Source organism: Bordetella sp. H567 (assembly GCF_001704295.1).
Lineage (GTDB): Bacteria > Pseudomonadota > Gammaproteobacteria > Burkholderiales > Burkholderiaceae_B > Bordetella_C.
Window position 1 is genome coordinate 968,570 of sequence record NZ_CP012334.1, and the last position, 113,272, is coordinate 1,081,841.

Annotated in this window: 100 protein-coding genes (2 of these 100 cut by a window edge); 48 read left to right on the forward strand and 52 right to left on the reverse strand. The window is 66.8% G+C overall.

Annotated elements, in window-relative coordinates; translation table 11 throughout:
• Positions 1-108, forward strand: the 3' end of a protein-coding gene (locus AKI39_RS04365; protein ID WP_066632828.1) for a phosphonate degradation HD-domain oxygenase. It extends 429 nt beyond the left edge of the window; only the last 108 of its 537 coding nucleotides appear in the window; its start codon lies off the left edge, out of view; the stop codon is at positions 106-108.
• A gap of 46 nt (positions 109-154) precedes the next feature.
• Here the strand turns inward: AKI39_RS04365 and AKI39_RS04370 are convergent, their stop codons facing one another.
• The gene (locus AKI39_RS04370) at positions 155-1,267 is read right to left on the reverse strand and encodes a Bug family tripartite tricarboxylate transporter substrate binding protein (RefSeq protein WP_083228620.1); all 1,113 of its coding nucleotides are present in this window, start codon (positions 1,265-1,267) and stop codon (positions 155-157) included.
• 347 nt (positions 1,268-1,614) lie between these two features.
• Between AKI39_RS04370 and AKI39_RS04375 the strand changes: the two genes are divergently transcribed.
• The 3 genes from AKI39_RS04375 to AKI39_RS04385 all read left to right on the forward strand — a co-directional run bounded on the left by AKI39_RS04375 (position 1,615) and on the right by AKI39_RS04385 (position 6,811).
• Entirely contained in the window at positions 1,615-2,691 is a 1,077-nt protein-coding gene (locus AKI39_RS04375; RefSeq protein WP_066632833.1) for a mandelate racemase/muconate lactonizing enzyme family protein, read from the forward strand.
• Positions 2,692-2,724: 33 nt separating this feature from the next.
• Positions 2,725-4,260 carry an acyl-CoA carboxylase subunit beta gene (locus tag AKI39_RS04380; protein ID WP_066632837.1) on the forward strand — a complete coding sequence of 512 codons (1,536 nt, stop codon included), beginning with the start codon at positions 2,725-2,727 and terminating at the stop codon, positions 4,258-4,260.
• A 325-nt stretch (positions 4,261-4,585) separates the two neighbouring features.
• Positions 4,586-6,811: an acetate--CoA ligase family protein gene (locus AKI39_RS04385; protein ID WP_066632840.1), complete on the forward strand. Its 2,226-nt coding sequence runs from the start codon at positions 4,586-4,588 to the stop codon at positions 6,809-6,811.
• 12 nt (positions 6,812-6,823) lie between these two features.
• On the opposite strand, the gene AKI39_RS04390 is transcribed toward AKI39_RS04385, so the two are convergent.
• From AKI39_RS04390 to AKI39_RS04400, 3 genes are read right to left on the reverse strand one after another with little or no spacing between them, the layout of a single operon-like run.
• The gene (locus tag AKI39_RS04390) at positions 6,824-7,702 is read right to left on the reverse strand and encodes a TrmB family transcriptional regulator (RefSeq protein WP_066632843.1); all 879 of its coding nucleotides are present in this window, start codon (positions 7,700-7,702) and stop codon (positions 6,824-6,826) included.
• A 29-nt stretch (positions 7,703-7,731) separates the two neighbouring features.
• Positions 7,732-9,096: an acetyl-CoA carboxylase biotin carboxylase subunit gene (locus AKI39_RS04395; protein ID WP_201258549.1), complete on the reverse strand. Its 1,365-nt coding sequence runs from the start codon at positions 9,094-9,096 to the stop codon at positions 7,732-7,734.
• A 7-nt stretch (positions 9,097-9,103) separates the two neighbouring features.
• Entirely contained in the window at positions 9,104-9,325 is a 222-nt protein-coding gene (locus AKI39_RS04400; RefSeq protein WP_066632846.1) for a biotin/lipoyl-binding carrier protein, read from the reverse strand.
• 342 nt (positions 9,326-9,667) lie between these two features.
• On the opposite strand from AKI39_RS04400, the gene AKI39_RS04405 reads away from it, so the two are divergent.
• A complete protein-coding gene (locus AKI39_RS04405; RefSeq protein WP_083228621.1) occupies positions 9,668-11,401 on the forward strand; it encodes a S8 family serine peptidase in 1,734 nt (577 codons plus the stop codon).
• 120 nt (positions 11,402-11,521) lie between these two features.
• Here the strand turns inward: AKI39_RS04405 and AKI39_RS04410 are convergent, their stop codons facing one another.
• Complete coding sequence (locus AKI39_RS04410) at positions 11,522-12,538, reverse strand: NAD(P)H-quinone oxidoreductase (RefSeq protein ID WP_201258550.1); 1,017 nt, start codon at positions 12,536-12,538, stop codon at positions 11,522-11,524.
• An 85-nt stretch (positions 12,539-12,623) separates the two neighbouring features.
• Positions 12,624-13,508: a TauD/TfdA dioxygenase family protein gene (locus tag AKI39_RS04415; protein ID WP_066632848.1), complete on the reverse strand. Its 885-nt coding sequence runs from the start codon at positions 13,506-13,508 to the stop codon at positions 12,624-12,626.
• 164 nt (positions 13,509-13,672) lie between these two features.
• Here AKI39_RS04415 and AKI39_RS04420 point away from each other — a divergent pair, with 164 nt between their 5' ends.
• The gene (locus AKI39_RS04420; protein WP_066632852.1) at positions 13,673-14,614 is read left to right on the forward strand and encodes a LysR family transcriptional regulator; all 942 of its coding nucleotides are present in this window, start codon (positions 13,673-13,675) and stop codon (positions 14,612-14,614) included.
• Positions 14,615-15,153: 539 nt separating this feature from the next.
• Here the strand turns inward: AKI39_RS04420 and phnN are convergent.
• From phnN to phnF, 4 genes are all read right to left on the reverse strand, one after another.
• Positions 15,154-15,684, reverse strand: a complete 531-nt coding sequence (gene phnN, locus AKI39_RS04425; protein WP_083229068.1) for a phosphonate metabolism protein/1,5-bisphosphokinase (PRPP-forming) PhnN — start codon at positions 15,682-15,684, stop codon at positions 15,154-15,156.
• Positions 15,685-15,713: 29 nt separating this feature from the next.
• Positions 15,714-16,694 (reverse strand): DUF1045 domain-containing protein, encoded by a 981-nt coding sequence (locus AKI39_RS04430; RefSeq protein ID WP_066632855.1) that lies wholly within the window; start codon positions 16,692-16,694, stop codon positions 15,714-15,716.
• A 12-nt stretch (positions 16,695-16,706) separates the two neighbouring features.
• Positions 16,707-17,903 carry an alpha-D-ribose 1-methylphosphonate 5-triphosphate diphosphatase gene (locus AKI39_RS04435; RefSeq protein WP_066632858.1) on the reverse strand — a complete coding sequence of 399 codons (1,197 nt, stop codon included), beginning with the start codon at positions 17,901-17,903 and terminating at the stop codon, positions 16,707-16,709.
• 110 nt (positions 17,904-18,013) lie between these two features.
• Positions 18,014-18,736, reverse strand: a complete 723-nt coding sequence (gene phnF, locus AKI39_RS04440; protein WP_066642179.1) for a phosphonate metabolism transcriptional regulator PhnF — start codon at positions 18,734-18,736, stop codon at positions 18,014-18,016.
• 123 nt (positions 18,737-18,859) lie between these two features.
• Here phnF and phnG point away from each other — a divergent pair, with 123 nt between their 5' ends.
• From phnG to AKI39_RS04480, 8 genes are all read left to right on the forward strand, one after another.
• Positions 18,860-19,324: a phosphonate C-P lyase system protein PhnG gene (gene phnG, locus AKI39_RS04445; protein WP_066632860.1), complete on the forward strand. Its 465-nt coding sequence runs from the start codon at positions 18,860-18,862 to the stop codon at positions 19,322-19,324.
• Positions 19,325-19,331: 7 nt separating this feature from the next.
• Positions 19,332-19,928, forward strand: coding sequence for a phosphonate C-P lyase system protein PhnH (gene phnH / locus AKI39_RS04450; RefSeq protein WP_235610747.1), 597 nt, complete (start codon positions 19,332-19,334; stop codon positions 19,926-19,928).
• A gap of 1 nt (position 19,929) precedes the next feature.
• On the forward strand, positions 19,930-21,081 hold the full coding sequence (locus AKI39_RS04455) for a carbon-phosphorus lyase complex subunit PhnI (protein ID WP_066632871.1): 1,152 nt from the start codon (positions 19,930-19,932) through the stop codon (positions 21,079-21,081).
• Positions 21,078-21,998 carry an alpha-D-ribose 1-methylphosphonate 5-phosphate C-P-lyase PhnJ gene (locus AKI39_RS04460; RefSeq protein WP_066632874.1) on the forward strand — a complete coding sequence of 307 codons (921 nt, stop codon included), beginning with the start codon at positions 21,078-21,080 and terminating at the stop codon, positions 21,996-21,998. Before AKI39_RS04455 ends, AKI39_RS04460 begins: the two co-directional genes overlap by 4 nt.
• Complete coding sequence (gene phnK / locus AKI39_RS04465) at positions 21,998-22,774, forward strand: phosphonate C-P lyase system protein PhnK (protein WP_066642181.1); 777 nt, start codon at positions 21,998-22,000, stop codon at positions 22,772-22,774. Before AKI39_RS04460 ends, phnK begins: the two co-directional genes overlap by 1 nt.
• A 212-nt stretch (positions 22,775-22,986) precedes the next feature.
• Complete coding sequence (gene phnL, locus AKI39_RS04470; RefSeq protein WP_066632876.1) at positions 22,987-23,700, forward strand: phosphonate C-P lyase system protein PhnL; 714 nt, start codon at positions 22,987-22,989, stop codon at positions 23,698-23,700.
• A 3-nt stretch (positions 23,701-23,703) separates the two neighbouring features.
• On the forward strand, positions 23,704-24,906 hold the full coding sequence (locus AKI39_RS04475) for an alpha-D-ribose 1-methylphosphonate 5-triphosphate diphosphatase (protein ID WP_066632879.1): 1,203 nt from the start codon (positions 23,704-23,706) through the stop codon (positions 24,904-24,906).
• Positions 24,907-25,068: 162 nt separating this feature from the next.
• Entirely contained in the window at positions 25,069-28,005 is a 2,937-nt protein-coding gene (locus tag AKI39_RS04480) for a hypothetical protein (RefSeq protein ID WP_066632881.1), read from the forward strand.
• A 33-nt stretch (positions 28,006-28,038) separates the two neighbouring features.
• Here the strand turns inward: AKI39_RS04480 and AKI39_RS04485 are convergent, their stop codons facing one another.
• Genes AKI39_RS04485 through AKI39_RS04495 form a run of 3 tightly spaced genes read right to left on the reverse strand, consistent with a single transcriptional unit; the run spans position 28,039 to position 30,359 of the window.
• Positions 28,039-28,569, reverse strand: a complete 531-nt coding sequence (locus AKI39_RS04485; RefSeq protein WP_235610748.1) for an OmpA family protein — start codon at positions 28,567-28,569, stop codon at positions 28,039-28,041.
• A gap of 12 nt (positions 28,570-28,581) precedes the next feature.
• Positions 28,582-29,862: a diguanylate cyclase domain-containing protein gene (locus AKI39_RS04490; protein ID WP_145925191.1), complete on the reverse strand. Its 1,281-nt coding sequence runs from the start codon at positions 29,860-29,862 to the stop codon at positions 28,582-28,584.
• Positions 29,859-30,359 carry a YfiR family protein gene (locus tag AKI39_RS04495; RefSeq protein WP_066642189.1) on the reverse strand — a complete coding sequence of 167 codons (501 nt, stop codon included), beginning with the start codon at positions 30,357-30,359 and terminating at the stop codon, positions 29,859-29,861. The genes AKI39_RS04490 and AKI39_RS04495 overlap by 4 nt, the downstream gene beginning before the upstream one ends.
• A 222-nt stretch (positions 30,360-30,581) precedes the next feature.
• On the opposite strand from AKI39_RS04495, the gene AKI39_RS04500 reads away from it, so the two are divergent.
• A complete protein-coding gene (locus AKI39_RS04500; protein ID WP_066632883.1) occupies positions 30,582-31,016 on the forward strand; it encodes a hypothetical protein in 435 nt (144 codons plus the stop codon).
• An 18-nt stretch (positions 31,017-31,034) separates the two neighbouring features.
• On the opposite strand, the gene AKI39_RS04505 is transcribed toward AKI39_RS04500, so the two are convergent.
• Positions 31,035-31,577: a hypothetical protein gene (locus AKI39_RS04505; RefSeq protein WP_066632886.1), complete on the reverse strand. Its 543-nt coding sequence runs from the start codon at positions 31,575-31,577 to the stop codon at positions 31,035-31,037.
• Positions 31,578-31,735: 158 nt separating this feature from the next.
• Positions 31,736-32,065 (reverse strand): hypothetical protein, encoded by a 330-nt coding sequence (locus tag AKI39_RS04510; protein ID WP_066632888.1) that lies wholly within the window; start codon positions 32,063-32,065, stop codon positions 31,736-31,738.
• Between the two features lie 259 nt (positions 32,066-32,324).
• Here AKI39_RS04510 and fba point away from each other — a divergent pair, with 259 nt between their 5' ends.
• The 8 genes from fba to AKI39_RS04545 all read left to right on the forward strand — a co-directional run bounded on the left by fba (position 32,325) and on the right by AKI39_RS04545 (position 39,551).
• Entirely contained in the window at positions 32,325-33,389 is a 1,065-nt protein-coding gene (gene fba, locus AKI39_RS04515; RefSeq protein WP_066632890.1) for a class II fructose-bisphosphate aldolase, read from the forward strand.
• A gap of 113 nt (positions 33,390-33,502) precedes the next feature.
• Positions 33,503-34,381, forward strand: coding sequence for a phosphoribosylaminoimidazolesuccinocarboxamide synthase (locus AKI39_RS04520; RefSeq protein ID WP_066632893.1), 879 nt, complete (start codon positions 33,503-33,505; stop codon positions 34,379-34,381).
• 304 nt (positions 34,382-34,685) lie between these two features.
• A complete protein-coding gene (locus AKI39_RS25810) occupies positions 34,686-34,838 on the forward strand; it encodes a DUF5993 family protein (protein ID WP_162493857.1) in 153 nt (50 codons plus the stop codon).
• Positions 34,839-34,848: 10 nt separating this feature from the next.
• Positions 34,849-35,424 (forward strand): disulfide bond formation protein B, encoded by a 576-nt coding sequence (locus AKI39_RS04525; RefSeq protein WP_066632896.1) that lies wholly within the window; start codon positions 34,849-34,851, stop codon positions 35,422-35,424.
• 126 nt (positions 35,425-35,550) lie between these two features.
• A complete protein-coding gene (gene purE, locus AKI39_RS04530; RefSeq protein ID WP_066632899.1) occupies positions 35,551-36,081 on the forward strand; it encodes a 5-(carboxyamino)imidazole ribonucleotide mutase in 531 nt (176 codons plus the stop codon).
• Positions 36,078-37,259: a 5-(carboxyamino)imidazole ribonucleotide synthase gene (locus AKI39_RS04535; RefSeq protein ID WP_066632901.1), complete on the forward strand. Its 1,182-nt coding sequence runs from the start codon at positions 36,078-36,080 to the stop codon at positions 37,257-37,259. Before purE ends, AKI39_RS04535 begins: the two co-directional genes overlap by 4 nt.
• 20 nt (positions 37,260-37,279) lie before the next feature.
• Positions 37,280-38,317, forward strand: coding sequence for an L-threonylcarbamoyladenylate synthase (locus tag AKI39_RS04540; protein ID WP_066632906.1), 1,038 nt, complete (start codon positions 37,280-37,282; stop codon positions 38,315-38,317).
• 211 nt (positions 38,318-38,528) lie between these two features.
• On the forward strand, positions 38,529-39,551 hold the full coding sequence (locus AKI39_RS04545) for an amino acid ABC transporter substrate-binding protein (RefSeq protein ID WP_066632908.1): 1,023 nt from the start codon (positions 38,529-38,531) through the stop codon (positions 39,549-39,551).
• An 87-nt stretch (positions 39,552-39,638) separates the two neighbouring features.
• On the opposite strand, the gene AKI39_RS04550 is transcribed toward AKI39_RS04545, so the two are convergent.
• Positions 39,639-40,451 (reverse strand): alpha/beta fold hydrolase, encoded by an 813-nt coding sequence (locus tag AKI39_RS04550; RefSeq protein WP_145925399.1) that lies wholly within the window; start codon positions 40,449-40,451, stop codon positions 39,639-39,641.
• Between the two features lies 1 nt (position 40,452).
• On the opposite strand from AKI39_RS04550, the gene AKI39_RS25420 reads away from it, so the two are divergent.
• The 3 genes from AKI39_RS25420 to AKI39_RS04560 all read left to right on the forward strand — a co-directional run bounded on the left by AKI39_RS25420 (position 40,453) and on the right by AKI39_RS04560 (position 42,161).
• The gene (locus tag AKI39_RS25420) at positions 40,453-40,677 is read left to right on the forward strand and encodes a hypothetical protein (RefSeq protein WP_145925192.1); all 225 of its coding nucleotides are present in this window, start codon (positions 40,453-40,455) and stop codon (positions 40,675-40,677) included.
• Between the two features lie 84 nt (positions 40,678-40,761).
• Entirely contained in the window at positions 40,762-41,211 is a 450-nt protein-coding gene (locus tag AKI39_RS04555; RefSeq protein WP_066632914.1) for a MaoC family dehydratase, read from the forward strand.
• 8 nt (positions 41,212-41,219) lie between these two features.
• Positions 41,220-42,161 (forward strand): hypothetical protein, encoded by a 942-nt coding sequence (locus AKI39_RS04560; protein ID WP_066632916.1) that lies wholly within the window; start codon positions 41,220-41,222, stop codon positions 42,159-42,161.
• A gap of 70 nt (positions 42,162-42,231) precedes the next feature.
• Here the strand turns inward: AKI39_RS04560 and AKI39_RS04565 are convergent, their stop codons facing one another.
• The 10 genes from AKI39_RS04565 to AKI39_RS04610 form a co-directional block, all read right to left on the reverse strand.
• On the reverse strand, positions 42,232-43,347 hold the full coding sequence (locus AKI39_RS04565; RefSeq protein WP_066632925.1) for a hypothetical protein: 1,116 nt from the start codon (positions 43,345-43,347) through the stop codon (positions 42,232-42,234).
• A gap of 30 nt (positions 43,348-43,377) precedes the next feature.
• Positions 43,378-44,709: a hypothetical protein gene (locus tag AKI39_RS04570; RefSeq protein ID WP_066632927.1), complete on the reverse strand. Its 1,332-nt coding sequence runs from the start codon at positions 44,707-44,709 to the stop codon at positions 43,378-43,380.
• Between the two features lie 57 nt (positions 44,710-44,766).
• Positions 44,767-48,744, reverse strand: coding sequence for a hypothetical protein (locus AKI39_RS04575; protein ID WP_066632929.1), 3,978 nt, complete (start codon positions 48,742-48,744; stop codon positions 44,767-44,769).
• Positions 48,745-48,924: 180 nt separating this feature from the next.
• Complete coding sequence (locus AKI39_RS04580; RefSeq protein ID WP_066632931.1) at positions 48,925-50,481, reverse strand: hypothetical protein; 1,557 nt, start codon at positions 50,479-50,481, stop codon at positions 48,925-48,927.
• Between the two features lie 111 nt (positions 50,482-50,592).
• The gene (locus AKI39_RS04585; protein ID WP_158515151.1) at positions 50,593-54,606 is read right to left on the reverse strand and encodes an autotransporter outer membrane beta-barrel domain-containing protein; all 4,014 of its coding nucleotides are present in this window, start codon (positions 54,604-54,606) and stop codon (positions 50,593-50,595) included.
• 648 nt (positions 54,607-55,254) lie between these two features.
• Complete coding sequence (locus AKI39_RS04590; protein WP_066632937.1) at positions 55,255-56,448, reverse strand: acyl-CoA dehydrogenase; 1,194 nt, start codon at positions 56,446-56,448, stop codon at positions 55,255-55,257.
• Between the two features lie 132 nt (positions 56,449-56,580).
• Positions 56,581-58,269: a thiamine pyrophosphate-binding protein gene (locus AKI39_RS04595; protein WP_066632940.1), complete on the reverse strand. Its 1,689-nt coding sequence runs from the start codon at positions 58,267-58,269 to the stop codon at positions 56,581-56,583.
• 181 nt (positions 58,270-58,450) lie between these two features.
• Positions 58,451-58,939: a DUF2846 domain-containing protein gene (locus AKI39_RS04600; RefSeq protein ID WP_066632942.1), complete on the reverse strand. Its 489-nt coding sequence runs from the start codon at positions 58,937-58,939 to the stop codon at positions 58,451-58,453.
• Positions 58,936-59,355 carry a hypothetical protein gene (locus AKI39_RS04605; RefSeq protein ID WP_066632945.1) on the reverse strand — a complete coding sequence of 140 codons (420 nt, stop codon included), beginning with the start codon at positions 59,353-59,355 and terminating at the stop codon, positions 58,936-58,938. Before AKI39_RS04605 ends, AKI39_RS04600 begins: the two co-directional genes overlap by 4 nt.
• A gap of 91 nt (positions 59,356-59,446) precedes the next feature.
• Entirely contained in the window at positions 59,447-59,983 is a 537-nt protein-coding gene (locus tag AKI39_RS04610) for a DUF2846 domain-containing protein (protein WP_158515152.1), read from the reverse strand.
• A 254-nt stretch (positions 59,984-60,237) separates the two neighbouring features.
• On the opposite strand from AKI39_RS04610, the gene AKI39_RS04615 reads away from it, so the two are divergent.
• The 5 genes from AKI39_RS04615 to AKI39_RS04635 all read left to right on the forward strand — a co-directional run bounded on the left by AKI39_RS04615 (position 60,238) and on the right by AKI39_RS04635 (position 64,618).
• A complete protein-coding gene (locus AKI39_RS04615) occupies positions 60,238-61,134 on the forward strand; it encodes a LysR substrate-binding domain-containing protein (RefSeq protein WP_066642195.1) in 897 nt (298 codons plus the stop codon).
• A gap of 215 nt (positions 61,135-61,349) precedes the next feature.
• Positions 61,350-62,279: an amino acid ABC transporter substrate-binding protein gene (locus AKI39_RS04620; RefSeq protein ID WP_066632947.1), complete on the forward strand. Its 930-nt coding sequence runs from the start codon at positions 61,350-61,352 to the stop codon at positions 62,277-62,279.
• 105 nt (positions 62,280-62,384) lie between these two features.
• A complete protein-coding gene (locus AKI39_RS04625) occupies positions 62,385-63,143 on the forward strand; it encodes an amino acid ABC transporter permease (protein WP_066632949.1) in 759 nt (252 codons plus the stop codon).
• A 10-nt stretch (positions 63,144-63,153) separates the two neighbouring features.
• Positions 63,154-63,846 carry an amino acid ABC transporter permease gene (locus AKI39_RS04630; protein ID WP_066632952.1) on the forward strand — a complete coding sequence of 231 codons (693 nt, stop codon included), beginning with the start codon at positions 63,154-63,156 and terminating at the stop codon, positions 63,844-63,846.
• Positions 63,847-63,880: 34 nt separating this feature from the next.
• Entirely contained in the window at positions 63,881-64,618 is a 738-nt protein-coding gene (locus tag AKI39_RS04635) for an amino acid ABC transporter ATP-binding protein (RefSeq protein WP_066632954.1), read from the forward strand.
• Positions 64,619-64,743: 125 nt separating this feature from the next.
• Here the strand turns inward: AKI39_RS04635 and purU are convergent, their stop codons facing one another.
• From purU to AKI39_RS04665, 6 genes are all read right to left on the reverse strand, one after another.
• Positions 64,744-65,598, reverse strand: coding sequence for a formyltetrahydrofolate deformylase (purU, locus tag AKI39_RS04640; RefSeq protein ID WP_066632956.1), 855 nt, complete (start codon positions 65,596-65,598; stop codon positions 64,744-64,746).
• A 51-nt stretch (positions 65,599-65,649) separates the two neighbouring features.
• The gene (locus AKI39_RS04645; RefSeq protein ID WP_066632958.1) at positions 65,650-66,759 is read right to left on the reverse strand and encodes an NAD(P)/FAD-dependent oxidoreductase; all 1,110 of its coding nucleotides are present in this window, start codon (positions 66,757-66,759) and stop codon (positions 65,650-65,652) included.
• A 6-nt stretch (positions 66,760-66,765) separates the two neighbouring features.
• Positions 66,766-67,284, reverse strand: a complete 519-nt coding sequence (locus AKI39_RS04650; RefSeq protein WP_066632961.1) for a flavin reductase family protein — start codon at positions 67,282-67,284, stop codon at positions 66,766-66,768.
• A gap of 22 nt (positions 67,285-67,306) precedes the next feature.
• Positions 67,307-67,948, reverse strand: a complete 642-nt coding sequence (pdxH, locus tag AKI39_RS04655; RefSeq protein ID WP_066632963.1) for a pyridoxamine 5'-phosphate oxidase — start codon at positions 67,946-67,948, stop codon at positions 67,307-67,309.
• A 137-nt stretch (positions 67,949-68,085) separates the two neighbouring features.
• Positions 68,086-68,655 carry a gamma-glutamylcyclotransferase gene (locus AKI39_RS04660; protein WP_083229070.1) on the reverse strand — a complete coding sequence of 190 codons (570 nt, stop codon included), beginning with the start codon at positions 68,653-68,655 and terminating at the stop codon, positions 68,086-68,088.
• Between the two features lie 109 nt (positions 68,656-68,764).
• Complete coding sequence (locus AKI39_RS04665) at positions 68,765-69,973, reverse strand: MFS transporter (RefSeq protein ID WP_443103018.1); 1,209 nt, start codon at positions 69,971-69,973, stop codon at positions 68,765-68,767.
• Positions 69,974-70,217: 244 nt separating this feature from the next.
• Between AKI39_RS04665 and AKI39_RS04670 the strand changes: the two genes are divergently transcribed.
• The 3 genes from AKI39_RS04670 (at position 70,218) to AKI39_RS04680 (ending at position 73,371) form a co-directional block, all read left to right on the forward strand.
• Positions 70,218-71,690, forward strand: a complete 1,473-nt coding sequence (locus AKI39_RS04670) for an ATP-binding protein (RefSeq protein WP_066642208.1) — start codon at positions 70,218-70,220, stop codon at positions 71,688-71,690.
• A gap of 8 nt (positions 71,691-71,698) precedes the next feature.
• On the forward strand, positions 71,699-72,367 hold the full coding sequence (locus AKI39_RS04675; RefSeq protein ID WP_066632966.1) for a response regulator: 669 nt from the start codon (positions 71,699-71,701) through the stop codon (positions 72,365-72,367).
• A 92-nt stretch (positions 72,368-72,459) separates the two neighbouring features.
• A complete protein-coding gene (locus tag AKI39_RS04680; protein WP_066642211.1) occupies positions 72,460-73,371 on the forward strand; it encodes a tRNA threonylcarbamoyladenosine dehydratase in 912 nt (303 codons plus the stop codon).
• Here AKI39_RS04680 and AKI39_RS04685 read toward each other — a convergent pair whose 3' ends face one another.
• Genes AKI39_RS04685 through uvrA form a run of 3 tightly spaced genes read right to left on the reverse strand, consistent with a single transcriptional unit; the run spans position 73,372 to position 80,997 of the window.
• Positions 73,372-74,031 carry an aminotransferase class IV family protein gene (locus AKI39_RS04685; RefSeq protein WP_066632969.1) on the reverse strand — a complete coding sequence of 220 codons (660 nt, stop codon included), beginning with the start codon at positions 74,029-74,031 and terminating at the stop codon, positions 73,372-73,374.
• Between the two features lie 21 nt (positions 74,032-74,052).
• Entirely contained in the window at positions 74,053-75,183 is a 1,131-nt protein-coding gene (locus AKI39_RS04690; protein ID WP_066632973.1) for an aminodeoxychorismate synthase component I, read from the reverse strand.
• Positions 75,184-75,192: 9 nt separating this feature from the next.
• Entirely contained in the window at positions 75,193-80,997 is a 5,805-nt protein-coding gene (gene uvrA / locus AKI39_RS04695) for an excinuclease ABC subunit UvrA (protein WP_066632976.1), read from the reverse strand.
• 140 nt (positions 80,998-81,137) lie between these two features.
• Between uvrA and AKI39_RS04700 the strand changes: the two genes are divergently transcribed.
• From AKI39_RS04700 to AKI39_RS26150, 4 genes are all read left to right on the forward strand, one after another.
• Positions 81,138-81,968 carry an IclR family transcriptional regulator gene (locus tag AKI39_RS04700; RefSeq protein ID WP_066632979.1) on the forward strand — a complete coding sequence of 277 codons (831 nt, stop codon included), beginning with the start codon at positions 81,138-81,140 and terminating at the stop codon, positions 81,966-81,968.
• Entirely contained in the window at positions 81,965-82,624 is a 660-nt protein-coding gene (locus AKI39_RS04705; protein WP_066632982.1) for a bifunctional 4-hydroxy-2-oxoglutarate aldolase/2-dehydro-3-deoxy-phosphogluconate aldolase, read from the forward strand. Before AKI39_RS04700 ends, AKI39_RS04705 begins: the two co-directional genes overlap by 4 nt.
• A complete protein-coding gene (locus AKI39_RS04710; protein WP_066632985.1) occupies positions 82,617-83,555 on the forward strand; it encodes a sugar kinase in 939 nt (312 codons plus the stop codon). The genes AKI39_RS04705 and AKI39_RS04710 overlap by 8 nt, the downstream gene beginning before the upstream one ends.
• A gap of 115 nt (positions 83,556-83,670) precedes the next feature.
• Positions 83,671-83,799, forward strand: a complete 129-nt coding sequence (locus tag AKI39_RS26150; protein WP_255364352.1) for a hypothetical protein — start codon at positions 83,671-83,673, stop codon at positions 83,797-83,799.
• A gap of 101 nt (positions 83,800-83,900) precedes the next feature.
• Here the strand turns inward: AKI39_RS26150 and AKI39_RS04715 are convergent, their stop codons facing one another.
• The 5 genes from AKI39_RS04715 to AKI39_RS04735 form a co-directional block, all read right to left on the reverse strand.
• The gene (locus tag AKI39_RS04715) at positions 83,901-84,821 is read right to left on the reverse strand and encodes a LysR family transcriptional regulator (protein WP_066632988.1); all 921 of its coding nucleotides are present in this window, start codon (positions 84,819-84,821) and stop codon (positions 83,901-83,903) included.
• Between the two features lie 107 nt (positions 84,822-84,928).
• Positions 84,929-86,731 (reverse strand): branched-chain amino acid ABC transporter ATP-binding protein/permease, encoded by a 1,803-nt coding sequence (locus AKI39_RS04720; protein WP_066632991.1) that lies wholly within the window; start codon positions 86,729-86,731, stop codon positions 84,929-84,931.
• 19 nt (positions 86,732-86,750) lie between these two features.
• On the reverse strand, positions 86,751-87,788 hold the full coding sequence (locus AKI39_RS04725) for a branched-chain amino acid ABC transporter permease (RefSeq protein WP_066632995.1): 1,038 nt from the start codon (positions 87,786-87,788) through the stop codon (positions 86,751-86,753).
• Between the two features lie 139 nt (positions 87,789-87,927).
• Positions 87,928-89,076 (reverse strand): ABC transporter substrate-binding protein, encoded by a 1,149-nt coding sequence (locus tag AKI39_RS04730; RefSeq protein WP_066632997.1) that lies wholly within the window; start codon positions 89,074-89,076, stop codon positions 87,928-87,930.
• 142 nt (positions 89,077-89,218) lie between these two features.
• Positions 89,219-89,734, reverse strand: a complete 516-nt coding sequence (locus tag AKI39_RS04735) for a hypothetical protein (protein WP_066633000.1) — start codon at positions 89,732-89,734, stop codon at positions 89,219-89,221.
• Positions 89,735-89,956: 222 nt separating this feature from the next.
• Between AKI39_RS04735 and ettA the strand changes: the two genes are divergently transcribed.
• The 3 genes from ettA (at position 89,957) to AKI39_RS04750 (ending at position 92,628) form a co-directional block, all read left to right on the forward strand.
• Positions 89,957-91,630 carry an energy-dependent translational throttle protein EttA gene (gene ettA / locus AKI39_RS04740; protein WP_066633003.1) on the forward strand — a complete coding sequence of 558 codons (1,674 nt, stop codon included), beginning with the start codon at positions 89,957-89,959 and terminating at the stop codon, positions 91,628-91,630.
• A gap of 23 nt (positions 91,631-91,653) precedes the next feature.
• Positions 91,654-92,190: an isochorismatase family protein gene (locus AKI39_RS04745; protein WP_066633006.1), complete on the forward strand. Its 537-nt coding sequence runs from the start codon at positions 91,654-91,656 to the stop codon at positions 92,188-92,190.
• Between the two features lie 216 nt (positions 92,191-92,406).
• Positions 92,407-92,628 (forward strand): glycine zipper 2TM domain-containing protein, encoded by a 222-nt coding sequence (locus AKI39_RS04750; RefSeq protein ID WP_066633009.1) that lies wholly within the window; start codon positions 92,407-92,409, stop codon positions 92,626-92,628.
• A gap of 155 nt (positions 92,629-92,783) precedes the next feature.
• On the opposite strand, the gene minE is transcribed toward AKI39_RS04750, so the two are convergent.
• From minE to minC, 3 genes are all read right to left on the reverse strand, one after another.
• Complete coding sequence (minE, locus tag AKI39_RS04755) at positions 92,784-93,038, reverse strand: cell division topological specificity factor MinE (protein WP_066633012.1); 255 nt, start codon at positions 93,036-93,038, stop codon at positions 92,784-92,786.
• Between the two features lie 3 nt (positions 93,039-93,041).
• Positions 93,042-93,857, reverse strand: a complete 816-nt coding sequence (gene minD / locus AKI39_RS04760; RefSeq protein WP_066633015.1) for a septum site-determining protein MinD — start codon at positions 93,855-93,857, stop codon at positions 93,042-93,044.
• Positions 93,858-93,978: 121 nt separating this feature from the next.
• On the reverse strand, positions 93,979-94,971 hold the full coding sequence (minC, locus tag AKI39_RS25425) for a septum site-determining protein MinC (protein WP_066633024.1): 993 nt from the start codon (positions 94,969-94,971) through the stop codon (positions 93,979-93,981).
• Positions 94,972-95,282: 311 nt separating this feature from the next.
• Here minC and AKI39_RS04770 point away from each other — a divergent pair, with 311 nt between their 5' ends.
• Positions 95,283-95,690, forward strand: coding sequence for a hypothetical protein (locus tag AKI39_RS04770; protein ID WP_066633027.1), 408 nt, complete (start codon positions 95,283-95,285; stop codon positions 95,688-95,690).
• A gap of 42 nt (positions 95,691-95,732) precedes the next feature.
• On the opposite strand, the gene AKI39_RS04775 is transcribed toward AKI39_RS04770, so the two are convergent.
• Positions 95,733-97,499 (reverse strand): glutamine--tRNA ligase/YqeY domain fusion protein, encoded by a 1,767-nt coding sequence (locus AKI39_RS04775; protein ID WP_066633029.1) that lies wholly within the window; start codon positions 97,497-97,499, stop codon positions 95,733-95,735.
• Positions 97,500-97,776: 277 nt separating this feature from the next.
• Between AKI39_RS04775 and AKI39_RS04780 the strand changes: the two genes are divergently transcribed.
• Positions 97,777-99,120, forward strand: a complete 1,344-nt coding sequence (locus tag AKI39_RS04780; protein WP_066633031.1) for a cytochrome ubiquinol oxidase subunit I — start codon at positions 97,777-97,779, stop codon at positions 99,118-99,120.
• Complete coding sequence (locus AKI39_RS04785) at positions 99,117-100,178, forward strand: cytochrome d ubiquinol oxidase subunit II (protein WP_066633034.1); 1,062 nt, start codon at positions 99,117-99,119, stop codon at positions 100,176-100,178. Before AKI39_RS04780 ends, AKI39_RS04785 begins: the two co-directional genes overlap by 4 nt.
• A 47-nt stretch (positions 100,179-100,225) precedes the next feature.
• Here the strand turns inward: AKI39_RS04785 and AKI39_RS04790 are convergent, their stop codons facing one another.
• On the reverse strand, positions 100,226-101,689 hold the full coding sequence (locus AKI39_RS04790) for an ATP-binding protein (protein WP_066633036.1): 1,464 nt from the start codon (positions 101,687-101,689) through the stop codon (positions 100,226-100,228).
• Entirely contained in the window at positions 101,689-102,390 is a 702-nt protein-coding gene (locus AKI39_RS04795; protein ID WP_066633038.1) for a response regulator, read from the reverse strand. The genes AKI39_RS04790 and AKI39_RS04795 overlap by 1 nt, the downstream gene beginning before the upstream one ends.
• A 224-nt stretch (positions 102,391-102,614) precedes the next feature.
• Between AKI39_RS04795 and AKI39_RS04800 the strand changes: the two genes are divergently transcribed.
• Positions 102,615-104,045: a hypothetical protein gene (locus AKI39_RS04800; protein ID WP_066633045.1), complete on the forward strand. Its 1,431-nt coding sequence runs from the start codon at positions 102,615-102,617 to the stop codon at positions 104,043-104,045.
• Positions 104,046-104,125: 80 nt separating this feature from the next.
• A complete protein-coding gene (gene recQ, locus AKI39_RS04805) occupies positions 104,126-105,949 on the forward strand; it encodes a DNA helicase RecQ (protein ID WP_066633049.1) in 1,824 nt (607 codons plus the stop codon).
• A 302-nt stretch (positions 105,950-106,251) separates the two neighbouring features.
• On the opposite strand, the gene ruvB is transcribed toward recQ, so the two are convergent.
• On the reverse strand, positions 106,252-107,325 hold the full coding sequence (ruvB, locus tag AKI39_RS04810; protein ID WP_066633052.1) for a Holliday junction branch migration DNA helicase RuvB: 1,074 nt from the start codon (positions 107,323-107,325) through the stop codon (positions 106,252-106,254).
• Positions 107,326-107,465: 140 nt separating this feature from the next.
• Here ruvB and AKI39_RS04815 point away from each other — a divergent pair, with 140 nt between their 5' ends.
• Together AKI39_RS04815 and AKI39_RS04820 are read left to right on the forward strand one after the other, a co-directional pair.
• Complete coding sequence (locus tag AKI39_RS04815) at positions 107,466-108,431, forward strand: threo-3-hydroxy-L-aspartate ammonia-lyase (RefSeq protein ID WP_066633054.1); 966 nt, start codon at positions 107,466-107,468, stop codon at positions 108,429-108,431.
• Between the two features lie 91 nt (positions 108,432-108,522).
• A complete protein-coding gene (locus tag AKI39_RS04820) occupies positions 108,523-109,455 on the forward strand; it encodes a complex I NDUFA9 subunit family protein (protein WP_066633057.1) in 933 nt (310 codons plus the stop codon).
• A gap of 12 nt (positions 109,456-109,467) precedes the next feature.
• Here AKI39_RS04820 and ruvA read toward each other — a convergent pair whose 3' ends face one another.
• The 5 genes in view from ruvA to dusB are tightly spaced (at most 48 nt apart) and all read right to left on the reverse strand, a layout consistent with a single transcriptional unit that may run on beyond the window.
• A complete protein-coding gene (gene ruvA, locus AKI39_RS04825) occupies positions 109,468-110,040 on the reverse strand; it encodes a Holliday junction branch migration protein RuvA (RefSeq protein ID WP_066633059.1) in 573 nt (190 codons plus the stop codon).
• Between the two features lie 18 nt (positions 110,041-110,058).
• Entirely contained in the window at positions 110,059-110,610 is a 552-nt protein-coding gene (gene ruvC / locus AKI39_RS04830; RefSeq protein ID WP_066633062.1) for a crossover junction endodeoxyribonuclease RuvC, read from the reverse strand.
• Positions 110,610-112,199 carry a bifunctional phosphoribosylaminoimidazolecarboxamide formyltransferase/IMP cyclohydrolase gene (purH, locus tag AKI39_RS04835; RefSeq protein ID WP_066633065.1) on the reverse strand — a complete coding sequence of 530 codons (1,590 nt, stop codon included), beginning with the start codon at positions 112,197-112,199 and terminating at the stop codon, positions 110,610-110,612. The genes ruvC and purH overlap by 1 nt, the downstream gene beginning before the upstream one ends.
• A gap of 48 nt (positions 112,200-112,247) precedes the next feature.
• Positions 112,248-112,487: a helix-turn-helix domain-containing protein gene (locus tag AKI39_RS04840; protein ID WP_066633074.1), complete on the reverse strand. Its 240-nt coding sequence runs from the start codon at positions 112,485-112,487 to the stop codon at positions 112,248-112,250.
• Between the two features lie 37 nt (positions 112,488-112,524).
• Positions 112,525-113,272 carry the 3' portion of a tRNA dihydrouridine synthase DusB gene (dusB, locus tag AKI39_RS04845; RefSeq protein ID WP_066633077.1) on the reverse strand. The gene runs 278 nt beyond the window's last position, so the window shows 748 of its 1,026 coding nt (coding positions 279-1,026); its start codon lies beyond the right edge, outside the window — the gene reads right to left on this strand; its stop codon occupies positions 112,525-112,527.

Sequence of the window (113,272 nt, forward strand, 5' to 3'; positions counted from 1 at the left end):
GCCGAAGCCGTGCGCCTGCGCAAGTACGACGACTTGGCCAAGGTGCCGGGGGCGGCAACGCCCCCGCTGCGGCACTACCTGGAATTGCTGGAAACCGTCGCGGCCTGAAGCGGCCGCGCGGCCCTGCCGAGCCACCGAGGCCCCGCGTCGCCCGTTAATTCATCTTGATGTTCAGCGACGTGATGATGGCGTGCCACTTCTCGGTATCGTCGTGCACCTGCTGCTGAAACTTCTGCTGTGTCCAGGTGGAAACGGCCAGTCCCTGCTCCAGCATTCTTTTCTGCGTATCGGGATCCTGCAGGGCCTTGTTGATCGCGTCATGCAGCTTGGCGACGACGGCCGGCGGCGTACCGGTGCGCACGAACACCCCATACCAGGGCTCGTAGTCGAAACCCTTGATGCCGGCCTCCAGCATGGTGGGCAGGTCGGGCAGGGACGCCGCGCGCTGCGCGCCGGACGTCGCCAGCGGCCTGACCTGGCCGCTACGGATGTACGGCAGCACCGCCGGAATGGTAAGCAGCATGGCCTCGATGCGGCCGGAAATGAGATCCGTGATGGCGGGGCCCGATCCCTTGTACGGGATGTGGGTCAGCTTCAAGTCCTGCTTGGACTGCAGCCAGGCCATGGGCAGGTGGCCCGCGCTGCCGACGCCGCCCGATCCGTAGTTGACCGCCCCGGGATGCGCGCGGGCATAGTCCAGGAATTCCTTGATGTTGTGCACCGGCATGGAGTTGGTCACCACCAGCACGTTGGGCGTCTGCCCGACGTAGGCGACCGGCGTGATGTCCTTGAGCGGCTCGTAGCTCAGGTGCGGATACAGCGTCGCGTTGAAAGCGAAGCCGATGTGCTCGAGCATGATCGTGTAGCCGTCGGGATTGGACCGCGACAGCATGGTGCCGGCGATCGTGCCGCCCGCGCCGCCGCGATTGTCCGCGACCACGGTCTGCCCCAGGATGCGGCCCACCTTGTCCGCCAGGATGCGGCCGATGATGTCGGTCGTGCCGCCGGGGGCGTAGGGGATCAGCAGCGTCAAGGGCTTGCTGGGCCAGTCGTCCTGCGCCCGCGCGGGGCCTGGGGCGATCAAGGCGGCGCACAGGGTCGCGGCCACCGCGGCCATCCATGCGCGCGCGATGCCGGCGCGGCGAGTTGTCCCGGCCCGCGGCAGGGCGGCGGGCTGGTCCCGCCGCGTTGCCTGTCCTGGCGGGAAAGACGCCCTTGATGGGTGGGCCGCTGCGTTCTCGCCGCCGTTCTTATCGTGGTCCTGCATCGCTGCCTCCGTTGATGCGCGTTGTCTCCGTGCGATTCCGCCGTCCGGGGCGGAATGCCGTGTTTCGCCGCGATGGTCGGTGACGGGTCGCGGCGTCTCCCCGTGCGCGCTGTCGCGCGCCGAGGGTTATCGTTGTCGCAGATACAACTACTAATTTGGCGATTGTGATCCCTGAATGCGCGCCGCGTCAATCGGGTAAAAACGCATATGCATATAGGGGCCAGGTTTGCCGCATTGCAATAATCGATTATTCACCGTTGCGGCACGCGGATTATCGTAGTAGTGTACGCAACAACCATAAGCGGAATAGGCCGCCGGGCCCCCCGCATATTCCCACCCGAGGTTGCATGAGCAAAATACGCAAAGTCACGCTGCGCCGCCTGCGCCTGCCGCTGACCACCCCCTACCGCCTCTCCTATCGCACGTTCACCGAGTTCGAACCCTATCTGGTGGAACTGGAAGACGAGGCCGGCCGGCGGGCGTTCGCCGACGGCCATGTGTCGCCCGGTTCCAGCAGCGAGACGCGCGAGGGCGCATGGGCGTTCTGCCTGGAGCAGCTGGCTGCGCTGCCCGGACGCGATGCCGGCGACGCCAAGGCCGCGCTGCTGGCCCGCTTCCTGGACAGCAAGGTGGCCGTCACCGCCATGGTGTGCGCGATCGAGGCACTGGAGAACTCGCCCTTCCTGGACGTGGTGCAGGACACCGTGCTGCCGTTGCTGGTACCCGTCAGCGCCCTGGAGCCGGCCGCCATCGCCGAGGAGATCGACCGCCGCATCGCCGCGGGCTTCCGGGTCTTCAAGGTCAAGGTCGGCAAGGACGTCGCCGCGGACCTGGAGCGCGTACGCGCCATCCAGCGTGCGGCGGATGGACGCGCGAGCCTGCGCCTGGACGCCAACCGCGCCTATAGCCGCGACGACGCCGTGGCCTTCGTCGGCAAGCTGGACCCGGAAGGCATCGAGCTGTTCGAGCAGCCCTGCGATGCCGATGATTGGGACGCCAATGCCGCGGTGGCGCTGGCCAGCCCCGTGCCGCTGATGCTGGACGAACCGATCTGCGCGCTTGCCGATATCGACCGCGCCGCCACGCTGCGCAATGTGGGCTACTGCAAGCTGAAGCTCAAGCGTTTCGGCAGCCTGGAACGGCTGGCCGAAGGCCTGAATCGCGTGCGCGCCAACGGCATGCGCCCGGTCCTGGGCGACGGCCTGGGCAGCGAAGTCCATAACTGGATGGAAGCGTGCGTGGCGCGCACCACGATAGACAACGCCGGTGAGTTCAACGGCTTCCTGAAGCATCCGGACAAGCTGTTTCGCCAGCCGCTGGGCTTCGAGCGCGGCGCCGTCGTCATGCCGGCGGGCTATCGGCCCGAACTGGATCATGCCGCCATCGACAGGTTGACGGTCGAGCGGCGCGATTTCGGCGCCTGAACCACGCTGGCGCCTAACGAGAAGGAGAAGACCATGCCCCATGAAGCATTGCTGGCGGAACTCGATCGCCGGCGCGAAGCCGCGCGCGCCATGGGCGGCGAGGAAAAGCTGGCCAAGCGCCGCGCGGGCGGCGACCTGAATGCGCAGGAACGCCTGGACAAGCTGGTCGACGCCGACAGCTTCATCGAACTGGGCGTGCTGGGCGCCTCGGCGCGCTTCGAACTGGACGCGGACGAGACGCCGCGCGACGGCAAGCTGGTGGGCTTCGGCCGCATCGACGGGCGTGACGTCGGCGTGGTGGTGAATGACTTCACCACCAAGGGCGCGTCCACCAGCGCCACCAATTCGCGCAAGATGGGCTACGTCCGCAAGGCCTGCACCGAGCGCGGCATGCCCTTCGTGCACGTCGGCGAATCCACCGGCGCGCGCCTGCCGGACGCCATGGGTTCGCGCGGCATGGGCGCGCTGCTGGGCAACGACACCTCGCAGTTTCGCCGCATGCGCGATACGCCGTGGGTGGCCGCGGCGCTCAATACCTCGTTCGGGTCGTCGGCATGGCTGTGCTGCTGCTCGGATTTTTCCGTGATGAAGAAAGGCTCGATCATGTCGGTATCGAGCCCTCGCCTGGTGTCGATGGCCATCGGGGAAAAGGTAGACCTGGAAGAATTGGGCGGCTGGCGGCTGCACGCCGAACAGACGGGCCTGATCGACTATTTCGTCGACACCGACGAAGAGGCCATGCAGGCCATCCGCCGGTTCCTGTCCTATATGCCGTCGCACAACGGCCAGCTGCCGCCGGCCGCGGAGGTTACCGAAGGCTCGGGGGAAGGGCAGGAGCGGATCCTCGAGATCCTGCCGGAGAAGCGTACCCAGGTCTACAACATGAAGAAGATCCTGGAGATCATCTTCGACCGCGGCAGCCTGCTGGAAATCAAGGCCCGCTTCGGCAAGCCGCTGATCGCGGCACTGGCCCGCCTGCAAGGCCAGGTCGTGGGCGTCATTGCCAACAACCCGATGTCGGGCGGCGGTGCGCTGTCGGCCGAGGCGTGCCGCAAGGCGGTGGACTTCACCGTGATGTGCGACAGCTTCAATATCCCGCTGATCCGCTTCATGGATACGCCGGGCTTCGTCGTGGGGCTGGACGCCGAGCGGCGCGGCGCGCCGGGCCACATCATGAACTTCATGAACGCCACCTGCCTGACCACCGTGCCGCAGATTACGGTGCTGTGCCGCAAGGCCTATGGCCGCGCCTACGTGGCCATGGGCGGCGGCGCGCACAACGACGTCATGGTGGCGTGGCCGATGGCGGAGGTCAGCTTCATGGACCCGGTGTTCGCCACGAATATCGTGCACAACAAGGCGCCGTCCGACGAAGGCTTCGAGGAAGCGCTGGCCGACATCCAGAAGGACCTGGAAGTCTGGGACATGGCCCGGATCTTCTCCGCGCAGGACGTTATCAAGCCACAGGAAACCCGCGCATTCCTCATCCGCATGCTGGATGTGCACCGGCGCCGCCGTTCGGGCGGCATCGGCGAACACCTGATGCGTACCTGGCCTACGAGTTACTGAACCCCACCCCCCGAAGCGCTGCGCGCTTCCCCCCTCAAGGGGGGCGACGCTGGCGGACCGGCGGAGCCGGATCCGCGGCGTCCCGGATCGGGGCAGACCTGTTTATTGCGACGATGAAACCCACCCCCCGAAGCGCTCCGCGCTTCCCCCCTCAAGGGGGGCGACGCTGGCGGACCGGCGGAGCCGGATCCGCGGCGTCCCGGATCGGGGCAGACCTGTTTATTGCGACGATGAGACCCACGCTTAAGCGGTTTGCACTTGCCTCTCAACGGGCGATACCTGTTTCATGCGGTGAAGGTGGTGCGGGGCGCCATGGAGGACTGAAATGATGGAACGCAATCAGGCGCGCGGCATTATTGCTCGCGCGCGCGAGGAGAACCGGCAGGCCTTGAGCGAAGCCGACGGCAAGGCCTTGCTGGCGGCCTTCGGCATGGCCGTGCCGCGCTCGGTGGTGGCGTGCGACGCCGATGACGCCGCCGCGCAGGCGTCCGCGCTGAGCGGGCCTTTCGTGGCGAAGGTGGTGTCGCCCGACATTCTGCACAAATCGGACGCGGGCGGCGTGGCGCTGAACCTGCGCGATGCCGATGCGGTACGCGATGCGGTGCGCGCCATGGCGGCCAGGCCGGCGATTGCCGCGGCCCGCGTGGACGGTTGGCTGGTCGAGGAAATGGCGCCCCGCGGTATCGAAGTGGCCGTCGGTGCCGTGCGCGATCCGCAGTTCGGGCAGATGATCATGGTCGGCTTGGGCGGCATCTTCATCGAAGTGCTGAAGGATGTGGCCTTTCGCATCTGCCCCATTACCGAGGCCGATGCGTGGGCCATGCTGGACGAGCTGCGCGGCGCGGCCCTGCTGGATGGCGCGCGCGGCCAGGAAGCGGCGGACAGGCAGGCCCTGGTGCGCGCCTTGATGGCGGTAGGCGGCAAGGGCGGACTGCTGGAGACGCTGGGCGACGATCTGGCCGAGCTGGACATCAATCCCCTGATCGCATCGTCGAACGGTGTGCGCGCGGTGGACGCGCGATTCGTGTTGGCGCCGGTGCGGGAAGCGGCACCGGCCGAGCGTGCCGTCCCTGCGTCGCCCACGGGCAGCGATGTCCTTGAGTATTACCGGCCGCTGTTCCGGCCACGCACGGTAGCCGTGCTGGGCGCGTCGACGCGCAGTGTCGCGATCGCCAACACCTTCATCCGGCGGCTGAAGGCCTACGGCTACGACGGCGCCATCTACCCCATCCATCCCAGCGCGCCGGAAGTGGAGGGGCTGCCCGCCTATCCCAGCCTGGCCGAAACCCCGCAGCCGGTGGACTACGCCTACGTCGCGATCGGCGCCAGCCAGATTCCCGAGGTGCTCGGCGCGGCCGCGGGCCGGTGCCGGTTCGCGCAGGTGATTTCCTCCGGTTTTGGCGAGACGGAGGAGGGCCGCGACATGCAGCAGCGGCTGGTGGAACAGGCGCGGGCCGGCGGCGTACGCGTGCTGGGACCGAACTGCCTGGGCACGTATTCGCCGCGCGGCGGCCTGACGTTCCCATCCGACGCGCCCAAGGAAGCGGGCGCCATCGGGATCGTGTCGCAATCGGGTGGGTTGTCCACCGACATCATCAAGCGCGGCCAGTGGCGCGGCTTGCGCTTCAGCGGGCTGGTGACCATCGGCAATAGCGCGGACATCGCGCCGCACGATCTGCTCGAATACTTCCTGTACGACCCCGACACCAAGGCGGTGGGCCTGTACCTGGAGGACATCAAGGATGGCCGCGCCTTCTTCGACCTGCTGCGCAACGCGCCGGTGGCCAAGCCGGTGGTGATCCTGAAGGGCGGCACCACCAGCCTGGGACGTCTGGCAGCCAGCTCGCATACCGGTGCGCTGGCCGGCCATGAACGCGCCTGGGATGCCGTGGCGGCGCAGACACCGGTGGCGCTGGTGCAGACCGTCGACGAATTCATCAACGCGCTGCTGGCGCTGCAGCATTTGACGCTGCGTCCGGAACGGCCGACGCGCGCCGTGACGCTGTTCGGCAACGGCGGCGGCTCCAGCGTGCTGGGCGCCGATACGTTCGCGCGCGAAGGCCTGGCGGTGGCGCCTTTTGGCGCGTCCGCGCGCGCGGCACTGGAGTCCCTGGGCTTTCCACCGGGCACCAGCGTATTGAATCCCATCGATACGCCGGTGCGCTCGCTGCAGGAGAAAGACGGCTGGGTGGCGGGGGAAATCCTGGACCTGGTCTACGAACACGCGCGTCCGGACGCGGTCGCCATGCACCTGAACCTGGCCGCCTTCGTCGGCCGGGGGGCGGTCGATCCGATCGGCAATCTGCTCAGCGTGGTCGAACAGACGCAACGTAAATGGGCGGGACAGGCGCACTTCCTGCTGGCCTTGCGCGGGGATGGTTCACCGGAGCTGGAAGACAGCAAACGGGCCTATCGGGAGCGGGCACGAGCGGTGGGCGTGCCGGTGTATGACGAAATTCCGGATATGGCCAAGGCGTTGGCGGTGGTGTCGACGCTGGAGACGCGGATGGCGGCCTGGCGGGCGGCACTGGGGCCTGTCAACAGGCCCTAGCAAGCCACAACGCTACACCACCCCGGTATTCTTCTTGAACGACGCGACCTGCTCCGGCGTGAAGCTGGGCAACCGCAGATCGCGCAGATACGGGCCGAACGCTTCGTCGATCTGGCTGCCGAAGCGGGCGAAGATCTCCGCCATGTAATAGTCATGGCGTATCAGCGACAAGGCCATCGTGACAATAGGCATGTTCTTGGAGTGCGCCGCAATGACGTCACCCTCGACGTTGGCGGTGAGCATCTCGCGGTAATCGACGGCCAGGGTGAACAGGTTGTCCGCCGTGCCCATGCGTACGCCGTTGTTTTCATGGATATAGACGCTGCACTTGTCGGTGTAGCGGAATTCCTCCGCATTGTTGCCGAACAGGACGATCAGCAAGCGCACCCCCCGCGTGACGGCGGCCTCGCGCAAGCGGTCGGCATGGCGCCGCAGCACGTGGTCGGCGGCCTTGATCCAGACCGTCTCGGTGCTGCGCTCGATCAGCATGTCGATGTGTTCGTGCACCGCCGGGTCGCCACGCAGCGTCCAGACGTAGTGGTCGTCGCTACGCGGGGTGACGGCCTCCAGGCGTTCGGTCAGCCCTGAGCACAGCGAGCGCGTCTGACGTGCGATCGCGTCCAGCAGTTCGCGTGGCCGTGCGGCGACATAGCAGGTAGGGTTCTCGCGCACCGGCAGTACGGCGCCGCGCCGCGCCAGGCTGTCCAGCGCGCTGTAGGTATTGGGCCGCGGCACGCCCGCCTGCTTGGAGATCTCGTAGGCAGTCGAAGGCGGCATGCCCAGCAGCTGCACATAGACCTTGGCTTCATACTCGGTGAAGCCCAGTCTTTTCAAATCGCCGGAAATGTTGTCAGTGGACGCGTCGTCCCTGGCCACATGCTTGACGCTCATCGGGGTACCCCGTCGAAAACCGTGCGAGTTTAGCAGAGGGCTTGGCGGTGCGACTCGACGAAACCGGTATGGACATCGCCGGCGGCGAAGTCCGGATGTTCCAGGCAGGCGATCAGGAAATCGCGATTGTGCCGTATGCCTTCGACCGCGAATTGCCGCAAGGCATCCGCCGCGATACGGCGCGCGGTATCGCGGTCGTCTCCATGCGCGATCAGCTTGGCGACCATGGGATCGTAGAACGGCGTGATCTCGTCTCCTTCCCGGTAGCCGCTGTCCACCCGGACACCGGGCAGGTCCGCCGGCGGACGGAACACGGCCAGCCTGCCGGGCGACGGCATGAACATGCGCTTGGGATCCTCGGCATACAGCCGGCATTCGATGGCATGTCCGCGCGTGGCGATCTCGTCCTGGGCCAGTGCCGGCAGCTGGCCGCGTGCCAGGTCGATCTGCATGGCCACCAGATCCCGGCCGGTGATCATTTCGGTCACCGGATGCTCCACCTGGATGCGCGTGTTCATTTCCAGAAAGTAGAACTCGAAAGAGGCCGCGTCCACGATGAATTCGACCGTGCCCGCGCCCTGGTAGCGGGTGGCGCGGCACAAGTCCACGGCCGCCTGGGCCATGCGGGCGCGCGTCGCGGCGGGCAGTCCCGGTGCCGGGCTTTCCTCGATGATTTTCTGGTAGCGGCGCTGCAGCGAGCAATCGCGTTCGTACAGGTGTATGGCGTTGCCGTCGCCAAAGCCGAAGACCTGGATCTCGACGTGGCGCGCCAGCGGAATGTAGCGCTCCAGGAATACCGCGCCGTTGCCGAACGCCTTGGCGGCCATGGATTGGCTGGCTTCGACGACGGCCATCAAGTCCTCGGGCTTGTCGACCCGGCGCATGCCGATGCCGCCGCCACCGGCGACGGCCTTGACCAGCAGGGGGTAGCCGACGCGCGCGGCGCTTTCCGCCATGCCGTCCAGGGCACCCGCTTCGTAGCGCTCGCTGCCGGGTACGACGGGCACGCCGGCGGCGACGGCCAGTTCGCGCGCGCGCTGCTTGTCGCCCATGTCCCGAATGCTGTCGGGGCGCGGGCCGATCCAGGTCAATCCCGCTTGCAGGACGGCCTGGGCGAAGGAAGCGTTTTCCGAAAGAAAGCCATAACCGGGGTGGACGGCTTGCGCGCCTGCCTGCGCGGCGGCTTGCAGTATGGCGTCCTGCCGCAAATAGCTTTCGCTGGCGCGCGACGGCCCGATGGCACAGGCCTGGTCCGCCATGGCCACGTGCGCCGCCTCGCGGTCGGCCTCGGAATAGACGGCGACGGTCTCGATGCCCAGCGCGCGGCAGGTGCGCATGACACGGCAGGCGATCTCGCCGCGATTGGCGACCAGCAGACGGTTCAGGGACGCCATGGCGCGCTCACACCGTCAGGCGCGCGACGACGCTGCCTTCGGAAATGGTCTGTTCGGGTTGGACCAGGATTTCGGCGATGGTGCCGGCCTCCGGCGCGACGACCGGGATTTCCATTTTCATGGATTCCAGGATGACGATGGGTTCGTCTTCTTCCACCGTATCGCCCGCTTGCCGCAGCACTTTCCACACATTGCCGGTGATTTCGGTTTTGACGTCTACGGTACTCATGCCGTGCTCCTCCGTATGGCCCCATGGCTGCCGCGTCCGCCTCGCATGGCTGTCGGATACATAAACCGACCGGGCTCGGACGCGATGGAAATCAGAATAGGCGATTTTGGTAGTTGTCGCAACAACAACGTAAATGCAGTAGGCCCCGGCAATGAAACCGTGGCCCAGGGCATGGGCCGTCGGAAACAGTTTCGGCCGGCATGCCAGGGCGTGAACCGTTGACGGATCGTGGGGCCGCGCCGCCGTCCTCCGGATGGCCAGCGGGATCGAATCGCAGCGCCGCGGCACAACAGGGGATCACGTTTCCCGTCATGGGATCCCATCGTCCTGGGTTTCTTCGTCATGATCGCCTGCACTCCTCCCATCCCGCACGTCCCCGCACCGGACGACACCAGCGGCTTCCCCGCATCGCCCGCGCCAGGCGCGGCGGCGCCGGATGGCGCCCATGCGCATGCCGCCAGCGCGGCGCAGCTTTTCGAGGCCGCCGTTCCGGACGACCCGCTCTTCCCGTATCAATGGCACCTGAAGAACACCGGGCAGCACGTCTTTGGGGATACGCGGCCCCAGGCCGGCGTCGACTTGAACCTGGGTACGCTGCACCAGCAGGGCATCACAGGCAAGGGCGTGGTCGTCGCCATCCACGAACCCGGCCGCATCGATCCGGACCACGAAGACCTGGCGCCCAATCTGCTGGCCCGCCATCCGCTGGACCGGGCCACCGCGGGGGATTTCGATGTGGCCCACGCCACCGCCACCGCGGGCATCATTGCCGCCGTGGAAGGCAATGGCAAAGGCGGCGGAAGCATTGCGCCGGGGGCGCAGCTGATCGATATGGCGGCGCCCGGCGCGGGCGATCTGCCCCGGGCGCGGCTGCATAACCTGAGCGGCGGGAGCTCGCCCGTCCTCTTCACGCCGTACTCGGCCGCGGAATATCCGGACCAGGATGTGGACGGCGGCAGCGGCGACCTCTTCATCAAGTCCGGCGGCAATGAATTCGAAAGCGCCGAAAAAATCGGCGTCAGCGCGCAGGCCTGCAGCGCGGCGACCGGCGGCACCGGCACCAGCTGCCTGACCGCGGCGGCGGAATCCATGAACGCCATGGCGAGGGTGGTGACGGTCGCATCGGTGAATGCCGCCGGCGTGAAGGCTTCCTACTCCAGCTCCGGTTCAACGCTATGGGTGTCCGGCCTGGGCGGCGAGTATGGCCATGAAAGGCAGTACGTGACCGATTCCGGTGCCGTGGGGCTTCCCAACGTTGCCGATGCGCACCTATACGCGCCGGCCATCGTGACGACCGATATGTCCGGCGCGGACCGTGGCCTGAACCGCGACCGGCCCGGCTCGCCGCGCTACAACGCCCTCGATGGCGGCAGCCTGTCCAGCGTCGACGCCAGCGGCGACTACACCGCGCGGGCCAACGGCACGTCGGCCGCCGCGCCCACCGTGACGGGCGTGACCGCGCTGATGCTGCAGGCCAATCCCGCGCTGACCTGGCGCGACATCAAGTACATCCTGGCCACCACCGCGCGCCAGATCGACCCCGACCGGCAGAAGATCGTCTGGCAGGGGCTGGTGCTGGACGATGGCTGGGTCACCAATGCCGCGGGCCGCGCCTTCAGCAACTGGTACGGCTACGGACTGGTGGACGCAACCGCCGCCGTGCAGGCCGCGCAGCGCCACACGCCCCTGGGGCCGCTGCGCAATACCGGCTGGCTGGCGACCGCGGACAAGGAAGCGCCCGTCGCCGCCAGGGAGGCGGCGGCGTCTGGGCCCCGCATCACCGTGGATGACGATATGAAGATCGAGACGGTACAGCTGCGCTTGCGGACGACGCACAAGAATCCCAACCAGCTGCATATCGTGCTGACGTCTCCATCAGGCACGTCCAGCATCATCCTGCCGGCGCATACCCTGGTCGCGCTGCCTGACGGCGCGTTCTCCATAGACCTGACGGCGTCCAATGCCTTCCTGGACGAGTCGGCACGCGGCACCTGGACGCTGCGCGTGGTCGACGCGAAGGACCCGGCGCCCACAAGCGCGGTCGTGTCCTGGGAACTGCGCGTACTGGGGCATTGAGCACATGGCCCGCACGACGCAACCATCCGCGCGCGCCGGGCGCCTGCGCCCCTGCGCCGGATTGTTCCGGCGCGTGGGCGCATGGAGCCTGCTGGCCGTGGGCGGCGTGTCTTTCTGGATCTACGTCGGCCGTACCGACAAGACGATCTTGCCGAAGATACCGCCCGCTTCCATCCATGCGTGGGCCTGGGCGGCCTGCGCCAGAGGGAATACCTTTTCCACGATGGGCGTGGCACGGCCGTCCGCGATACCAGGCAGCGCGCGCTCGCTGAACTCCCTGACGATGGCGGCCTTTTCCGGCGCCGGGCGCGAGCGCAGGACGCTGCCGATGATCTGTTGACGCTTGACCATCATCAGGGCCAGGTTCAGCTCGGCCTTGATGCCGGACATGACGCCGATGATCACCAGGCGTCCGCCGGCGGCCAGCGAATTCATGTTCGGTGCGAGATAGCGGGCGCCGATATGGTCCAGGATCACGTCGGCGCCTTTCTTGTTCGTGATGGTCTTGACTTCGGCCGCGAAGTCCGGCGTTGCACGGTAGTCGATGACGTGATGCGCGCCCAGCACCTTGAGCCGGTCTTCCTTGCCGGGCGATGCCGTCACGATCAGGCGCGCGCGCGGGGCCAGTGCGCGGCACAGCAGCAGGGCGGCCGTGTTCACGCCGCCGCCACCGCCATGCAGGAGCGCGGTATCGCCGTCGCGCAGGCCGCCCACCATGAACACGTTCAAATAGGCGGTGATATAGGTCTCGCAGACGCAGGCGGCGGTCTCGAAGTCCATGCCCTCGGGGATGCGCATTAGCAGGTCGGCCCGTGCGCGCGCGTATTCCGCATAGCCGCCGCCCCCGACCAAGGTCATGACGCGGTCGCCGGGCCGCCAGTCGCGCACGTCCGGGGCCACGGCCTCCACGACGCCGGCCACTTCCAGGCCCAGGATGTCGGACTCGCCCGGCGGCGGCGGGTAATTGCCCTCCCGCTGGACGATGTCCGGACGATTGACGGACGTGGCGTGGACGCGGATCAGGACTTCGCCCGGTCCGGCGACCGGTCGCGGCGCATCGCCGTAGTACAGGACGTCGGCCGTTCCCGGCTCGCGCATCAATATGGCCTTCATGGTGGCGCCTGCATCGTTGCTCATCCTGGTCTCCGTCTGGGGAAAGGCCGCGGCGCCGCGCGCCGTGTAGCGGGATGCGCCCGCCGGTGGGCGCGTCCCGCCGCGGACATCATGCGGCGATGGCGTCTTGCATATCGTAAGGCACGGTGGCCGCGCCCTTGATCTGCGTGCGGTGCATGATGCGGCTGACGCTGGGATCGAAGGCATCGCGGCGATGCAGCGTGCAGCGGTTGTCCCACAGGATCAGGTCATGCGGCTGCCATTCCTGGCGGAAGGTGAATTCCGGCTGGGTCGCATGCGCCCACAGCTGGTCCAGCAGTTCGTTGCTTTCGTCCAGCGGCAGGCCGACGATATAGCTGTTGCGGCGGCGGCCCAGGTACAGGGCGGCACGGCCGGTTTCCGGATGGCGCACCACCAGCGGATGGCGCGAGCCCGGCGCTTCGCGCGGGTCGGTGACTTCCTTCATGCCCTTGCGCATCATGCCGGCGCTGTTATAGGTGGCGTCGTGGATGGCGCGGCGGCCGGCGATGGCCTGCTTGAGCGCGGACGGCAGCGTTTCGTAGGCCAAATACATATTGGCCCAGAAGGTGTCGCCGCCGCTGGGCGGGACGTCCAGCGCATGCAGCAGCGCGGCCATGGGCGGCGTGTCGATATAGGTCATGTCGCAATGCCAGACCGCTTCGCCGTCGCCCAGGTTGCCGATCGGCACGCCGTCCTTCTTCACGTTGGAGATGACGTTGATCTCCGGGAATTCCACCAGGAAGGGCTTGCCGTAGGGATTCGGGCCCGGGGGGTCCAGTTCGCCGAAGACCCGGCTCAGCGCCAGCAGTTCGGGATCGCTCAACAGCTGGCCGCGAAAGCGCAGGACCAGGTGCTCGCCCCAGGCGCGCTTGAGCGCCGCGACGTCGGCGGCAGCCAGCGGCGCGCGCAGATCCAATCCGGAAATTTCGGCGCCAAGCGCCGGCGCGAGAGGAGTAACGGTAATCGAAGACATGATGTTGGCCTGTGCGTGCTGGTGTGGGGGCCCGTCCCGCGTGATGCCGGGATTGCCTGGCGGGTTGCGGACGGGGCGGTAGCGGGGCCAATATAGCAATGGTGGGTAATGCCGTAAATGATATATATAAGGCATACCGTTATACTGAATTCGTATCTGACGCCATGCCTAAACAGAAATCCCTGCAGCGCCGCCATATCGAAGCCCTGGTGGCCGTCGGCGAGAGCCGGTCGGTGCACCGCGCCGCGCGCGAGCTGGGCGTACCGCAGCCTGTGCTGTCGCGCCTGCTGGCCGAGGCCGAGGCGCTGATCGGGGCGCGCCTGTTCGAGCGCTCCAGCCATGGCAGCGTGCCGACGGCCCAGGGCAGGCTGGTCCTGCCCCGCGCCCGCTTCGCCCTGCGTACGATGGAGCGTCTGAACGACCTGACGGCGGGCGACGCGCCACCGATCCGGCTGGGCTGTATCCCGCGCGCCATGCACACCCTGTTGCCGCATTTGCTGGAGCGCGTCTATCCGGATGGCGCCCTGGCGTCCACGGACAAGGCCGGGACGCAGGACGCCGCCATGCGCTTCGAAGTGCGCGAAGGCAATTCCGTCGCGCTGTTCAACGCCTTGGCCGCGGGTGAGCTGGAATTCGCGATCCTGCGTGGCAGCGTGCAGGATACGAGCGACGAATGGGTGGTCGAGCGCTTGTTCGACGAACGTACCGTCATCTACTGCGCCGCGGACCATCCCGGCATTCCGGAAGGACAGGTATCGCTATCGCGGCTGGCGGCGCTGGGCTGGACCTTGCCCGAACGGGGCACGACCTCGCGCGGCGCCTTCGATGCCTTCTGGAGCGAAAACGGCCTGCCGCCGATCAAGCCGCTGATGGAAACGCGCTCCTTCGAAGCCAACCTGGCATTGGTGGCCGCGTCGCGGCTGGTGTCCATCGCGCCGGAATCCATCGTGCGCCGCCACGTGGGCTTCGGCGTGCTGCGCATCGTCAAGGTCAGGCGCGCATTGCCCATCAACCCCGTGATGCTGGCGTTTCACCGGATGTCGCTGGAAGACCCCTTATTGAGCCGCTTCCATCGTTATCTGGTGGAAGCAGCGCGCATGCGCTGACCCCTGAGCCGGCCCCTGTGCGCCCGGCTCGGCGTGATATGCCGACCAATGCAGGGCACGAATTCAAAAGGGAAAAGGCGCAGCGTAAAAGCCGATCCCCGGGCGTGGCGCCATGATGGCGCCAGGTCGCACGTCCCTCAGGCTAACGCAAGGTGTCGATATGAATCATCCCGCGAAAGAGATTACGTTCCTATGCGCGTTCCAGACGGTTATGGGCAATTATCTTACCGTTCCCTCGGGCGGTGGGCTCGTGATTGGCTCCGACACCAGCCCCGGCAAGTACTCCACCTTTGACTATTTCGGCGACAGCGGTTTGATCGCCCTGGACGAGTTTCCCGATCTTTACCTGGGCTGCACGGGGGACAAAGGCTATCTGACCACTGTGGATAGAAAGTCCGCGGTCCCATTCACAATGCCGCAGTCCGGTACCCAGGACGAGGTCGTTTCCGCGCGCCGAATGGAAGGCGTCGAATGCGCGGTTCGGCTTGGCGCTGCCGGACTGCTGGCCGGCTTGATGTCGCGCTGCGCCCGGTCCGGTGTTATGCATGCCGTTGCCGTGCGATCTCCAGCAGTTTTTTCGCCGCTTGTTCTGGCGCGTCGTTATTGTCCAGGGCGACGTATGCGCAACCCACGGGCACGTCGAATGTCGCCACCGCGCGCGCCAGCCTTTCCGTAATGGCTTGCCCGCTTTCGCGGGCGCGACCGGTCAGGCGCTGTTTCAGCGTCCGCGCATCGACGACGATTTCCACCGCGCACAGGCCGGGATAGCGCGCGCAGGCCTGTGGCAGATAGGCCCTGGACCCGTTCACCAGCACGGTTACGCCCGCGGCCATCCAGGCATCGATTTCCACGCCTATGCCGTAGGCCAGTCCATGGCTGCGCCAGGACAACGCGAAGCAGCCCAGGTCTTCGCGTCGCGCGAATTCTTCTTCCGTCAGTGCCACGGAGGCTTCATCCGCCCCGCTGGGCCGCGTGATATAGCGATGCGCGACCAGCAGGCGATCCTCGGGCGTGCTCATGGCGCGTACGTGCCGCAGCAGCGTGTCCTTGCCGCTTCCCGAAGCGCCCATGACGTAGATCAGGGGGGGCGTATCCGGATTCACCGTTGTACCCTCCTGTCGCCGCGCGATTCGTCCCCCTGTGAGGGAGCGCACCCTTCCGGCGGCCGCGCGGGCGCGTCGGACGATGTGCCCTCCTGTCGCTGCGCGACGTCCTCCCCGTGGGAGGGAGCACGCCCTTCGGACGGCCGCGCGGGCGCGTCGGACGATGTGCCCTCCTGTCGCTGCGCGACGTCCTCCCCGTGGGAGGGAGCACGCCCTTCGGGCGGCCGCGCGGGCGTGCTCATGGACGCCTCATCGTCCATATAACCGGCGCCGGCTGCGTCGCGCACGGAGCCGTCGAAATGGTAGTGCCGCGCCGCCAGGAAGGGATCGTCGGGGCGTGGCTGTACGTACACGCTGACGGCTTCCACCGGCATGGCGCCATCCAGCGCGCGGCCCGCACGGGCGCGCAGCAACTCTTCCGCATGGTCCAGTTCGGTGGGGCCCAGTTGCCCGGTCAAGGTGATATGGAACGTGAACGTGTCGAAGACGTAGGGATAGCCCCATTCGGCCAGCATGCGTTGCTGCGGCAGGGTGAGCTGATCCGGGCGGCGCCGCGCGATCTCGGCGGGCGTCGGCGGCGCGCGATAGGCATCGAGGTCGCGCACCATGCGGTCGGCCAGGGCGCGCACCCGCGCGTGCATGCCGGCGTCGTCGGGCAGGCACCACGCCAGGAAGCCGCGCAGCGCGCGCAGCGTCAGCGCGATGCGAAAGGGTGCTTGCATGCGGGCCAGCGCGCGAACCGCTTCGTCCAGGGCCGCCGCCGTGGTGCCGGGGCGCAGGCGAAAGGGCGGCTTGAGCGTGGCATGCAGCCCGTAGTGCCGTGGCGCGTCCGTCCACGCATCCAGCCGGGGATCGTCCGTCCGGCAGCGCGGGATGCGCCGGCCGGTGTCTTCATCCCGGCCCAGCCAGGCGCTGCCGAGTTCGCGCCAGGGGCCGACGGGCGCCAGATAAACGGCGTAGCGATAAGCCTGCGGCATGGTGTGTGCCCCTCAGGCGGCGGCGCGTGCCAGGCGGTTGTCGAAATGGCGCGCGGCATAGCGCAGGCGGCCACCGACGATGGCGGCGCACACCCGCGGGACCTCCGGTACGCTGTCGTCCACCACGATGGCGTCGGCCGTCATGCCGGTATCCAGGATGCCGCGGTCGCGCAGCCCCGCCGCGCGCGCGGGGTTGCGCGACACCAGCGCCCAGGCCTGTTCCAGCGGCAGGACGCCGCGGCTGGCCAGCTTCATCACGGCGGTCAGCTGGGCCGGATAGTAGTAGTCGGACGCCAGGACGTCGCACAGGCCCGCGCGGATCATCTCCGTGGCGTCGGGCGCGTTGGTGTGGCTTCCGCCGCGCACGACATTCGGCGCGCCGAACACGATGGCATCGCCCAGCGAGCGGGCCACCTGCGCGGCTTCCGCGGTCAGCGGGAACTCCGCCACCTTGCAGCCCAGCTGGTGGTAATAGCGGCGCGTCGCCGGATCCCGGTCGTCGTGCGACGCGACCTCCAGGCCCGCTTCGCGCGCGCAGTCGGTCAGTTCCCGCATGGCGCCGGCGACCGCATCGGCCGACTCCATGGCCGCGCGGATGCGGTCCTGGAAGGTATCGAGGTCGCATTCCGCGCGTTCGGCGTACTGCAGCAGCTTGCGATCGTCGCCCAGCCGCTTGGTCATGCTGGGAAGATGGTCGTTCAAGGCCAGGAAACGCACCTTGCCCGCGCGGATCCACGATTGCGCGACGTCCACGCCGGCCACGTGATGGGTCTCGAAGCGCAGGTGCACATAATGGCGCGCACCGAGCAGCCGCTGCATGCGGTCCAGCGCGTCGAACATGCGCATGGCGTAGGGTTCGCCGCGCAGGCCGCCTTCCCAGGACAGCGTCAGGCCGTGGAATTCGGTGGTAATGCCGTTGGCGAGCAACTGGCGGTCGACGTCGAGCAGCGCGCCGTCGTAGGGAAAGGTCACGCCGGGCCGCGGCATGACGGCGCGTTCAAAGGCGTCGCCGTGCAGGTCCACGATGCCTGGCAGCACCAGCAGATCGCCGGCATCGAATTCGGCGTGCGCCTGACCGGCGCCGATCCGCGCATCGGCGATGCGCTCCTGTTCGAAGGACAGGCAGGCGGGGCCCACTCCCTGGGCCGTCAATACGCGGCTACCGCTGATGCCGCTCAGGAAATGGGAAGGCGAGTTGTCTGGATGCATGGGGTCCACCTGTAGAACCTTGTAGGGTAGCGGTCTTGGATGACGAACAGATGTCTAGATGTCTTCGCGGGGGTGCCGGCAAGGGCGGCGGGCTTTCGTACGGCAACGTCCTAGTCGTCGTCGTTGACCATGAGCTGCACCCAGTCGCCGGAAAAGCGGGTGATGCTGTATTGCAAAGGCAGCTGGTCCTGGTCGATGTTCAGCGCCTCCACTTTCAGGATGGGGCGGGTCTTGGGCTGCGCCAGCAGGCGCGCGATGTCGTCGCTGGGCAGGGTGGCCGTGATGCGCGACCACTTGCGTGTGTAGTCGGCGATGCCGAACTGCCGGTAGGTCTTGGAAATGGAACGCGTGGCGTTCAGCTTGTCCACGAAACCGGGGAAGCGCTTTTCCTCGAAATAGTGCTCGGCCACGCTGATGGTGCGGTTCTCCGTCTTGCCGATCAGCTGCACGCGCAGCAGCGCGGCGTTGCGCGTCAGGCCTAGCTGATGCGCGATGTCCGCCGATTTGACGGTTTCGCTGGCGATGACTTGCGTGTGTCCCAACACGCCCTGGCTGCCCAGGTTTTCCGAAAAGCGCGTGCGCTTGCCGATCGCGTAGTCGATCGCGTGTTCCTGCACGAAGGTGCCGCGGCCCTGCTCGATGCGCACCAGGCCGCCCTGTTCCAGCGCGCCCATCGCGCGCCGTATCGTGTGGCGGTTGACGGAGAACTTCGCGGCCAGTTCCGGCTCCGGCGGCAACTGTTCCCCGGGCGCGTAGCGCTTGTTGCGTATGTCCGTCGCCAGCGCTTCGCCTATCTGGCGCCAGACGGCGATGCCCGATCCTCGTTCCACCATGATGTTCATCCGTTACGCAAGGGTGGTCATAAAAAATTCACCGACAACGTGGTCCACTGCGGTTGAACTTTGCCGCGTGACCGATCATACTACATCTACTCGTATAGACGTTTAGAGGTAACCATGATTCCCGACAACGGCCAACCGCGGCATGCGCCGCGCGCCGACTGGATGCGCGTGATGGCGCTGGCGACGCCGGACGCCCTGGCCCGCGCCTATGCGGCACTGGGCGAATTGCCCGGCTACCGCAAGCTGCGCGCGCCGGAAACCGGCATGGCCATGGTCCGCGCCCGCGCCGGCGGCACGGGCGCCCAGTTCAACCTGGGCGAAGTTTCGGTGACGCGCTGCGCCGTGGCTTTCGACGATGGCACCGTCGGCACCGCCTATATACGGGGACGCGCGCCGCGCCACGCGGAACAGGCCGCGGTGCTGGATGGGCTGCTGCAGATGGGTGCGTGGCACGAGCGCGTGCGCAAAAGCGTTATCGAGCCGCTGGCCCGGGCGCACGCGGACAGCGCCGCCGCGCGCGCCGCGGTCGCCGCGCAGACGCGCGTCGATTTCTTCACCATGGTGCGGGGGGACAACTGATATGGCGATGACTCACACCGCGGCCACCCTGCTGCCCGGCTTCGACGATCCGGTGGCGGGCGCCCAGGCCACCTTCCGCGCCGCGCTGCAGGCGCTGGCCAGTCCCGGACAGATACAGCTGCTGGAGCAAGCCTGCGGCGTGCCCGCCGGCTTGTCGCCGGCCATGACGGCGATGCTGCTGGCGCTGGCCGACGTCGACGCGCCGGTATGGCTGCCGGCGAGCGTGGACGACAGCGTGCGCGGCTTCCTGCGTTTCCACTGCGCCTGCCCGCTGGTCGCGGACCCGGCGCAGGCACGCTTCATCGCCGTGCCCGCCGGCTGCATCGCGCCGGCGCTGGACGGCTGCGATGCGGGCGACCCTGCTTATCCCGACCTGTCCGCCACCCTGCTGATCGAAGTGCAGGCCTTGGGCACTGGCGATCCGCTGACCTTGGCCGGGCCCGGCATCCGCGGTACGCGGGCCGTGTCGGTGGCCGGCCTGCCGCGGGGATTCCGCGAACAGTGGGCGGCCAATCACGCGCTGTTTCCGCTGGGCGTGGACGTCTTCCTGACGCAAGGCAATCTGGTCTGCGGATTGCCGCGCACCACCCGGATGGAGAACTGACATGTACGTTGCTGTGAAGGGCGGCGAACGCGCCATCCTGAATTCCTATCGCATGCTGGACAGCTATCGCCGTGGCGATCCCGCCGTGCCGGCGCTGACGCTGGCGCAGATCCGCGAACAGATGCCGCTGGCGGTGTCGCGCGTGATGGCGGAAGGCTCGCTGTACGACCCGCACCTTGCGGCGCTGGCCCTCAAGCAGGCCGCCGGGGATGCCATCGAAGCGATCTTCCTGCTGCGCGCCTACCGCACCACGCTGCCGCGCTTCGGCTACACCCAGCCGCTGGACACCGCGCGCATGGGCCTGCAGCGCCGCATCTCCGCCACCTTCAAGGACGTGCCGGGCGGCCAGGTGCTTGGACCCACCTATGACTATACGCAGCGCCTGCTTGATTTCAGCCTGGAAGACGACGCCCCCGCGGCGCCGCTGCCGCCGGCCGACGTCCCGCTGGAGTCCAGCATGCCGCGCGTCACGGACCTGCTGCGGCACGAATCGCTGGTGGAAGACGAGGCCGTCCCGCCTGGCGATCCGGCGCCCTTCGACCTGACGCGCCAGCCGCTGGCCTTTCCCGCCTCGCGGCCCGCGCGCCTGCAGAACCTGGCGCGCGCCGACGAAGGCTATCTGTTGTCCATGGGGTATTCCACCCAGCGCGGCTACGGCAACACGCATCCCTTCGCGGCCGAGATCCGCTACGGTACGGTCGAAGTCGAGATGTTCGTCGAAGAACTGGGCTTCGCCGTCACGCTGGGCGAAATCGACGTGACCGAATGCCAGATGGTCAGCCAGTTTTCCGGCAATCCGCAGGAGGGTCCGCGCTTTACCCGCGGCTATGGACTGGTTTTCGGCTATGGCGAACGCAAGGCCATGTCGATGGCGCTGGTCGATCGCGCCCTGCGCGCGGCCGAACTGGGCGAGGCCGCCGACTCGCCGGCCAACGACCACGAGTACGTGCTGTATCACAGCGACAACGTGGAGGCCTCCGGCTTCGTGCAGCACCTGAAGCTGCCGCACTACGTGGATTTCCAGGCCAACCTGGAACTGGTGCGCCGCATGCGTGCCGAACGGGATCGGCAAGCCGGGAACGCCGCGCAAGACGATGCGCCGGCCGCCCGGGCCGCCGCTGCTTCCACCCTGGACGAGGCCATCGCACCATGACCACTGCAAGCATCCCCGCCTTCGCCAGCGCCACGCAGGCCGAGGTGGCGCGCGACCCGCATTACAACTTCGCCTACCTGGATGAATCCACCAAGCGCATGCTGCGCCGCGCGCTGCTGAAGGCCGTGGCGATCCCCGGCTACCAGGTGCCCTTCGGCAGCCGCGAGATGCCGCTGCCCTATGGCTGGGGCACCGGCGGCATCCAGGTAACGGCCGCCATCATCGGGGCCGACGACACCCTGAAAGTGATAGACCAGGGCTCGGACGACACCACCAACGCCATCAATATCCGGCGCTTCTTCGCGCGCGTGACGGGCGTGAAGACCACCGAATCCACGCGCGCCGCCACCATCGTCCAGACCCGTCACCGCATTCCGGAAACGCCGCTGCGCGAAGGCCAGATCATGGTCTTCCAGGTGCCCATTCCCGAACCGCTGCGCTGGCTGGAACCCAGTGAAACCGAAACGCGGACCATGCATTCCCTGGCCGAGTACGGCGGCATGCACGTCAAGCTGTACGAAGACATCGCGCAGCACGGGCACATCGCCACCACCTACGATTACCCCGTGGTCGTCAACGACCGCTACATGATGCGGCCGTCGCCCATCCCGAAGTTCGACAATCCCAAGCTGGACGACAATCCGGCGCTGATGCTGTTCGGTGCCGGCCGCGAGAAGCGCGTCTATGCGGTCCCGCCGTACACCCGCGTCCGAAGCCTGGACTTCGAGGACCATCCTTTCACGGTGGAGAAGTGGCAGGACTGCTGCGCGCTATGCGGTTCGCGCGACAGCTACCTGGACGAGATCATCCTGGACGACCAGGGCGCGCGCCACTTCGTCTGTTCCGATACCGAATACTGCGCGGACCGCCAGTCCGCCGGACACCGCGGCCCGGACGCCGAGGAGGACGCAGCATGATGGCGCCTACGCCTTTGCTTTCCGTGCGTGGCATGACGCACACCTGGGACGGCATCCACGGCTGCCGCGATATCGACTTCGACCTGTACCCCGGCGAGGTCCTGTGCGTGGTGGGGGAATCGGGCTCGGGCAAGACCACCCTGCTGCAGGCGGTATCCTGCCAGGTCGCGCCGCAGGCCGGCAGCGTCCGCTACGACCTGCGCGATGAAGGCTTGACCGACCTGGCCACGCTGTCGCAGGCGCGGCTGCGGCTGCTGGCCCGCACCGACTGGGGTTTCGTGCGGCAGAATCCGCGCGACGGCCTGCGCATGCAGGTCAGCGCCGGCGCCAATATCGCCGAGCGCCTGATGGCGGTGGGCGAGCGGCACTACGGCGGCTTGCGTGAAGTCGCCGGCAACTGGCTGCACAAGATGGAGATCGACGTGGGCCGTCTGGACGACAGGCCGGCGTCGTTTTCCGGTGGCATGCAGCAGCGCCTGCAGATCGCCCGTAACCTGGTCACGCATCCGCGCATGGTGTTCATGGACGAGCCCACCGCCTCCCTGGACGTATCCGTGCAGGCGCGGCTGCTGGACTTGTTGCGGCAACTGGTGTCGGACCTGGGCCTGGCGGCCATCGTGGTCACCCATGACCTGGCCGTGGCGCGCCTGCTGGCGCATCGCACGCTGGTGATGCGCGGCGGCCACGTCGTGGAAAGTGGATTGACCGACCAGATCCTGGACGACCCGCAGCATCCCTACACGCAACTGCTGGTTTCCTCGATTCTTCAGAGCTGATGGATGAGGCCCACCCCCGAAGCGCTGCGCGCGTCCCCCTCAAGGGGGCGACGCCAGCGGACCGGAGGGAAGGCCCACCCCCACGCGCTGCGCGCTTCCCCCTCAAGGGGGCGACGCTGGCGGACCGGCAAAGCCGGATCCGCGGCGTCCCTGATCTGGCGACACCCGTTTCATTCGACGCGTGTGGCGCATGGCAACATGGATAACTGACGATGACTGAACGACACATCATGATGGAGGCGCGGGGGCTGTCCAAGCTCTTCACGCTGCATAACCAGGGCGGCATCACGCTGCCCGTGCTGCGCGACGTCTCGTTCGACGCGGCGCGCGGCGAATGCCTGGTGCTGTCCGGGCCGTCCGGCACCGGCAAGAGCACGCTGCTGCGCTGTCTGTACGGCAATTACCTGGCCACGTCGGGCAGCATCCGCGTGCGCGACGGCGAGGGCTGGGTGGAGCTGACGCGCGCGCCCGAGCAGCACATCCTGCGGCTGCGGCGCGACGTGATCGGTTATGTCAGCCAGTTTCTGCGCGCCATTCCGCGCGTCTCGACGCTGGATGTGGTGGCGGATCCGCTGCGCCAGCGCGGTGTTGCCGTGGCGCAGGCGCGCGAGCGCGCCGCCGCGCTGCTGGAACGCCTGCGGCTGCCCCGGCGCCTGTGGGACCTGCCGCCCGCCACGTTCTCCGGCGGCGAGCAGCAGCGGGTAAACATCGCGCGCGGCTTCATCGGCGGGCATCCGTTGCTGCTGCTGGACGAACCGACGGCCTCGCTGGACGCGGGCAACCGCGAGGTGGTGGTGGCGCTGATCCGCGATGCGGTGGCCGAGGGCCGCTGCGTGATCGGTATTTTCCATGACGATGCGGTGCGCGACGCCGTGGCCACGCGCGTCCTCGCCCTGGAACCGACCGCCGCGGCCCTGCAGGAGTAATCCATGCCCACCACACTGCTGACCCATGCCCGCATCGTGCTGCCCGACGAGGTCCTGGACAACGCTTCGCTGCTGATCGAGGACGACCGCATCGCCGCGGTGGATCCGGTGAACGCCCGGGCCGACCACGTCGTCTCGCTGCGCGGCCACACGCTGATGCCGGGCCTGATCGACCTGCATTGCGACGCCATCGAGAAGGAAGCGGAGCCGCGCGCCCGCGTGCTGTTCCCGCTGGAGTTCGCGGTGGCGCAGGTGGACCGCCGCAATGCCGCGGCCGGCATCACCACGCCGTACCACGCGGTGTCCTTCGCCAATCGCGAATGGGGCGTACGCAACAACGACACCGCGGCGCAGGTTATCCGCATGGTGCACGCCTTCAAGGCCCACAGCCTGGTGGACAACCGGGTGCATTGCCGCTACGAGGTCACCGACGAGCTCGCGGTGCCTGTGCTGACCGCCCTGATGGACGAGGGCATGGTCGACCTGCTGTCGGTCATGGACCATTCGCCGGGGCAGGGGCAATTCAAGACGCTGGATGCCTATCTGGAATACATGATGGGCAATCACGGGATGAGCCGCGAACAGGCGGAGGAAGCCGCGCGCGCGAAGGCGCAGGCGCAGGAGGGCGCGGTGGGACGGGTCGAGCACCTGCTGGAACGGGCGCGCCGCCACGGCATCCCCACCGCCAGCCACGACGACGATTCCGTCCACCGCATCGCGGCGATGCGGGCGCTGGGCGTGGCCATGAGCGAGTTTCCCATCACCCTGGATACTGCCAAGGCGGCTGTCTCGTGCGGCCTGCCCACCATCCTGGGGGCGCCCAATGTGCTGCGCGGCCAAAGCCAGAGCGGCTCGATGCGCGCCATCGACGCCATCCGCGCGGGTGTCGCGAGCTGCCTGTGTTCGGACTACCAGCCTTCCACGCTGATCGCCGCGGCTTTCGTCGCGGCGCGCCAGGCGTCGCTGCCGCTGTCCCAGGCCGTGGCCCTGGTCTCGGCGAATCCCGCCAAGGCCGCGGGCCTGGACGACCGCGGCCGCATCCAGCCGGGCTTGCGCGCCGACCTGACGGCCGTGGCCACCATAGGCGGGCAGCCGCTGGTCAGCCATACCTGGAGCGCCGGGCGGCTGGTTTTCTCCGTGGGGTATCCCGCGCCACTCGAATCGCCCGCCCCGCAACAGGCCCAAGGCGCCGAGGTGCTGGCCTAGGCATAGCGGACGATACGTCCGGAACGATCCCGCATAAACGCCACATAAGGCGTTTTGCGGGAGATGCCCATGTACGCGTGCGCGACCGGCGCAGCCGGTTTTCGACCTGAGTTTTTCCTACCTTATCGGCAAGAGGATGCCGCGGCGCCTGGTACGCAGACCATGCCGGGCACCGGCGCGGGCATCAGTTATTCCCGCGAACTGCACGGTTCGCACAGGGAGTTCTGTGCCGGCCCGTTCTTCGAGCAGTACCGCGAGGAAATGCGCGTCCTGCTGGACACCCTGAGCGAATTCGCGGCGCAAGGCGAGTCGATGGACCAGGCGCGGAAGATCACCGAGGGCTTCAACGGCCTGTTTCGCAAGCGCTTCAATGCCACGTGCCGGGAAGGCTACGCCGAGCTGATCGACGGGCCCGGAAAGCGCACCCTGGAGAATATATGCGCGTTGCTGCGCGATGGCACGATCCCGCTGCACATCAGGAAGTCCGCGGCGGTGAACCTGTCCGCCAGCCTGGGTGTATGCGAAGGCGGCACGCTGTCCAACCTGATCGCGACGGAGCGCGGCCTGCTGATGTCGGCGGGGGGCATCAAGGCCCGGTTCTGGAAGATGAAGGAAGACTGCACGCGCGGTGTACTGCAGGAAGCCGTCCAGGAGAAATTCGGGCAACGCACGAGCTACACCGACTATGAAATCCACTACGTCAATGGCGTCTGGAACGCGCTGGCCGACGAGATCGGCCTGGAGCCGGTCACCGATCCGGGGGCGCCGGCCCTGCGCGTGCAGGAGCCGGCGTTCGTCGATGCATGCCGCACCAAAGTGCTGAACGCGATTACGCCCGACAACCTGGCCGGCCTGCTCGCCGAACAATGCCTGTCCGCCTTCAGGAACGCCGCGCCGCCGGAGCAGCACGGCGTCGAGTATGGTCAGGGCATGCCGGCGTGGTTCGATGCCGCGCTGGACAATATTCTGCTGGACCTGCGCCTGGGCGCCGAGCGCTTGACCCTGCACGCCTTCGTACAACTGGACGAGTTCGCCGAACGCTACAGGCTGCGGACCGATGCCACGCTGATCGCCGTCGCGCTGCTCGACGCCATCCACGCCGAAGGACTGATGGACGACATCCCGGTCCAACGTGCGGAATGGCGTGACGAGCGCGGCCAACGCGCCGTGGCGCTGGCCTATGGCAGGCTGGCCTGGCAGTCCTCGCGGGCGGAGACGGCAACGGCACACTGGAAGAGTCCGGATCTGCTGACGATGGCGGATTTACACAGGTGGAGGGAAGCGCGCGGCCCGGGCACCGCGGAGATGTCGCCCATCGAGGTGCGGGCCGCCATCCGCGCCGACGATCCGCAGGCGCTACGCGATACGCCGGCGGAATGCCTGGTCGATGCCGATACCGTGCTGCTCCTGCTGGCGCGCCTGGGCGACGACGAGGCATGCCGCTATCTGAATCGCCACATCGGCTATTTCCGCGACCATTTCCCGCATGGCGAGCGGGCCGCGCTGATCGACGGCGTGATGCACATGGGCAACGTGGGCTTCGTGCTGGCGTCCAACTGGTACCCCGACATGTATGCATTGCTGGGCGAAGTCAGCCTGACTGGCGGCGCAACGCGCTTGCAGCGCTGGATGGCGCAGCGCAATGTGGCCGCCATCGATGCCGTGCGCCTGCTCGCCGAGCAAGGCTGGGCCGGTGCCGCGCCCGTGCAACGAAAAGGCCATCTGCTTTATCGCTTGCTGTGCGGCAAGGACGATACGCCCATGCTGTACGACGCCATGGTGGCGGACAACGCGGCCGGCATCGGCGCATGGCATCGCCTGGTGTGCTCGCCGGCGGTACTGCCCAGTATCGGCGCGCTATTGCCAGACCTGTTGATCGCCGATCGCAAAGGCGGCGTTGCCGCCCTGACCGCGGCCATGCATCGCGACCGGGCGAGGGCTGTCGGCGCATATCACGCCTTGCTGGCCGACCCTGCGATCCTGCCGAAGATCCGCCGCCGGCTGCCTGGCCTGCTGGCCGGCACCAGCACGCGTTTCGGCCGGTCGCTGCCGCGCGGAAGCCCGCTGGTCTACGCCATGGACGGCGGTAGCGCGGCCGCCATCCTGGCCTACGGCGGCTTGCTGCTCGATCCGGCCATCTTCCCGGAAATCCGGGAGGATATGCCGAAGCTGTTCGGTATCCAGCGCTCGACCGGGCGTGCCGGCGCCCGCGCATATCATCAATCCGCCTTATGGTGGGCGATGGACAAGGGGCAAGCCGGCGCCATCGGCGCATACCACCGCATACTCGCGCGTCCTGCCATTTTGGAATGCCTGAAGGACAGCCTTCCCGCCCTGGTCACCGGCAAGGACCCCCTGGGCCGGGTCACGGCCTTGTACAGCGCACTGGACAAGGGCTATGCGCCCGCCATCGACGCATACCATGACCTCGTCGCCGATCCCGTCTTGCTGCCGTTCATCCGGCATGTGCTGCCCAAATCGCTGCGGGCGGAAGGCGAGTGGGGAGCCCCAGGCCTGGCTATGGCCATGAAGAAGGGATATGCGCAAGCCGTGGTGTCCTATCATGCGATGCTGGCCGATGACGCGATCCTGCCCTTCATCGGCCGCAGCCTGCCAGGGCTGGTGCAAGCCAGGCCATGGGGCGAGCCCGCGGGCGTGGCCCAGGCCGTGGCCGCCGGGCACACCCAAGTCGTGACGGCATTCCATGCCTTGTTGGTGGATCCGAAAATCCTGTCGGCGATCGTGCATGCCTTGCCGCACCTGCTGGTCGCCAAGAACATATCCGGTGCTGCCGGGCTGCCCGCCGCGGCGCGGGAAGGATACGTGGGGACGGTCGCCGCTTATCGCGCCATCCTTCTCGACACCAGGATCGAGCCATACATAGAAGGCCGCATCAGGCGGCGCCTGTCGCGCGCCACGGCTTCCGGCGCCATGCGGCCCGTGCCCGCCATGCCGAAGCCGGCCACGCCGGCGCATGCCGGGTCCGCATGGGAGGCACAAGTAGATCAGTGGCTGGCCTTGCACACCGAGGGACGGCCGCCGCGGCCCGGATTCATCGCCCGAATGGCGTTGCGCGTCCAGCAGTGGGCGGCCGCGTGACGCGGCCTATGCGCGACGTGGAGTCGGCCTCTCTTACTCGGCCGCGATGACGATGGCGACGCGGCGGTTTTCCGCCCGTCCTTCGGTGGTGCCGTTGTCGGTCACGGGCCGGGTCGCGCCCAGGCCGCGGACAGCGACATTGGCGGCCGGCACGCCCGCGCCGGTCACGACGTCGGCCACGGCTTGGGCGCGCCGCAGCGACAATTGCCGGTTGTAGTCCGCCGCGCCCACATTGTCGGTGTGCCCGTCCAGGCGCATGCGGTCCAGGCCCACGCGCAGCAGGTTGCGGGTAAGGCGCTGGATATTCTCCCGGGCTTCGGGCTTGACGGCGTAGGCATCGAAGTCGAACAGTACTTTGTCGGAGAGTCCCAGCTCCCAGCCTTCATCGGTCTGCTTGAAGCCTTCCTCCTGGAGCACGGCGATCTGCGCGGGGGTCAGGCCCTTCTGCACCGTCTGGCAGCCGGCCAGCAGCAGGCCCGCGCAGGCCAGCGACAGGGCCCAGCGCAGGCAGGCGCCGAGCCATGCGGGAAAGCGGGCAGTGCGCGATGAACGGATGGCAAACACGAACGAACTCCTCTAGTTGTATGCGGTGTAGGGCTGGAACGCCGGCCGCCCGGGCAAGCCGGCCGTCGACTGGGTGGCGCCGCCGCGGCGTTTGGCGTGGTACATCGCGCTGTCGGCCGCATCGAAAAGGCCCCCTGCGTTATCGGCATGGTCCGGGAAAACGGCGATGCCGATGCTCAGGGAACAAACGATGTCTTCGCCATTGGGCAGGCGGATGGGCGCCCGCATGCCCAGCAGGATGTCGTCGGCGATGCGCTGCGCGTCGCTGAGTTCGCGCAAGGGCGACAGCATGATGGCGAACTCGTCGCCCCCCAGGCGCGCCACGACGTCGCCTTCGCGCAGCTGCCCCCGCACGCGCGCGGCGATGTTGATCAGCACGGCGTCGCCGGCCGCATGGCCCATGCCGTCGTTGATTTCCTTGAAGCGATCGCTGTCCAGGAACATGATCGCCACGCGCCGGTCCAGCACGGCGGCATCGTGGATGGCGCGGTCCAGCGCTTCCTCGAAGTGCGCGCGGTTGGGCAGGCCGGTCAGGCTGTCGTGCGCGGCCTTGTGCGCCAGCGACGCGTTTTCGTCCTGCCACTGCGTCTGCCAGGCTTCCAGCTCGTCCAGCAGGGCGTTGAAGTCCTCGCCCAGCGCATGCAGTTCCTGGATCCGCGCCGGCGGGACGCGGCGCGCGAAAGCGCGCTCGTTGCGCACTGCATGGGCCACCTCCGCCAGCGTGCGCAGCGGCCGGACGATCTCGCGCGAGGTCCGCCGCGAAAGCCGGTTGGCGACCAGGCCGCTGACCAGCACGCAGGCCACCACGCCGGCCAGGCCTTTCAGCAGGAAGTCGAACAGATTGCCCCCGCGTCCCACCAGCCGCAGGTGCCCCACCGTCTGTCCCTGATGCACGATGGGCAGGAAGACCGGAGGCGGATTGATCAACCGCGCCACCCGCTGCCGCGCCCATGCGAAGCGCTCCTGGCTCGAGTCATGCCATTCGGCCAGGATTTCGTTGTGGGCGTCGAACACCACGGCGGCCGCGACGTCCTCCTTGGCGGCGATCGCGGCCAGGGTCTCCGTCGCGGCCTGGCGGTCGTGGAAGACCGTGGCGGCTTGCACGGTATAGACGATGGAGCGGGCGATCAGCTTCTGATGATGATCGGTGTAGGCTCGCAACGCCACCACGCCCATCACCGTCATGACGACACCGGCCAGGCCGACGGCGAACAGGGTGACGGCAAAGTGCAGCCTGCGCAGCGCCTGGCGCAGGGTGGGGCGGTTGGAGTCCGGGCGCGCGTTCTTCTTCATGGAGATAGCCTGCGACGCGAAAGCTGCAGCACGCTCGGGTGTATGTGAACACCGCTGCGTGCCACGGAATCTAGGTTGATCTGGAAACCGACCTGGCCGGGCCGGACGTCCAGGCAAAACATGCCGCCGACGGCGCATTCGGCATCGTCCTCGACGATGCTGACCACCGGATGGCCGACCACGCGCCGCAGGACCTGTTGCTGCAGCTCGTCATCCATACCGCCCAGGTACAGCGCGTCGCAGTCCCGCGCCAGCGCGGGATCATCCGCTGCGACGAGACGGGGCTGCACGGCCGGTTCGGACTGCCGCGCCGGCGCATCGAACAGGCCGGACGCATAGGCGGGTTGGCCCGTGATGCACAGGCGCACGGGCTCCGGCTGTACCGGCCACCGCGTGTAGCTGAGGATGCCCATGACCACGTGCCGAACCATCGCGGCGCGTGGACCGGCGTCGTCGGGCGAGGGGATAGGGCCCGCGGTCGCATGGGTGGCAACCATCAACGCAGGCAACCAGAAGCGCCATGCGCGGCGGCCTATCATGGGAGCGGCTAGGGATGAGGACAGGGAAACCGTGGAAGTGTAGATTAGTTTCGTTATTTTTTGTCAATCCCCGTCAGGTTCGACTTGCCAGTCCGTTGCGGCGATGCCTGGGCATCCCATTGCACGGCATCACGCGTTACCATGGCCTCCGGCCTTTAAATTCCGGTGGGAGATTTTGCGATGGTGCAGCTCAAATTCAGCCAGGATCCCGAAGAGCCGGAGCTCTGGGCGGCAGAAAAGGTCATGTATTCGGTGGGTCGCCCGCCGATACATGTGATGGTGCAGACCGATGGCGAAATGCCGTCACGCGAGTTCCAGAAGGCGTTGCTGGGCTTGCTGGACACGCTCGACGACAAGGTGCTGGATGCGGCCGAGCTCCTGCTGGAGCACTACTCGCCGGAAGAGTGCGAAAAAATGGGCATCGACCGTGCGCGCCTGCCGCGCGACGGCACGCCGCAGGCCATGGCGCAGGCCGCGGTGCTGCGGGCGCTGTGGCTGTTCGACGAAAGCTGCGAGGATTTCGAGTTGTGGTTCAACGTGCCCTGGGACCACCAGCACACGTACGACGTCGAATTCGAGGCCGGCGAGGCCGTTTCCTGCACCGTGAACGATTAAGCCCGGTCAGGCGGCCCGCTAGGAGCCCGTGCCATCGGGCGATTCGGCGGCATCCGCGCCGTCGGCATCCGCCCCGTCGGCATCCGCGGCCATGCGCTCCCTCAGGTATTCGACGGGTATCCCGGGATTCACCTGGGTTACCCGGTCGCGCTGGATGCGTGTAGTGACGAATCCCACTTTCTTCGTCGCGGCGCCCTGCAGCAGGACCGACAGAATGGCACCCTTGTCCTGGATCCATTGCGTCCTGCCGCGCAAGAGCCTGATGGCGTCCTCGGCGGGCCCCAGCTTGAAGGTGGCGCCGTTGATGGTCGTCGTCTTGCGCGCCGCGAAGTCCGCCTCCGTCAGGTGGGTCATGGACACCGCGTCCAGGTTGCCGCTCATGGCGTCGATGCGATACACGAAGTTGATGCGTGTGTGCGGGTCCTGGACGACGATGTATTTCTCCGAGCCGGAGAAATCGCCGAGCTGTCCGACGACGATGGATTCGACCCACTGATTGCCGCGTTTTTCCTCCGTATACAGGAAGATGGTCGGTGGGGCGGATGTGAAATTCTGCGTCATGGCGTAAGGAAAGGGCCGGCGAACGCGCCGGAGTGTACCCGGGATCGGCCCCGCATGGACGGCCCCGGGGTGCCCCACGCCCCCCTGGGCGGACGGCGGCCGCCGCCCGGGGGGGCGCCGCGCCGCTTCCCAGGGTGGCCGGCCGCCGGGGAGGCGCGCTATTGGCCCTGCGCCCGGCGCTGGTTCAGCTGGTCCAGGCACTGGCCGACGGCGATACGCATCTTTTCCGCCGAGGTTGCCTCGCGGTCCGCGTCGTTGCGGCATTGCGTATACAGGCGCACGCTCTCCGGGGTGTCGCGCACCGGCGGCGGTGGCGGTACGGCCGGGCCCTGGGGGATGACCGTCATCCGCAAGGTGGACGGCGGCGACAGGCTGCCGCCATGGCTGGGGAATTGCATTTCCTGGGTGGTCTGGGTCTGGGCGGTGGCCGTGGCGGCGGCCGCCCACATCAAGGCGGATACGAAGGCGGATGTGGCGCGTAATCTCATACTGTCCTCGTCGATGCGCCGGCGCGGGGCCGGCAGGGGCTGTCGGTCCGGGCGGCGTCCGGACCCCGTTTCGAGCTTACCAGGGCCTGGGACAGGCCGGCCCGGCGATGGTTCAGGCGCCGGATCGGCGTAATGCCCGGAAACAATCGAGCGGCCGGCCTAATTCCTCCGTCCCAAGACCTTTCCTTTCAGCCCCGTTAAAATCGCCCGGTTCCAGAAGTTCACATGACTCAATCCATCGCCTATCAGGAGGACCACCATGGCCCTAGTTTCCATGCGCCAGCTGCTCGATCACGCCGCCGAGAACGGCTACGGGATCCCGGCGTTCAACGTCAATAATCTGGAGCAGGTCCAGGCCATCATGGAGGCCGCCGACGAAACCAACAGCCCGGTGATCATGCAGGCCTCGGCCGGCGCGCGCAAGTATGCGGGCGAAGGCTTCCTGAAGTACCTGATCCAGGCGGCCGTCGAGTCCTATCCGCACATCCCCGTCGTGATGCACCAGGATCACGGCCAGTCGCCCAAGGTCTGCCAGGGCGCGATCGACCTGGGCTTTTCCAGCGTCATGATGGACGGCTCCCTGAAGGAAGACGGCAAGACGATCGCCGACTACGACTACAACGTCGAGGTCACCCGCAAGGTGGTCGACATGGCCCACAAGGTGGGCGTCACGGTGGAAGGCGAACTGGGCTGCCTGGGCTCGCTCGAAACCATGAAGGGCGACAAGGAAGACGGCCACGGCGCCGAAGGCACGATGACGCGCGAACAGCTGCTGACCGATCCGGAGCAGGCCGCCGATTTCGTGCGCAAGACGCAGCTGGACGCGCTGGCCATCGCCATCGGCACCAGCCACGGCGCCTACAAGTTCACCCGCAAGCCCACGGGCGACATCCTGTCGATTTCCCGCATCAAGGAAATCCATCGCCGCCTGCCGAATACCCATCTGGTGATGCACGGAAGCTCCAGCGTGCCCCAGGAACTGCTGGCTGAAATCCGCGAATTCGGCGGCGATATGAAGGAAACCTACGGCGTGCCGGTCGAGGAAATCCAGGAAGCCATCAAGTACGGCGTGCGCAAGGTGAACATCGATACCGATATCCGCCTGGCCATGACCGGCGCGATCCGCCGCTTCTTCGCCGAGAATCCGTCCAAGTTCGACCCGCGCGAGTACCTGAAGCCGGCCCGCGCCGCCGCCAAGGCCATCTGTGTGCAGCGCTACACGGAATTCGGCACGGCCGGCAACGCCAGCAAGATCAAGGTCGTGCCGCTGCAGGACATCGCACGGCAATACGCCGGCGGCGCGCTGGCCCAGGTCGTTCAGTAAGGCCGGCCCGGTGGTGCAGTAAACTGCGCGCATCCGCCGGCATTTCGTTCCATCGGACATTCCCGCCGGACCCAGCGTCCCGCGGGAATGTTTATTTCCGCCATAGGCCTCCCGTGACATCAGCCCTGCATCAATCCAGTATCCGATCCCTGCCCCTGCTGGGGCGCGGCAAGGTGCGCGACATGTACGCTGTCGGCGACGACAAGCTGCTCATCGTCGCGACGGATCGTATTTCCGCTTTCGACGTCATCCTCGACGATCCCATTCCCGGCAAGGGCGAGGTGCTGACCGCGCTGACCGAGTTCTGGCTGTCCAGGCTGGGGCACGTCATTCCCAACCATTCCACCGGCATCGCACCCGAGGACGTGGTCGCGCCCGATGAAGTGGAGCAGGTAAAGGGCCGGGCGGTGGTCGTCAAGCGGCTCAAGCCCATCCTGGTCGAAGCGGTGGCGCGCGGCTACCTGATCGGCTCTGGCTGGAAGGATTACCAGGCCACCGGCGCGGTATGCGGTATCGCGCTGCCGTCCGGCCTGCGCCAGGCGGAAAAACTGCCGCAGCCCATCTTCACGCCGGCGGCCAAGGCCGAGTTCGGCACCCACGACGAAAACGTCGATTTCGATCACGTGGTGCGCGAGGTCGGCCAGGCGATGGCCGAACGCATCCGCGATGTCACGCTGGCGCTGTACGCCGAGGCCTCCGCCTTCGCGACGACCAAGGGCATCATCATCGCCGATACCAAGTTCGAATTCGGCCTGGACGACAACGGCGTCCTGCACTTGATGGATGAAGTGCTGACGCCGGATTCCTCGCGGTTCTGGCCGGCCGACAGCTACCGCGTCGGCATCAGCCCGCCGTCGTTCGACAAGCAGTTCGTGCGCGACTGGCTGGAAACCCAGCCCTGGGACAAGACGCCCCCCGCGCCGCGCCTGCCGGCCGACGTGATCCGCAAGACCGCGGAAAAGTACCGCGAGGCCCTTGATCGCCTGCGGTAATAATCCCACCCCCGAAGCGCTGCGCGCTTCCCCCTCAAGGGGGCGACGCTGGCGGACCGGCAAAGCCGGCTCCTCGGCGTCCCGGGTCTGGCCAGACCGGTTGCATGCGGGCCGGCGCGCTGTTGCGGGGGATTCCGGTGTAGTCGTCTTTCTGGCAAGGATCATATATAGTGCCGCGCAGCCGCGCCCGGAGGGGGTGACGGGCCCCTCATGCCGGTCGGCAGATCGACCGGCAGCCCCAGCCGGGGCTGCTTGATTCCGGGGTGCCCGGAAGGCGGGAAAGGGAAGGGGCACTGAGATGATCATGATGCTGCCGTTTGTTCTCGGCATGCTGGCGGTGTGGTTCGGGATGCGGGGCAGGCGCGAAGCCTGCGTCACCTTGTGGGTGCTGACGCTGATCGTCTTCGCGGTCGGGGCGCGCTATCACATGACCGACGTCCTGCGCCTCGCGCTCTGAGAGGCCGCCCATGCAATTCGCGTCCCGTTCTTCCCATCCCGCGTCCGCGTTCCTGAATACCGTGGCCCTGCTGGCCATCGTGGCCGCGCTGATCCTGGCCCTGGCGTGGCAGATCGTTTTCAAGGAATTGCCTTGTCCGCTGTGCCTTCTGCAGCGGGTGGCTTTCGTGCTGGCCGGCGTGGGGCTGCTGCTGAACCTGCGCTTCGGGGCCTCGCCCGCGCATTACGCCATGGTCATCGCCGCGGCGCTGGCCGGTATCGTCGTGTCGGCCCGGCAACTGTTGCTGCACCAGGCCCCGGGCGATCCCGGCTATGGCTCCACGCTGCTGGGTCTGCATTTCTATACATGGGCCCTGATCGCCTTCCTCGCCCTGATCGGCTATTGCGCCGTGATGCTGGCCCTGGATCGGCGGTCCAGCGACAACAGCCAGCCGCGCCGCGCCGGCATCGTGGGCGGCGCCATCATGTGGCTGTTCTTCCTGGTCGTGCTGGCCAATGCCGCGAGCACGACGCTGGAATGCGGTTTCGGGGCGTGCCCGGATAATCCCAGCACCTATCAATGGCTGGTTCCCCTCCTGGGGGATTGAGGGCCGGACAAGGCGCGAGGGCGGGTAAAATCGAGGACTTTCCCCGTTGCGCCGCGCCGTCCGGTGCCGCGCCGCGGGGCTACACCCTAGCCGCCGCGCCTAGCCGCGCCGTTCAGCCGCCTCGTTATGACAGCCAAATCCACCTCCTCGCCCGCGTCGACGCCCCTGGTCGGCGTGATCATGGGCTCATCCAGCGACTGGGAAGTCATGAAGCACGCCGTCACCATGCTGGATGACTTCGGCGTTCCCTGCGAAGCACGTGTCATCTCCGCGCATCGCATGCCGCTGGATATGGCGGAATACGGCGCCGCGGCGCGGGGCCGCGGGTTGCGCGCCATCATCGCCGGCGCGGGCGGGGCGGCGCATCTGCCCGGCATGATGGCCGCGCTGACCGACGTTCCCGTGTTCGGCGTACCGGTGCCTTCCAAATACCTGCGCGGCGAGGACTCCCTGCTTTCCATCGTCCAGATGCCCAAGGGCGTGCCGGTGGCCACCTTCGCCATCGGCGAGGCCGGGGCCGCCAACGCCGCCCTGCACGTGATCGCCAACCTGGCCACCACGGACGACGCCCTGCACGCGAAGCTGGCGGACTTCCGGGCCCGCCAGACGCAGGCGGCGCGGGATATGCATGTGCCGCCTCCGGGGGCGCAGCAATGAGCACCAACGGTATGATCGTCGAGCCGGGCGGCTGGCTGGGCCTGATGGGTGGCGGCCAGCTGGGCCGCATGTTCTGCCATGCCGCGCAAAGCCTGGGCTACAAGGTGGCCGTTCTGGATCCGGCGGCCGATGGCCCGGCGGCGATGGTGGCGGACCGCCACATCCTCGCGGGCTATGACGATACGGCGGGCCTGGACGAACTGGCGCGCACCTGCCGCGCCGTCACCACCGAATTCGAGAACGTCCCGGCCGACAGCCTGCGCGCCCTGGCGGCCCGTTGCCGTGTCAGTCCGTCGGCCGATGCCGTTGCCGTCGTACAGGACCGCATCGCGGAAAAAACCTTCATTGCCGGGCAAGGGATACCCGTGGCGCCCCACGTGGCGGTGCGCGGCGACGACGACCTGCGCGCCGCGCCCGATACGCTGTTCCCCGGCATCCTGAAAGTGGCGCGGCTGGGCTATGACGGCAAGGGGCAGGCGCGGGTGCAGACGCGCGAACAGGCGCTGGCGGCCTTCGAGGCCTTCGGCCGCGTGCCCTGCGTGCTCGAAGCCCTGATGCCGCTGGATCACGAAATCTCGGTGGTGATCGCCCGCGGCTTCGATGGCGCGACCGTCATGTTCCCCGTGGCCCGCAACGTGCATCGCGACGGCATCCTGGCGGTGTCCACCGTGGACCGTGCGGCCTTGTCCGGCCCCGATGCGGCGCTCGAGCGCGCCGCCGGCGATGCCGCCCTGCGCATTGCCGCCGGCCTGGGCTATCACGGCGTGTTGTGCGTCGAGTTCTTCGTGCTGCGCGACGGGTCGCTGCTGGTCAACGAAATCGCGCCGCGCCCGCACAACAGCGGCCACTACACCATCGATGCCTGTGTCACCAGCCAGTTCGAACAACAAGCCCGCGCGATGGCCGGCCTGCCGCTGGGCAGCACGGACCTGCTGGCGCCCGCCGTCATGCTGAACATCCTGGGCGATATCTGGTACGAGCCGGGCACGGATCGGCAGCGCGAGCCCGATTGGGCGGCGGCGCTGGCCGTACCCAGCGCCAAGCTGCACCTGTACGGCAAGCGCGATGCGCGCCGCGGCCGCAAGATGGGCCACGTGACCATCGTCGCGTCCACCATGTCGCAGGCGCGCCGCGACGCCGCCGCCGTGGCGGCCGCGCTGGGCATGGCCGCGCCCTGACTCCCGCAGGAAATCCCGCCATGGCGCCAGCGTTCGAAGACGAAGCCACCGATGCCCAGATCGCGCATGCCGCCCGCGTGCTGGCCCAGGGCCAACTGGTGGCCTTTCCCACCGAAACGGTCTACGGGCTGGGCGCCGATGCCGAAAACCCGCTGGCGGTGGGGCGCATCTATGCCGCCAAGGGACGGCCGTCGAATCACCCTGTCATCGTGCACGTCGCGCCCGAGGCGGACCTGTCGTACTGGGCCGCCGATATTCCCGCGCAGGCGCGCGCACTGATCGACGCCTTCTGGCCCGGTCCGCTGACCCTGATTCTGAAGCGGGCGCCGCACATCGATCCCGCCGTCAGCGGCGGCCAGGACAGCGTGGGCGTGCGCTGCCCGTCGCATCCTGTGGCGCAGCGGCTGCTGCGCGCGTTCGCGGCACTGAAGCTCAACGGCCAGGGCGGCGTGGCCGGCCCGTCGGCCAACCGCTTCGGCCATGTATCGCCGACGCGCGCCGAACACGTGCGCGCCGAATTCCCCGATGAAGTCGCGCAGGGCATGCCGGTGCTGCAGGGCGGGGCTGCCGCCGTGGGCATCGAATCCACCATCGTGGACCTGTCGCGGGTGGATCGTGGCCTGGGGCCGGTCCTGCTGCGCCCGGGCCATATATCCGCCGCGGATATCGCGCGGGTGCTGGGCGTGTCGCCCGCGCTGCCGGATGCGGCCGCGCCGCGCGCGTCCGGCACGCTGCGCGCCCATTACGCGCCGCGCACGCCGCTGGCCCTGGCCACGCGCGAACAACTGGAAGCGGCGGCCGTGGGTATCGGCCTGCCGGAAGACGGCCGCACGGTCGCGGTGGCCTATACGCCGCGGCCGCTGGAACTCGATCCGCGGCTGGTCTGGCAGCCGGTGGCCGCCGATCCGGCCCTGTATGCGCAGGCGTTGTACGCGCTGCTGCGCGAACTGGACGGCATGGGGTATCGCCGCATCCTGGTCGAAGCGCCGCCGCGCACGCCGGAATGGGCGGCGGTGAACGACCGCATCGGTCGCGCCGCGGCCGCTTTTGAATTCTGACGGCGGCGCGAAAGCCCGCCAGGCATGGCCGGGTTGCCGCTCGTGCGGCCCGGTGCTCCACCTTATCGGCTAAGTGTTCCACCTAATTGCCCGGCGGTCCGGCGCGGCTTACGCTGCGCCGCCTATATGCAGGACCGGCCGGCGGCTAGCCCGGCGATGCGGCGCCCATGTGCCCACAAGGCCGGCGGCGCCGCGCACGAGGAGAACACCCATGAAGAAGTTTCTTACCCTGACGGCCGGCGCCCTGGCGCTGGCGGGCGCCGCGCACGTCGCGATCGCCGGTCCCACCCTGGATGCGGTCAAGAAGAAAGGCTACGTGCAGTGCGGCTTGAGCGATGGCGTAACGGGCTTCAGCGCGACCGACAGCAAAGGCGAATGGGCCGGCATGGACGTGGACATCTGCCGCGCCATCGCCGCGGCGGCGCTGGGCGATGCCGGCAAGTTCAAGGGCACGGCCTTGTCCACCCAGCAGCGCTTCACGGCGCTGCAGTCCGGCGAAGTGGATGTCCTTTTGCGCACCGTGACGCTGACGCAGACGCGCGACACCTCGCTGGGGCTGGCGGCCGTGGCGGCCAGCTTCTACGACGGACAAGGCATCCTGGTGCGCAAGTCGCTGAACGTGAAGAGCGCCAAGGAGCTGGATGGATCGACGGTCTGCGTGCAGCCGGGTACCACCACCGAGCTCAATCTGTCCGACTGGTTCCGCGCCAACAACATCAAGTTCACCCCGGTGGTCATCGACAAGGTGACCGAAGTGGTGCGCGCCTTCGAGTCCGGCCGTTGCGATGCCTTTACCGACGATGCATCCCAGCTGGCCGCGGTGCGGGCCTCGCAGGTGGCCAATCCCAACGACTATGACATCCTGCCGGAACGCCTGTCCAAGGAGCCGCTGGGGCCGATGGTGCGGCAAGGCGATGAAAACTGGTTGGGCATCGTGCGGTGGACCTTGTTCGCGCTGATGGAGGCGGAGGAATACGGCATCACGCAGAAGAACGTGGACCAAATGCTCAAAAGCACCAATCCCAACGTACTGCGCATCCTGGGCGTGACGCCGGGCGCGGGCAAGAACATGGGGCTGGACGAGAAGTGGGCCTATAACGCCATCAAGGCGGTTGGCAACTACGGGGAAATCTTCGAGCGCAACGTCGGTAGCGGCAGCAAGCTGGGGCTCAAACGGGGTGTCAACGCGTTGTGGAACCAGGGTGGGGCGATGTATCCCTGGCCGATACGCTGACCGGGCTCGCCTTGCACGCCCGGATAGCGTTCCAGCACGCCGGGTTGCGCGGCCAGCGCGGCGCTGCTGCCCCGATGCGCCTTGTCGCTAAGTCTTCGGCACGAACGCCTTGATCGCCTCGATGACGGTTTGCGGCTGGTCGCGGTGCGGCGAATGTCCACAATCGGGCAATACCCGCATGGTCGCGCGCGGAGCGCGCCGGGCGATACTTTCGATCTGCGCCAGGCTGCCGTAGTTGTCGTCCGTCCCTTGCAATGCCAGCACGGGGCAGCGTATGTCGGACAGGGCCGATTCGATATTCCAGGCGCGGAAGGCCGGGTCCAGCCAGATGTCGTTCCATCCCCAGAACGCCGAGTCCGGGTCATCGTGGTAGCGCGCCAGCTTGTCGCGCAGGTCCGCTTCCAGATAGGCCCGCCGCGCGGCTTCGATATTGCGCACCGTGATGTCTTCGACGAAGACATGCGGCGCGGCGGCGATGACGCCCGCGACCGCGTCGGGATGGTGGGACGCGTAGAGCAGGGCGATCGAGCCGCCGTCGCTGTGCCCGTAGAAAACGGGCCGGTCGCGGTGCGCGTCCACGCCCAGCGCTTGCAGCAGCGCCGGCAGGACATCGCGGGCCTGGTCGTGCAGGTATTCGACCGGCCATTTTTCTTGCGTGGGCCGCGGCGTGGAGCGGCCATATCCGGGCCGCGAATAGAGCAGGCCGCGGCAGCCGGCGGCCTCGCAGGCGTGGGCGGGCCAGTCCCGCCACGTCGACAGCGATCCCAGCCCTTCGTGAAGGAAGACCAGGAGCGGCGCATCGCCGCTTCCCGGCGTGATCCATTGGTATTCCAGGCGCATTTCGCGGCCCGCGGCCCGCAGCGAAATCCAGGCCGGTTCCTGTCGGTCATCCAGGGGCATCATGTTCTCTCCGATAACGGCGGCTTCCAGGGAAGGCTGCGTGCGGGATCGATACGTCTGCCGCTTCGGCCCGCGATGCCCATGGCTGGCAACCGGTTTCGATTCCGGCATGGTAACCGGCGTGCCGGCCGCCTGGCGCAGCGCGGCCGTGCAAGCCGCCCGGGATTGGTCTATCCTCCACCAGGCCTTGTGCCGCCAAGGCAGGCTGCATTTCGAGACCTACTGACCGCGACGCTTCCCACGCCCACGCGCCCGAACGGCGCATGGCCGGGCGCAGGGGCCGGCGCGGCCGCCAAGGGGAAGCCGTTCCATGAAGTTCGCCGATTTCAAGCAGGGCATGGTGATCCATGCCGGTCCGGTCACCGTCACGGAGGCCGAGATCCTGGAATTCGCCCGCAAATACGATCCGCAGTGGTTCCACACCGACGTCCAGCGCGCCCAGCAGGGCCGGTGGGGCGGGCTGATCGCCAGCGGCTGGCACACGTGCGCCATGGCGATGCGCATGGCGGTGGACGCGGTCTTGCGCGATTCCGAATCCTTCGGTTCGCCGGGCCTGGGCGAAGTGCGCTGGCGCGTGCCGGTACGCCCCGGCGACAAGCTGCGGCTGGAGGCGCGCGTGCATGGCGTGCGGGTGTCTTCGTCGCGCAAGGATCTGGGCATCGTCACCTGGGGCTGGATCGTCCACAACCAGCACGACGAAGCGGTGCTGGAGCTGGACGCGACCAGCCTGTTCGAACTGGGCGAGAGCCCGTCCGCTTGATTGCCGGGATGATGTCGCGCATGTTCGGCCTGGGCGTCCGGCGGGCGGCCAGCATGGCGGACAGGCCGGCGGGCCGGCCGGCCAGGCGCTACACGCCCGTCCGCGCGATTCCGCGCATGCTCGCACCGGCGACGCTTATCGCCGCCCTGCTGTCGGGTATCGCCGGGCCCGCCATGGGCGCGCCGCCACGCGCGGCCGCATCCCGGCCCGCCCCGGCGGAAAACTACACCTTGCGCCAGGCGGTGACGGCCTGGGACATGCTTTACAAGGTGGACATCCTATGTCCCGACGGAGAACTCGAACGCCAGGCTCGCCGCTTGAAGGAACTGGAAGCGGTCGCCAACCAGCGCCTGAAGCTGTCCGCCAAGGCGGTGCTGGAAAAGCTGCAGGACGAGACGCCGCCGGTGCTGATGACGCCGGAGCAGGCCGTGCGCGTGGTGTCGAATGCCGGCGGCTGCAAGACTGATGCCCTGGCCCAGTGGCGCGGCCGCGCGGCTTTCGTGGCCGACACCGCGCGCCAGGTCCTGGCCGGCCAGGCGCGCGCCGACCGGCAATGGCCACGCGATGCGGCGCTGGAACAGCCGGTGCGGATCACCGTATTGGGGCAGCGCAGCGACGCAACGCATGGCGCGGCGGTCTGGTTGCGCTTGGAGAACCGCGGATCGGCCTCCGCGCGCGTCGCGTTGCTCGCGCCGCAAACCTTCGTCGGCCTGTGTACCCGCCTGTCGATTTCCGGAGTGCCGGTGGAACACGGCTATGCCCCGCGCGACTGGCTGACCGTGCCGCCGCGCGGCCATGCGTCGGTCCTGATGGTCCGCGATTCCTCATGCCCGCGGCAGGCGCGGGTGAACGTCGGGGGCGCCGTCGTGGTCGACACAGGCTCCGGGCCGCGCTATTGGCGCTTCCTGGCGCGCGGCGTCGGCGCGCTGCCCGCGGGCATCCAGCCCTGAACCGCCTGCCATCATCTTGCCGCCGCATCGATAAGGCCCGGACGCCGTCATCCGATATCGCCGAAGGGCATCAGAAGAAGTCGACGCGTATCGGGCCCCAAGGCCGTGTCCATGCCGTCGAGTAGGACCAGGCCGCGCTCGTGATCAGGCAGTCCGCCCACATATACCCCCAGTCGTTCGGCCCGCGACGGCGGTAGCCGATCAGGTTCTCTTTCGGAATCCGGCATGGCACCTGGTCGCCGGGCTTGGCGCCCTTGGGCGCAGTGACGGTGTAGACCTGGACGGGTGCGGGTGGCATGCATATACCGCTCTTGTCATAGCCATTGATATAGAGATGCACCGCGTAGCTATCGCCTTCCTGCACGTCGTCGATCAGCGTCACGTTGAGCACCAGTTCGGTCGGGAAGCTGTATGTGTTGAGCTGCGTCACAGGGCCGTTTATCCACTCGGGCGCCGTATACATCGCGCCTTTGTCAGGATCCGGCATGACCAGCCCCTGGCCGGTCGCGACGAAGCCGACCACCGGCGACGATATGGTGTTCTTATCGGCGAGCAGGACATAGGCCAGGCGATTCATTTGGCCCCGCGTCAACATCGCCATGTACGGCACCTGGAAATCGTTGGCGATCATATCGGGATCGCCGATCCGGGCGTAGTCGTTGCATATGAAGGCGGCCATGCGGTAATAGGCGGCAGCCAATGGCGTGTCGGCGGTGACGGCATAGGAAAGGCTGCTCCAGCTGGGAATGGCAAGCTGCCCATTGGAGCGCGGCAGGTTGGGTGTGGGCAGGTCGGCGGGGGGCAGGCCGAATGCGTAAAACAGCAGGTTCAGGGCGCGATAATCTTGCGACGGCAGGTCTATCCGGGCCAGCAAGCTGCACAGGATCTCGGACTTGCAGCACACATAGATGACAAGTTCGCCATTCTTCAGCGTGGGAACGTGGATGAAGGCGTTCTCGTCCACCGGGATGGGCTGGAAATCCAAATCGAAATACAGCAGGGTACCGGGCGGTTGGTCGTTGCCGATGGCCAGCGGCACGACTGCCGGCCGGTTCGCGTCGTCGACGACCTTTAGTGTGATCTTGAACCTTTGCTGCTCGTTGTGCGGGTCCAGTTGTACACCGGGCGGGCCGTCCAGCGGCGCCGCCAGCTGCTTGTCGGATCGGAAGTAAATGATCTTGGCCATGGTCGTTTCCCATCGCGCCGTGAAGGCGGTTCACGAGGTGCCGTCGGCCTCGTTGCCTGTGTCGTCGCTTACTCTTCCTTCGACTTCCTGCTTCGTCGTATCGGTGGCGGCGAAATTGATCAGGATCGGCTGGGTGAAGCTCGGATAGATGCCGGACCGCTCGCGACCATTCACCTGGTAATCGACCCATAGGTAGCCCGGGTTGGCCGAATCCCTATAGGCGAACCCCTCTGACCATTCCTTGGGAGCGGCGATGGTGACCGTGCTGCCTGCTGGCCAGTGGATCGTATCCACGGTGAACGTGAGCACGTTGGGCGCTTGCGGTACACCTGGGATAGGACCACCGTCGCCCAGCAGCAGGGTGTGCGGCTTATCGTCTTTATAGCCATTCTGATAGAGATATATCCGATATACGTCGCCAATGTTGGCCGCGGGATCGATCTTCAACTCAACATCGAAGCCGGCCACGTCGTTCGAGTCGGCCAGATCGGCCAGCGTCAGGGGCTGATTGGGCGGAGGGTCGCCGTACTTTTTGGCGCCCCACCACGAGGGTTTGACGAGCGATCCTTCTGTGTCGGGATTCGGCATGAGCAGCGGCACCCCCGAGACCGCGAATGCCCAGGGCATCGAGGCTTTCGCGTTCCCGTTACCCTCGTCGGTAAAATACAGGATGCAGTTGTTTCTCCCAGGACCCTGTTCCATCAAGTGGTACGGAAGCTTCACGCCGCTTAGCAGATTTCCATATGAGTAATCCAATCTGTCCACCCGCTTGCCATTGATGATGATGTGCATCGTGGCGTTCTGAGACACACTGGGAGACAGGCTGCTCATCGTATATGTGAAGTAGTATTTTTGCGGCTGGTCGTTCCAGTGAGGTATCACGACCTGGTCTTCTGTTTGGGGCAGCACCATAGGCCCCAGGTCCGGATCGGCGTGTGCCATGGCTTCCTGGAACGTGGAGTAGCAGCACGTCAAGGTTTGGTTGATGCCTTCGTCCAGCGGGTCGGGGGTGGGGCTGGCAAACAGGTTGAAGATGCATCCCGGATAGATATCCATCGAGAAATTATTGATCGTGACGTAAATCATCAGAAGGCCGGTTTTGTCCGTGGATACTGCGGTTCCCGCGAGAACGGTCGCCGTGATGTTTACCTTGTCTTCGCTCCAGTACTGCACACGGTTCTTCTGCTGATCGTCGCCGAGATAGACGTCAGTGGGTCCCTTTGCCTTGTTGCCTTGGTCATCGTATACCTGCACCGTCACAGCGTAATACTGGCCGTCCGACGCGGGAAATTCGGGATTGGAAAGGTTTGTGGCTATGGGGGTGGCGACGAATTTATCGACGTCGATATAAGAAATCAGCATGATCCCTCCAACTGGCGCTATTGAGTTGCCGGCCGCCCACGGCCAGCGGATTAACGATCACTGCACGGGGTCGAGCGACGCCGTATCGATGGGCAGCGTGGATGTCGTTTTCGACCAATATGTTTGGGGATTACCCGATCCCGGTCGTACCATCTTGAAATTCATCCGCAACGTCCCTGGAGACCCGTAGCCGGCCAGATAGGCTTGCGGCAACGGTCCCAGTATCTTGGCTTGCCCCGATGTCAGTTCATCGCCGGCCACGACGGTATATTGCAGCGAGGCTATGTTGCGTATGGGCTCGCTAATGCTCGGACACTGCCTGGTGGCCTTGCTGGGCAGCGGGTACTTGCCCGATAAATAGAAGTACACCGTGATCTCGTCACCCGCCTGATAGGTCCAGCCCGGCGTCGTGGCGGTCGGCAAGATCCTTACCCTCAGGCCATCGACCACATCCGTGGCCTGGATCGACTCCACATCAGGAATCAACAGGGAAGGTGCGATGAGCGTCGGCGTGCTGTCGGGGGCGGGATTGATCTGGGCTTGTCCCGGCGCATCGAATTGGAAATATCCCCTCTGCGAAAGGATGCGCCCGGTACCAACCACATAGGACATGGCGTTGCCCGTCGGCTGCAGCATGGCGTACGCGATGTCGACGCTGTTGGGCGATTGGGCATCCGCCACTTTCCCGGTATAGGCGATCCGGTAATTCAGCAGGATCACGACATCATCATCGGAATTCAGATTCAGGTTGCCGCCGTTCGGGGGAATGCTGGCGGTAAACACCGGATTGGGCCACGTCGACGTGCCGGGGATCTTCAGTTGCGGCGGCGTCGTCGAGGTATCCAGGTCCTGGATGATCAAGGGGTAGACGACGGTCCCATAACTTCCGCCCAGTTGCGTCGGCCACAGTTGGGTGCTGCAGACTGGCTGCTGCGTGCCCGGCGGATAGTACGCCTGCAGCGAGAAGAATGAGGGGTAGCGGGCGCTGACCAGGACTTCGGCCGAGCCGCCGGTGGTCTGTACCGTGAAGACATTCTCCTCCGGTGCGATCTCCGTCCCATCGGGGTAAAAAATCTGTATTGCGGGCGAGGCGGGCGTGGGAATCAGTTGGATCGTGCCCGCGCCTTGGGCGTCGGCCAGCGTCATTTTTGCCGTGATGACCTGGCAGGGAACCGATGGATCGACGCCGCCGAAGGCCGGGTTGGTCGCCCACGGCCTGTCGATCATGATGCCCGTCAACGAGGAAACGTACGTGAAGTTCAGGCTGTACTTCGCGAAGTCGGTCTGGCCTGTGACTGGATTGAAGGCGCTGACGACAAGGATGACGCCTTCGAGATCGCTTGTCCCGTTGTAGGTGATCGTGTTGTGCGAAACGCCATCGGCACCGGTTTGAGTGGGATTGCCTTCGCCAAAACTCAATTCGTACTTCGGTTGAGCGCTATCCTCGACATAGGGATATACCGACCACGTGATCGCCGCGCCCACCACCGGGTCCTTCAGGTCGGGCTCCGTGTATTTCACGCTGATGGGGCAGGCGTAGCCGCTCTGGATAGGCTGGGTGCCGTCGACGCTGATCGTCATCACCTTGGATGCCGGTTCGATATTGTTCGCCGTCATGACCAAGGAAATCTGGCCGCTGTCCTGCTGGCTCGTCTGGGGATTGACGGCACTGACCTGGATCGTCGCCTGGATCATCCCGCCGTTGTATGTACCGGGGCCATGGACGAAGTTGGTCGTCACGCCATTTTCATCGGTCCAGGTGGTGTCCTCCTTCAGCTGCGCCCCGCTTCGGCCGGCGCTCCAGGCAACCTGGCGTTTGCCAGTCACGGGACTGCCGTTGTCGTACACATAGCGCGCCTGCAGTACATGCCAATGCAAGCCGTATAGCGTAATGCCTTCCGGCGACAGGACGTCCAGCCGTGCGGTGTTCGTGTCGGGCGGCGTCTGCGCGGCGGCGATGCTGACGGGCAGGCTGCCGGCCACGGTCTCCTTGGTCGTACCGTTATACGAGCTGGCGAAAACCGTGAAGTCACCCGCCTGATTGGGCCCATAGGCTGTCATATGGGTCGTGGCGACGCCGTTGGCATCCGTGGTCGAAATGTCCGGTGAAAAAACCAGCTGGGCTTGCGGATCATTCTTGGGCTGCCCCGTCCACTGGACGGAAGCGCCCGGCACCCCATTCTTGCCCTTGGTGTAGGTGGCCGTCACCGTAGACGGCGAATAAAGCACGGGCGGGGGGCTGATGGGATTGACGACGATCTTTTCGGTTTCGTCGACCTTGACCACGAAGGTGTAGACGTTGCTGGCAGAATCGTATTGGCCGGAGAAGCGGTTATATGCCTCCGCGCGGATCGCTATGCGTGTATCGGCGGACAGGTCATTCGTTTGCATCGCCACCAAGGCCTTGCCGGTGCTGCTGGACATATCCGTCGGATAGGGCGGATTGAACGCGACATGATCCGGCGGATCGGCGAACCAGCGTACGTACTCGCGCTGGCCGACATTCCCGTCCCAGTATTGGGCCGTGAGGACCTGCACCGTGTTCGCAGGCAGAGGGGTGTATGGGTCCGGCCCCATCTGCATGGGCCGGCTATTCATGAAGGCCGGATTGCCCGTCGTGAACAGCATGGTGAAATAAGCGCGTTCGGGCGCGTTCGACGGATATCCGGTATCCACATAGAACGTGGCGTTATAGAGTGCGTCGGTCAATAGCCCGGTGATCCAGTTTTGCGAGATGCCTTGCGATACCGGGGTGGTCAACGAAGAAAACTTCACCCTGCCGTCGACGGATCCCCACGTGACGTTCCTGCCTTCCATTTCCGCCACGCGACGCGTCAGGCTGAGCTTGACGGCAACCTGTTGTCCTGGGGGGCGCGCGCTCAGTCCGGTGTTGGGGGTCAGCGTCGGCCAGATCGAGACGGGCGTCGAGCGGCGCGCGACGCTGACGACGGCGGGCTGGATCGCATCGCCCGGCGCCATCAGTACGTTTGCGGACGTTACCATCAGGCCAATGTTGACGGGCCCGCTGTATCCGTCGCCCGTCAGGATGTAAACCGTGCTCTGGCCCGCTTCATCGGTATATGAGGTGGTTGTCGAGGCGAAGTACGCATTGGGCGGGTTTTGCCCCACCGTGGAATACGCGACCGGGATAAGGCTGCCGGGCAGGCCGCTCAAATTGGTCCAGTGCAGTGCCTTGTGCTTGGCCGGCGTCCCATCCGCAAGCCGGTAGGTAATCGACATCGGCCACCATTCGCCCTGCACCGGCGAGGTGCCCGGCGTCGCGGTCAAATAGCCGCGGCCGCCCATGGTGGTCGAAAAAGTGATCGGGAACTGGCCCTGGTCGGCGGGCGTGTTCTGAGCCTGCACATAAAGATTGCCGGTCGCATCCTGCGCCACGAAAGGCGGGTTGTCCGCCAGCGCGGACGTCAGCTGGATCTTGACCGTTGCCCAGCCGCTCTTGTCGGTCGTGGGTTTCGGGTCCGCCGGATCGATATAGACGGCGCCGTCGCCCCTGGGTATCAGGGTCTGATTGGGCAATGGGTTCCCAGCGCTGTCCTGGTATCGCACCCAGGCATATTGCGGTACGCCCCAGAACAGTTTCTGATCGCCAAGCGGAAAAAAAATCGTCAGGGTGTTTCCGCTCCCGGTCGGCGCCACGGGTTGCGACGCCGGCGGACTGGCGACGAGCTGGGCAGCGGACGGATGGAAAATCAGTGTGCCCGCGCCGTGCGATCCTGCCGCGGTGACGAAGAATGCGCCTACCTGGTAGATATGGCTATCCGGCGTCTGCACACATATGGTTCCCCTGGCCAGTGCGGATGCCGCCCCCAGTGCTACCCTGTTGCGGCTCACCCCGGCATCGTCCGCCGTGGTCACCGCGTGGTCGAAGCGATGCGCATGGCCATGCACCATCCATTTCACCTGGGCACGCGGCACGGGTACGTTTCTTTCATCTCGCACGCATACGGCCACGTCGATGGTCAGCTCGTCCGTGGTCAGGGTATCCCCGCTGGGCTGCAAAGTCTCGATTCTCATCTGAGTTCCTTCGGCATTGAATACAGGATGGCAGCGGATTGCCGGGATAACGGCGCGAGTACGCCGCACGCATCGATGTGCGTGCCGGAGCCGGGACTTGCCATTTACGACCCTGCGGGCGGGTATCCTCGGCCCGGTCCCGCGGGACTGCGACTTGTTGCTTTGCGCAGTAAAGCCGGCTTACCAGTTGCCCGTGGAGATCCGGTACCAGCTATACGAGGGGTCATACGTGCTGTACCACTTCTGGCCCGTGCCATCGCGGATGATGTACTCGAAGCCGACCTTTTTCATTTCCGAGGTAAATGGGTTTCTACCCCAGTCCAGCGCGGCGCCATAGCTCAGCTCCACGTAAGCCTCCGAGAACTTGATGGTGGAGCCGTTTTTCGCGACGGTCGGAACGGTGGTGAACATCGACGACTGCGTCACACTGCTGTACACCTGCGAAGGCCTGTCTTCCCCGCTCTGCTTATAGCCGTTCATGTAGCATTTGAACTCCACGGTCAGCTCTCCCCCGGTATAACCGGTCAACAGCGACGCGGAAAAATCGGTCAAGTCCAGGCGCAGGGTGTTGAATGCCGACAGCGTTCCAAGCGCGATAGTCTTGTCAGTGCCCGGGTCCGGAGTGACTAGCGGTGGGGGGGCCACCCTCGGCGTATTCTTGGGATTCGGCAGGTTGGCGCGGCTGCCATCCACGCCCGCGTCAAACGGCGGGCTGGCCTTGACGTTCCCGTCGGCCTTGTTCATCCGGACATAGGTGAATTTATTCGAATCCCCCGCCGGATCCTGGATCAAGCTTGAATAATCGACGGGCAGCACGCCGTCCAGGTTTAGATCGTAGGCGAACGCCGTCGTATCGTTCATCACGACGTATCGCACATAGGTCCCGTTGTCCTCGTTATTGACCGAGACGTTCAGGTTGAACTGGTCTCCGTATTCGGGAATCTGGATATTGCCGTCCTGGTTGACCGCCGCGGAGGGCGGAATCCAGGCGTAGTCCGCTTGCGGATCGTCATTCCTGGCGAAATAACACATGGTGTTCTTGATTTCGTTTATACCGTTCATTGCAACCAGGCATTCGACAGCTTGATTGAACACGGTTGCTTTGGTCACGATGCGAACGGCTGCCTGACCGGTGGCTGGGTCCGTCGGGACGTAATAGAAGCTGCCTACGGGCTGCAACAATACCCGCGGCGGCGGCGGGTCGATTTTGATATCCACGATGTCGCTCCAGACATCGATATTGTTGCTGGGCTGGGCTGTGAATCGGACCATCGCGCCGCCCAGGGCCGCGTTGCCGGCGCTGTTCTGCGCTTCCATGGCCACGCGCCAGTACCCTCCGGGTGCATCTTTGTCTGCCGGAGTGGTAACGAAACCGGTATTGGTGATGGGGACCGTGCCCGAGATATCGGTGTAGGCCTGGTATGTCAGTTTTATTTGCTTCACCGTGCCGGCGTTATGCTGCTCGTCGTAGGGCGTCGCCGATATAAGGGTGAACGTGCCTGCTGTGGTCGTGGCCGAGACCTGCAGGTCTCCGACCTCTGCGTAATACGACTTGACGCTGCCCGCGGTCGACGACTGGATCGGTATATCGCTGGTCGGCATGCCCGTGAGCGTTGGACCCGATACATAAGCGAACTTGACCGTGCCGGGGCCGTCGGTGGCGACCATAAGCTGAATGTTCTTACTGCCGATGGGAATGGTGTCGCCCGTCAGTGATTCGAGGATGGAAATAGCCATGATGTGCTCCGTATTTCTATTGAAAACAGGAAGTTGACTAACCATGTGATCGTGGGGCGCCATCATGCGGCCAGCCCCGCGATCTTCCCCCGTCGAATTCACCGGCGGGGATTACCAGGTAATGCGTACTCCGACGTTGCCCCTCCATGCACTTTGATTGGGACCCGCAATGCCGGTCAGGTATGACACCGAGCTCCAGATTCCCACGCGTTTGGATATCTGCGCCGACAGTCCGCCCGCGACTTCCAATGCGGTGGTGTCCTGGCCCCCCGTCGACAAGGTCGTGCCGGAAAAGTCGGTCTTGTCCTTCGGGTTGAATTGCTGCCAGATGTTGGTCGTCAGCGACGGCTTGACCAGCGTGCGTCCGATCTGGAAGGAGCTGCTCAGCCTGGCACCGGCGCGCGCCGCGAAGGCGCTTCCCGAACTGAAGTTGACGCTGGAGTAGTCGTCCTTCGTGCTGTCCAGGTCGCTGTACTGCCAGATCAGCTGGGCTTGCGGTTCGAGCGTCAGGTTGGGCGCCAGTGCGATGGGGTAGCCGGCCTCCAGCGAGGTGGTGAGCCCATACCCGTCGATGGGCGCGCTGCTGCCGCGGTGCGACTCCAGCGTTCCGTTGTATCGCGTGCCCATCACGACGCCGTCCAGGTACCACCCCGAAGCACCCAGCCGGGTCCAGGTTGCCCCGAGCGAATAGCTGTCTATGCCGATGTTGCCGGAGTCGTAGTTCTGTTGGCCCAGCGCGAAGCCATGCACCGTGCTGTTAGTCTGGCCATAGGTGAAGAAGCCGCCAAACCGGTCTTCGGGCTGGCCGGGCGCGGTCCCGCCACGCTTGTACAGGTCGGTGCCCACCTGCAGGCCGGTGATGTTGGATTGCGTCCTGGCGTTAAGCTCGCCGCCGTAGCCGCGCTTGCGCTCTTCCCCGATCCAGCGTCCCCAGGCGCCCTTGGAACTGCCCGTCGCGGCGGCGCCGTCTCCATCCGCGCCGTCGCCCGCCAGCCCGCTGTCGCCGACGCGCTCGTGATAGGTGCCCAGCAAGGACATGCTTAGTTCGCGCGCGACGCCGGGCGCGGCCGAGAACACCGGTGCTTCGGGACGGTAGAGCGGCTGCGAATTGTCCGAGGGCGGCGTCGATGAAGAAAGATACCAGTTGTTCGAGTCCGGCCCCGTCGCGCCGAAATCCGAACCCCGATAGAGCTGGTATTCGTAAGGTCCCGCGGCGACTGGAGCGGCGAGCGCAAACGCGCTGTTGGCCGTGGTGCCGCCGTTGGCGACGGTGACCACCGGGATGCCGAACCCCGTCGTTCGCGCGCCGGCTCCGCCGGCATTGACTACCTTGACATTCGTATTGCCGCCAGCCGTGCCGCCGCTGATGACGAGGCGGTCGCTGGGCGACGCGCTGTCGCCCAGCGCGCTCGTGACCTGGTAGACGCCGCCATGTCCCGTATAGTTGCCGGCGATCGTCAATGTGCCCATGGATCCGTTGCCCGGCGCGATCGTGCCGAAATTGTCGACGTTGCCGAAGATGGTGCCGTTGCCGGCCAGCGTGCCGGCCGGCGCTATCGTCGTGGGCGAGGCGATGGAACCATTCACGGCGAGGGTGCCGCCCTTGACCAGCGTGTCGCCCGTGTAGGTGTTCGCGGCCGTCAGCACCGTGGTGCCCGTACCGGCCTGCGTCAGCGTGCCGCTACCCTGGATCAGGCCGTCCATCGTCAGCGCGTCGGACCGATTGAAAACCAGGGAACCGCTATTGAGCACGCCCCCGGCAATCGAGCCGCTGGTACCGCCGTCGCCGATTTGCAGTGTGCCTTCGCGGATCACCGTCCCCCCCTGGTAGGTGTTGTTGCCGGTCAGGGTCAGCGTGCCGAAGTCGCTCTTCACGAGCCCGCCGGTACCGGTCAGCTCGGACGCGATGGTGGCGGTGACGTTGGCGCTTCCTGGACCGCCGGCGCCTGTGCGAATAATCGTTTCGGGCCGTTCCAGGTTGATCGCGCCGCCTTCCACCCGGTATCCGTCTACCGCGAACTGCATGCCGGCGATCGAAACCGCGCCGTTGCCTTCGACCGTGACCGTGCCGGGCTGGCCCATGAATACCGCGAAGTGGCCGTTCGTCCAGCGACCGTTCAGCGCGCCATCGGATTCCGTCCAGTTGGTGTTGGACGCGTTCCAGGTGCCGCTGCCGCCGTCCACGACATTGTTGTTGTGGTTCGCGCTATTGCCGCCATCCCAGAAGTCCAGGTCGACCCCCGTGGTATTGACCAGATTGACCTGGCCGGGCGCCGTTTGCACCGTGATCGCCGCGGCATCGATGCCGGTGGGCACGGTGCCGACATCGATGCCGTTGTTCGTCAGGCTGCCCGTATAGTCGAACAGCCGGTAGATGCCGGGACTGAAACCGCCCAGGTCGGTGACGTTGACGCGCCCGTCCAGCGTCAGGTTGCCGCGGACATTGAACAGGCCGGTGGATTCCGGTATGCCGAGCGAAACATTGACGTTGGAACCGCTGACTAGCGTCAGGTTGCCGCCGAAGTTCAATACCTGCCCCTGCCGGCCGAGCAGCGTGCCGCCGGCCGCAACGCTCGTGTCGCCGCCCACCGTGCCGGTGCCGCCGAGCGCGGCGCCCGAGGCAACATTGACCGTACCGCCCAGCGTCCCATTGACCATCAAGGTGCCGGCGTTTACCGCCGTACCGCCACCGAATCCGCCGCTATTGCCCGTCTGCGTCAGCGTGCCGGACCCGGCCTTGGTAAGCGTTCCGGTTCCAGACAGGGCGCCCGACATGGCCATGGCGTAGCGCTGGGTGTCCACCGTGCCCCCGCCGGCGTTCACGGTAATGGGACTTGCCAGCGCCAGGTTGTTGACGCCTGCGCGCACGGTGCCGCCGTTGAAGGAAAGGTTGTCCAGGCCTGACGGCTGGCCGGTGACGTTCCAGGTGCCCGCGTCCTGCACGGCGACGTCGATGCCCGACGTGCCTGCGGTCGTACCTGTCCATTGGGCCGATCCGCCGATCGTCGAGCTGGCCGCCGATCCCGTGGCGACATCCAGGTCGCCCGTCCATGTCGTCGTTCCATCTGCGATCAAGGCCAGGTGATTGACGCCGACGGCCCCCGGAGCGTCCACCGTTACCTGTCCCACCAGCGTGGAATCCGTCGCGTGCAGGGTAACGTCGGCGCCCACACCCGGTGTCGTGCCCCGCCCAGGGCTGACCTTCATCAAGGCTCCCGTGCTGCCGCCGAACGCGGTAAGACTGGAGCCGTTCGTCAGGTTGATTTGCGAGCCCTTCGTGCCTTGAACCTGAACCACCGGGTTGTTCGCGGATGTCATCGTGAAGTGGGAGTTGTCGAGATTGACGATGCCTCCCCGGTCCTGGTTCAGGCCGTCCTCCACGAGGATGCCGGCGGAAGTGCCATCCGCCACGCCGCCGATATTGAAGGTACTGTTTTTGATATTGATCGTGCCGGCGTCCACGGTGTGCGCGCCAAAGGCCGACATACGGTCGCTGACGGTCGCCGCGTCGAGCCCGGTGGCATCCACTGTCGACGCTGCTTGCTGGCCATCCGCCGTGAGGATAGACAGCCGCTGGGTAGTCCCGTCAAGCTGTATGGTGCCGCCGTTCGTCAGGGCGACGTGGCCGCCGTTTTGCGCGATGGCGAAATATGTCGTGTTCGCGAGCGCCGCGTTGAAGGCGCCGCTGACAGTGATGGTGGAGCCCGCCCCCTGCGCGACCAGGACGTTGGACAGATAGGGGCCCTGGATTGTCGTCGGACCGGCGAGGGTAATGCTGCCGCCGTTCGTGGCATTGACGAACAACGAAGCCGCGGGCTGATTCTGCTTCAGCGTAAGCGGCCCGCTTGATTCTATCGTGCCGCCATCCGCCAGCATCGCTGTTGTGCCCGTGATGCTTCCGCCATCGCCGAGCCTGACTGTCCCGCCGCTGGACGCGCTGAGTCCGGTGGTTGAATTCAGTCGACTAAGAGGGGCGATGTCGATCGGCGTCGAGGCATCCGAGTAAAGCAGCGAGTTGGCGCCCGAGGCAACGAAGCAGGTGGCGATGGTGCAATTGGGGTTGGTGATTCGCACCGTGGCACCGCCCGTCGCGCTTTGCTGTTGCGCGAAAGCCGACGTCGACACCAGGGCGCCGGCGCAGATCGACCCTAGCAAAAGTGCGCACTGTGCCGCAGGAAATGGAATAAGAAAATTCCGAGCCTGATGGCGATCGCCGCCCCGTTCATCGGTGGGAACGCTTGAATGCTGCATGGATTTGTCCTTCGACCGTGTGGGAAAAGCAGAGTTCGGCCTTCGCGCCGCCCGTAAGTTCATACGTGGGCGAAGGTGCGATTCAACGTAGTGCGCGATGTGGCCACGCCCGGCGGCATCGCGGCCGCGTCATGCCGCTGGCTTACGGTTCGAAGGGATGTCTATGGCTGCGGTGGGAAAATCTGACGCGCGCCGGCTGCCGTCTCGTCCCATGACCAGGGCGCTGTCCACATTCCAGGTAAGGGGCGGGGAGACGGATCATGTGCGCATTCCTGATCGTTGGCTGGGTTACCGCACGGTTGCGGCTTGGCTCTATTCTTCAGGAAATGGACGGCGGCAATAGAGTAACTTCGCGTGACAAAATTGCTCGCCGGCGGGACACGCCGAGTCACACCAGGATGCGTTGACGATGCGCCGCGGCGCACGCCGGTGTGCTGATGGGATTGCGGGAATGAAATCGACGCGCGGGACCAAGCCGGATGGCTCCGTCCCGCGGTGGGGGATGCGGCCTTCGGGCTGGCCTTAGCAGAAAGCCTGGATGCCGGTCTGCGCCCGGCCCAGTATCAAGGCATGCACGTCGTGCGTGCCTTCGTAGGTGTTGACCACTTCCAGGTTGACCAGGTGCCGCGCCACGCCGAACTCATCGGAGATGCCGTTGCCGCCCATCATGTCGCGCGCCATGCGCGCCACGTCCAGCGCCTTGCCGCAGGAATTGCGCTTCATCAGCGAGGTGATCTCCACGGCCGCGGTGCCTTCGTCCTTCATCCGGCCCAGCCGCAGGCAGCCTTGCAGGCCCAGCGTGATTTCCGTCTGCATGTCGGCCAGCTTTTTCTGGATAAGCTGATTGGCCGCCAGCGGACGGCCGAACTGCTTGCGGTCCATCGTGTATTGGCGCGCGGTATGCCAGCAGAATTCCGCCGCGCCCAAGGCGCCCCAGGCGATGCCGTAGCGCGCGGAATTCAGGCAGGTGAACGGCCCCTTGAGTCCGCTGACGTTGGGCAGCATCTGTGAGGCGGGGACTTCGACTTCGTCCATGACCACTTCGCCGGTGATGGACGCGCGCAATCCCACCTTGCCATGGATGGCCGGGGCCGACAGGCCCGTCATGCCTTTTTCCAGGATGAAGCCGCGTATCTTGCCGTCGTATTCTCCGCCCACGCACTTGGCCCAGACGACGAACACATCGGCGATCGGCGAATTGGTGATCCACATCTTGCTGCCCGACAACTTGTAGCCGGCACCGGTCTTCACCGCGCGCGTCTCCATGCTGCCCGGATCCGAACCGTGGTTGGGTTCCGTCAAGCCGAAGCAGCCTATCCACTCGCCGCTGGCGAGTTTCGGCAGGTATTTCTGCTTTTGTTCCTCGCTGCCGAATTCGTTGATCGGCACCATGACCAGCGACGATTGCACGCTCATCATGGAACGGTAGCCGGAATCGACGCGTTCCACTTCGCGCGCGATCAGGCCGTAGCAGACATAGTTCATGCCGGCGCCGCCGTATTCGGTGGGGATGGTGGAGCCCAGCAGGCCCAGCTCGCCCATTTCGCGGAAGATGGCGGGGTCGGTTTTTTCATGCCGGAAGGCTTCCAGCACGCGCGGGGCCAGCTTGTCCTGCGCGTAGGCGGCCGCGGCGTCGCGGACCATGCGTTCGTCGTCGGTGAGTTGACTATCGAGCAGCAGCGGATCCTGCCAGTGGAAAGAGGGATTGGATGACATCGAAAAACTCCTGGTCTTGCGGTTTCAAATCGTTGGCCCCGGCGCCTGTCCGTCGTACTGGCCGCTGTCTGGCGGGCAGCCGAGGCGTGGCGACGAGGGGCAGGTGCTATCCGTGGCGGTACGCGGCGCCTCTCAATGCTTGGCCTTCAGCGCCGTGTCGCGGATCTTCCGCAGCGTGGTGGTCGGCGTGATCACCTCGGGGTCGATCAGGCAATGCAGAATGGCCGGCTTGCCACTGGCCAGCGCGCGCTGCAATGCGGGCGCGAATTCCTGCGTGGATTCGACGCGCTCGCCGTGGCCGCCGAAGGCGCGCGCATACGCCGCGAAATCCGGATTGCGCAATGCCGTCGCGGAAATGCGGCCGGGATAATGCCGTTCCTGGTGCATGCGGATGGTGCCGTACATGCCGTTGTCGATGACCAGCACCAGGATGGGCAGGTCGTATTGCACCGCCGTCGCGAATTCCTGGCCATGCATCAGGAAGCAGCCGTCGCCGGCCAGGCACACCACGGTGCGATCGGGATGGATACGTTTCGCGCCCACGGCGGCCGGCAGGCCGTAGCCCATGGAGCCGGACGTGGGCGCCAGCTGCGTGCCATAGCGCTGGAAGCGATGGAAGCGATGCAGCCAGGTAGCGTAGTTGCCCGCGCCGTTGGTCATGATGGCGTCGTCGGGCAGGGTTTCGCGCAGGGTCTGCATGACGGCGCCCATTTGCAGCGCGCCCTCGGTCTGGATGGATGCGGGGTCGCTCCACGACAGATACGAGGCATGCGCCGCCTGGGCGTCCTTGGGCCAGCCCGGCATGTGGCCGGCCTGGTCCAGGCCGGCCAGCGCCCGGGTGAAGGCGATGGGCGACGCATTGATCGCCAGCGTGGCGCGGTAGACGCGGTTCAATTCGCCGCTGTCCGGATGCACGTGCACCAGTTTCTGCCTGGGCACCGGGATGTCGAACAGCGTATAGGACTGGCTGGGCATTTCAGACATGCGACCGCCGACCAGCAGGACCAGATCCGCGTCCTGTACCCGCTTGAGCAAGGCGGGATTCAGGCCGATGCCGACGTCGCCCGCGAAGCAGGGATGATCGGCGGGGAACAGCATCTGCCGCCGGAAGGAAACGGCCACGGGCAACTGGAGGCGCGCGGCGAAATCGGCGAAGCGCCCCACCGCATCGGCGTCCCAGCGCGCGCCGCCCAGGATGGCGATGGGGGCGCGAGCGGACGCCAGCAGCGTTTCCAGTTCGGCCAGCTGCGCCGGCGCCGGCGCGCTGTCGATGACTTCATAATGCGGCGCGTCCGGGACTTCGGCGGTTTCGACCAGCATGTCCTCGGGCAGGGCGATCACCACCGGACCGGGCCGGCCCGAGGTCGCCACATGGAAGGCGCGCGATACCAGTTCGGGGATGCGTTCCACCTGGTCGATCTCGGTGACCCATTTGGCCTGGGTCCCGAAGACCGCGCGGTAATCCATTTCCTGGAAGGCTTCCCGCTCGCGCATGCCGCGCTCGATCTGGCCGACGAACAGGATCATGGGGGTGGAATCCTGCATCGCGATGTGGACGCCGGCCAGTGCGTTCGATGCCCCCGGGCCGCGCGTCACCATGCAGATGCCGGGCTCGCCGGTCAGCTTGCCATGGGCATCGGCCATCATGGCCGCGCCGCCTTCCTGGCGGCAGACCGTCACCTGGATGCGGGCATCGTGCAGACCGTCCAGGACGGCCAGATAGCTTTCGCCGGGCACGCAGAAGACATGCTTCACGCCATGCGCGGCCAGTTGGTCGACAAGTATGTGTCCGCCCAGGCGGGCAGGCTGCGGAGTCTGCATGGAAGTCTTAGTTCACGGAGATTGGGCTAGGGTATCCGTGAGAATAATGTTCCAAACGCGCACAGGGCAATTGATAAAAACGCACAATCAAGTGCGGCGGGGGCACGTTGCCAGGGCAGGCCCGCGTGTGCCCCCGGATGTTGCGGTGCGGAAATGGTGGCCGGTAGCCTGCCGCCCGGCGTTATTGCCCTTGCCGTGCCTGCGCCTGTACTGCCGGCGTGGCGCCGGCATAGCGCAGCGGCAGCAACTCCCGTTCGGCTTCGCTCTGCGTATCGACCAGCTCGATGTTCAGCTTGCTGATGCCGGTGCTGCCCAGGCTGGGCGCCGCGAAGCGCACATAGCGCGTTTCGCCCGCGTTCAGCATGAAGCTGAGACCGTCGTCGGTCCACAGTTTGTCGGTGACGACATAGCTGCCCGCCGGCCTGTCGACATAGAAGAAGCTGCCCGGTTTGGAGCGTCCGACCACTTCCTTGTTGAGGCGGACCTTGGGCTCGCCGGAAGGGCCGGAAGCGGCACCCTGCATGGGGTTGTACAGGACGATGCGTCCTTCGCCGGACTTCAGGGGCGGAAAAGACTGCGCCATGCTGGCATAGCGGGGACCGGCACATCCCGCCAGCAGTACGGCGGCAAACAGTCCGGCGATCCAGGCGCTCAGTCGGTGGGCGGTCATTGCATCTGCTCCAGGCTCAAGGGCGGGGTGTAGGTAAGCGGCGTGAATGAAGATTCGCCGGGGAAGTAGAAACCCACCAGCTTGTCCCCGGAAACCACCGGATAGGCTTCGCGCAGCCGTTTGGCGTCGATGATCAACGTGCCGCCCACCTTGCGGTAGACCTGGCCTTGCGGAATCGACCCTGCCAGGGCCCACTGGGAGCCTCCCGCCAGTGTCACGGTGGCGTCGTTGGTCAAGAGCGCCGACACGGAACGGGACAATTGCAGCGGCTTGCTGCTGGCTTGGCTCGCTGCCGGCGTGAATGGTGCGGGACGGATGACGACCGACATACAGCCGGCCAGGATCAGCGTGGCGGCACCTAAGGCCAGCGCACGCAGCGACGCGCCGGGCTTGCCCGGCGTAAGCGGAAACGGCATGGGAACCCCCTCGACGGCAAAGCGCGGAGTATAGGGACAGTGCTCAGATATTTCCAGCGGTTACAGCGCCGACTGGCGACTCGTTCATGCCCTACTGCACTGCCGCGCCGTTGCGCGCGATGCCTTCCTCATTCCTGGTGCGCGACGACGCACCCCAGAACCGCATGTTTTCCAGTTGCGCTTGTGCGTCCGCGGCCGAGGAAGTCAATTCGGCGCGAAGGAATTTCGCGCCGGCATCCCCGGAATTCGTCGAGATCAGGCCATCCGGGACGAAGCGCACGTACTGCACCTGTCCGGCTTCCAGGGTAAAGGTCACAGGCTTGCCGCGTTGCGCCAGCACGGTATAGGTGCCCGCCGGGCGATTCAGGTAGAAAAAACCGCCGGGTTTGGCGCGGCCGATCAGGCGGTTATTCAGGCGCACGCGCGGTTGCGCGTTGGCCCCCAGGCTGACGTCGGTGGCGGGGGTATACAGGACGATGCGGCCTTCGCCGGGCGCCATCGGCGCCAGCGAGTCGGAGACGTCTTCATAGTGGCGGGAGGCGCAGCCGGCTAGCAGCAGTAGCGCGGCGGCCAGGGCGGGGATCCGGCGGCGCAGGCGGGACAGGGTATTCAGGATTGGTATGTTCACTTTGGTCGCGATGACGAAGTAAGAGAGGGCTTTAAGTAATCATTTATTTCAGTATATAGCGATATATGTGCTAACACCAAGGCCTGGGCCGCAGGCGCGGCCGGTGTGGGAAACGCGCTCGCCGCGCCCCTGGTTTCTAGCCGGCCACACCTGGGATGTGCGCGGCGATTTGCCAAGGACGCACAAACTCATTGATAAAATCGCAAGATTCCAAGCCGAGCGATCCCGCCGGCCGGCCCCGCCTGGCGGTTTTCATGAGAAAAGGCATTCCCAATCTGAGCGCCCTGCAGGCTTTCGAAGCCACGGCGCGGCTGGGCACGTTTTCGCGTGCCGCCGAAGAGCTATCCCTGACCCATAGCGCGGTCTACCGCCAGGTGGCCAGCCTGGAGGCGCGCCTGGGCGTCCAGCTATTCACCCGTGTCCGGCGACGCATCGCCTTGACCGATCACGGCGCGGAATATGCCGGCCGTATTCGACATCACCTGGACCAGATCGAGAAGGACACCTTCGGCCTGGTCAGCCGGACCGGCATGGGCCGAAGCCTGCATATCGCCGTGGTGCCCACGCTGGCCACCACCTGGCTGATACCGCGCCTGGCCGATTTCAACCGCATGCATCCGGACATCACGGTCAGCCTGTCGACCCGCACCCTGCCTTTCCAATTCAAGGACCAGCCCTTCGACGGCGCCCTGTACCACGGCGATCACATCTGGCCCGGTACCCGCGGCGTGCTGCTGTTCCGCGAACGGGAGCTGGTGCCCGTTTGCGCGCCGGCCCTGGCGCGGGGCGGCCAGGCGCAGGGCGGCGCTCCCTTGGCCGGCATGCCCCACCTGCATTTGAATTCCCGCCCGGACGCCTGGCGGCTGTGGTACGCGGAAAACCGCTTCCTGTTCGGGCCGCAGGCGGCCGGCGGGCCGCGCTATGAATTGTTTTCCATGGTGCTGGCGGCGGCCCAGGCCGGATTGGGCGTGGGCCTGGTGCCGCGCTTCCTGGCCCAGGAATCGCTGGACGCGGGGCGGGTAGTCATGCCCACGCCGGCCGTGCTGCCCGTGTCGCACGGTTATTATTTCTGCTACCCCGAACGGGGCCATGGCGCGGACGCGCCGCGCATATTCCAGGGCTGGCTGCAAAGCGTGGCCGGTGAAGGATAAATGGCGCGGCGGGGGGCACAGTGCTTGCCTCGCGGCCTGATTCGGCGAGTCGGGCCGATACAGGGCGTCGAATAAATGTGTGTGGCCCTTTTTGGAATTGATCAGAGGGGTAATACCGATTGTTTCCGTCGGCTTTTCTGAAACAATAGCCCGCTAGTCTCGGACCGCATTACCCGTGTGGTTCGAGTGTTTCTCCTGACCATGGGAATATCTACATGAAAAAAACGCTGCTTTTTGCTGCTGTCGCGGCCGCCACCACGCTGACGTCCCTTTCCGCCCAGGCCGGGCGCCTGGACGATATCAAGTCCTCGGGCACCATCAAGCTGGGTTATCGCGACTCTTCGCTGCCGTTTTCCTATCTGGACGATAACCAGAAGCCCATCGGTTATTCCATGGATATTTGCTACGGCATCGTCAAGGCCGTGGAAAAAAATGTCGGCAAACCGCTGAAAGTGAATCTGGTTGCCGTGACGTCGTCCACGCGTATCCCGCTGGTGGCCAACGGCACCGTGGACCTGGAGTGCGGTTCCACCACGAATAACCTGGAGCGCCAGAAGCAGGTCAGTTTCGCGCCCACCACCTTCGTGACGGCCAACCGCTTCGTCGCCAAGAAATCGTCCAACTTCAAGACGCTGGAAGACCTGAAGGGCAAGACGGTGATTTCGACCGCCGGCACCAGCAACATCAAGTGGCTTACGGAGGCCAACGGCGGCCAGGCCACCTATCTGGACGGCAAGAAGGTACCGGCCCTGGGCATGAACATCATCCCCGCCAAGGATCACGCCGAAGCCTTCCTCACCGTGGAGAACGGCCGCGCCGCCGCCTTCTTCATGGACGACGTGCTGCTGGCCGGGCTGGTGGCCACCTCGCGCAATCCCAAGGATTGGATGATCAGCGACCAGGCCTATTCGGTCGAACCCTACGCCATGATCGAGCCCAAGGACGATCCCACCTTCAAGAAGGTCGTGGACGATGCGGTGGTCGCGATGATCAAGGATGGGACGGTGGAGAAGCTGTACAACAAGTGGTTCATGTCGGCGGTCCCGCCGAAGAACGTCAACCTGAACCTGCCGATGAGCCCGGCCCTGAAGAAGGTGCTGGCCAACCCGACCGATGCGGGCGATCCGGCGGCGTACAAGCAATAATCAGCGCTCGTCTTTGATGAACGGCGAGGACGGCCTGGTGCCGTCCCCGTCGATTTCCCTGCGCCGGCGCATCATCGCCGGCGTGGTTTTTCCGCAGGATCACACATGCATTACAACTGGAACTGGCCCATCTTTTTCGAGATGGCGCCCGACGGCTCCGGTACCTATCTGGACGCGCTGTTGCGCGGCCTGGGCTGGACGGTCTCGACCGCGCTGCTGGCATGGATACTGGCCTTTTCCCTGGGTTCCGTGATCGGGGTGATGCGCACCACCGACAGCAAGACCGCGCAACGCATCGGCACCTGCTATGTGGAAATTTTCCGCAACGTGCCGCTGCTGGTGCAGATGTTCATCTGGTATTTCGTCATGCCGGAACTCGTCCCGGCATCGATCGGCGACACCATCAAGCAGATGGCCCCGCCCTGGGGCATGTTCTGGCCCGCCGTGCTTTGCCTGGCCTTCTTCACGTCGTCCCGCGTGGCCGAGCAGGTGCGCTCGGGCATCGGCTCGCTGCCGCGCGGCCAGCGCATGGCCGGCACCGCGATGGGCCTGCGGCCCGTGCAGGTCTACCGCTATGTCCTGCTGCCGATGGCCTATCGCATCATCCTGCCGCCGATGACCTCGGAATTCCTCAACCTGATCAAGAATACGTCGATCGCCTTCACCATCGGCCTGCTGGAATTGACGGGCGCGGCGCGCTCCATGCAGGAATTCAGCTTCCAGGTGTTCGAGGCCTTTGCCGGCGCGACCCTGCTGTATTTCGCCCTGAACATCGTCGTGCAGTTCGGCGCCCGCGCGCTGGAACGCCGCGTCTCCGTGCCCGGCTTTGTCGGCTCGAAGTCCAGCGGCACCGGCGGCCACTAAGGGGAACGCGATGAACAATGGATTCGATTTCGACGTCATCATACGTTCGCTGCCCTACCTGTTCCGCGACGGGATGGTGTTCACGCTGAAGCTGACCATCCTGTCGGCGGTCGGCGGCCTTATCCTGGGCACCATCCTCGCGATGATGCGGCTGTCCAACAACCGCCTCTTCAACTGGATCGGGACCATCTACGTGAACGGCCTGCGCGCCTTGCCTCTGCTGCTGGTGATCTTCTGGTTCTACTTCCTGGTGCCTTATATCGGCGCCTGGCTGGTGGGATCCGACAGGCCGCTGGCCGTGGGCGGGTTCACGTCTGCGCTCGTCACCTTCACCCTGTTCGAGGCGGCCTACTACTGCGAGATCATGCGCGCCGGCATCCAGTCCATCCCGCGCGGCCAGGTCGCGGCGGGACAGGCGCTGGGACTGCGCTACTTCCAGGTCATGGGAAGCATCATCCTGCCGCAGGCCTTCCGCAACATGATGCCCGTGCTGCTGACGCAGACCATCGTGCTGTTCCAGGACACCTCGCTGGTCTACGTGCTGTCCCTGACGGACTTCATGGGCGCGGCCTCCAAGATCGCGCAGCGCGACGGACGCCTGGTGGAAATGTATTTGTTCGCGGCGCTCGTGTACTTCATCATCTGCTTCACGCTTTCACGCCTGGTCAAGCGGATGCAGACACGCATGGCAATTGTGCGCTGATGCGCGCGGCCACTTCAGGGGTTTATGAATGGCAATGATAGAAATCAAGAATGTCAGCAAATGGTATGGCGATTTCCAGGTGCTGACGGATTGCACGACCTCCGTCGCCAAAGGCGAGGTCGTGGTGGTGTGCGGGCCCTCCGGCTCCGGCAAGTCCACGCTGATCAAGACCGTCAACGGGCTGGAACCCTTCCAGAAGGGCGAGATCACCGTGGACGGAACCTCGGTCGGCTCGCCCAAGACAGACCTGCCCAAGCTGCGCTCGCGCGTGGGCATGGTGTTCCAGCATTTCGAGCTCTTCCCGCATCTGTCCGTGATTCAGAACCTCGCGCTGGCACAGGTCAAGGTGCTGGGCCGCAGCAAGGACGAAGCAATGGCACGCGGCCTGAAGCTGCTGGACCGCGTCGGGCTCAGCGCGCACAAGGACAAGTTCCCCGGTCAATTGTCCGGCGGCCAGCAGCAGCGCGTGGCGATCGCCCGCGCGCTATCGATGGACCCGATCGCCATGCTGTTCGACGAACCGACGTCGGCGCTGGATCCCGAAATGGTCAATGAAGTGCTGGACGTCATGGTGGACCTGGCGCGCGAAGGCATGACCATGATGGTCGTCACCCATGAAATGGGCTTCGCTCGCAAGGTGGCCAACCGCGTCGTCTTCATGGACGTGGGCGGGCATATCGTCGAAGACTGCGACAAGGAACAATTCTTCGGCAACCTGGAAGCGCGCTCGCCCCGGGCGCAGCAGTTCCTGTCGAAGATCCTGTCGCATTGATTTTTCCCGCGATAAGCGGGCCGGGCGCGCCCGGCCCGCCGCCGGACGCCCGTCTGGCGAACCCCACCACCCTGGGCATGTGAAAGCAGATCATGTGGGGGCGTGTCTTTCCCACGCCCATGCCGTCAGCGGAACACCACCGTCCGGCTGCCGTTCAGCAGGATGCGGTGTTCCACATGGCTGCGCACCGCCCGCGCCAGCACCAGCGATTCCACGTCGCTGCCGACCTGGGTCAGGTCCTGCGCCGACATCGTGTGGTCCACGCGTTCGATGTCCTGTTCGATGATGGGCCCTTCGTCCAGGTCCGGCGTGACGTAGTGCGCCGTGGCGCCGATGATCTTCACCCCGCGCTGGTGCGCCTGGTGATACGGGCGGGCGCCCTTGAAGCTGGGCAGGAAGCTGTGGTGGATATTGATCGCGCGGCCCGCCAGGGCGCGGCACATGTCGCCGGACAGGATCTGCATGTAGCGCGCCAGCACCACCAGGTCGATGTGCAGGTCGTCCACCAGCTGCAGGACGCTGCGCTCCTGCGCGGCCTTGGTTTCGGGCGTCACGGGCAGGTGGTGGAAGGGAATATCGTAGGAGGCGGCCAGGCCGGCGTAGTCCGTGTGATTCGAAACGATCGCCGCGACGTCCGCGTGCAGGTGCCCGCTGCGGACGCGGAACAGCAGGTCGTTCAGGCAGTGCCCCTGTTTGCTCACCATGATCAGCAGGCGGGCCTTGCGCCGCGCATCGTGGATCTGCCAGTCCATCGCGTGATCGGCCGCCAGCACGGCGAAGCGCGCGCGCAGCGCGTCGGGCGCCACGCTGGGCGGCAGGTCGAAGTGCACGCGCAGGAAGAAGCGGCCGGTCTCGTCGTCGCCGAACTGCTGCGAATCCAGGATGTTGCATCCCAGTTCGAAGAGCAGGCCGCTGACGCGATAGACGATGCCCGTGCGGTCGGGGCAGGATAGCGTCAGGATATAGTCGTTGTGCTGCATGATCGGTGCTTGCCCCGGGGGGCCTTCCTGGTTTTGGTGAAAGTCGAGGCGTCAGTCCTGGAGCGCGGCCACCGTGCGTTCCGCGATCGCCAGGCTGGAGGTCAGGCCCGGCGACTCGATGCCGAACAGGTTCACCAGCCCGCGTACGCCATGCCGGGCAGGTCCCGCGATGACGAAGTCGGCCGCGGGCTCGTGCGGGCCGGAGATCTTCGGCCGGATGCCGGTATAGCCGGGTTGCAGGGCGCCGTCGGGCAGCGCCGGCCAATAGCTGCGCACGGCCTCGTAGAACACGTCCGCGCGGCGCGGGTCCAGCGTGTAGTCTTCCTGGTCTATCCATTCCGTATCGGGACCGAACTTCGCCTGTCCGCCCATATCCAGCGTCAGGTGCACGCCCAGCCCGGCATGCTGCGGCACCGGGTAGATCAGCCGGGAGAACGGTGCGCGGCCCGCCAGCGTGAAGTAGCTGCCCTTGCACAGGTATTCGGGCGGGATGCTGGCGGCCGGCACGCCCTCGATCCGGCGGGCCAGGCCGGGCGCGTGCAAGCCGGCGGCATTGACCAGGGTGGCGCAGGACAGCGTCATGGCATCCTGGCCGCCGAAGCGCAGGTCGAAGCCGCCCTGGGCGCGCACGCTGCCGGACAGCAGCGGCGTATGGAATACGCACTGGGCCCCGGCGTTTTCCGCGTCGCCCTGCAGGGCCAGCATCAGCGCGTGGCTGTCGACGATCCCGGTGGACGGCGACAGCAAGGCGGCCGTGCATTGCAGCGCCGGCTCCATCCCCATCGCTTGCGCGCCGGACAGGCGCTGCAGGTCGTCCACGCCGTTGGCGCGGGCGCGCCGCGCGATGTCGTCCAGCATGGCGCTTTGCGTGGCATCCGTGGCGACGATCAGCTTGCCCAGGCGGCGGTGCGGGATGCCATGTTCGGCGCAATAGGCGTACAGCATCCGTTTGCCGCGCACGCATAATTCAGCCTTCAGGCTGCCGGCCGGATAGTAGATGCCGGCGTGGATGACTTCCGAATTGCGCGAACTGGTGCCGGTGCCGATGCCTTCGGCGGCTTCGGCGACCAGGACTTCGCGCCCGGACAGGGCCAGGGCGCGCGCGATGGCCAGTCCGACCACGCCCGCGCCGACGACGACGCAATCGATATCCGTGCTCATGCCCGCTTATTCCCGTTCCGCGGCGGCGGGATCGGGTGTCAGATCGAAGCCGCCGGCGTGATAGACCAGCGGCAGGGCGCCGCTGTGGCCGCAGTGCTCCACCTGTCCCACCATGATGATGTGATCGCCTTCTTGGTAGCGGCTGCGGTTGTAGCACTCGAACCAGGCGGCGCAGTGGTCACCCAGCATGCGCGTTCCGCCCGGCGCGCAGGCCTCGCGCATGCCGGCATAGCGTTCCAGTACGCTGCCGCGCGCGAAGCGTTCGGCAAGATGCAGCTGGTCGGCGCCCAGCACGTTGACGACGTAGCGTTCGCAGCGCATGAAGGCATCGCGCGAGCGCGAGTTCGCCGACAGGCTCCACAGGACCAGCGGCGGCTCCAGCGAGACGGAATTGAACGAACTGACGGTCAGCCCCAGCGGCTTGCCGTCGGGCCCGGTGGCGGTGACGACGGTGACGCCGGTCGCGAAGCGGCCCAGCGCGGTGCGGAAGTAGGCGTCGTCGAAATCGGGTGCGGTGGCGGACATGCGCGATGCGTCGTGGGGGCCATCAGGGCGACAGCCGGACGATGCGCCAGGACTGGCCGTCGCCGCTGCCGTCGGGTTCGTACACCAGCCGGTCGTGCAGCCGCGAGGGCCGGCCCTGCCAGAACTCGAAGCGATCCGGCACCAGCCGGTAGCCGCCCCAGTGGGAAGGGCGGGGCGGCTTGTCCCCATAGCGTTGCTCGCAGTCGCGCAGGGAGGCTTCCAGCGCCTCGCGGCTGACCGGCTGGCTTTGCCGGGATGCCAGGGCACCCAGCCGCGAGCCGAGCGGGCGGCTATGGAAATAGGCGTCCGATTCTTCCTCGGACGTTTTTTCGATGGTGCCTTCGATGCGGATCTGCCGTTCCAGCGGCTGCCAGAAGAACAGCAGGCAGGCATGCGGGTTGGCCGCCAGGTCCAGTGCCTTGCGCGATTCGTAGTTGGTATAGAAGACGAAGCCGCGCGTATCCGCGCCCTTGACCAGGACGATGCGCGCCGATGGCCGGCCGCGCTCGTCCACGGTGGCCAGCGTCATGGCATTGGGTTCCGGCACCTGGGAAGCCAGGGCTTCGTCGAACCAGGCAGTGAATTGGTCGAAGGGCGAGGCGGCGGCGTCGCTTTCGAGCAGGACTTTCTTTTCGTAGCTTTGGCGCAGATCGGCAAGGGACATGGCGGGGCTCGGGGAGGCGGCCGCTCATCGCGCGCTTGCAGGGGGCAAGCAGGGACGGGCGGCCTGGCCTGGGACAAGGGTGCAGTTTACCGCCCTTGCCGCGCCGCCGGCCGGGATCCCGCGGGGGCGGCAGGGCATCAGCCCTCCGGCAGCGTATGGCGCTGCGCGGCCAGCAGGCGCGCCACGCGGGCCAGCCGCCGGTCGTGGATGCCCGCCTGGTTCAGGGCCTGCGCCGTTTGCATCACGTAGTCGATGCACGGTCCATAGCGGCCGCTGGCGCGGCGCACGATGGCCAGGATTTCTTCTTCGGGCAGGGCAGGGATATACGCGGGACCGGTGCGGTCCATGACGAACACCAGGGCTTGTACCGCGCCTTCGTCCGTCGAGCAGGACAGCCAGCGCGGCAGATAGGCCCCGGTGGACATCTCCCGCGCCCACAGCTGCGGAAAGCATTTCGGCACCAGGCCGCCATGCAGGCGGTAGACCACGCCGCGGCAGGACCCGCCGCGGTCCAGGCCGAACACCAAGCCGGGACATTCCGGCGTGCCGCGGTTGACACGCGACCACAGGCACAAGGCACGATGGTAGCCGTGCAGGGTGGCCAGCCGCCGTTCCACGTACTCGAATTCCGGTCTCCAGATCAGCGAGCCATAGCCATAGATCCATACGTCCTGGTCTTGGCGCCAGTGCTTCAACGCGTTTTCCATGGAGGCATGCCGTTCCTCCTGCGTCCACAGGCGAAACGGCACGGCGGCGCCCGGGACGCCGCCGGCGTCGTCTTGGGTACGGGGGACCAGGGAGGTGAGGAAGTTCGGGTCAGCCATTTCCATCGGACCCGGCAGGCGGCGCGCGGTTCAGCCAGCCTGCCGCGGCGAGGGTCAAGGCGTAGGCCCAGAACAGGGGGGCGATGCCGATGACCGCGCCCAGCGCGCCGAAGGTCAGCGGCAGGGAGACCTGCGAGCCGTTGATCAGCGCCATGCGCAGCCCCACCGATTCCGCGGCCCGTCCGGGCGGGGAGTGCTGGTGCAGCAAGGCCAGGATGCTGGGCTGGCTGGAGCCCAGGGCCAGCCCGAGGGCAAAAGACAGCCCGATCAGGATGCCAACGTCGGTGAAAAACGGGTAAATCATGAAGTCCGCCGCGGCGGTGCCCATGGCGACGCGGATCAGCGTCCATGAGCGCACGCGCCGCTGGATCAGCGGCAATGCCAGGCGGATGACGAAAGTTGCCGCCGAGAAGGACGCGAGTACGATGCCGATGGTGGTGGCGGACAGGCCGATGGCGACGCCGAACAGCGGCACGATGAAAAGATGGCTGTCCCAGGCGCCCGACAGGATGGTGTTAACTAGCAGGATGCGGCGCAGCGGCGGCACCGCGAATAGCTCCATCACGCGGCGATCCGCTGCCGCGACCTGCACATCGGGGCGCGGCTGTTTGCGCGGCAGATGCCGCCGCAGTCGGTAGAGTCCCGTCGCAGCGCCCAATGGGCCCGCCGCCAGTAGCGCGAAGGCGGCGCCGCTGCCCATGTGATCGATGGCGAAGCCCCCCACCAGCGGACCGCAGAACCCCGACGCGGCCAGCGCGAGCGACATCCAGGAAAAGTTGCGCAGCCTGTCCTTGGCGTGGACCTCGCCCAGCACGTTTTGCGCGGCGACCTGGTGCAGCATGAAGCCGATCCCGATGCAACATGACGCGAACAGCAGGGAAATGCGGGTGGAGGCCATCGCAGGGGCCAGGGTGCCGACCGCCAGCAGCCCGGTGCCAATGAACATGGGCTGGCGTATACCGACTCTGTCCACCCATCTTCCGGCTTTTACCGAGAAAATCATCGGAAGCACCGCGAAAACCGCAATCAGCGCGCCCACGGTGAGGGTGGACAGGCCGATATGCAGGGCGCTGAGAGAAACGGTTACACGTCCCCCCGTCAACGCCACATGGTTGAGCATATTGATCAGGCACAAGGACACCGCTCCGGAGGCGGAGACGGCTATCGGCGCGATCGAGGGGGATGATTCTGGCTGGGACACGGTGAATGTGTCCTATTCTGTCCCTATCTCCCCCCTATGTCGAGTCGACTGAAGTATGAGGGCGTCGCAGTAACATTTAAGCAACATTGTGCAAGCCGGGGCGGCACACCGGTGTGGCAAGGCGTAAACATTGTGGAACAGTGGCGGAACCCGGGCCGGCCGCTTGCCGCTGTGGTTAACATTCGCCGGATTTCCCTATGGACCAGGGGGCGGGCGCCCGCCCATGCGCCTCGCACCGTTCGCCATGAGACTAGGCATTACCTTCAAACTGTTCCTGGCCATCCTCGCCACCAGCCTGGCGGTGACGCTGGCCATGGGAAGCGCCGTGCGCTGGAACTTCGAGCGCCATTTCCTTTCGTACGTCAAGGAAAGGGAACTACGGCGAGTCGAGCGGATGCGGCAATCACTGGCGGACTTGTACCGCGAGCGTGGCAGTTGGGACGCCCTGCGGGGCAACCCCTCGCTGTGGAACCATATCCTGACCGTTCCCCCCGGCGATCCCGCCGGCCGCCGGCATCCGCCGCCCCACGGCGTGCTCGAATGGTTGTCGGAAGTGGATCCCAACCTGGCCCCGCCACCGCCGCCGGACATGGCGGAACCGGACTGGGCCCGCGGCCGCGACTTCCTGGCCTTGCCGTTCACGCTGCTGGACAACCAGATGCGCGTGGTCGCCGGCTATTCGGCGCCGGCGCCGGGCGCGCCGCGGCGCGCCGTCGATGTGGACGGCATGACCGTGGGCTGGCTGGTGACGCCGTTTCCCAACCGCTTGCCCAGCGAAGCGGACCAGCGCTTCCAGCGGGAGCAGTCCGAGGCCACCTGGGTCATCGGCATGCTGGCCGCGCTGCTGGCGGCCGCGGTGAGCATCTTCCTGGCGCGGATTTTCCTGGCGCCGGTGCGGCGCCTCGCCAGCGCCACCCACCGGCTGTCGGCGGGCGACTACACGACACGCGTGAACGTGACGTCGGCCGACGAACTGGGCCGCCTGGGGCAGGACTTCAATCGGCTGGCGCATACCCTCGAACGCAATGAAGCCCTGCGGCGCGAGATGGTGGCCGATATCTCGCACGAGTTGCGGACACCGCTGGCGGTGCTGCGTGGCGAGATGGAAGCCTTGCAGGATGGCGTGCGGACCTTTTCCCAGGACGCGTTGGCATCGTTGCAGGCAGAGGTTTCCTTGCTCAGCAAACTGATCGACGATCTGTACGAGCTGTCGCTGGCCGACGTGGGCGCGCTGTCGTATCGCATGCTGCCGGTGGACATGGCCGGGATTGCCGAGCAATCCGTGGAGACGTATCGTGAACGCTTCGGGGCGCGTCGCCTGCGGGTGGAGACGGACGTCGGCACGGCGCCGTGCGTGATCGAAGGCGATGCGCAGCGCCTGACCCAGTTGATGAGCAATCTGCTGGAAAACACCCTGCGCTATACCGACCCGGACGGCGTGGTGCGGATTTCCGTGCGCACCGAGGGCAATACGGTGGCGGTGGAATGCCAGGATTCCGCGCCTGGCGTGCCGCCGCAGTTCCTGCCGCGGCTGTTCGACCGCCTATTTCGCGTCGACCCGTCGCGCTCGCGCGAAAGTGGCGGCGCCGGCCTGGGCCTGGCGATTTGCCAGCGCATCGTCGAATCGCACCGCGGCACCATCCAGGCCATGCCCTCCGAACTGGGGGGCTTGTGCGTGCGTATCGTTTTTCCCGCGGCCCATGGGGCCGGGGCCTGAGAGACACCATGATTTTGATCGTAGAAGACGAACCCAAGCTGGCCGCGCTGTTGACGGACTATCTGCGCGCCGCGCAATACGAAACGGAATCGCTGGCCGATGGCCGCGAAGCGCTGGCGGCGATCCGCAGGCTGAAGCCGGACCTGGTGCTGCTGGACCTGATGCTGCCGGGACGCGACGGCCTGGAAGTCTGCCGCGAACTGCGTACCTTCAGCGACGTGCCGGTCATCATGGTGACCGCGCGCGTGGAAGAAATCGATCGCCTGATCGGCCTGGAGATGGGCGCGGACGACTACATCTGCAAGCCCTTCAGCCCCCGCGAGGTCGTGGCCCGCGTCAAGGCCATCCTGCGCCGCGCGCGCGCGGGCAGCCACGGCGGGCACCCGCAGTCGCTGCTGGAAATCCGGCCGGAGCATCACGTGGCCACGCTGGACGGCAAGCCGCTCTCCCTGACGCCGGTCGAGTTCCGCCTGCTGCAGGCCTTGGCGGCGGCGGAGGGCAAGATCCTGTCCCGCGATGCGCTGCTCAATCACTTGTACGCGGATCATCGGGTGGTCACGGATCGGACGGTCGATAGCCACATCAAGAACCTGCGGCGCAAGTTCGAGGCCGTCTTGCCGGGGCATGATCTGATTCGCTCGATTTATGGCGTCGGTTATAAGTTGGAAATGCATTAAGGGTTGCCGTCAGTCTTCACGCACGCATCCGGTCAGGCCACGCCCGACGGACCGGACTGGCAATACAACCCTCGGCGACCCGTGGCATGGGCATGAGAAAATGCCCGCATCATGAACAACCCCCACCGATCGTGACATCCTCCCCCGCTGCCTGCGACATCGACGCCGAACGCCGTTTTGGCGGCCTTGCACGCCTGTATGGTCCCGATGCGCCCGATCGCCTGCGCGCCGCGCGCATCGCCGTGGTCGGCCTGGGCGGCGTCGGCTCCTGGACGGCCGAAGCCTTGGCCCGCAGCGGCGTCGGCGCCTTGACGCTGATCGACCTGGACCATATCGCGGAATCCAACGTCAACCGCCAGATCCACGCGATGTCGGACACACTGGGCCAGGCAAAGGTGGCCGCGATGGCCGCCCGGGTCGCCGGTATCAATCCCGAATGCGGCGTCACGCAGGTCGACGAGTTCGTCACCCCCGATAACGTCGCGGAACTCCTGGCGGAAACCCATGATGTCGTCGTCGATTGCACCGACCAGGCGGCCGCCAAGATCGCCATGATCCTGCACGCGCGGCAGCGCGGCATGCCCCTGCTGGTGTGCGGTGGCGCCGGCGGCAAGACCGATCCGCTGGCACTGCGGGCCGGCGATCTGTCCCAAGCGTGCAATGATGCCTTGCTGGCGAAGCTGCGCAACAAATTGCGGCGCGAGCACGGTTATCCCAAGGCCGCGGCCAAGGCCGGCAAGGCGCCCTCGCGCACGCCCAAGATGCACGTTCAGGCGCTGTGGTTCGACCAGCCCGCGATCCTTCCGGCTGCCTGGACGGCCGGCGCGGAAGCGGAAGACGATCTCGGCGCCATGGTGCAGCCGCTCGCGCCGCAAGGCCTGTCCTGCGCGGGCTATGGCTCCGCCGTCACGATCACCGCCACCATGGGCATGGCCGCGGCGGACAGGGCCTTGCGGCAGGTGCTCGGTCAGCGCGAGGCTGCGTCCCGCGCTGACAGGCCCTAGCTAGGCCTTCGCGCCCAGGCGGAACACGACATCCATCCAGCCCCGCAGCGCATTGGACAGGCGGATGCGGCTGGCGCGCGGTACGTCGTCTTCATACAGGATGCGTTCCTGTACGCGTCCCGCGTCCAGCAGCGCGGCGCGCTGCACGCCCGGCAGGCAGCCGCTGGCGATGGGCGGCGTGAACCATATACCGCCCATCTGCAGATAGACGTTGGTGCGGCTGCCTTCGCACAATTCGCCACGCTCGTTGCAGAAGAGCGCATCGAAGATGTCCGGATGCCGCGCCAGCCATTCCGTGATGCTGTCGTACCAGGGCCGATAGGTGGTCTTGTGGCGCAGCAGCGATTCATCGGATGACAGGCGCGTCGTCCACAGGCATACGCCTTGTGGCACGGGCAGGGCCGGCAGCGGCGCGGTGCGGATGGTCAGCGTGCCGTCGGCGTGATGCAGCACCCGCAGCCGATGCGGGCCGGGTCCGTCGACGGTGTGCGCCGCGCCCAGCACGCTGGCGCGGACGTGCGCGGCATCCCAGGCATGGCCCAGCGCGGCGCACGATGCCCGCAGGCGATCCAGGTGCCGGTCCAGCAGCGGCATCTGGCCGTTCTCGTCGACCCGTATGGTTTCGATTAGGTCCGGGTGGGAGACGGGGGTGGGGGCCATATCAGTCGTCCATGATGGATTTCATGCGGGGTCGCGCTCCGGATCCAGTATGCGCGCCTTCCACAGGCATTCCTGCCATTCCGACGCGGGATCGGAATCGTGCACGATGCCGCCGCCCACGCCATAGACGCCGCGGCCCTGGGCGTCCACGGCCAGCGTGCGTATCGCCACGTTCAGGGAAAAATCGCCGTCCGGCGCGAGCCAGCCGATGCTGCCGCAATACAAGCCGCGGGGCGCGATTTCGGCCTGGCGCAGGTGAGACAGGGCGGCAATCTTGGGCGCGCCGGTCACCGACCCGCAGGGGAACAGCGCTCGCAGCACATCGCCCAGCCCTGCCTGGGGCGCCCGCGCGGTGATGGTGGAGGTCATGGTCCATACGGTGGGATAGCGTTCCAGCGTGAACAAGGCCTCCACCTTCACGCTGCCCGGCTGCGCGATCCGTCCCAGGTCGTTGCGCAGCAGGTCCACGATCATCAGGTTCTCGGCGCGGTTCTTCTCGCTGGCAAGCAGCGCCTGGCCCAGGGCCTCGTCCCGCGCGGGATCGGTGTCGCGCGGCGCGGTGCCTTTCATCGGGCGCGTGGTCAGCAGGCCGTCGCGCCGCGCCACGAACAGTTCGGGCGAAAACGACAGGACGGTCTGGTCGGCATCTTCGATATACGCGGCATGCGCCACCGGATTGCGGTGGGCGATGCGGGCGTACAGCGCCCGCTTGTCGCCGCGCACGCGCATATCCAGCGGCATCGTGTAGTTGACCTGGTAGTAGGCGCCCTCGCCGATGCCGTGCCGGATGGCCTCGATGTGTGCCAGATAGCGCGCGCGGTCCAGTCGCGGCACGACGGCCTCGATGCCGCCGGTCGCGTCCGCGCCGGGCGCCCAGGGCCGTTCATCGCGCGCGGTATCGAATACCAGGGCGCGCAGTCGCGGCCGCTCCGGTTGGGGCGAAGGCGGCAGTGGCGAAGACGGCAGGGGCAGCAGCCATTCACCCAACTCGAAATCCAGCAGCAGCGCTACCCACCTGCCTTGCCGGCGCGCCTGCTCGATGGCGTCCAGGGCCGGCTGCAGCTGGCCTGGCGTGCGCGCTTCGATGCGGTCGCGCGCGCCGTCCAGCTGCAATGCCCGCCCGGCCAGGCGGTCTTCGAAACGGCAGAACATCGTCGACCTCTATTGCCGCTCCAGGAACTCGGCCAGTACCTGGCCGGTATGCGAGCGGTCGCGCAGCGCCATCACTTTCTCCGGCGCGCCCTGCGCCACCAGCTGGCCGCCGCCGGTGCCGCCTTCGGGGCCCAGGTCCAGCAGCCAGTCGGCTTCGGCGATGACGTCCAGGTTGTGCTCGATCACCACCACCGTATTGCCGGCTTCCACCAGCCGGTGCAGGACGTGGATCAGCTTTTCCACATCCGCCATGGACAGGCCCACCGTCGGTTCGTCCAGCACGTACAGGGTGTGCGGCGCGCGCGAGGCGCGGCCCGTCGTGATGACGCCTTCGGTCAGGCGCGCCTTGGACAGTTCCGTCACCAGCTTGATGCGCTGCGCTTCGCCGCCGGACAGCGTGGGCGAGGGCTGGCCCAGCGTCAGGTAGCCCAGGCCGACGTCCTGCATCAGTTGGAGGGGGCGCCGCACCTTGGGGTGCGCCTCGAAGTAGGCCAGCGCGTCGTCCACTTCCATGGACAGCACTTCGCCGGCATGCTTGCCGCGCAGCTGCACGGACAGCGTATCGGCATTGAAGCGCGCGCCGTTGCAGGCGTCGCAGGGCACCTTCACATCGGGCAGGAAGTTCATCTCGATGGTCCGCATGCCCTGGCCTTCGCAGATCGGGCAGCGGCCATCGCCGGTGTTGAAGGAAAAGCGCGCGGGCGTCCAGCCGCGCATGCGGGCTTCGCGGGTGTCGGCGAACTGCTTGCGCACCTCGTCCCAGAAGCCGATATAGGTGCTGGGGCAGGAGCGCGGCGTCTTGCCGATGGGGGTCTGGTCCACTTCCAGCACCCGGTCCAGCACTTCCCAGCCGTTGATGCCGGTGCAGCCTTTCCACGCGGGTGCCTTGCCTTGCGAGACGGCGTGCAGCAGGTTGTCCAGCAGGACCTCGCGCGCCAGCGTGGATTTGCCCGAGCCCGACACGCCGGTCACCACGCTCAGCCGTCCGATGGGCAGGCGCGCATTGACGTTGCGCAGATTGTGCAGGTGCGCGTTGCGGATCTCGATGAAGGCAGTGTCCTTGTCGACGGCGCGGCGGCCCTGCAGCGGATGGCGCAGGGGCTGGGCCAGATAGCGCCCGGTAACCGATTCGGATGCCGCCATCAGGTCCTGGGCGGTGCCCTGGGCGACGACGCGGCCGCCGCGCACGCCCGCGCCGGGGCCGATATCGATGATGTGGGACGCGCGCCGGATGGTGTCGTCGTCATGTTCGACCACCACCAGCGTGTTGCCGTTGCCCTCCAGCTTGCCCAGCGCATCGAGCAGGATGCGGTTGTCGCGCGGATGCAGCCCGATGGTGGGTTCGTCCAGCACGTAGCACACGCCCTGCATATTGGAGCCCAGCTGCGCGGCCAGGCGGATGCGCTGCGCTTCGCCGCCGGACAGCGTGGGCGCGGAACGGTCCAGCGCCAGGTAATCCAGGCCGACCTCTTTCATGAAGTTCAGGCGGCTGCGGATTTCCTGCAGGATGTCGCGCGCGATTTCGGCTTCGCGGCCACGCAGCACCAGGCCTTCGAAGAAGGAATGCGCTTCGCTGACCGCCATGCCGGCCAGCTGCGCGATGGAGCGGTCGCGCCAGCGCACGGCCAGGGCGACGCGGTTCAGGCGCTGGCCATGGCAGGTGGGGCAGACCTGCGCCTCGCCGGCGCCGTCCGTCCAGTAGCTTTCCTCGCCGGTCTGTTCCTCGTCGAACTCGGGGATGACGACGCCCGCGCCGAAGCAGGTGGGGCACCAGCCGTGCTTGGAGTTGTACGAGAACATGCGCGGGTCCAGCTCCGGGAAGCTGACGCCGCTGATGGGGCAGGTGCGCTTGGTGGAAAAGTGCGCCTGCTCCAGCGGGGTGGCGGGGTTGTCGCGCAGATTGTCCAGCGGCCATAGCACGCTCAACGCGCCCTGGCCGTATTCCAGCGCTCGCTTGACGGCATCGCGCAGGGCGGCTTCGTTGGCGGGGTCGACCTGCACATCGGCGACGGGCAGTTCGATGGTGTGTTCGCGGTAGCGGTCCAGGCGCGGCCAGGGGCTGACCGGCGTGAACACGCCATCCACGCGCAGATGCGTGTGGCCCTTGCCGCCGGCCCATTTCGCCAGGTCGGTGTAGTAGCCCTTGCGCGCGGTGACCAAGGGCGCCAGGATGCCGATGTGCTGGCCGGCGCGGTCGCGCATGATGCGCGCAACGATCTGCTCCTGCGTCTGCGGTTCCACCGGCACGTTGTAGTCCGGCGAATACTGCACGCCCAGCTTCACGTAGAGCAGCCGCAAAAAATGATGGATCTCGGTCATCGTGGCGACCGTGGACTTCAGGCCGCCGCGGCTGGTGCGCTGCGCGATGGCCACCGTCGGCGGGATGCCGAAGATCGCATCGACGTCCGGCTTGCCGGCCGGCTGCACGATGGCGCGGGCGTAGGCGTTCAGCGATTCCAGGTAGCGCCGCTGGCCTTCGTTGAACAGGATGTCGAAGGCCAGCGTGGATTTGCCCGAGCCCGATACGCCGGTGATCACTGTGAACTTGTCGCGCGGGATCTCGACGTTGACGTTCTTCAAGTTGTGCTCGCGCGCATTGCGGATTTCAATGGCCTGGGTGGCGCGGCGGCGCACGGCGGTCTGCAGCGGCGTGCCCTCGCCGCTGTTGCCGTTGCGGGTGCCATTGCCGTGCGCGTCGCCGTTGCCATTGCCATAGGCCAGCGCGGGTTCGGCCACGGACATTGCCGCGGCCCCGGCGGGCGCCGTGGGCAGGATGGCGGTTTCGTAGTCGCGCAAGGCCGCGCCGGTGTGCGATGCCGGGTTCTTCATCAAGTCCGCGGGCGTGCCCACGCCGACCAGCAGGCCGCCGGCATCGCCGCCCTCGGGCCCCAGGTCCAGTAGCCAGTCGGCCGCGCGGATCACGTCCAGGTTGTGCTCGATGATCAGCAGCGTGTGGCCGGCGCCCAGCAGTTGCCGGAAGGCTCGCATCAGCCGCGCCACGTCATCGAAGTGCAGCCCGGTCGTCGGTTCGTCGAACAGGAACAGGCTGCCCTTCTTGGCCACCTTGGCCGTCGAGATCCCGCTGCGCGCGGCTTCGGCCAGGTGGCCGGCGAGTTTCAGGCGCTGCGCTTCGCCGCCCGACAGCGTGGGCACGGGCTGGCCCAGGCGCACGTATTCCAGGCCTACGTCCGCCAGCGGTGCCAGGCCGGTCTGCACGTCGCGCAGTCCCTTGAAGAACTCCAGGGCCTCGCTGACCGTCATGTCCAGGACTTGGTCGATCGACGCGCTCTTGCCCAGGTGCTCCACGCGGACCTGCAGGACTTCGGGGCGGAAACGCTTGCCGTCGCAGTCCGGGCAACGCAGATAGACGTCGGACAGGAACTGCATTTCGACGTGTTCGAAACCCGTGCCGCCGCAGGTGGGGCAGCGGCCTTCGCCGCTGTTGAAGCTGAACATGCCCGCCGTATAGGCGCGCTCCTTGGACAGGGGCGCCTGGGCGAACAGTTTGCGGATGGCCTCGAAGGCGCCGACGTAGCTGGCCGGGTTGGAGCGCGCCGTCTTGCCGATGGGAGCCTGGTCGACCAGCACCACGTCGGCGATCTGCTCCGCGCCCAGCAGGCGCGCGTGCGCGCCCGGTGCTTCCGACGGCCTGCCCTTGAGTTTCAGCAGCGCGGGGTACAGCACGTCCTGCACCAGGGTGGACTTGCCCGATCCCGAAACGCCGGTCACGCACACCAGCCGGCCCAGCGGGATTTCCACCGAGACGTTCTTCAGGTTGTGCGCGTTGACGCCTTCCAGCAGCAGGCGCGGCGTATTGGCCGCGACCGGCATGGGGCGCGGGGCCTCCACGCGCTGGCGCCCACCCAGGTAGTCGCCGGTGAGGGTGCGCGCCTGGCGCAGCTGTGCCGGCGTGCCGTCGAATACGATGCGGCCGCCGCGTTCGCCCGGTCCGGGCCCGATGTCGATGACGCGATCGGCCGCCACCATGACCTGTGGGTCGTGTTCCACCACCACCAGCGTATTGCCGGCATCGCGCAGCCGATGCATGACCTCGACCACGCGATGCATGTCGCGCGGATGCAGGCCGATGGAGGGCTCGTCCAGGACGAACAGCGTGTTCACCAGCGAGGTGCCCAGGGCGGTGGTCAGGTTGATGCGCTGCACCTCGCCGCCGGAAAGGGTGCGGCTCTGCCGATCCAGCGTCAGGTAGCCCAGGCCCACGTCGCACAGGAACTTCAGGCGCGCGCGCACTTCCGTCAGCAATAGGTCGGTGGCGGCGTCCAGTACGCCGGCGAAGGTAAGGCGGTCGAAAAAGATGCGCACCCGTTCGATGGGCAGCAGCATCAGGTCATGGATGGACAGGCCGTCCAGCAGGTTCAGCAGCTCGTCCGACCAGTTCGCCTGCACGGGCTTGAAACGCTTGTAGCGGCCCTCGGTCGGCGGCAGCACGGCGTCTGCTTCTGTCTTGCTGCCCACGCGCCACAGCAGGGCATCGGGCTTCAGGCGCGAACCATGGCAGACGGGGCAGGGCGTATAGCTGCGGTACTTCGACAGCAGCACGCGCACGTGCATCTTGTAGGCCTTGGTTTCCAGCCAGGCGAAGAAGCGCTGCACACCATACCACTGCGTCTTCCATGCCTGGCTGCCGCCCTTGAAGTCCGGGTCGCCGTGCAGTATCCAGTCACGCTGCGCCGGCGTCAGGCTCTTCCAGGGAACGGATAGCGGCACGCCTGCCTTGGGCGCATATTTCTGCAGATCGTCCTGGCATTCCTTGTAGCTGGCGGTCTGCCAGGGTTTGATGGCGCCTTCCAGCAGCGTCTTGTTTTCGTCGGGTACCACCAGGCCGAAATCAATGCCGATGACGCGGCCGAAGCCCCGGCAGGCTTCGCAGGCACCCAGTGGTGAATTGAACGAGAAAGAACTGGGTAGCGGATCCGTGTATTCGATATCGCAATCGGCGCAGTGCAGCCGGTCGCTGTACTTCCAGACTTGCGCGTCCTTGCCCTCGTCGTCCAGCACGTGCACGGACAGGTGGCCCGCGCCCATGCGCAGGGCCGTATCGAGCGCTTCCATGGCGCGATCGCGTTCCACCGACGCGAAGCGGAAGCGGTCCTGCACGACATGGAGCACGCGCTGCGCGATGCCGGTGTCGCCGGCCTTGCCTGCCTTGGCCTTCGCGGACCTGGACTTTCCTTTCTTTCCGTCGGTGCCGGCGTCGCCGGACGGCATGTCCGGCGCGGAGGCGGCGGCCGGTTCGCCTTCCTGTGCATGAACGCGCGTGTAGCCCTGTTGCTCCAGGAACCCGCGCACTTCTTCCTCGGTGAAGTTGGCCGGTACCTTGATGGGAAAGGTCACCACCAGGCGCCGGTCGTCCGCGCCGGCCGTGCGTTCCTGCACCGAACGGAAGATCGAATCGGCCGTATCCCGCCGCACGAGCAGGCCGCAGCCGCGGCAATACAGCCGGGCGCCGCGCGCGAACAGCAGCTTCAGGTGGTCGTTCAGTTCGGTCATGGTGCCGACCGTGCTGCGCGAACTGCGGACCGGATTGGTCTGGTCGATGGCGATCGCGGGCAGGATGCCTTCGATGCGGTCGACCTGCGGCTTGTCCATGCGGTCCAGGAACTGCCGGGCGTAGGGCGAAAAGGTTTCGACGTAGCGCCGCTGCCCTTCGGCATACAGGGTATCGAAGGCCAGCGAGCTTTTGCCCGAGCCGGATACGCCGGTGACGACGACGAATTCGCCGGTGGCGAACGATACGTCCAGGTTTTTCAGGTTGTTCTGGCGAGCGCCAACGATGCGAATTTCGGATGTCATTTTCGTATCGTAGCCTGGGTGTCAATAGGGGCCGGACTATGCCCGGTTCGCGGTGGGGGTAAGCCGACGCAGGGCCCGTCCGGTGGCCGTCCCCCGGTGACTATGGAATAATCCGCCTATATTGTGGATAGCGTGACCACATTGTGGACAATCCAATACGTGTGGCGGGCACCGCCGCCTTCTCCAAGTTCATGACGGTGTTGCAAAGCGTGGCGGACGCCGCCGGCCCCGTGGCGATGGGCGATCTGGTGCGCGCCTGCGGCTATCCGCGCGGCACCGTCTACCGCATCGTGGCGGCGCTGTCGCAGCAGGGGCTGATCGCGGAAACGACGGGCGCCGCGGCCGGCGGCACCGTGCGCTACGGCCTGGGGCCGCGCCTGCTGCAGTTGGCCAGCCGCGCCTGGTCGCAGCTGGACCTGCGTGCGGCGCTGGCGGACGATCTGCAGGCGCTGCGCGACGAAACCGGCGAGACCGTGCACCTTGCCGTGCCGGCAGGCACCGAAATGATCTACATCGACAAGCTGGAAAGCCAGGGACCGGTGCGCATGGCCTCGCGCGTGGGCGGCCGCCTGGCCCTGCATTGCACGGCCGCCGGCAAGGCCTACCTGGCCGCGCTGCCGCCGGACGAGGCCGAGCCGCTGATCGCCGGCCTGGCGCTGGCTACCCGCATGCCGAACACCATCACGGACCGCGATGCCCTCCGCCGCGAACTGGCGCGCATCCGACAGCGCGGCTACGCCGTCGACGACGAGGAAAACGAACGCGGCATCGTCTGCTACAGCGTGGCGATCTCCGGGCAGGGCGGCAGGCCGCTGGCCTGCGTCAGCGTCAGTACGCTGCAATACCGCCAGCAAGGGGCGGCGCCCTCGCGCTATATCGCCCCCCTTATGCGCCTGCGCGATGCCGCGCAGGCCCGATTCAGCGCCTGGCCGGCCGTCGCCGGGGGCGCCTTTTTCCGAGAGGACACATGAACGCGACGACTTCCCCCCAAGATGCCCGCGCCGCCAAGCGCCAAGCCCTGACGGCCGCCCGCGTGGTGCCGGTGCTGCGCTATGGGGATGCCGGCACGGCGGCCTATGCGGCGGAAGTCGCCATCGCGGCGGGCTGCACCACGCTGGAGCTGACCTGGACCATTCCGGGCGTCATCGACCTGGTCAAGGCTCTGCGCGACAAGCACGGCGATCGCCTGCTGCTGGGGCTGGGTACGGTGCTGACCGAAACCCAGGCGCGCGATGCGCTGGTGGCCGGCGTTGATTTCCTGGTGTCGCCGGGCCTGGTGCCGGAAATGGTGCCCCTGGCGCACGCGGCCTCGGCCCTGTGCCTGCCGGGCGCCTTCACGCCCTCCGAAGTCATCCAGGCACGCCGTGCCGGCGCGGACATGGTCAAGATCTTCCCCGCCGAAACGGGCGGCCCCAGCCATCTGGCAGCGCTGAAGTCGGTCTTTCCCGACACCGACTTCTGTCCCACCGGCGGCGTGACGGAGAAGAACATGGGCGACTATTTCAAGGCCGGCGCCTCGCTGGTCGGGATCGGCAGCAATCTGTACGACAAGGCCGCGTTCGCCGCGCGCGATACCGCGGCCCTGGTTGCCCAGATCTTCCGCATCCGCGAGGCCGCCCATGCCTGATTTCGATATCGTCGCCCTCGGCGAACCGCTGATCGAATTCAACCAGACACGTCCCGGCCATCCGGAGTTCCTGCAAGGCTACGGCGGCGATACGTCCAACGCCATCATCGCGGCGGCCCGGCAGGGCGCCCGCTGCGCCTACCTGACGCGCGTCGGCGCCGATGTATTCGGCGAACAGCTCATGCAGCTGTGGCGCGAGGAAAACGTCGACACCACCGGCGTGATGATCGATCCGCACGCGCATACCGGCCTTTACTTCGTGCAGCATGGCCCGGACGGCCACGTGTTCAGCTACATGCGGCATGGCTCGGCCGCCAGCCACATGAACCCCGAAGACCTGCGGCATGGCATGGTGGAGCGCGCGGCGTTCCTGCACGTGTCGGGGATCAGTCTCGCCATCAGCGCCAGCGCGTGCGACACCGTATTCGCCGCGATCGAGCGGGCGCGGGCGGCCGGGGGCCAGGTGTGCCTGGATTCCAACCTGCGCCTGCGCCTGTGGCCCGTGGATCGCGCGCGCGCCATCCTGCGCGAGGCGATGTGCATGGCCGATGTCTTCCTTCCCAGCATGGACGACATGCGGCACTTCACGGGGCACGCCGATCCGGCCGGCACGCTGGACTGGATCCGCGACGCAGGCGCGAACGGCATCATCGTCCTGAAGCTGGGCCGCGACGGCGCCGTCCTGGATGACGGCCGGCAACGCCATTTCGTCCCGGGCATGGTGGTGGACGCGATAGACGCCACCGGCGCCGGGGATTGCTTTGCCGGTACGCTCATGGCCCGTCGCGCGCAGGGCGACGATTGGCGCACGGCGGTGCGCTACGCCAACGCGGCGGCGGCGCTGTCCACCCGTGGTTACGGCGCGGTGCAGCCGCTGCCCACGCCGGCGCAGGTGCAGGCCTTCCTGCAGGATAGTCACCCCGCCGGCTGATGGGCCGGGCGGATCCACGGAAAAACGGGTAGAATGCCGGGTTCCCCTAATTCGGCGCCACCGGAATCCCCGCTGGGCGCAAATTGCAACCCGGACTGTAGATTGGAGATTCGTCATGGCTGAACGCAAACGCGTGCGTCGCAACACCCTGGAACGCCGTTGCCTGGGCAAGGCTTTCAAGCGCCTGTTCGTGAACGCGCCCAAGGGCGTGTTCAAGATGCTGGAAAAGATCAAGCGCGCCTGATCCGCATCGCGCCCGTGCCGTCACATCGCGGCGCACGGCACAAAAAACCGCCGGTTAACGGCGGTTTTTTGTTTTCAGGGCAGCCCCGGGCAAGGCAGGCGCTACACGGCGTCGCCATTCGCGGGCGCCAGTCTGGGGATGATGAAATCCATGAAGGCCCGCGTCTTGGCCGGCAGGATGCGGGATGGGAATACCGCATAGACCGGCAGCGGCGCCGCGGACCATCCCGGCAGCACCCGATGCAGGGAATGCTCGCGCGAAATCCGGCCATGCGTGGCCGCGTACACCGGCAGTGGCGCGATGCCCAGGCCCATGCTGGCGAAGTCGCTCAGCAATCCCATATTGTTCGCCATCAGGCGTCCATACACAGGAACCCGTTCCACCACGCCGTCGCGGCTCAATACCCAGGTGGAACTCAGTTCGCTGGACCCGCTGCGCAGGCATTCGAAGCGCGTCAGGTCGGCCGGCGTCGCCGGTTCGCCGTGCCGGGCGACGTAGTCCTCCGAGGCGTACAGGTGGCGCTTCAGCACCATCAGCTCGCGCACTTCCATGCCGTCGGCCTGCGGCGGCTCGCCGAAGCGCAGCATGATATCGAAGGGCGCGGCGTGCGGATCCGCGGACCGCAGGCTCAGGTCCAGCTCGCATTCGATTCCCGGGTATTCGTCCGTGAACGCGTGCAGCGATTCGGGCATCAGCAGCATCGCCAGGCTGTTGGGCAGGCAGACGGTAAGCTTGCCTTCCGGCCGGGACGAGCGCGAGAACAGCTGTTCGTGCGCGAAGCGCGCTTCATCCACGAGCCCCTGGCAGCGTTCGAAATACTGCGTGCCCGCTTCCGTCAGGTCCAGCCGGCGCGTATTCCGGTTTAACAGGCGCATGCCCACCGCGCGCTCCAGTTCGCTGATGCGGCGCGACAGGGTGGATGTCGGAATGTTGAGCGCGCGCGCCGCCAGGCTGAAGCTCTTGCGGCGCGCCACTTCCACGAAAAGCGCGATGTCGTTCAGTTGAACCGTGGCAGCGTCCATACGCCTCCGTGCCAATCGGCGCGGTGCGCCAGGGGAATGCGCCGGATTTTACTTCGGCGCGCCGGTTGCAAGGCATGCCTTGCAACGTCTTTCGACGTGAACAGGCCCTAGTCGATGGCGCCCAGGTAGGCTTGCATCACGGCGGGATGGCATTGGACCTCGGCGGGCGCGCCTTCGGCTATTTTTTCGCCAAAGTCCATCACGATGACCCGGTCCGCCAGCGTCATCACGAAATCCATATCGTGTTCCACCAGCAGGATGGCCATGCCGTCGGCACGGAGCTTCGCCAACAGGGCCGCCAACTCGCGTTTTTCCTGGTGCCGCAGCCCGGCCGCCGGCTCGTCCAGCAGCAGCAGGCAGGGATCGGCCGCCAGCGCGCGGGCCACTTCCAGGATGCGCTGGCGGCCCAGGGGCAGGCTGCCCGCTTCGTCGTGCAGGTGGGCGCCCAGCCCCACGCGTTCCACCTGCCTGGCGGATTCCGCCAGCAGGCGCGCCTCTTCGCGGCGATCGGCGCGCCAGGACGATGCCCAGATCCCGTGCGTACCGCGCAGGTGCGCGCCCAGCGCCACGTTGTCCAGCACGCTCATCCGTGCGAGCAGCCGCACGTGCTGGAAAGTCCGGCTCATGCCCAGGGCGGCGATATGCCGCGCGGCGCGGCCGGCCACCGGCTCGCCCTGGAACAATATCGACCCGGATGTCGGCGTGTCGATGCCCGACAGCAGGTTGAACAGCGTGCTCTTGCCTGCGCCGTTCGGCCCGATCACGGCGACGATCTGCCCCGCTTCCACCGCCAGGCCGATGTCGTCGTTGGCCACCAGGCCGCCGAAGCGCCGCGTCAGCCCCGCGGCTTCCAGCACCACGTCGCCGCGCGGCGGCAGCGGCCGGCGCGGCAGCGGTTCCGCGGACATATTGACGCGGCGCGGTGCGCGCGCGACCGGCAGCCGCCGCGCGATGGCCGGCCACAGGCCCTCGCGCGCGCGATGCAGCACCAGTACCATGCCGAAGCCGAACACGATGATTTCGAAGTTGCCGTTCTGCCCGAGCAGGCGCGGCAGTCCATCCTGCAGCCATTGGCGCGCCAGCGTGAACACGCCCGCGCCCGCGAGCGCGCCCCATACCTGCGAGGCGCCACCCACCACCGCCATGAACAGATATTCGATACCCATCTGCAGGCCGAAGGGCGTCGGATTGACGAAGCGCTGCATATGCGCGTACAGCCATCCCGAGGCGCATGCCTGCATCGCGGCGATGATGAAAATGGCGCTGCGCGTGCGCGCCGTGTCCACGCCCATCGCTTCGGCCATCAGGCGTCCGCCGCGCAGCGCACGCATGGCGCGGCCCTGGCGGGAATCCAGCAGATTGCGCGTGGTCCACACCGCCAGCAGCAGGAACGCCCAGATCAGGTAATAGATGCCCCGGTCGCCCAGCGCCAGGCCCGCGATGCGGATGGGCGGGATGCCACCGATGCCGCTGAAGCCGCCCAGCCCCGGTACGGCCGCGAACGCGAAATACAGGGCCAGGCCCCATGCGATCGTGCCCAGCGGCAGGAAGTGGCCCGACAGGCGCAGCGTGATCGCCCCCAGCAGGTAGGCCAGGGCGAAGGTCAGCGCCAGGCCTGCCGCCAGCGACAGCCATGGCATGGCGCCCAGCCACGCCGCCCACGCCGGCAGGGCGGACGCGTGCACGGACAGCAGCGCCGCCGTGTACGCGCCGACGCCGGCGAAGGCGGCTTGCCCGAAACTGGTCAGCCCCGCGATGCCGGTCAGCAGCACCAGTCCCAGCGCGACCAGCGCGTGCAGCCCGACGGTATCGAGCAGGCTGACGTAGAACGGCGGCAGCAGCCACGGCGCGCCGGCCAGCAGCACAAGCAATACCGCGAGCACCCGCACGGGCGTCAGGGCATCGCGCATCGTGGCTTCCCGTGTCCGGTCATTCTGCTTCGTCCTCGATGGCGGGGTGCCGCAGCGAGCGCCACAGCAGGAACGGAATGATCAGCGTAAAGACGATGATTTCCTTGTAGGCGCTGGCCCAGAACGCGGCGAAGGATTCCACCAGCCCGACGGCGAGCGCCCCCGCGACGGCCAGCGGGTAGCTGGCCAAGCCGCCGACGATGGCGGCAACGAAACCCTTCAGGCTGATCAGGAAGCCGGAGTCGTAATACAGCGTGGCGGCTGGACCGACCAGGATGCCGGAACATGCGCCCATTGTGGCGGCCAGCAGGAAGACCGCGCGTCCCGCGAACCCCGGCGAAATGCCGACCAATCGCGCGCCCAGGCGATTGTCGGCCGCTGCCAGCAGGGCGCGGCCGGGCAGGGTGCGGCCGAAGAAACGGTACAAGGCCAGCATCCACAGCAGCGATACCGCCACGATCCACAGCGTCTGGCTGGCGACGCTGGCCGGCCCCAGCGCGTAGCGGGCATCGCTGAACGGCGCGGCACGCGCGCCCTCCGGGCCGAAGGCCAGCAGCCCCAGCCCCACCAGCGCCAGGTGTACCGCGATCGAGACGATCAGCAGGACCAGCGTCGATGCATCGGCGACCGGCTGGTAGAACAGGCGATAGAGCTGCGGCCCCATGGGCGCGACGATCGCCAGCGTCAGCACGCCTTGCACCCAGACGGGCAGGGAGGCCAGGGGCAGCAGCCACAGCACTGCCGCCAGCGCGAAGGGATAAGCCGTCCGTGCGAGCAAGCGGCGCGGGCGCATCGCCGCCACGCCAGGGACGCGCGGGCGCACATCGGCGATGGCTTCGGCCACCGCGAAGCCGGCCAGCAGCCACACCAGCGCCGGCATGCGACCGTTCTGCATCGCGGCCATGCAGAGCGCGCCGTAGACCACGAACTCGCCTTGCGGGATCAGCAGTACCCGCGTGACCGAAAAAACCAGCAGGATGCACAGCGCCAGCAGGGCGTAGACGGCGCCATTGGCGACGCCGTCCTGGCCCAGGATCAGCGCGATCTGCGCGTTCATTGGTGTAGCCTCCTGTCGCCGCGCTCTCCGCGCGGCCGGGCGAGCGCGCGTTGGTGTGCCCTCCTGTCGCTGCGCGACGCCTCCCCAAGGGAGGGCACGCGCTCTTCGGGCGGCCGGGCGAGCGCGTGCATGGCCCCCACTACTTCAGCAGCGTCCAGGTGCCGTTCTTCACCGTGATCAGCACGCGGCCGCGTTCGTCGAAGCCGCTGTGGTCCTGCGGCGTCATCGTGTACACGCCCTGTGTGCCGACCAGGTCGCGCGTCTGCTCCAGCGCATCGCGCAGCGCCGTGCGGAAGGCCGGCGTGCCGGGCTTGCCGGCCTGCTCGGCCACCGGCACGGCGCGCTCCAGCAGCAGGCCCGCATCGTAGACATTGGCGCCGAAGGTGGCTGGCGCCGTGCCGTAGCGCTGGCGGTAGGCGTCGATATAGGCCGTGGCGACCTTCTTGGACGGATTGTCGTCCGGGATTTCGGGAAGGACCAGCATCGGGCCCGCCGCCAGGATGGTGCCTTCCACCTTCTTGCCCCCCAGCTTCAGGAAATCGGCAAGCGCGGCGCCGTGCGTCTGGTAGAACGCGCCGTGGTAGCCGAGGTCCGCCAGCGTGATTTCGGGTAGCACGCTGGCGCCGCCTGGGGCCGCCACCAGCACCGCGTCGGGTTTGGCCGCCAGCAGCTTCAGCGCCTGGCCCGTGACGGAGCTGTCCGTGCGGACATAGCGCTCGTTGGCGACGATGGCGATATGGCGCCGCGCCGCCAGGCCGGAAAAGACCTTGTACCAGTTCTCGCCGTAGGGGTCGTTCAAGCCGATGAAGCCCACGGTCTTCACGCCTGCGCCGGCCATGTGGTCCACCAGGGCCCGCGCGATGATGTCGTCGTTCTGCGTGGTCTTGAACACCCACCTTTTCTGGGCATCCATGGGCAGCACCGCGGCCGCGGTGCCCACGGGCGCCAGCAGCGGCACGCCGGCTTCCGCGACGAAGGGCAGGATGGCCAGGGTGTTGGGCGAGCCCGGCGGGCCGATGATGGCGTCGACGTGGTCTTCATCGATCAGCTTGCGCACGGCCGTGACGGACTGTGTCGTGTCGCTGGCATCGTCCAGCACGATGTATTGCACGGTAAGGTCGCCGATGCGCGTGGGCAGCAGCGGCACGGTGTTCTTCTGCGGGATGCCCACCAGCGCCGTCGGCCCGGTGGACGATGTCACGACACCGATCTTCATTTGCGCCAGGCTTGGCAGGGCAAGGCAGGCGGCCAGCAGCGCCAGCGTGGCGCGCAGGACTTTGGAAGGCATGGTCGACTCCAGCGGCGAGTGTATGGGGATCCGGTCCGGCGCCTATTGAACCATGGGCGCGGTGCAAGGGGCATGCGCCGGACGCGCGCCGGACCATCCCGGCGCATTCCGCTGCGCGTGGGGCCGGCGGGGGAACGACGAGCTAGTGGCGGGGCGTGCGGCCGCGGCCTTCGCCCGGCAGGCCCTCGTCGTCCTCGTCGTCTTCGTCGTCTTCGTCATCGAGCGCGAGGAGGTCTTCGTCGGAAAGCGCGAAAGGCAATACGTCGGCCAGCGTATCCGACCAGGCCGATTCCTCGCCGTCCTGGTCCAGCTTCACGAAGCGTTCGCCTTCCGCAAGGGTGATCTGGATGGCCCACAGGTAGAGGCAGTCGTAGGACTGTTCGTCCGTGCCCGTCAGGCCGCCACGGCTACCGAGCAGCCGCGCGTCGGGGCCCCCCATCTGGACCCGCACCGGGTCATGTTCGCCGCCGTTCAGCGCGTCCGCATCGAGCGGTATCCCGAAGGTGACCCACTCCAGCCCGTCGTCCGCCGTGCCGACTTCCGCCAGGACGGGTTTGCCGAGATAGGCGCTGAGGGCGTCCGCGGTCTTCGCCAGCATCTCAAGCTCAGCGGCCTGGAAGCGGGAAACGGAATCGGGGGGAGTGGCTGAGGCTGACATAAGCTTTCCTGGTGCTGCATTGGCGGCGTCTTGCGAGACGCATGCCTGGAAGCTGTAAGAATATCGAAAGAGCGGCAAAAGGAAAATCGGCCAGCGTGCCGTCCCTGCTTTTTCTTTTCTTTCCGTTGATTGCATCGCGCCGTCCGCGTCACGGTCCCGATCGCCCCGTGGGCCGACACGGCCTACAATTCCGGTTCGATCGGACACTCTTGTACACCCTCCATGGCTCAATACGTTTACACCATGAATCGCGTCGGCAAAATCGTGCCGCCCAAGCGGCAGATCCTGCGCGATATCTCGCTGTCCTTTTTTCCCGGCGCCAAGATCGGCGTGCTGGGCCTGAACGGCTCCGGCAAGTCGACCCTGCTGAAGATCATGGCTGGGGTCGACAAGGACATCGAAGGCGAAGCGATCCCCATGCCGGGCTTGAACATCGGCTACCTCCCGCAGGAACCGCAGCTGAACCCCGCGCACACCGTGCGCCAGGCGGTCGAGGAAGGCCTGGGCGCCGTCGTCACCGCGCGCAAGCGGCTGGATGAAGTCTACGCCGCGTACGCCGAACCCGACGCCGATTTCGACAAGCTCGCGGCGGAGCAGGCCGAACTGGAGGCCATCATCGCCGCCGCCGCCAGCAGCGGCGCGGACGATATCGAGCACCAGATGGAAATCGCCGCCGACGCGCTGCGCCTGCCGCCGTGGGAGGCATCGGTCGAACACCTGTCGGGCGGCGAAAAGCGCCGCGTCGCGCTGTGCCGCCTGCTGCTGTCCAAGCCGGACATGCTGCTGCTGGACGAACCCACCAACCACCTGGATGCCGAAAGCGTCGAATGGCTGGAGCAGTTCCTGCAGAAGTTCCCCGGCACCGTGGTGGGCGTCACCCACGACCGTTACTTCCTGGACAACGCGGCCGAATGGATACTAGAGCTGGATCGCGGCCACGGCATTCCCTGGAAGGGCAACTACAGCTCCTGGCTGGAGCAGAAGGACGCCCGGCTGAAGCAGGAAGAAACCAGCGAATCCGCGCGCCAGAAAACCATCAAGAAGGAACTGGAGTGGGTGCGCCAGAATCCCAAAGGCCGCCAGGCCAAGGCCAAGGCCCGCATGGCGCGCTTCGAGGAACTGTCCTCCTACGAATACCAGAAGCGCAACGAAACGCAGGAAATTTTCATCCCGGTCGGCGAACGCCTGGGCAATGAAGTGGTGGAATTCAACAATGTCAGCAAGGCCTATGGCGACCGCCTGCTGATCGACAATCTCAGCTTCAAGGTACCCCCGGGCGCCATCGTCGGCATCATCGGCCCCAACGGCGCGGGCAAGTCCACGCTGTTCCGCATGCTGGCCGGGCGCGAGCAGCCGGATTCCGGCACGGTCACGCTGGGCCAGACGGTCAAGCTGGCGTACGTGGACCAGTCACGTGATTCGCTGACCGACGGCAAAACGGTGTTCGATGCCATCGCGGACGGCGCCGATGTGCTGACGGTCGGCAAGTTCGAAATGTCGTCGCGCGCCTATCTGGGCCGCTTCAACTTCAAGGGCGGCGACCAGAACAAGATCGTGGGGCAATTGTCGGGCGGCGAACGCGGCCGGTTGCACCTGGCCAAGACACTCATCGCCGGCGGCAACCTGCTGTTGCTGGACGAACCGTCGAACGACCTGGACGTGGAAACGCTGCGTGCCCTGGAAGACGGCCTGCTCGAATTCCCCGGCAGCGTCATGGTGATCAGCCACGACCGCTGGTTCCTGGACCGCATCGCCACGCACATCCTGGCCTTCGAAGGCGATTCGCAGGCCGTCTTCTTCGACGGCAACTACCAGGAATACGAAGCCGACAAGCGCCGCCGCCTGGGCGAGGAAGGCGCCAAGCCCAAGCGCTTGCGGTACAAGCCGCTGAAGTAAAGCGTAAAGCGCGGGAGGCCACGATGCCGATACACGACGCGGCGGATTCCACGGTCCTGATCGTGGACATGCAGGCGCGGCTGATGCCGGTGATCGACGGCGGCGCGGCGGTCCTCGCCGCGGCCGCCCGGCTGGCCGCCGGCGCGGTGCTGCTGGACGTGCCGGTGGTGGCTACCGAGCACCATCGCGCGGCACTGGGTGCAACGCTGGACGACGTCAGGCGGCACGCGCGCGCGGTCTTCCAGAAAAGGCATTTTTCCGCGATGGACGAGCCAGGCTTCGAAAGCTGGCTGCCCAACGCGCGGCAGACCATTTTCGTGGCCGGCTGCGAAACCCATATTTGTGTGCTGCAGACCGCGCTGGGCCTGCGGCGCAACGGCCATCGCGTGCGCGTCGTGGCCGACGCCTGCGGCTCACGCCGGCCGGCGGATCGCGATTTCGCGCTGCAGCGCGCCCGTGCCCACGATATCGACGTCGTGACAGTCGAAATGGCCTTGTTCGAGTGGCTTGCCAGCTGCGACCATCCGCGATTCCGCGAGGTGTTACGTCTGGTCAAATAAGCCGGCGGCCCCGCAACATCATCCGTGTGGACTACGACGTGCCCGAACGTCTTGACACAACTGTTGGGCAAGTCTCACACCCCTTGGGACCGCCATTTGCAATGCTCTAGGTGTCGTCCATGACATTGCGTCATTCATGACGGCATCGCCGAAGGCAACAGGCGGCAACAGGCCTCGCGCCAGCCGTAGCGCCTTCGATGTCCGGAGGAATAAATCATGACAATCAAATCCTTATCCAAACTCTGCGCGGTCTCTTTGCTTGCGCTCTCGGCCGCGGGCTGTTCCACCTGGGATAGCATGGACCATCGGCAAAAAGCCACCGTCACGGGCGCCGGCATCGGCGGCGTGGCCGGTGCGGTCATCACCAACGGCGGTGTGCTGGGCACCGTGGGCGGCGCCGCCGTCGGCGGCGTGATCGGCAACCAGGTCGGCAAGTAGCATCGCGCCGCGAAAACAAGGCCCGCCCGGCGCTTGCGCGTCCCGGGCGGGCCTTTTTGCGTCGACGGCCGACCGGCTTATCGGCACTTCCAGCGCACACAAAAGCAAAAGCCCCCAAGGGGGCTCGCGTGGTGGCCGAGGAAAGCGCGCTGGCCTCAGGCTTGTGGCATCTCGATCTTGACTTCGAGGATCTCCAGGGTGTCCTGGCGCTCCACATGTACCTTGATGTCGTCCGGATTGATCTTCACGTACTTCGAGATGACGGCGATCAACTCCTGCTGCAGCTGCGGCAGATAGTCGGGTGAGCCGTCGCGTCCCGAACGTTCATGTGCCAGGATGATCTGCAGGCGTTCCTTGGCGACGCTGGCCGATGACTTTTTCTGGCCGAGCAGAAAGGACAGAAGGGACATCGATTACTTGCCTCCGAATATGCGTTTCAGGAAATTGGGCTTCGCATAGTCGGTAAAACGCAGCGAACGCTCCTCGCCGAGATAACGGGCCACCACATCCTTGTACGCTTCCGCGACGTCGGTCTCCTTCAGGTGGATCGCCGGCAGGCCCTGGTTGGACGCCTGGAGGACAGATTCGGATTCGGGAATAACCCCGATCAACTTGATGCGCAGGATGTCTTCGATATCCGTCAGCGACAGCATTTCGCCTTCGGATACCCGCTTTGGGTTGTACCGGGTCAGTAGTAGGAACTCCTTGACGGGCTCGTCGCCTTCCACGGCCCGCTTGGACTTGGCCGCCAGGATGCCCAGGATGCGGTCCGAGTCGCGCACGGACGAGACTTCCGGGTTGGTGACGACCAGCGCGTCGTCGGCATAGTAGGCGGCCATCAGTGCCCCCGTTTCGATGCCAGCCGGCGAATCGCAGACGATGTAGTCGAAACCCAGCTCTTTCAATTCGTCGATGACCTTGCCAACGCCTTCCTGCGTCAACGCGTCCTTGTCGCGCGTTTGCGAAGCCGGCAGCACGAACAGGTTTTCCAGCTGCTTGTCCTTGATCAGCGCCTGCTTCAGCGATGCTTCGCCCTGGATGACATTGACGAAGTCGTACACCACGCGACGTTCGCATCCCATGATCAGATCCAGATTGCGCAGGCCCACGTCGAAATCGATCACCGCGGTCTTGTGCCCGCGCATCGCGAGGCCGGAAGAAAAACTGGCGCTGGTAGTCGTCTTGCCCACCCCGCCCTTGCCGGAAGTGACCACAACAGTACGCGTCATGTCGATAGAACCCTTATGTCCTGAGCAGATAAATCGCAGTATCGTAAAGCAAAACTGCGGGTTTAGCGTTTCTTCAACGCCCTCGGCAACCGTTGGTCACCAAGTCCCCGTGAGGGGTCCGTCACGCTTTCAGCGCTTCAATCCGTAAAGTGTCGCCATCCAGGCGAACCAGCGCGGGCTGGCCGTGCAGGTTGGCGTCCAGTTTGTCCTCTACCACCCGGTACACCCCCGCGACCGCCAGCAGTTCGGCGTCCAGGTGCGTGGTGAAAATACGCGCCGTCGTATCGCCGCGCGCACCGGCCATCGCCTTGCCGCGCAGCGGGCCATAGACATGCACGTTGCCGTCGGCGATCACTTCGGCGCCGGGGCTGACCATGCCGATCACGACCAGGTCAGTATGCCGCGCGTAGACGCGCTGTCCGGAGCGCAGCGGACGGCTGATGACCAGCGCCGAGGACGATTGCGGATCGGCCGGCGTGGGCGCCGGCGAGGATGTGGTTGCCCGCGCGGCGCGGGTAGGCAGCGGCTCGCGCGGACGCTTGTCCGGCGTTTGCTGGCCGGCTGGAGTGTCGGCGGCTGTGCCCGCATTGTCCGCGGCGGCGTCGGGTTTTGCGTCGGCCTCTCCGTCGGGCTTTGCGTCGGCCTCTCCGTCGGGCTTTGCGTCGCCCTCTCCGTCGGGCTTGGCGCCGGCCGTAGCACTGTCCGCATCGACCTGCGGCGCCGGCGCGGCGGTCAGGGCGGCGGCGGGCTGGGTCGGCAGGGGAGGCGCGGCGTTGCCGGCGTCGGCGGGCGTGGCCCGCACGGGCGGCGTCGAGAGCTCCACGGGCGCCAGGCCGGCATCCTTGGCGGCCTGCAGGTTCTCGCCCTCCGCCACCACGCCGATGGGCGGCAGGTTGTGCCCGCGCAGCGCTTGCAGCAGCGCGGGCCAGTCCACCAGGCCGTCGACCCGGCTGGCGTCGATCACCACGGGTTCGTTCTCGAAGAAGCTGCCCGCATCGGCCATGCGCTTGTCCAGCGCGGCGGCCAGCCGCCCGATATCGGCGCTATGCAGTACGACGCGCACGGCGTAGAGCGTGGCGCTTTTGAAGTCCAGTGCAAGGGAATCAGAGCTCATCTTTGCGGCGAAAAGACCGGGTAGGCCCCGGTTTACGGGAACGTCGGGCATGATAACCGAGCAGCCGCCGCGCCAGGACCGCCCCGGGACATTGCCGCGACGGTGCGTTGGGGGAGTCGCCACGGGACAGCGCCACGACGGTGTGTTCACCCGGACCGCCACCGCAGTCGCGGCGACGATGCACTCGCGGGTCGCGGCGCGATATCGGGCCGATGCGTCCCGACGGCCCGGCTCGCGGGATATGGCGCCCCCCGGTGGGCACATGCCTTGCGCGACGTGCGGGATGCCGTACGGCGCACAGGAGAATTTTCATGACGGATCGCGATGTACCCAAGCGCCCCGCCGGATTGAGCGGACAGGAGGAAGAAGCGCTGCGCACCCTGGAGCAAGGCTACGACCCCGACGCGGGCGCCTTGCCGGACAGCGAGTTGCTGGTCCACGACGACCGGGACCATAAGCCGGGCGACGGCCCGGTAAACCTGCCGGGCGGTGAACCCGAGGGCCATGGAAAGCCGGACCGGGGCCGCCCGGCGAGGCCGGCCGCGTCCGCAGGGGGAAACCGCGCCGGAGATGCAAATCCGCCGCGGCCGTTGCGGGACGCCGAAAAAAGAGGCATCTTGCCGTCCGACAGCGTGGCGGCTCCGCCGATGGACCGGCCCGACGATGACGCCGCCGGCCCGGCGAATCTGGATCCCGGCGCCGGGCGGCGCCGGCCTTGAGCGCCGTCGCCTCCGGCGATCATCACTGCGCGGCAGGGCGTGTCACCCCTGCCCCCAGGAATCCTTCAAGGTGACGACACGGTTCAAGATGGGCGCGTCCGGCGTCGACGTCACGGTATCCAGCGTGAAATAACCCAGGCGCTCGAACTGCCAGGTCACGCCGGGCCGCAGTTCCGTGCCGGGTTCCAGCCAGGCCTGCACGGTCTTGCGGGAATCGGGATTCAATGCCGCGATGAAGTCCTTGTCGCCGGCGTCCGGATGCGGGTCGGCGAACAGGCGGTCGTACAGGTGGATGGTGGCGCCGATCGCATGGGCGGCGCTGACCCACGTGATGTTGCCCTTGACCTTCACGCTGTCGGCGCCGGGCGTGCCGCTGCGGGTTTCCGGCAGGTATTCGGCCTGGACTTCGACGACATTGCCCTGGTCGTCCTTGACGAACCCCGTACACCGCACCACATAGCCGTACTTCAGACGCACCAGGTTGCCCGGGAACAGGCGGAAGTATTTCTTGGGCGGTTCTTCGCGAAAGTCGTCCTGCTCGATCCACAGCGTGCGCGAGAACGGGAATTCGCGCTGTCCCTGCGAGGGATCGTGCGGATTGCGCGGCGCGCTGCACATTTCCACACGGTCTTCGGGATAGTTGGTGATGACGAGCTTCAAGGGCTGCAGCACCGCGACGGACCGGGGCGCGACCGGATCCAGTTCCTCGCGCACCGCGGCTTCGAGCAGGCTGTAGTCGATGCGCGAATCGGACTTGGAAATACTGGTGCGGTCGCAGAACAGGCGGATGGCCGATGCGGGGTAGCCGCGCCGGCGCATGCCGAACAGGGTGGGCATGCGGGGATCGTCCCAGCCGTCGACGTGTCCGTCGCGCACCAGCTGCAGCAGCTTGCGCTTGCTGGTCACCACGTAGGTCAGGTTCAGGCGGGCGAATTCGTACTGGTGGGGCAGGGGCCGCGCGAGCAGGCCGAGTTCAGCCAGGCGGTCCAGCGTCCAGTCGTAGAAGGGCCGCTGGTCTTCGAATTCCAAGGTACAGAGGCTGTGCGTGATGCCTTCGAGCGCGTCTTCGATGGGGTGCGCCCAGGTGTACATCGGGTAAATGCACCATTTGTCGCCCGTGCGGTGATGCGTGGCGTGGCGCACGCGATAGATGACCGGGTCGCGCAGGTTGATGTTGGGCGAGGCCATGTCGATGCGGGCGCGCAGCACCATGCTTCCGTCCGGATGCTTGCCGTCGCGCATTTCCGCCAGAAGGTCCAGGGATTCCTGCGCCGGGCGGTCGCGCCACGGCGAATTCTTGCCCGCTTCGGTTAGCGTGCCGCGGTTCGCCCGGATTTCCTCGGGCGATTGCTGGTCGACGTAGGCGTAGCCCGCGCGGATCAACGCCTGGGCGAAGGCATACATGATGTCGAAGTAGTCGCTGGCGAAATACAGCTGTTCGCGCCCGTCCGAAGTTTTCCAGTCGAAACCCAGCCAGCGCACCGCTTCGATGATGGCGTCGACGTATTCCTGGTCTTCCTTTTCGGGATTGGTGTCGTCGAAGCGCAGGTGGCAGGTGCCGCCGTAGTCGCGCGCCAATCCGAAGTTCACGCAGATGCTTTTGGCGTGGCCGATGTGCAGGTAGCCGTTGGGCTCCGGCGGAAAGCGCGTGCGGATGCGGGCCGGATCGAGGCCGCCCTGGGCCTGCACCGCCGCCGGACCGGGAACGCCGGCCCAGTGCTTGTCCTTGAAGCGCTGGGCCTTGAGGTCGGCTTCGATGATGTGCCGCAGGAAGTTGGCGGCGGCGGGGGGCGGGGAAGCAGTGGTCATGCTGTGCGTCGGAAAGGCGGCGGCGAAGTGACAATTTTGCCACGTTCGCGCCGAGCCGCATTCCGGCCGGGCCTGCCGGCGTGGCGCGAGGCCGTTTCTTGCCGCCCGGCCGACCCGCGAAACAACGCCCTGGTGGGGCGGCAAGCTCGTTCGCCGAAGCGGCGTGGCGGCGTTTTGCCTTTCGCCCAAGGAGCGTGAGGGAGGCTTTTGCCGTTTGCGGGCCGCCGCGGCCATGGCGGCGCGATGGGCGCAAACTGCGTCTAAACTAGCGCCCACCATGAGCATCCCCCCCTTATTTCTGGGACGTCTGCAGTTCATCGGCAGCCTGGCATTCTTGGCGCTTTTCATGGCGCTCGCCCTGGCGCTGTCCTGGCTGCTGCTGTATTTCAAGCTGCGCGCCCGCACCAGCGGCGACGCCGGCTGGACCTTGGCCTATCGTTTCTGGGTACGTATTTTCGCCCTGGCTTTCATCCTGGCGCTGGCTTCCGGGGTGCCCGCGCTGCTGCAGCTGGGCACGGTGTGGTCCGGGCTGATGGACCGGATAGGCAATGTGGCGGGGCCCTTGCTGGGTTTCGCCGTGCTTTCGGTATTCGCGCTGAAATCCTGCTTTCTGGGCGTCATGTTGTTCGGGCAGCGCCGTGTCTCTGAAACCGTCCATACGCTATCGGTGCTGATGGTCGCGCTGGGACATCTGGCCACGGCCTTCTGGGTGCTGGCGCTGGTGTCGTGGACCCAGACGCCGGACGGCGCGGTCGCGGTGGACGCGCGCTTCCAGATCTATGACTGGACCAAGGTCGTATTCAATCCGGCGCTGGGCTGGACGGTCGGCGCCACCGTCCTGGGCGCCTTGCTGGCCGCCGCCTTCCTGGTCATGGGCATCACCGCGTGGCAAGCCTTGCGGCGTCCGCTGGACGACGGAGAGCGCCTGGGTTTTCGCGCCGCGCTCGGCCTGGCCTGCATCGCCGTGGTGCTGATGGCACCCGTGGCGGCGGGAATGGGCAAGCTGATCGCGCATTACCAACCGGCCAAGGCGGCCGCGGCGCTTGCCTATTGGCATGAAGGCGATCCGCCCGACCTGGTGCTGCTGGGTTGGCCGGACGCCCAGAGCGCCACCAACCGCGGCGCCTGGACGCTGACCGGCGCGGCGGCGCGCTGGCTGGGCCGCAATGTCAATGGCCATTTCCTGGCGCTGGAAAACTACGCCAATATGCAGCCGCCGGTGGCGCTGACCTTCTGGTCGCTGCGCCTCGTCGCGATACTGGGCATCCTCATGGCCTGCGCCGCGTGGGCGACCGTCCTCAAGCTGCGCAGGCGCGCCTTCGATCCCTCCTTCCTGTCGCGCCGGTGGCTGCGCGCGCTTTCGCTGATGACCTTCTCCGGCGCGGCCCTGGTCGTATTCGGCTGGATTTTCACGGCCGTCGGCCTGCAGCCCTATGCGGTCAATGGCGCCGTCACGCAGTCGGAAGTCCTGGGAACGGCGTCCACGCGCGCCCTGTTCTACGGCACGCTGGGATACGTCGTGGTGTATGGCCTGTTGTCCACCGCTTTCGTACGCATGCTTTTCCATGCCGCGCGCTACGGCGTCGTGCCGGTTCGCAAAGTGGCGGCGAGCGCATCATGATCGCCACGCTTGCCGCCTCGCTGGGCCTTGCACCCGACGACCCTTCATTCTGGATGCCCCTGGTATTCATGGGGATGCTGTTCGTGGTGGTGGTGGCCGGTACCGTGCTGGATGGCTTCGACCTGGGCGTGGGCATCCTGCTGCCGCTCGCGCCCACGGAGGAGCGCGGCCGCATGATGACGCTGCTCAGTCCCTGGCGCGATGCCAACGAGTTCTGGCTGCTGCTAGGCGTGGGCCTGTTCGCCGCCGCCTTTCCCTTCGCCTGGGGGACGGTGCTGGGCCAGCTTCACGCCCCCTTGACCCTGATGGTGCTGGGCGTCGTGCTGCGCAGCGTGTCGTTTGAATTCCGCCTGCGCGCGCGCACGGAGTCCAAGCCGCGCTGGGTGACGGCGTTCTGGGTGGGCTCGCTGATGACGGCCTTCGGCCAGGGCATGGCGCTGGGCCGCATCGCGACCGGGTATCAGAACACGGCCGGCTATCACGGGTTTTCGCTGTTCGTCGGCCTGTGCGCGGTGGCGGCCTACGTGCTGCTGGGGGCCACCTGGCTGACCATGCGGGTGGACGGCGACCTGCAGCGCCGCGCGGTGTACTGGGCGCGGCATGCGATCCGCTGGACCGCCGCCGGCATGGTGGCCATCGCCGTCACGCTGGGGCTGGCCAACGCCGGCATTTTCTACAAGTGGAGCAACCTGTCCCACCTGGGGCTCGCGGTGGCGGTGTGGGTGGCCATGCTGCTGGGTTTCGTCGGGACCGAAATGGTGTTGATGCGCCTGCCGCGCCATGCCGAGCGCTTCAGCTGGGTGCCCTTCGTGGCCTGCGTTTTCCTGTTCCTGCTGATGCTGGGCGGACTGGCGTACAGCCTGTTCCCCTTCCTGATCCTGGACGATATGACGCTGTGGGACGGCGCGGCGGCGCTGGGATCCATGCGCCTGGTCCTGTCCGGCGCGATCGTGGCCATCCCGCTGATCCTGGTGTTCAACATCCTGGCCTACCGGTCGGTGTTCGGCAAGGCGCGGCAGCCCAGGCGGGCCATGGACGGGATGCCGGGCCAGCCCTGACGGCCGCGGCCGGGCCACCGGCGGTCCGGCCGGTGGCAGCCGTGTCTTCAGGTCTGCAGCGGCAGGGCGATTTCCACGCGCAGCCCGCCCCACGGCGCCGCGTCGAGCGTCAGGCTGCCGCCATGGGCGCGCGTGATGGCATCGACCAGCGCCAGGCCAAGGCCGACGTTCCCCGTCCGCGTGCGCGCATCGTCCAGGCGGGCGAAGGGGCGCAGCGCTTCGGCGCGGCGCTCCGCCGGGATGCCGGGGCCATGGTCCTGCACGGCGAGCAGGGCCATGCCACCGCGTTCGGCCAGGGATACCTCGACCGGCGGCGCGCCATGGTGCAGGGCGTTGCCGATCAGGTTGTCCAGCAGGCGGGCCAGCGCCACGGCATCACCGCGCACGGTCGTCGGCTGGTCGGTGTCGATGCGCAGCGTCACCGGCGATCCCGCGCCCTTCCAGCCTTGCACCCGTTCCGTCAACCATTCGGCCAGCGGAATCGGCGCGTAGCGGTAGCCCGCGGGATCGGTGCCCCGTACGAAGCCGATGAACTGGTCGACCATGTACTGCATGTCCTGCAGATCCTTGCGCAGGCCTTCAGTCAAGACGGCATCGTTGGACATTTCGATACGCAGCCACATGCGCGAGAGCGGGGCTTTCAGGTCGTGCGGCAAGCCTGCCAGCAGCGTGCGCCGAACCGACTCCGATTCCTGCAGCGCGTCCAGCATGGCATTGAAGCGCTCGCCCAGCACGCGCGTTTCATGCGGGCCGGACGGCACCACGCGCTGCGGCTGGCCGGCGGCCAGTTTGTCCGCGGCTTCCGCCAGGCTGGTGATGGGGCGCGTGATGTGCCAGGAGAAGCCGCCGGCCAGGATCAGCACCACCCCGAAGACCGCCAGCCAGGTGATCACCATGGGGGTGGCCAAGGGCGGGTCCAGGCGGTCCAGCGGAATGACCAGCCATTCGCGCAGCTGGGGCGCGTCTTCGCTGGTGGGATTGGGGGCCAGGGAAATGAAGACTTCCGGCCGCGGCCCGCGCGACAGGGCGACGCGGGTGCCGTCGTTCAGGCGCTCGTTCAGCTGGCGCACCAGGCCGCGCAGGTCGCGGCGGACATCGTCGTCGGCGTCGTCGGGGCGCGACCGGCGGTATTCGCGGATCTCTGCCATGCGCGCATCGCGTTCGGCGCTGGACAGGCCGTCGCGCGGCGGCGGCGGTGGCAATCCGCCGCCATGGAAACGTGCCAGTTGCGCTTCGGCGGGCAGGCTGCGGGCCCACAGGTGCCACTGCCCTCCGGATGCATCGCGCACGAAATTGGCGCGGTCCTCGGCGGGTACCTCCGACACCGCCGCACGCAGCGTGCGTATCGTCGTGACGATGTAATCCATGATCACGTCGTCCATGAACCGGTGCCGGTAATGGGAACCGACGGCCAGGGTGCCGGCCTGTGCCAGCAGCATGCAACCCAGCACCAGCAGGATCAGGCGGGTGCGCAGCGAACGGGGCAGCAGGGAACGCGGCGAAAACGTCATCACGGCGAGAAGCGGTAGCCTATGCCCCATACCGTCTGGATCCAGCGCGGCTGCTTGGGATCATCCTCGATGGCACGGCGCAGCCGCAGGATGGCGATATCGATCGCGCGGTCGTTGCGTTCGCCGGCGTCATCGTCGCGGGCCAGCGCCAGCAGGCGTTCGCGCGACAGCGGCTTGCCGGCATTGCGGACCAGCGCTTCCAGCAGGTTGATTTCGCCGCCGGTCAGCTTGACCGCGACGCCCTCGCGCAGCAGCTGACGGGTAGCCGGTTCGAAGACGAAGGGGCCGAAGCTTACCGCCGCATCGCGGGTCAGCGCGGAGGGGCCCTTCTTGCGGCGCAGGACCGCTTCGATGCGCGCCAGCAGTTCGCGCGGATCGAAGGGCTTGCCCAGGTAGTCGTCGGCGCCGGCCTCCAGGCCGATGATGCGGTCCACGGCTTCGTCGCGCGCCGTCAGCAGGATCACCGGGATGTCCTCGCCCTGTTCGCGCAGCCGCCGGCAGGCGTCGGCGCCGTCGCCGCCCGGGAGCATCCGGTCCAGGACCAGCAGGTCGGGGGCGTAGCGCGCAATGCGCGCGGGCAAGTCGGCCGCATCGGGCGCCAGCAGGGTGTCGTAGCCGTGCCGGTTCAGGTAGTCGGCCAGCAGCTGCCGCAGGGCGGGGTCGTCATCGACGACCAGCAATTTGGTATGAGGCGTTTCCATGTCCGCATATTGCGAGGCCGGCGCCCCGCGGGCAAGGGGAGGAAATGGACTGAAATCGGAAAACGAGCTGAACTATACGACACGGCCCTATTTTTGGTCCGATTAAAATACGGCGTTCCAGGAGGAGGCGGAGTGTTTGCAACGGCCAGGGCGACGCCTTCCAGTTTCAGCAGGCCTGCAAGGCTGAATAGATAACGTCGACCCCGGCACCGGAACTTGGCCTTATGCATTTTTTCGTCCGGCGGCGCGCTTGCCGCGCCGCACTTGCCGCCGCATTGGCCTGCTGCGTCCCCATGGGCGCCCATGCCGCGGCCCCCGCGGATCCCGCACCATCTGCGTCGAACCCTGCCGTCCGGGCGGGTTCGCCGGTGCTGCTCGCCCGGCTGGGCCGCGGCCTGGACGCCCTGGCGCCCGCGCTGCCCATGCCCGTCAAGCCGCCCGGCGCCGTCGACGTCACCGCCGAGCTCCCGCCCTGCCAGCCTGGCGGGGCGGCGGCCCAGGCGACCTCCGCCGATGACAGCATGGATGGCGCCGAGATAGGGAAGAGCAGGGCAAAACCCGGAACCGACGGCGCTGAACCCGGAAAGGACGGCGCCGGGACCGGCGAGGGCACCGCGGGGACGGGCCAGCCCGGCGCACAGGCAGGCGATGACGCCGCCGCGCCGAAGGCCCCGGGTGCCGCCGCAGCCAGCGCGGACGCCGGGTCATTGGATTGCGCCGCCGTGCCCACCGCCGCGGCCGAAGCCGCGGACGCCGTCGCCGGCAACCTGGACCTGGATTACGTTCTGCCGCCGCCGGGCTCGACGCCCGTGAAGTGGGGCCGGCCCGTGGGCACGCCCAAGCCCTGGTTCGCCAGCGTATCGCCGGAGGGCGGCATGCAAGTGGGCGACCGCAGCCTGACGTATCGCAATGTGGAAGGACCATCCGTTTCGTTGGGTAGCCTGACGCCGTTTTCTCCCGCCTGGAGCAGCGCCGCCACCATAGGCGGCGTGCAGGTGTCCAACTTGAGCACCAGCGCCGACACCACGGTCCCCGAGGGCAAGCTGGGTTATTCCTCCGTATGGGGACGGATCGACAATACCGACCCCGGCGTCACGGCAGGCGGGGTGCAGTATGGCGCCCCTGCCGGCAGCAACAGCGTGCGCTATGGGCTGACGCCCGACATCACCGTGGAAGGGCAGGTGCAGAGCGCGCGCGCCCTGACCACCACCGGGCTTGGCACCACCTATTCGATGGGGCAGTGGGGCACCGTGCAAGGAGGCGCGACGCAAAGCCGTTTCGACACGTCGGAAGGCTGGCGCTACAGCCTGGGCTACAACGTCAAGGTGTTCGATACGCTCAAGCTGGGCTATGGCAACGAATTAACCAGCAGCGGCTACGGGGACCTGGCCTCCTACCAGGACGGGACGACGGCGACGACGCAGTGGCGCAACACCTTTTCCGCCGGCGTGCCCATCAGCGGCTGGGGCGAGCTCAGCGGCACCTATTCCGGCTTGCGCGACACCAGCGGCGAAATGCTGGAGCGGCGCTACGGCATATCGCAGAGCATGATGCTGTCCCCCAACGTTCGCCTGGCCGTGGGCGCGGACCACGACGTGGTCACCGGCGATTACGGGGTCAACATGCAGCTGACCATGCCCATCGGAGGGCGATAGTGTCGATGTTGTCGTACCCGGGGCGAGGGCGCGCGCCCGCTCCTATAAAATGCCGCGCATGATGCTATCGGCTTTCCTTCATGTCTGAGCCGCGCGCCCTGGAAGTCCTGCGGCGCGTCTTCGGCTACGAATCCTTCCGCAGCGAACAGCAGGCCATCGTGGATCACGTCATCCAGGGCGGCGATGCGCTGGTCCTCATGCCCACCGGCGGCGGCAAGTCGCTGTGCTATCAGGTGCCCGCGCTGGTGCGCGAAGGCACGGGCGTGGTGGTATCGCCCCTGATCGCGCTGATGCAGGACCAGGTCGATGCGCTGACCGAATTGGGCGTCCGCGCGGCCTACCTGAATTCCACCCAGGATTGGCGTGTCGCGCGCGACGTCGAGCGCGCCTTCGTGGACGGCGAGCTCGACCTGCTCTACGTGGCGCCGGAGCGCCTGCTCACGGACCGCTGCCTGGAATTGCTGGAACGCGGGCGCATCGCGCTGTTCGCCATCGACGAAGCGCATTGCGTGTCGCAATGGGGCCATGATTTCCGGCCGGAATACATGGGCTTGTCGCTGCTGCACGAACGCTGGCCGCAGGTGCCGCGCATCGCCCTGACGGCTACCGCAACGGCGGCGACGCGCACGGAAATCGCCCAGCGCCTGGCGCTGGATGAAGCACGCCATTTCGTCGCCAGCTTCGATCGCCCCAACATCCGCTACCGCATCGTCGAGAAGAACGAAGTGCGCAAGCAGCTGCTGGACCTGATCCGCAGCGAGCATGCGGGCGATTCCGGCGTCGTGTACTGCCTGTCGCGGGCCCGCGTCGAAGAAACCGCGGAGTTCCTCTGCAACAACGGGGTGCAGGCCTTGCCTTATCACGCGGGCCTGGGTGCCGCGGTGCGCGCGACGAACCAGTCGCGCTTTCTGCGCGAGGACGGCATCGTCATGGTGGCCACCATCGCCTTCGGCATGGGCATCGATAAACCGGACGTGCGTTTCGTCGCGCATATCGACCTGCCGAAATCGGTGGAAGGCTATTACCAGGAAACGGGCCGCGCGGGCCGTGATGGCCTGCCCGCCAACGCCTGGCTGGCCTACGGGCTGCAGGACGTGGTGCAGCAGCGTCGCATGATCGACGAGTCGCCCGGCGATGAGGTGTTCCGGCGCCGGCTCGGGCAGCAGTTGGACGCGATGCTGGGGCTGTGCGAAACGGTGGAATGCCGTCGAGTGCGGCTCCTGGCCTATTTCGGGCAGCACATTACCGCCTGCGGCAATTGCGACGTGTGCCTGGACCCGCCGCAGGCCTGGGATGGGACGGTGGCGGCGCAGAAAGTGCTTTCCGCGGTGTATCGCCTGTGGAAGGAGCGCGGGCAGCGCTACGGCGCCGGCCACATCATCGACATCCTGCGGGGCAAGACCACGGATCGGGTCAGCCAGTACGGGCACCAGTCGCTGTCGGTCTTCGGCGTGGGCGCGGACTTGTCGGACTCAGCCTGGCGCGGCGTGCTGCGCCAGCTGCTGGCGCAGGGGCTGCTTACCGTGGATACGGAAGGCTATGGAACCCTGGCATTGACGGAAGCCAGCCGGGAAGTGCTCAAGGGTGAGCGGCAGCTGATGTTGCGCCGCGAGTCGCCCAAAGCGGCCCGGGCATCCAAGAGCGCGGGAACGCGCGGGCGACCGCCGGCGGTGGAATTGCCCGCCGAGGCCCAGCCGGTATTCGAAGCGCTGCGCGCCTGGCGGGCCGGCGTCGCGCGCAATCATGGCGTGCCCGCCTATGTCATCTTCCATGACGCCACCTTGCGTGAAATCGCCCTGGCCCGGCCGGAGACGGCGGACGAACTCGGCGGTATCAGTGGCGTGGGCGCGCGCAAGCTGGACGCCTACGGCGACGAAATCCTGGAATGCGTGGCGAAAGGCTGATACCCCCCCGAAGCGCTGCGCGCTTCCCCCCCGGGGGGGCGACGCTGGCGGACCGGCGGAGCCGGATCCGCGGCGTCCCGGATCGGGCGGCACCTGTTTTTTGCGGTGGGGCCTGATTCCGCGAAGCGCGCGCTGGGAGGGCGACGCTGGTGGACGGTGGGGCCGGATCCGCGGTGTCCCGGATCGGGCGGCACCTGTGTTTTGTGGGTGTGACTTGATTCCCGCGAAGCGCGCGCTGGGAGGGCGACGCGGGTGGACGGTGGAGCCGGATCCGCGGCGTCCCGGCTCTGGGACGCCCGGGCTCAGGCGCCGAACAGATCGCCGCTGCCTGCCGTAGCGCCCGCTGGTGGCGCCAGGCCCAGGTGGCGCCAGGTGGTTTGCGTGGCCATCCGTCCGCGCGGCGTGCGCTGAAGGTAGCCGTGCTGGATCAGGTAGGGTTCGATGACGTCTTCGATGGTGTCGCGCTCTTCGCCGATGGCAGCGGCCAGGCTGTCGACGCCGACCGGCCCGCCGTCGAACTTGTGCACGATGGCTTCCAACAGCTTGCGGTCCATCAGGTCCAGGCCCTGCGGGTCGACCTCCAGCATGGCCAGGGCCGCCCCGGCCACCTTGGCATCGATGCGGCCTTGTGCCTTGACTTCCGCGTAGTCGCGTACGCGCCGCAGCAGGCGGTTGGCGATGCGCGGCGTGCCGCGGGCACGGCGGGCCACTTCGTCGGCGCCTTCCGGCGTGATGCTGGCCTGCAGCAGGGCGGCGCTGCGGGTGACGATATGCGCCAGGTCGGTGGCGTTATAGAACTCCAGGCGCGACACGATGCCGAAGCGGTCGCGCAGCGGATTGGTCAGCATGCCGGCGCGGGTGGTGGCGCCGACCAGGGTGAAGGGCTGAAGGTCCAGTTTGACGCTGCGCGCCGCCGGTCCTTCGCCGATCAGGATGTCGATCTGGAAGTCTTCCAGCGCGGGGTAAAGGATTTCTTCGACGACCGGCGACAGGCGATGGATTTCATCGATGAACAGGACGTCGTTCTTTTCCAGGTTGGTCAGCAGTGCGGCCAGATCGCCCGGCCGTTCCAGCACGGGACCGGAAGTCTGCCGCAGCTGCACGCCCATTTCGTGCGCGATGATGTGCGCCAGCGTGGTCTTGCCCAGGCCCGGCGGGCCGAACAGCAGGACGTGGTCCAGCGCTTCGCCGCGCTGGCGCGCGGCCGCGATGAAGATTTCCAGTTGCTCGCGCGCGCGCGCCTGGCCGACGTAGTCGCGCAGGATCTTCGGACGCAAGGCGCGTTCGATGGACTCCTCGTTGGGCGATACGGGCTGCGGCGCCACAAGGCGAGCAGCTTCGGGGCGGGATGAGAGAGAGTCGGACTGGATGGCCATGACAGGAGGGGCAAGAATAGCTTGCCTATCGTACACCACCACCCATGGCCCGCCACGACGCGCTGGACTATGATCCGTCCGTTCTGGCCATACCGCTTGCCACATTCTCTTTGCCACATTGTCTCTGCCAAGGAACCGCCATGTCGCGCGAATTGCCCACCTATACCGATGTTGTCGCCGCCAGCGAAAGACTGCATGGCGCCGCGCATCGCACGCCTGTCCTGACCTCGGCGACTGCCGACGCGCGCACCGGCGCGCGGGTTTACTTCAAGTGCGAGAACTTCCAGCGCATGGGGGCGTTCAAGTTTCGCGGCGGGTATAACGCGATCGCCCGGTTGAGCCCCGAACAGCGGCGCGCCGGGGTGCTGACGTTCTCCTCCGGCAACCATGCCCAGGCCATCGCGCTGGCCGCGCGCCTGCAGGGCGTATCGGCCACCATCATCATGCCGCTGGACGCGCCGGCGGCCAAGCGCGCGGCCACCGAGGGATATGGCGGCAAGGTGGTGACCTACGACCGCTACAAGGAAGACCGCGAGGCGGTCGCCGCGCGGCTTCAGGCCGAGACGGGTGCAACCCTGATCCCGCCCTACGACCATTTCGATGTCATCGCGGGACAGGGCACGGCCGCGAAGGAGCTGTTCGAGGAAGCAGGCGAACTGGACTACCTGTTCGTATGCCTGGGCGGCGGCGGGCTGCTGTCGGGCTCCCTGCTATCCGCGGCGGCGCTCAGCCCGTCATGCAAGGTGTATGGCGTGGAGCCGGAAGCCGGCAACGACGGCCAGCAGTCGCTGCGCGCCGGGCGCGTCATCCCCATCGCCACGCCCAAATCGATTGCCGATGGCGCATTGACCACGCATCTGGGCGAGCTGACCTTTCCCATCATCCAGAAGCATGTCACCGACATCGTCACGGTGACCGATGCGCAATTGGTCGATACGATGAAGTTTTTCGCCGAACGCATGAAGATGGTGGTGGAGCCCACCGGCTGCCTGGGCGCCGCGGCGGCCTTGCAAGCGGTAGTACCCCTGCGGGACGCCCGCGTCGGCGTCATCATCAGCGGGGGCAATGTGGACCTGAAGGCGTACGCCGGCTTCCTGGCTTCCTGATCTCCGTCAAGGTGGGACGGCCCGTGCTTGCATCAACCCGGGCCGACGGCGCAGAATCGACGCTGTTTCCTACGTCGACCCGGGGTGGCGGATGCGTATCCTTGTCATAGGCGGCACCGGCTTCATAGGCCGTCATCTGGTCGCGCGGCTGGGCGTGGCCGAGCACCAAGTCCATGTTCCGACGCGGCTGTACGCGCGCGGGCGCGACCTTCAAGTCGTGCCCACCGTGACCTTGTCGCAGACCGACGTGCACGATGCCGCGGCGCTGGACGAGGTGCTGGCCGATTGCGACGCGGTGATCAACCTGGTCGGCATCCTGAATGACGGCAGCGGCCGTCCCTACGGCAAGGGTTACGCCAGCGCGCACGTCGACTTGCCGCGCCGTATCGCGCAGGGCTGCGTCCGGCATGGCGTGCGGCGGATGATCCACATCAGCGCCCTGGGCGCGGATTCGCATGGCCCCAGCATGTACCTTCGATCGAAGGGTGACGGCGAAGCCGCGGTGCGCGACGCCTTCGCCGCGGCGCCCGGCCATGCCTGGACCATCGTGCGCCCCTCGGTGGTCTTCGGCCACGACGATAACTTCACCAACCTGTTCGCCGGCTTGGCACGCTGGCTGCCCGCACTGCCCCTGGCGGGTGCCCGGGCGCGCATGCAGCCCGTCTATGTGGAAGACGTGGCGGCGGCGATCGACACGATGCTGACCAATCCGCATGCCTATGGCAAAACCTACGAGCTGGCCGGGCCGCAGGTGCTTACCCTGGGCGAGATCGCCGGCATGTGCGCGAAGTGGAGCGGCCATCCGCGCGCCGTGATCAATATTCCCATGGGCCTGGGACGTCTGCAGGCCACGATGCTGGCCTGTCTGCCAGGTAAACCCTTGATGACGCCCGACAACCTGGACAGCCTGACGATAGACAACGTCGCGCGCGAGCAGATGGCGCCCGAATTGGGCATCGTGCCAACGGCGATGGAAGCCGTCGTCCCGGGATATCTGGCGCGCCCACGGGCACGCGAATTCTAGGCGGCCGGTGCTTCAGCGCACCAGCGCCTTCAGCGCCTGCCGGATGCCATCCGATACGCCGACGCCTTCGGGCAGGCCCTTCAGCGCGGTCTGCGATTCCTTTTCCGAATAGCCCAGCGCCAGCAGCGCGTTCAGGATGTCCGACTGGTGGTTCGGCACGGCGTGCGGCGCCGCGCCGATATCCGCGCCCAGCTTGCCGCGCATTTCCAGCAGCAGCCGTTCCGCGGTTTTCTTGCCGATGCCGGGCACCCGTGTCAGCCGTCCCGATTCCTGCAGCGTGATCGCCTGGGCCAGGTCGGCCACCGACAATCCCGACAGCACGGATAAGGCGGTGCGCGCGCCGATGCCGCTGACCTTGATCAGCTCGCGGAATGCGCTGCGTTCGCCCACGGTGGCGAAGCCGTAGAGCAGGTGCGCGTCCTCGCGCACGGTCAGGTGGGTGTACAGCGAAATGCGTGCGCCGTTTTCGGGCAGGGCGTAGAGCGTGCTCATGGGCACGTCCACGTCATAGCCCACGCCGTTCACGTCCACGCAGACGGTGGGAGGCGATTTCTCGATCAGTGTGCCGGTCAGTCGTCCGATCATGTTCTGTGGTTCAGTGGGTTAGCCCGACAATCGTCCGCCGCGCAGGCGCATGCCCGTGCGCCGCGGTGCGAGCGGTTGCTTCAACGCCGCCAGCCGGTCGACCAGCGGCCCGACGTGCGCGTGGCAGATGGCGCAGGCCAGCGCGTCGGCGGAGTCGGGCGCGGGCAGGCCATCCAGCGCCAGCAGGCGCCGCACCATTTCCTGCACTTGTTCCTTGGCGGCCCGGCCGGTGCCGACGACGGACTTCTTGATCTGCAGCGCCGTGTATTCATGCACCGCCAGGCCGCTATCGGCCATGGCGCACAATGCCGCCCCGCGCGCCTGGCCCAGCAGCAGCGTGGACGCGGGATTGGTGTTCAGGAAGACGATTTCCAGCGCGGCCACGTCGGGTTTGGTGTCGCGCACGATTTCGCGCAGATTGTCCAGGATCACCTTCAGGCGGTCGGCCAGCCCGTTCGCCGGCGGCACCACGACCGTGCCGCTGGCGACGTAGCGCAGGCGCGATCCTTCGGCGTCGATGACGCCGAAGCCGGTGCGGCGCAGGCCGGGATCGACGCCGAGGATGCGCATCAGTGGCGGAAGTGGCGGGTGCCGGTCAGCACCATGGCGATGCCGTGTTCGTCGGCCGCCGCGATCACCTCGTCATCGCGCACGCTGCCGCCCGGCTGGATGACGCAATTCGCGCCCGCCGCGACCACCACGTCCAGGCCGTCGCGGAAGGGGAAGAACGCGTCGGACGCGACGGCGGAGCCGCGCAGCGTCAGGCCGGCATTCTCCGCCTTGATGGAAGCGATGCGCGCGGAGTCCACGCGGCTCATCTGGCCGGCACCCACGCCCATCGTCATGCCGTCGGCGCAGAACACGATGGCATTGGACTTGATGTACTTGGCCACCTTCCAGGCAAACATCATGTCCTGCATCTGTTGTTCGGTGGGCTGCTTGCGCGTCACGATCTTCAGCGCGTCCGGGGCGACCGTAAAGGCGTCGGGGGTCTGCACCAGCCAGCCGCCGCCCACGCGCTTGACGTCGAATGCATTGTGGCCGGCGCCGGTGGGCACTTCCAGCACGCGCACATTTTTCTTCTTGGCCAACAGCGCGAGCGCGGCGCCGTCGTAGGCGGGCGCCAGCAGGACTTCGAGGAACTGCTCGCTCACGGCTTCCGCCATGGCGGCATCCACGGGGCGGTTGAAGGCGATGATGCCGCCGAAGGCCGACGTAGGATCCGTCTTGAAAGCCTTGCGGTAGGCCTCCAGCGCGTGCTCCGCCACGGCGACGCCGCAGGGGTTGGCATGCTTGACGATGACGCAGGCGGCGGTGTCGAAGGTGCGCACGCATTCCCAGGCCGCGTCGGCGTCCGCGATGTTGTTGTAGGAAAGCTCCTTGCCCTGCAGCTGCCGGTAGTTGCCGAGCACGCCGGCGGGGCGTTGCGGGTCGACATAGAAGGCCGCGGACTGGTGCGGGTTTTCGCCGTAGCGCAGCGCCTGCTGCTGGCGGATCTGGATCGTCAGCGTGTCGGGCCAGGGATGGCGCGCCGGCGCGGCATCCTGCGCGGGCGCGGCGTCCGCCAGGCTGCTCAGGTAGGCGGCGATGGCGCCGTCGTACGCGGCGGTGTGCGCATATACCTTGGTGGCCAGCGCCAGCCGCAGTGCATAGGACGTGGTACCGGACGCATCGATTTCGCCCAGCACGCGGGCATAGTCCGCCGGGTCGATCACGACGGTAACCCCGCCGGCTTCCGTGCCGTGGTTCTTGGCGGCCGCGCGCAACATCGCCGGCCCGCCGATATCGATGTTTTCGACGGCGTCGGCAAAGGTGCAGCCTTCGCGCGCCACGGTTTCACGGAAGGGGTACAGGTTGACGACCAGCAGGTCGATGCGGTCGATGCCCTGGTCCCGCAGGGTCGCCATGTGCGCTGCGCTGTCGCGGCGCGCGAGCAGGCCGCCGTGGATCTTGGGATGCAAGGTCTTGACGCGGCCGTCCAGGATTTCCGGCGAGCCGGTATGCGCGGCGACTTCGGTCACCTGCAGGCCGGCGTCGGCCAGCAGCTTCGCGGTGCCGCCGGTGGAGAGCAGGCGTACGCCGCGTGCCGCCAGCGAGCGGGCGAATTCAACGATGCCGGTCTTGTCGGAGACCGAGAGGAGGGCGGTTTCGATTTTCATGATGGGAGTCGGGGAAGCGCGAGGCGGCTCGCTAGCGGCGGAGAGTGTTCAAACGTGGATGTTGTGCGCGAGCAGTTTCTTGCGCAAGGTATTGCGCGTGATGCCCAGCATTTCGGAAGCGCGCGACTGATTGCCGCCGGCCCGTTCCATCGCCATTTCGAGGACCGGCCTTTCCACGCAGCGCATCACCATTTCCCACATATCGTGGGGTTCGGCGTCGCCGAGGTCTTCGAAATAGCGCTCCAGGCTGGCGCGCACGCATTCTTCCAGGACATCTTTTTTACTCATATTGAGGCACAACTATTTTTTGTTTATGTGAATGGCGTCAGGCCGCCAGCAGGGTTTGCGTGCGGTCGGCCTGCCCAGGCCGGCCGTCGCGCGGAAAGTGGTCGAACCAGGCGCCCACGGCGCGTGCCTGCGCGGCCGTGTCGTCGATGCGATTCATGGCGGCGCGGAACGCGTCGGCGCCGGAAAGGCCTTCGACATACCAGCCGATGTGCTTGCGCGCGGTCCGGACACCCGTGTGTTCGCCGTAGAAGCGGTAATGATCGTCCAGGTGTTCGAGCAGCAGGTCGCGCATTTCGCCGTAGGTAGGCGGGGCCAGCCTGGCCCCGGTGCGCAGGTAGTGCTCGACTTCCCGGAAGATCCACGGACGGCCCTGGGCGGCCCGCCCGATCATCACGGCGTCCGCGCCAGTGTAGTCGAGGACGAAGCGCGCTTTTTCGGGACTGTCGATATCGCCGTTGGCCACCACCGGAATCCGGACGGCGGCCTTCACGGCGCGGATGGTGTCATATTCGGCGTGGCCGGAGTAAAGGTCGGCGCGTGTGCGGCCATGCAGGGTCAGGGCCGCGATGCCGGCCTCTTCGGCCAGGCGAGCGATGCGCAGGGCGTTGCGGTTGTCGCGGTCCCAGCCGGTGCGGGTCTTGAGCGTCACGGGCACGCCCAGGGGTGCGCAGGCGCGCACGACGGCGTCCAGGATGCGCGCCACCAGGTCCTCGTGGCGCAGCAGCGCGGATCCCGACGCCACATTGCATACCTTCTTGACCGGGCAGCCCATGTTGATATCGATG

What these genes read in the sequence shown, in the direction of transcription:
- AKI39_RS04795 (WP_066633038.1), bottom strand. Translation starts at nt 102,390, where the DNA reads ATGGAAACGCCTCATACCAAATTGCTGGTCGTCGATGACGACCCCGCC.
- AKI39_RS04660 (WP_083229070.1), bottom strand. Translation starts at nt 68,655, where the DNA reads ATGGAAAACGCGTTGAAGCACTGGCGCCAAGACCAGGACGTATGGATC.
- AKI39_RS04595 (WP_066632940.1), bottom strand. Translation starts at nt 58,269, where the DNA reads ATGCAGACTCCGCAGCCTGCCCGCCTGGGCGGACACATACTTGTCGAC.
- AKI39_RS04820 (WP_066633057.1), top strand. Translation starts at nt 108,523, where the DNA reads ATGCGTATCCTTGTCATAGGCGGCACCGGCTTCATAGGCCGTCATCTG.
- AKI39_RS04600 (WP_066632942.1), bottom strand. Translation starts at nt 58,939, where the DNA reads ATGACCGCCCACCGACTGAGCGCCTGGATCGCCGGACTGTTTGCCGCC.
- AKI39_RS25810 (WP_162493857.1), top strand. Translation starts at nt 34,686, where the DNA reads ATGATGCTGCCGTTTGTTCTCGGCATGCTGGCGGTGTGGTTCGGGATG.
- AKI39_RS04475 (WP_066632879.1), top strand. Translation starts at nt 23,704, where the DNA reads ATGCCCACCACACTGCTGACCCATGCCCGCATCGTGCTGCCCGACGAG.
- AKI39_RS04670 (WP_066642208.1), top strand. Translation starts at nt 70,218, where the DNA reads ATGAGACTAGGCATTACCTTCAAACTGTTCCTGGCCATCCTCGCCACC.
- AKI39_RS04400 (WP_066632846.1), bottom strand. Translation starts at nt 9,325, where the DNA reads ATGAGTACCGTAGACGTCAAAACCGAAATCACCGGCAATGTGTGGAAA.
- ruvA (WP_066633059.1), bottom strand. Translation starts at nt 110,040, where the DNA reads ATGATCGGACGACTGACCGGCACACTGATCGAGAAATCGCCTCCCACC.
- AKI39_RS04380 (WP_066632837.1), top strand. Translation starts at nt 2,725, where the DNA reads ATGCCCCATGAAGCATTGCTGGCGGAACTCGATCGCCGGCGCGAAGCC.
- AKI39_RS04375 (WP_066632833.1), top strand. Translation starts at nt 1,615, where the DNA reads ATGAGCAAAATACGCAAAGTCACGCTGCGCCGCCTGCGCCTGCCGCTG.
- AKI39_RS04385 (WP_066632840.1), top strand. Translation starts at nt 4,586, where the DNA reads ATGATGGAACGCAATCAGGCGCGCGGCATTATTGCTCGCGCGCGCGAG.
- AKI39_RS04615 (WP_066642195.1), top strand. Translation starts at nt 60,238, where the DNA reads ATGAGAAAAGGCATTCCCAATCTGAGCGCCCTGCAGGCTTTCGAAGCC.
- purH (WP_066633065.1), bottom strand. Translation starts at nt 112,199, where the DNA reads ATGAAAATCGAAACCGCCCTCCTCTCGGTCTCCGACAAGACCGGCATC.
- AKI39_RS04540 (WP_066632906.1), top strand. Translation starts at nt 37,280, where the DNA reads ATGGCGCCAGCGTTCGAAGACGAAGCCACCGATGCCCAGATCGCGCAT.
- AKI39_RS04775 (WP_066633029.1), bottom strand. Translation starts at nt 97,499, where the DNA reads ATGACCACTGCTTCCCCGCCCCCCGCCGCCGCCAACTTCCTGCGGCAC.
- AKI39_RS04460 (WP_066632874.1), top strand. Translation starts at nt 21,078, where the DNA reads ATGACCACTGCAAGCATCCCCGCCTTCGCCAGCGCCACGCAGGCCGAG.
- phnN (WP_083229068.1), bottom strand. Translation starts at nt 15,684, where the DNA reads ATGGGCGCTTCGGGAAGCGGCAAGGACACGCTGCTGCGGCACGTACGC.
- AKI39_RS04650 (WP_066632961.1), bottom strand. Translation starts at nt 67,284, where the DNA reads ATGTCCGCCACCGCACCCGATTTCGACGACGCCTACTTCCGCACCGCG.
- AKI39_RS04635 (WP_066632954.1), top strand. Translation starts at nt 63,881, where the DNA reads ATGATAGAAATCAAGAATGTCAGCAAATGGTATGGCGATTTCCAGGTG.
- AKI39_RS04735 (WP_066633000.1), bottom strand. Translation starts at nt 89,734, where the DNA reads ATGTCAGCCTCAGCCACTCCCCCCGATTCCGTTTCCCGCTTCCAGGCC.
- AKI39_RS04565 (WP_066632925.1), bottom strand. Translation starts at nt 43,347, where the DNA reads ATGGCCAAGATCATTTACTTCCGATCCGACAAGCAGCTGGCGGCGCCG.
- AKI39_RS04685 (WP_066632969.1), bottom strand. Translation starts at nt 74,031, where the DNA reads ATGGCCCCCACCCCCGTCTCCCACCCGGACCTAATCGAAACCATACGG.
- AKI39_RS04840 (WP_066633074.1), bottom strand. Translation starts at nt 112,487, where the DNA reads ATGAGTAAAAAAGATGTCCTGGAAGAATGCGTGCGCGCCAGCCTGGAG.
- AKI39_RS04690 (WP_066632973.1), bottom strand. Translation starts at nt 75,183, where the DNA reads ATGTTCTGCCGTTTCGAAGACCGCCTGGCCGGGCGGGCATTGCAGCTG.
- AKI39_RS04785 (WP_066633034.1), top strand. Translation starts at nt 99,117, where the DNA reads ATGATCGCCACGCTTGCCGCCTCGCTGGGCCTTGCACCCGACGACCCT.
- purE (WP_066632899.1), top strand. Translation starts at nt 35,551, where the DNA reads ATGACAGCCAAATCCACCTCCTCGCCCGCGTCGACGCCCCTGGTCGGC.
- AKI39_RS04435 (WP_066632858.1), bottom strand. Translation starts at nt 17,903, where the DNA reads ATGCATCCAGACAACTCGCCTTCCCATTTCCTGAGCGGCATCAGCGGT.
- AKI39_RS04430 (WP_066632855.1), bottom strand. Translation starts at nt 16,694, where the DNA reads ATGCCGCAGGCTTATCGCTACGCCGTTTATCTGGCGCCCGTCGGCCCC.
- AKI39_RS04490 (WP_145925191.1), bottom strand. Translation starts at nt 29,862, where the DNA reads ATGAAGAAGAACGCGCGCCCGGACTCCAACCGCCCCACCCTGCGCCAG.
- AKI39_RS04720 (WP_066632991.1), bottom strand. Translation starts at nt 86,731, where the DNA reads ATGCGCGATGCCCTGACGCCCGTGCGGGTGCTCGCGGTATTGCTTGTG.
- phnG (WP_066632860.1), top strand. Translation starts at nt 18,860, where the DNA reads ATGATTCCCGACAACGGCCAACCGCGGCATGCGCCGCGCGCCGACTGG.
- AKI39_RS04750 (WP_066633009.1), top strand. Translation starts at nt 92,407, where the DNA reads ATGACAATCAAATCCTTATCCAAACTCTGCGCGGTCTCTTTGCTTGCG.
- AKI39_RS04580 (WP_066632931.1), bottom strand. Translation starts at nt 50,481, where the DNA reads ATGGCTATTTCCATCCTCGAATCACTGACGGGCGACACCATTCCCATC.
- AKI39_RS25420 (WP_145925192.1), top strand. Translation starts at nt 40,453, where the DNA reads ATGTTCTCTCCGATAACGGCGGCTTCCAGGGAAGGCTGCGTGCGGGAT.
- AKI39_RS04715 (WP_066632988.1), bottom strand. Translation starts at nt 84,821, where the DNA reads ATGGACGCTGCCACGGTTCAACTGAACGACATCGCGCTTTTCGTGGAA.
- ettA (WP_066633003.1), top strand. Translation starts at nt 89,957, where the DNA reads ATGGCTCAATACGTTTACACCATGAATCGCGTCGGCAAAATCGTGCCG.
- AKI39_RS04645 (WP_066632958.1), bottom strand. Translation starts at nt 66,759, where the DNA reads ATGAGCACGGATATCGATTGCGTCGTCGTCGGCGCGGGCGTGGTCGGA.
- AKI39_RS04705 (WP_066632982.1), top strand. Translation starts at nt 81,965, where the DNA reads ATGAACGCGACGACTTCCCCCCAAGATGCCCGCGCCGCCAAGCGCCAA.
- AKI39_RS04730 (WP_066632997.1), bottom strand. Translation starts at nt 89,076, where the DNA reads ATGCCTTCCAAAGTCCTGCGCGCCACGCTGGCGCTGCTGGCCGCCTGC.
- AKI39_RS04370 (WP_083228620.1), bottom strand. Translation starts at nt 1,267, where the DNA reads ATGCAGGACCACGATAAGAACGGCGGCGAGAACGCAGCGGCCCACCCA.
- AKI39_RS04625 (WP_066632949.1), top strand. Translation starts at nt 62,385, where the DNA reads ATGCATTACAACTGGAACTGGCCCATCTTTTTCGAGATGGCGCCCGAC.
- recQ (WP_066633049.1), top strand. Translation starts at nt 104,126, where the DNA reads ATGTCTGAGCCGCGCGCCCTGGAAGTCCTGCGGCGCGTCTTCGGCTAC.
- AKI39_RS04630 (WP_066632952.1), top strand. Translation starts at nt 63,154, where the DNA reads ATGAACAATGGATTCGATTTCGACGTCATCATACGTTCGCTGCCCTAC.
- AKI39_RS04395 (WP_201258549.1), bottom strand. Translation starts at nt 9,096, where the DNA reads ATGGCGTCCCTGAACCGTCTGCTGGTCGCCAATCGCGGCGAGATCGCC.
- AKI39_RS04390 (WP_066632843.1), bottom strand. Translation starts at nt 7,702, where the DNA reads ATGAGCGTCAAGCATGTGGCCAGGGACGACGCGTCCACTGACAACATT.
- AKI39_RS04510 (WP_066632888.1), bottom strand. Translation starts at nt 32,065, where the DNA reads ATGAGATTACGCGCCACATCCGCCTTCGTATCCGCCTTGATGTGGGCG.
- AKI39_RS04455 (WP_066632871.1), top strand. Translation starts at nt 19,930, where the DNA reads ATGTACGTTGCTGTGAAGGGCGGCGAACGCGCCATCCTGAATTCCTAT.
- AKI39_RS04480 (WP_066632881.1), top strand. Translation starts at nt 25,069, where the DNA reads ATGCCGGGCACCGGCGCGGGCATCAGTTATTCCCGCGAACTGCACGGT.
- AKI39_RS04605 (WP_066632945.1), bottom strand. Translation starts at nt 59,355, where the DNA reads ATGCCGTTTCCGCTTACGCCGGGCAAGCCCGGCGCGTCGCTGCGTGCG.
- AKI39_RS04575 (WP_066632929.1), bottom strand. Translation starts at nt 48,744, where the DNA reads ATGAGAATCGAGACTTTGCAGCCCAGCGGGGATACCCTGACCACGGAC.
- ruvB (WP_066633052.1), bottom strand. Translation starts at nt 107,325, where the DNA reads ATGGCCATCCAGTCCGACTCTCTCTCATCCCGCCCCGAAGCTGCTCGC.
- AKI39_RS04525 (WP_066632896.1), top strand. Translation starts at nt 34,849, where the DNA reads ATGCAATTCGCGTCCCGTTCTTCCCATCCCGCGTCCGCGTTCCTGAAT.
- AKI39_RS04815 (WP_066633054.1), top strand. Translation starts at nt 107,466, where the DNA reads ATGTCGCGCGAATTGCCCACCTATACCGATGTTGTCGCCGCCAGCGAA.
- AKI39_RS04675 (WP_066632966.1), top strand. Translation starts at nt 71,699, where the DNA reads ATGATTTTGATCGTAGAAGACGAACCCAAGCTGGCCGCGCTGTTGACG.
- minD (WP_066633015.1), bottom strand. Translation starts at nt 93,857, where the DNA reads ATGACGCGTACTGTTGTGGTCACTTCCGGCAAGGGCGGGGTGGGCAAG.
- AKI39_RS04535 (WP_066632901.1), top strand. Translation starts at nt 36,078, where the DNA reads ATGAGCACCAACGGTATGATCGTCGAGCCGGGCGGCTGGCTGGGCCTG.
- AKI39_RS04405 (WP_083228621.1), top strand. Translation starts at nt 9,668, where the DNA reads ATGATCGCCTGCACTCCTCCCATCCCGCACGTCCCCGCACCGGACGAC.
- AKI39_RS04710 (WP_066632985.1), top strand. Translation starts at nt 82,617, where the DNA reads ATGCCTGATTTCGATATCGTCGCCCTCGGCGAACCGCTGATCGAATTC.
- AKI39_RS04505 (WP_066632886.1), bottom strand. Translation starts at nt 31,577, where the DNA reads ATGACGCAGAATTTCACATCCGCCCCACCGACCATCTTCCTGTATACG.
- AKI39_RS04545 (WP_066632908.1), top strand. Translation starts at nt 38,529, where the DNA reads ATGAAGAAGTTTCTTACCCTGACGGCCGGCGCCCTGGCGCTGGCGGGC.
- AKI39_RS04790 (WP_066633036.1), bottom strand. Translation starts at nt 101,689, where the DNA reads ATGACGTTTTCGCCGCGTTCCCTGCTGCCCCGTTCGCTGCGCACCCGC.
- phnH (WP_235610747.1), top strand. Translation starts at nt 19,332, where the DNA reads ATGACTCACACCGCGGCCACCCTGCTGCCCGGCTTCGACGATCCGGTG.
- AKI39_RS04555 (WP_066632914.1), top strand. Translation starts at nt 40,762, where the DNA reads ATGAAGTTCGCCGATTTCAAGCAGGGCATGGTGATCCATGCCGGTCCG.
- phnF (WP_066642179.1), bottom strand. Translation starts at nt 18,736, where the DNA reads ATGGTGGAACGAGGATCGGGCATCGCCGTCTGGCGCCAGATAGGCGAA.
- AKI39_RS04725 (WP_066632995.1), bottom strand. Translation starts at nt 87,788, where the DNA reads ATGAACGCGCAGATCGCGCTGATCCTGGGCCAGGACGGCGTCGCCAAT.
- ruvC (WP_066633062.1), bottom strand. Translation starts at nt 110,610, where the DNA reads ATGCGCATCCTCGGCGTCGATCCCGGCCTGCGCCGCACCGGCTTCGGC.
- phnK (WP_066642181.1), top strand. Translation starts at nt 21,998, where the DNA reads ATGGCGCCTACGCCTTTGCTTTCCGTGCGTGGCATGACGCACACCTGG.
- AKI39_RS04550 (WP_145925399.1), bottom strand. Translation starts at nt 40,451, where the DNA reads ATGCCCCTGGATGACCGACAGGAACCGGCCTGGATTTCGCTGCGGGCC.
- AKI39_RS04570 (WP_066632927.1), bottom strand. Translation starts at nt 44,709, where the DNA reads ATGCTGATTTCTTATATCGACGTCGATAAATTCGTCGCCACCCCCATA.
- AKI39_RS04680 (WP_066642211.1), top strand. Translation starts at nt 72,460, where the DNA reads ATGAGAAAATGCCCGCATCATGAACAACCCCCACCGATCGTGACATCC.
- minE (WP_066633012.1), bottom strand. Translation starts at nt 93,038, where the DNA reads ATGTCCCTTCTGTCCTTTCTGCTCGGCCAGAAAAAGTCATCGGCCAGC.
- AKI39_RS04745 (WP_066633006.1), top strand. Translation starts at nt 91,654, where the DNA reads ATGCCGATACACGACGCGGCGGATTCCACGGTCCTGATCGTGGACATG.
- pdxH (WP_066632963.1), bottom strand. Translation starts at nt 67,948, where the DNA reads ATGTCCCTTGCCGATCTGCGCCAAAGCTACGAAAAGAAAGTCCTGCTC.
- AKI39_RS04780 (WP_066633031.1), top strand. Translation starts at nt 97,777, where the DNA reads ATGAGCATCCCCCCCTTATTTCTGGGACGTCTGCAGTTCATCGGCAGC.
- AKI39_RS04500 (WP_066632883.1), top strand. Translation starts at nt 30,582, where the DNA reads ATGGTGCAGCTCAAATTCAGCCAGGATCCCGAAGAGCCGGAGCTCTGG.
- AKI39_RS04415 (WP_066632848.1), bottom strand. Translation starts at nt 13,508, where the DNA reads ATGTCTTCGATTACCGTTACTCCTCTCGCGCCGGCGCTTGGCGCCGAA.
- AKI39_RS04620 (WP_066632947.1), top strand. Translation starts at nt 61,350, where the DNA reads ATGAAAAAAACGCTGCTTTTTGCTGCTGTCGCGGCCGCCACCACGCTG.
- fba (WP_066632890.1), top strand. Translation starts at nt 32,325, where the DNA reads ATGGCCCTAGTTTCCATGCGCCAGCTGCTCGATCACGCCGCCGAGAAC.
- AKI39_RS04410 (WP_201258550.1), bottom strand. Translation starts at nt 12,538, where the DNA reads ATGAGCAACGATGCAGGCGCCACCATGAAGGCCATATTGATGCGCGAG.
- AKI39_RS04590 (WP_066632937.1), bottom strand. Translation starts at nt 56,448, where the DNA reads ATGTCATCCAATCCCTCTTTCCACTGGCAGGATCCGCTGCTGCTCGAT.
- AKI39_RS04800 (WP_066633045.1), top strand. Translation starts at nt 102,615, where the DNA reads ATGCATTTTTTCGTCCGGCGGCGCGCTTGCCGCGCCGCACTTGCCGCC.
- AKI39_RS04420 (WP_066632852.1), top strand. Translation starts at nt 13,673, where the DNA reads ATGCCTAAACAGAAATCCCTGCAGCGCCGCCATATCGAAGCCCTGGTG.
- uvrA (WP_066632976.1), bottom strand. Translation starts at nt 80,997, where the DNA reads ATGACATCCGAAATTCGCATCGTTGGCGCTCGCCAGAACAACCTGAAA.
- purU (WP_066632956.1), bottom strand. Translation starts at nt 65,598, where the DNA reads ATGCAGCACAACGACTATATCCTGACGCTATCCTGCCCCGACCGCACG.
- AKI39_RS04495 (WP_066642189.1), bottom strand. Translation starts at nt 30,359, where the DNA reads ATGGTTGCCACCCATGCGACCGCGGGCCCTATCCCCTCGCCCGACGAC.
- minC (WP_066633024.1), bottom strand. Translation starts at nt 94,971, where the DNA reads ATGAGCTCTGATTCCCTTGCACTGGACTTCAAAAGCGCCACGCTCTAC.
- AKI39_RS26150 (WP_255364352.1), top strand. Translation starts at nt 83,671, where the DNA reads ATGGCTGAACGCAAACGCGTGCGTCGCAACACCCTGGAACGCCGTTGC.
- phnL (WP_066632876.1), top strand. Translation starts at nt 22,987, where the DNA reads ATGACTGAACGACACATCATGATGGAGGCGCGGGGGCTGTCCAAGCTC.
- AKI39_RS04560 (WP_066632916.1), top strand. Translation starts at nt 41,220, where the DNA reads ATGATGTCGCGCATGTTCGGCCTGGGCGTCCGGCGGGCGGCCAGCATG.
- AKI39_RS04770 (WP_066633027.1), top strand. Translation starts at nt 95,283, where the DNA reads ATGACGGATCGCGATGTACCCAAGCGCCCCGCCGGATTGAGCGGACAG.